General features: G+C 43.7%; 88 protein-coding genes, 13 tRNA genes, 3 pseudogenes and 1 riboswitch (1 of these 105 running past the window's edge). Of the genes and pseudogenes, 56 read left to right on the top strand and 48 right to left on the bottom strand.

Annotation, left to right across the window (positions count from 1 at the left end):
* From L5L91_RS03685 to L5L91_RS03660, 6 genes are all read left to right on the top strand, one after another.
* Nucleotides 1-973: the 3' portion of a chemotaxis response regulator protein-glutamate methylesterase gene (locus L5L91_RS03685; RefSeq protein ID WP_263162261.1), read on the top strand. The gene continues 155 nt to the left of window position 1, outside the view; 973 of the gene's 1,128 nt are visible here — the last part of the coding sequence; its start codon lies beyond the left edge, outside the window; it ends in the stop codon at nucleotides 971-973.
* Nucleotides 974-986: 13 nt separating this feature from the next.
* Nucleotides 987-1,508 carry a membrane anchored protein in chemotaxis locus gene (locus tag L5L91_RS03680; protein ID WP_105253086.1) on the top strand — a complete coding sequence of 174 codons (522 nt, stop codon included), beginning with the start codon at nucleotides 987-989 and terminating at the stop codon, nucleotides 1,506-1,508.
* A gap of 70 nt (nucleotides 1,509-1,578) precedes the next feature.
* Entirely contained in the window at nucleotides 1,579-2,370 is a 792-nt protein-coding gene (locus L5L91_RS03675) for a ParA family protein (RefSeq protein ID WP_028761170.1), read from the top strand.
* A complete protein-coding gene (locus L5L91_RS03670) occupies nucleotides 2,354-3,349 on the top strand; it encodes a chemotaxis protein CheW (protein ID WP_168824448.1) in 996 nt (331 codons plus the stop codon). Before L5L91_RS03675 ends, L5L91_RS03670 begins: the two co-directional genes overlap by 17 nt.
* Before the next feature lie 7 nt (nucleotides 3,350-3,356).
* Nucleotides 3,357-3,851, top strand: a complete 495-nt coding sequence (locus L5L91_RS03665) for a chemotaxis protein CheW (RefSeq protein WP_006082380.1) — start codon at nucleotides 3,357-3,359, stop codon at nucleotides 3,849-3,851.
* Between the two features lie 230 nt (nucleotides 3,852-4,081).
* Complete coding sequence (locus L5L91_RS03660; RefSeq protein WP_028761168.1) at nucleotides 4,082-4,480, top strand: DUF2802 domain-containing protein; 399 nt, start codon at nucleotides 4,082-4,084, stop codon at nucleotides 4,478-4,480.
* 52 nt (nucleotides 4,481-4,532) lie between these two features.
* Here L5L91_RS03660 and L5L91_RS03655 read toward each other — a convergent pair whose 3' ends face one another.
* Nucleotides 4,533-4,841 carry an EscU/YscU/HrcU family type III secretion system export apparatus switch protein gene (locus L5L91_RS03655; protein ID WP_028761167.1) on the bottom strand — a complete coding sequence of 103 codons (309 nt, stop codon included), beginning with the start codon at nucleotides 4,839-4,841 and terminating at the stop codon, nucleotides 4,533-4,535.
* Nucleotides 4,842-4,902: 61 nt separating this feature from the next.
* Nucleotides 4,903-6,810: a hypothetical protein gene (locus L5L91_RS03650; RefSeq protein ID WP_263162265.1), complete on the bottom strand. Its 1,908-nt coding sequence runs from the start codon at nucleotides 6,808-6,810 to the stop codon at nucleotides 4,903-4,905.
* A 219-nt stretch (nucleotides 6,811-7,029) separates the two neighbouring features.
* On the opposite strand from L5L91_RS03650, the gene L5L91_RS03645 reads away from it, so the two are divergent.
* Together L5L91_RS03645 and L5L91_RS03640 are read left to right on the top strand one after the other, a co-directional pair.
* On the top strand, nucleotides 7,030-7,812 hold the full coding sequence (locus tag L5L91_RS03645) for a VacJ family lipoprotein (RefSeq protein WP_263162267.1): 783 nt from the start codon (nucleotides 7,030-7,032) through the stop codon (nucleotides 7,810-7,812).
* 121 nt (nucleotides 7,813-7,933) lie between these two features.
* Nucleotides 7,934-9,037 carry a response regulator gene (locus tag L5L91_RS03640; RefSeq protein ID WP_263162270.1) on the top strand — a complete coding sequence of 368 codons (1,104 nt, stop codon included), beginning with the start codon at nucleotides 7,934-7,936 and terminating at the stop codon, nucleotides 9,035-9,037.
* A 104-nt stretch (nucleotides 9,038-9,141) separates the two neighbouring features.
* Here the strand turns inward: L5L91_RS03640 and L5L91_RS03635 are convergent, their stop codons facing one another.
* Nucleotides 9,142-10,647 carry a peptide MFS transporter gene (locus L5L91_RS03635; RefSeq protein ID WP_113939478.1) on the bottom strand — a complete coding sequence of 502 codons (1,506 nt, stop codon included), beginning with the start codon at nucleotides 10,645-10,647 and terminating at the stop codon, nucleotides 9,142-9,144.
* Between the two features lie 473 nt (nucleotides 10,648-11,120).
* On the opposite strand from L5L91_RS03635, the gene rfaH reads away from it, so the two are divergent.
* The 20 genes and pseudogenes from rfaH to rfbB (L5L91_RS03535) all read left to right on the top strand — a co-directional run bounded on the left by rfaH (nucleotide 11,121) and on the right by rfbB (L5L91_RS03535) (nucleotide 35,952).
* A complete protein-coding gene (gene rfaH / locus L5L91_RS03630) occupies nucleotides 11,121-11,627 on the top strand; it encodes a transcription/translation regulatory transformer protein RfaH (RefSeq protein WP_263162273.1) in 507 nt (168 codons plus the stop codon).
* A 924-nt stretch (nucleotides 11,628-12,551) separates the two neighbouring features.
* The gene (locus L5L91_RS03625; protein ID WP_263235700.1) at nucleotides 12,552-15,290 is read left to right on the top strand and encodes an SLBB domain-containing protein; all 2,739 of its coding nucleotides are present in this window, start codon (nucleotides 12,552-12,554) and stop codon (nucleotides 15,288-15,290) included.
* Nucleotides 15,291-15,450: 160 nt separating this feature from the next.
* Nucleotides 15,451-16,002: pseudogene (locus L5L91_RS03620) on the top strand (four helix bundle protein).
* 304 nt (nucleotides 16,003-16,306) lie between these two features.
* Nucleotides 16,307-17,272, top strand: coding sequence for a Wzz/FepE/Etk N-terminal domain-containing protein (locus tag L5L91_RS03615; RefSeq protein ID WP_263202391.1), 966 nt, complete (start codon nucleotides 16,307-16,309; stop codon nucleotides 17,270-17,272).
* A gap of 97 nt (nucleotides 17,273-17,369) precedes the next feature.
* Nucleotides 17,370-18,359, top strand: coding sequence for an exopolysaccharide biosynthesis polyprenyl glycosylphosphotransferase (locus L5L91_RS03610; protein WP_263202390.1), 990 nt, complete (start codon nucleotides 17,370-17,372; stop codon nucleotides 18,357-18,359).
* Nucleotides 18,360-18,391: 32 nt separating this feature from the next.
* Nucleotides 18,392-19,492 (top strand): dTDP-glucose 4,6-dehydratase, encoded by a 1,101-nt coding sequence (rfbB, locus tag L5L91_RS03605; protein ID WP_263235698.1) that lies wholly within the window; start codon nucleotides 18,392-18,394, stop codon nucleotides 19,490-19,492.
* A gap of 72 nt (nucleotides 19,493-19,564) precedes the next feature.
* Nucleotides 19,565-20,425: a glucose-1-phosphate thymidylyltransferase RfbA gene (rfbA, locus tag L5L91_RS03600; RefSeq protein ID WP_263202387.1), complete on the top strand. Its 861-nt coding sequence runs from the start codon at nucleotides 19,565-19,567 to the stop codon at nucleotides 20,423-20,425.
* A 15-nt stretch (nucleotides 20,426-20,440) separates the two neighbouring features.
* On the top strand, nucleotides 20,441-21,007 hold the full coding sequence (locus tag L5L91_RS03595; protein WP_263202385.1) for an acyltransferase: 567 nt from the start codon (nucleotides 20,441-20,443) through the stop codon (nucleotides 21,005-21,007).
* Nucleotides 20,991-22,121, top strand: coding sequence for a dTDP-4-amino-4,6-dideoxygalactose transaminase (gene rffA / locus L5L91_RS03590; protein ID WP_263202384.1), 1,131 nt, complete (start codon nucleotides 20,991-20,993; stop codon nucleotides 22,119-22,121). Before L5L91_RS03595 ends, rffA begins: the two co-directional genes overlap by 17 nt.
* A 46-nt stretch (nucleotides 22,122-22,167) precedes the next feature.
* Nucleotides 22,168-23,580 (top strand): lipopolysaccharide biosynthesis protein, encoded by a 1,413-nt coding sequence (locus L5L91_RS03585; RefSeq protein WP_263202383.1) that lies wholly within the window; start codon nucleotides 22,168-22,170, stop codon nucleotides 23,578-23,580.
* Between the two features lies 1 nt (nucleotide 23,581).
* Complete coding sequence (locus L5L91_RS03580; RefSeq protein WP_263202382.1) at nucleotides 23,582-24,853, top strand: glycosyltransferase; 1,272 nt, start codon at nucleotides 23,582-23,584, stop codon at nucleotides 24,851-24,853.
* A gap of 365 nt (nucleotides 24,854-25,218) precedes the next feature.
* Nucleotides 25,219-27,105 (top strand): asparagine synthase (glutamine-hydrolyzing), encoded by a 1,887-nt coding sequence (gene asnB / locus L5L91_RS03575; RefSeq protein ID WP_263202381.1) that lies wholly within the window; start codon nucleotides 25,219-25,221, stop codon nucleotides 27,103-27,105.
* The gene (locus tag L5L91_RS03570; RefSeq protein WP_263202380.1) at nucleotides 27,096-28,208 is read left to right on the top strand and encodes a glycosyltransferase; all 1,113 of its coding nucleotides are present in this window, start codon (nucleotides 27,096-27,098) and stop codon (nucleotides 28,206-28,208) included. The genes asnB and L5L91_RS03570 overlap by 10 nt, the downstream gene beginning before the upstream one ends.
* 328 nt (nucleotides 28,209-28,536) lie before the next feature.
* Complete coding sequence (locus tag L5L91_RS03565) at nucleotides 28,537-29,376, top strand: hypothetical protein (protein WP_263202379.1); 840 nt, start codon at nucleotides 28,537-28,539, stop codon at nucleotides 29,374-29,376.
* Nucleotides 29,339-30,466: a glycosyltransferase family 4 protein gene (locus tag L5L91_RS03560; RefSeq protein ID WP_263202378.1), complete on the top strand. Its 1,128-nt coding sequence runs from the start codon at nucleotides 29,339-29,341 to the stop codon at nucleotides 30,464-30,466. The genes L5L91_RS03565 and L5L91_RS03560 overlap by 38 nt, the downstream gene beginning before the upstream one ends.
* Nucleotides 30,463-31,602 carry a glycosyltransferase family 4 protein gene (locus L5L91_RS03555; RefSeq protein ID WP_263202377.1) on the top strand — a complete coding sequence of 380 codons (1,140 nt, stop codon included), beginning with the start codon at nucleotides 30,463-30,465 and terminating at the stop codon, nucleotides 31,600-31,602. The genes L5L91_RS03560 and L5L91_RS03555 overlap by 4 nt, the downstream gene beginning before the upstream one ends.
* 101 nt (nucleotides 31,603-31,703) lie before the next feature.
* A complete protein-coding gene (locus L5L91_RS03550) occupies nucleotides 31,704-32,708 on the top strand; it encodes an NAD-dependent epimerase (protein ID WP_263202376.1) in 1,005 nt (334 codons plus the stop codon).
* Nucleotides 32,709-32,969: 261 nt separating this feature from the next.
* Nucleotides 32,970-34,136: a nucleotide sugar dehydrogenase gene (locus L5L91_RS03545; protein ID WP_263202373.1), complete on the top strand. Its 1,167-nt coding sequence runs from the start codon at nucleotides 32,970-32,972 to the stop codon at nucleotides 34,134-34,136.
* A 159-nt stretch (nucleotides 34,137-34,295) separates the two neighbouring features.
* A pseudogene (gene glmM / locus L5L91_RS03540) lies at nucleotides 34,296-34,793 on the top strand (phosphoglucosamine mutase); the annotation flags it as partial.
* A gap of 130 nt (nucleotides 34,794-34,923) precedes the next feature.
* A complete protein-coding gene (rfbB, locus tag L5L91_RS03535) occupies nucleotides 34,924-35,952 on the top strand; it encodes a dTDP-glucose 4,6-dehydratase (protein ID WP_263235697.1) in 1,029 nt (342 codons plus the stop codon).
* A 30-nt stretch (nucleotides 35,953-35,982) separates the two neighbouring features.
* Here rfbB (L5L91_RS03535) and L5L91_RS03530 read toward each other — a convergent pair whose 3' ends face one another.
* A complete protein-coding gene (locus L5L91_RS03530; RefSeq protein WP_263235696.1) occupies nucleotides 35,983-36,690 on the bottom strand; it encodes a HutD family protein in 708 nt (235 codons plus the stop codon).
* Between the two features lie 197 nt (nucleotides 36,691-36,887).
* Nucleotides 36,888-37,340, bottom strand: coding sequence for a copper resistance protein NlpE (locus L5L91_RS03525; RefSeq protein ID WP_113940966.1), 453 nt, complete (start codon nucleotides 37,338-37,340; stop codon nucleotides 36,888-36,890).
* A gap of 259 nt (nucleotides 37,341-37,599) precedes the next feature.
* On the opposite strand from L5L91_RS03525, the gene L5L91_RS03520 reads away from it, so the two are divergent.
* From L5L91_RS03520 to rfbC, 4 genes and pseudogenes are all read left to right on the top strand, one after another.
* Complete coding sequence (locus tag L5L91_RS03520) at nucleotides 37,600-39,141, top strand: DUF3369 domain-containing protein (protein WP_263235695.1); 1,542 nt, start codon at nucleotides 37,600-37,602, stop codon at nucleotides 39,139-39,141.
* Nucleotides 39,138-40,508, top strand: a complete 1,371-nt coding sequence (locus L5L91_RS03515; protein WP_263139277.1) for a GAF domain-containing sensor histidine kinase — start codon at nucleotides 39,138-39,140, stop codon at nucleotides 40,506-40,508. The genes L5L91_RS03520 and L5L91_RS03515 overlap by 4 nt, the downstream gene beginning before the upstream one ends.
* Nucleotides 40,509-40,722: 214 nt before the next feature.
* A pseudogene (locus L5L91_RS03510) lies at nucleotides 40,723-40,890 on the top strand (sugar phosphate nucleotidyltransferase); the annotation flags it as partial.
* 44 nt (nucleotides 40,891-40,934) lie between these two features.
* On the top strand, nucleotides 40,935-41,474 hold the full coding sequence (gene rfbC, locus L5L91_RS03505; RefSeq protein WP_263163520.1) for a dTDP-4-dehydrorhamnose 3,5-epimerase: 540 nt from the start codon (nucleotides 40,935-40,937) through the stop codon (nucleotides 41,472-41,474).
* A gap of 147 nt (nucleotides 41,475-41,621) precedes the next feature.
* Here rfbC and L5L91_RS03500 read toward each other — a convergent pair whose 3' ends face one another.
* From L5L91_RS03500 to panB, 6 genes are all read right to left on the bottom strand, one after another.
* A complete protein-coding gene (locus tag L5L91_RS03500; RefSeq protein WP_263235693.1) occupies nucleotides 41,622-43,985 on the bottom strand; it encodes a YjbH domain-containing protein in 2,364 nt (787 codons plus the stop codon).
* Nucleotides 43,985-44,770 (bottom strand): capsule biosynthesis GfcC family protein, encoded by a 786-nt coding sequence (locus L5L91_RS03495; RefSeq protein ID WP_028761137.1) that lies wholly within the window; start codon nucleotides 44,768-44,770, stop codon nucleotides 43,985-43,987. The genes L5L91_RS03500 and L5L91_RS03495 overlap by 1 nt, the downstream gene beginning before the upstream one ends.
* 10 nt (nucleotides 44,771-44,780) lie before the next feature.
* Nucleotides 44,781-45,488 (bottom strand): YjbF family lipoprotein, encoded by a 708-nt coding sequence (locus tag L5L91_RS03490; RefSeq protein ID WP_028761136.1) that lies wholly within the window; start codon nucleotides 45,486-45,488, stop codon nucleotides 44,781-44,783.
* Nucleotides 45,489-45,631: 143 nt separating this feature from the next.
* Complete coding sequence (locus tag L5L91_RS03485; protein WP_028761135.1) at nucleotides 45,632-45,880, bottom strand: hypothetical protein; 249 nt, start codon at nucleotides 45,878-45,880, stop codon at nucleotides 45,632-45,634.
* A gap of 194 nt (nucleotides 45,881-46,074) precedes the next feature.
* Nucleotides 46,075-47,199: a patatin-like phospholipase family protein gene (locus L5L91_RS03480; protein ID WP_028761134.1), complete on the bottom strand. Its 1,125-nt coding sequence runs from the start codon at nucleotides 47,197-47,199 to the stop codon at nucleotides 46,075-46,077.
* Between the two features lie 136 nt (nucleotides 47,200-47,335).
* The gene (gene panB, locus L5L91_RS03475; RefSeq protein WP_263163514.1) at nucleotides 47,336-48,178 is read right to left on the bottom strand and encodes a 3-methyl-2-oxobutanoate hydroxymethyltransferase; all 843 of its coding nucleotides are present in this window, start codon (nucleotides 48,176-48,178) and stop codon (nucleotides 47,336-47,338) included.
* 186 nt (nucleotides 48,179-48,364) lie between these two features.
* On the opposite strand from panB, the gene L5L91_RS03470 reads away from it, so the two are divergent.
* The gene (locus L5L91_RS03470) at nucleotides 48,365-49,246 is read left to right on the top strand and encodes a helix-turn-helix transcriptional regulator (protein ID WP_317630164.1); all 882 of its coding nucleotides are present in this window, start codon (nucleotides 48,365-48,367) and stop codon (nucleotides 49,244-49,246) included.
* Between the two features lie 140 nt (nucleotides 49,247-49,386).
* Here the strand turns inward: L5L91_RS03470 and L5L91_RS03465 are convergent, their stop codons facing one another.
* The 7 genes from L5L91_RS03465 to L5L91_RS03435 form a co-directional block, all read right to left on the bottom strand.
* A complete protein-coding gene (locus tag L5L91_RS03465; protein ID WP_263235690.1) occupies nucleotides 49,387-51,102 on the bottom strand; it encodes a proline--tRNA ligase in 1,716 nt (571 codons plus the stop codon).
* A gap of 241 nt (nucleotides 51,103-51,343) precedes the next feature.
* Nucleotides 51,344-51,973: an acyltransferase gene (locus tag L5L91_RS03460; protein ID WP_263235688.1), complete on the bottom strand. Its 630-nt coding sequence runs from the start codon at nucleotides 51,971-51,973 to the stop codon at nucleotides 51,344-51,346.
* On the bottom strand, nucleotides 51,974-52,708 hold the full coding sequence (tsaA, locus tag L5L91_RS03455; protein WP_263235687.1) for a tRNA (N6-threonylcarbamoyladenosine(37)-N6)-methyltransferase TrmO: 735 nt from the start codon (nucleotides 52,706-52,708) through the stop codon (nucleotides 51,974-51,976).
* Nucleotides 52,709-52,901: 193 nt separating this feature from the next.
* Complete coding sequence (gene rcsF, locus L5L91_RS03450) at nucleotides 52,902-53,282, bottom strand: Rcs stress response system protein RcsF (RefSeq protein WP_263235685.1); 381 nt, start codon at nucleotides 53,280-53,282, stop codon at nucleotides 52,902-52,904.
* Between the two features lie 78 nt (nucleotides 53,283-53,360).
* Nucleotides 53,361-54,707, bottom strand: a complete 1,347-nt coding sequence (locus tag L5L91_RS03445; protein ID WP_263202366.1) for an amidohydrolase family protein — start codon at nucleotides 54,705-54,707, stop codon at nucleotides 53,361-53,363.
* Nucleotides 54,707-57,796: an amidohydrolase family protein gene (locus L5L91_RS03440; protein ID WP_263235684.1), complete on the bottom strand. Its 3,090-nt coding sequence runs from the start codon at nucleotides 57,794-57,796 to the stop codon at nucleotides 54,707-54,709. The genes L5L91_RS03445 and L5L91_RS03440 overlap by 1 nt, the downstream gene beginning before the upstream one ends.
* A 216-nt stretch (nucleotides 57,797-58,012) precedes the next feature.
* Nucleotides 58,013-58,405, bottom strand: a complete 393-nt coding sequence (locus tag L5L91_RS03435) for an H-NS family nucleoid-associated regulatory protein (protein ID WP_028761125.1) — start codon at nucleotides 58,403-58,405, stop codon at nucleotides 58,013-58,015.
* 310 nt (nucleotides 58,406-58,715) lie between these two features.
* Between L5L91_RS03435 and L5L91_RS03430 the strand changes: the two genes are divergently transcribed.
* The 3 genes from L5L91_RS03430 (at nucleotide 58,716) to L5L91_RS03420 (ending at nucleotide 62,332) form a co-directional block, all read left to right on the top strand.
* Nucleotides 58,716-59,465, top strand: coding sequence for an electron transfer flavoprotein subunit beta/FixA family protein (locus L5L91_RS03430; RefSeq protein WP_028761124.1), 750 nt, complete (start codon nucleotides 58,716-58,718; stop codon nucleotides 59,463-59,465).
* On the top strand, nucleotides 59,466-60,392 hold the full coding sequence (locus tag L5L91_RS03425; RefSeq protein WP_263163500.1) for an electron transfer flavoprotein subunit alpha/FixB family protein: 927 nt from the start codon (nucleotides 59,466-59,468) through the stop codon (nucleotides 60,390-60,392).
* 95 nt (nucleotides 60,393-60,487) lie between these two features.
* Nucleotides 60,488-60,684: riboswitch (Lysine riboswitch) on the top strand.
* Nucleotides 60,685-60,763: 79 nt separating this feature from the next.
* Entirely contained in the window at nucleotides 60,764-62,332 is a 1,569-nt protein-coding gene (locus L5L91_RS03420; RefSeq protein ID WP_263163498.1) for a Na+/H+ antiporter NhaC family protein, read from the top strand.
* 144 nt (nucleotides 62,333-62,476) lie between these two features.
* Here the strand turns inward: L5L91_RS03420 and L5L91_RS03415 are convergent, their stop codons facing one another.
* Both L5L91_RS03415 and L5L91_RS03410 read right to left on the bottom strand, forming a co-directional pair.
* Nucleotides 62,477-64,627 carry a M3 family metallopeptidase gene (locus L5L91_RS03415; RefSeq protein WP_263235683.1) on the bottom strand — a complete coding sequence of 717 codons (2,151 nt, stop codon included), beginning with the start codon at nucleotides 64,625-64,627 and terminating at the stop codon, nucleotides 62,477-62,479.
* A 203-nt stretch (nucleotides 64,628-64,830) separates the two neighbouring features.
* Complete coding sequence (locus tag L5L91_RS03410) at nucleotides 64,831-66,930, bottom strand: multiheme c-type cytochrome (RefSeq protein WP_105252040.1); 2,100 nt, start codon at nucleotides 66,928-66,930, stop codon at nucleotides 64,831-64,833.
* Nucleotides 66,931-67,471: 541 nt separating this feature from the next.
* On the opposite strand from L5L91_RS03410, the gene L5L91_RS03405 reads away from it, so the two are divergent.
* Nucleotides 67,472-68,068, top strand: coding sequence for a thymidine kinase (locus tag L5L91_RS03405; protein ID WP_263163494.1), 597 nt, complete (start codon nucleotides 67,472-67,474; stop codon nucleotides 68,066-68,068).
* A gap of 369 nt (nucleotides 68,069-68,437) precedes the next feature.
* Complete coding sequence (locus L5L91_RS03400; RefSeq protein WP_105252041.1) at nucleotides 68,438-71,515, top strand: transglycosylase domain-containing protein; 3,078 nt, start codon at nucleotides 68,438-68,440, stop codon at nucleotides 71,513-71,515.
* Nucleotides 71,516-71,669: 154 nt separating this feature from the next.
* On the opposite strand, the gene L5L91_RS03395 is transcribed toward L5L91_RS03400, so the two are convergent.
* From L5L91_RS03395 to L5L91_RS03335, 13 genes are all read right to left on the bottom strand, one after another.
* Complete coding sequence (locus L5L91_RS03395; protein ID WP_263190975.1) at nucleotides 71,670-72,881, bottom strand: PQQ-dependent sugar dehydrogenase; 1,212 nt, start codon at nucleotides 72,879-72,881, stop codon at nucleotides 71,670-71,672.
* Between the two features lie 170 nt (nucleotides 72,882-73,051).
* The gene (locus L5L91_RS03390) at nucleotides 73,052-73,810 is read right to left on the bottom strand and encodes a sulfite exporter TauE/SafE family protein (RefSeq protein WP_105252043.1); all 759 of its coding nucleotides are present in this window, start codon (nucleotides 73,808-73,810) and stop codon (nucleotides 73,052-73,054) included.
* Nucleotides 73,811-74,001: 191 nt separating this feature from the next.
* Nucleotides 74,002-74,319 (bottom strand): cytoplasmic protein, encoded by a 318-nt coding sequence (locus L5L91_RS03385; protein ID WP_263163490.1) that lies wholly within the window; start codon nucleotides 74,317-74,319, stop codon nucleotides 74,002-74,004.
* Between the two features lie 38 nt (nucleotides 74,320-74,357).
* A complete protein-coding gene (locus L5L91_RS03380; RefSeq protein WP_113940987.1) occupies nucleotides 74,358-74,960 on the bottom strand; it encodes a DJ-1/PfpI family protein in 603 nt (200 codons plus the stop codon).
* A gap of 136 nt (nucleotides 74,961-75,096) precedes the next feature.
* Nucleotides 75,097-76,119: a hypothetical protein gene (locus L5L91_RS03375; protein ID WP_263235682.1), complete on the bottom strand. Its 1,023-nt coding sequence runs from the start codon at nucleotides 76,117-76,119 to the stop codon at nucleotides 75,097-75,099.
* Nucleotides 76,120-76,691: 572 nt separating this feature from the next.
* Nucleotides 76,692-77,348: a 3-oxoacid CoA-transferase subunit B gene (locus L5L91_RS03370; protein WP_006082325.1), complete on the bottom strand. Its 657-nt coding sequence runs from the start codon at nucleotides 77,346-77,348 to the stop codon at nucleotides 76,692-76,694.
* A gap of 127 nt (nucleotides 77,349-77,475) precedes the next feature.
* Nucleotides 77,476-78,180 carry a CoA transferase subunit A gene (locus L5L91_RS03365; protein ID WP_263163487.1) on the bottom strand — a complete coding sequence of 235 codons (705 nt, stop codon included), beginning with the start codon at nucleotides 78,178-78,180 and terminating at the stop codon, nucleotides 77,476-77,478.
* A gap of 87 nt (nucleotides 78,181-78,267) precedes the next feature.
* Entirely contained in the window at nucleotides 78,268-79,191 is a 924-nt protein-coding gene (locus L5L91_RS03360; protein WP_263163485.1) for a hydroxymethylglutaryl-CoA lyase, read from the bottom strand.
* A 1-nt stretch (nucleotide 79,192) separates the two neighbouring features.
* Nucleotides 79,193-81,256 carry an acetyl/propionyl/methylcrotonyl-CoA carboxylase subunit alpha gene (locus L5L91_RS03355; RefSeq protein WP_263235681.1) on the bottom strand — a complete coding sequence of 688 codons (2,064 nt, stop codon included), beginning with the start codon at nucleotides 81,254-81,256 and terminating at the stop codon, nucleotides 79,193-79,195.
* The gene (locus L5L91_RS03350) at nucleotides 81,256-82,134 is read right to left on the bottom strand and encodes an enoyl-CoA hydratase-related protein (protein ID WP_263163481.1); all 879 of its coding nucleotides are present in this window, start codon (nucleotides 82,132-82,134) and stop codon (nucleotides 81,256-81,258) included. The genes L5L91_RS03355 and L5L91_RS03350 overlap by 1 nt, the downstream gene beginning before the upstream one ends.
* Nucleotides 82,135-82,183: 49 nt before the next feature.
* Entirely contained in the window at nucleotides 82,184-83,791 is a 1,608-nt protein-coding gene (locus L5L91_RS03345) for a carboxyl transferase domain-containing protein (RefSeq protein ID WP_263163479.1), read from the bottom strand.
* Nucleotides 83,792-83,907: 116 nt separating this feature from the next.
* Entirely contained in the window at nucleotides 83,908-85,077 is a 1,170-nt protein-coding gene (locus L5L91_RS03340; protein ID WP_263163478.1) for an isovaleryl-CoA dehydrogenase, read from the bottom strand.
* Nucleotides 85,078-85,217: 140 nt separating this feature from the next.
* Nucleotides 85,218-85,625, bottom strand: coding sequence for a MerR family transcriptional regulator (locus L5L91_RS03335; RefSeq protein ID WP_006082318.1), 408 nt, complete (start codon nucleotides 85,623-85,625; stop codon nucleotides 85,218-85,220).
* A gap of 291 nt (nucleotides 85,626-85,916) precedes the next feature.
* Between L5L91_RS03335 and L5L91_RS03330 the strand changes: the two genes are divergently transcribed.
* From L5L91_RS03330 to gndA, 3 genes are all read left to right on the top strand, one after another.
* On the top strand, nucleotides 85,917-87,875 hold the full coding sequence (locus tag L5L91_RS03330; protein ID WP_263163477.1) for a propionyl-CoA synthetase: 1,959 nt from the start codon (nucleotides 85,917-85,919) through the stop codon (nucleotides 87,873-87,875).
* A 294-nt stretch (nucleotides 87,876-88,169) separates the two neighbouring features.
* Entirely contained in the window at nucleotides 88,170-88,484 is a 315-nt protein-coding gene (gene sugE, locus L5L91_RS03325; RefSeq protein ID WP_011789592.1) for a quaternary ammonium compound efflux SMR transporter SugE, read from the top strand.
* A 426-nt stretch (nucleotides 88,485-88,910) separates the two neighbouring features.
* Nucleotides 88,911-90,437, top strand: a complete 1,527-nt coding sequence (gene gndA, locus L5L91_RS03320) for an NADP-dependent phosphogluconate dehydrogenase (RefSeq protein WP_263235678.1) — start codon at nucleotides 88,911-88,913, stop codon at nucleotides 90,435-90,437.
* Between the two features lie 151 nt (nucleotides 90,438-90,588).
* Here the strand turns inward: gndA and L5L91_RS03315 are convergent, their stop codons facing one another.
* Nucleotides 90,589-91,479, bottom strand: coding sequence for a LysR family transcriptional regulator (locus L5L91_RS03315; RefSeq protein ID WP_105252054.1), 891 nt, complete (start codon nucleotides 91,477-91,479; stop codon nucleotides 90,589-90,591).
* A gap of 163 nt (nucleotides 91,480-91,642) precedes the next feature.
* Here L5L91_RS03315 and L5L91_RS03310 point away from each other — a divergent pair, with 163 nt between their 5' ends.
* Both L5L91_RS03310 and L5L91_RS03305 read left to right on the top strand, forming a co-directional pair.
* Nucleotides 91,643-92,125 (top strand): DoxX family protein, encoded by a 483-nt coding sequence (locus tag L5L91_RS03310; protein ID WP_028761101.1) that lies wholly within the window; start codon nucleotides 91,643-91,645, stop codon nucleotides 92,123-92,125.
* Between the two features lie 97 nt (nucleotides 92,126-92,222).
* Nucleotides 92,223-93,038 (top strand): DODA-type extradiol aromatic ring-opening family dioxygenase, encoded by an 816-nt coding sequence (locus tag L5L91_RS03305; RefSeq protein ID WP_263235675.1) that lies wholly within the window; start codon nucleotides 92,223-92,225, stop codon nucleotides 93,036-93,038.
* Between the two features lie 144 nt (nucleotides 93,039-93,182).
* On the opposite strand, the gene L5L91_RS03300 is transcribed toward L5L91_RS03305, so the two are convergent.
* Nucleotides 93,183-94,058: a 1,4-dihydroxy-2-naphthoate polyprenyltransferase gene (locus tag L5L91_RS03300; protein ID WP_028761099.1), complete on the bottom strand. Its 876-nt coding sequence runs from the start codon at nucleotides 94,056-94,058 to the stop codon at nucleotides 93,183-93,185.
* A 341-nt stretch (nucleotides 94,059-94,399) separates the two neighbouring features.
* Here L5L91_RS03300 and L5L91_RS03295 point away from each other — a divergent pair, with 341 nt between their 5' ends.
* The 4 genes from L5L91_RS03295 (at nucleotide 94,400) to L5L91_RS03280 (ending at nucleotide 101,481) form a co-directional block, all read left to right on the top strand.
* Complete coding sequence (locus L5L91_RS03295) at nucleotides 94,400-95,338, top strand: SDR family NAD(P)-dependent oxidoreductase (RefSeq protein ID WP_173243966.1); 939 nt, start codon at nucleotides 94,400-94,402, stop codon at nucleotides 95,336-95,338.
* Nucleotides 95,339-95,575: 237 nt separating this feature from the next.
* The gene (gene tesB, locus L5L91_RS03290) at nucleotides 95,576-96,442 is read left to right on the top strand and encodes an acyl-CoA thioesterase II (protein ID WP_263235673.1); all 867 of its coding nucleotides are present in this window, start codon (nucleotides 95,576-95,578) and stop codon (nucleotides 96,440-96,442) included.
* A gap of 1 nt (nucleotide 96,443) precedes the next feature.
* Nucleotides 96,444-96,845, top strand: coding sequence for a YbaY family lipoprotein (locus L5L91_RS03285; protein ID WP_263235671.1), 402 nt, complete (start codon nucleotides 96,444-96,446; stop codon nucleotides 96,843-96,845).
* A gap of 739 nt (nucleotides 96,846-97,584) precedes the next feature.
* Nucleotides 97,585-101,481: a S8 family serine peptidase gene (locus L5L91_RS03280; protein ID WP_263235670.1), complete on the top strand. Its 3,897-nt coding sequence runs from the start codon at nucleotides 97,585-97,587 to the stop codon at nucleotides 101,479-101,481.
* A gap of 85 nt (nucleotides 101,482-101,566) precedes the next feature.
* On the opposite strand, the gene L5L91_RS03275 is transcribed toward L5L91_RS03280, so the two are convergent.
* Entirely contained in the window at nucleotides 101,567-102,448 is an 882-nt protein-coding gene (locus L5L91_RS03275; protein WP_028761094.1) for a LysR family transcriptional regulator, read from the bottom strand.
* 162 nt (nucleotides 102,449-102,610) lie between these two features.
* Between L5L91_RS03275 and L5L91_RS03270 the strand changes: the two genes are divergently transcribed.
* Nucleotides 102,611-103,858, top strand: a complete 1,248-nt coding sequence (locus L5L91_RS03270) for an MFS transporter (RefSeq protein ID WP_219234031.1) — start codon at nucleotides 102,611-102,613, stop codon at nucleotides 103,856-103,858.
* A 16-nt stretch (nucleotides 103,859-103,874) separates the two neighbouring features.
* Here the strand turns inward: L5L91_RS03270 and L5L91_RS03265 are convergent, their stop codons facing one another.
* The 12 genes from L5L91_RS03265 to L5L91_RS03210 form a co-directional block, all read right to left on the bottom strand.
* Nucleotides 103,875-105,254 carry a sigma-54-dependent transcriptional regulator gene (locus L5L91_RS03265; RefSeq protein ID WP_028761092.1) on the bottom strand — a complete coding sequence of 460 codons (1,380 nt, stop codon included), beginning with the start codon at nucleotides 105,252-105,254 and terminating at the stop codon, nucleotides 103,875-103,877.
* A 4-nt stretch (nucleotides 105,255-105,258) separates the two neighbouring features.
* Nucleotides 105,259-107,055 carry an ATP-binding protein gene (locus L5L91_RS03260; protein ID WP_028761091.1) on the bottom strand — a complete coding sequence of 599 codons (1,797 nt, stop codon included), beginning with the start codon at nucleotides 107,053-107,055 and terminating at the stop codon, nucleotides 105,259-105,261.
* Nucleotides 107,056-107,184: 129 nt separating this feature from the next.
* Nucleotides 107,185-108,582, bottom strand: a complete 1,398-nt coding sequence (locus tag L5L91_RS03255; RefSeq protein ID WP_028761090.1) for a TRAP transporter large permease — start codon at nucleotides 108,580-108,582, stop codon at nucleotides 107,185-107,187.
* Entirely contained in the window at nucleotides 108,582-109,238 is a 657-nt protein-coding gene (locus L5L91_RS03250; RefSeq protein WP_049821767.1) for a TRAP transporter small permease, read from the bottom strand. Before L5L91_RS03250 ends, L5L91_RS03255 begins: the two co-directional genes overlap by 1 nt.
* A gap of 59 nt (nucleotides 109,239-109,297) precedes the next feature.
* On the bottom strand, nucleotides 109,298-110,317 hold the full coding sequence (locus L5L91_RS03245; RefSeq protein WP_173497703.1) for a TRAP transporter substrate-binding protein: 1,020 nt from the start codon (nucleotides 110,315-110,317) through the stop codon (nucleotides 109,298-109,300).
* Nucleotides 110,318-110,790: 473 nt separating this feature from the next.
* Nucleotides 110,791-111,021 carry a hypothetical protein gene (locus L5L91_RS03240; RefSeq protein WP_105252063.1) on the bottom strand — a complete coding sequence of 77 codons (231 nt, stop codon included), beginning with the start codon at nucleotides 111,019-111,021 and terminating at the stop codon, nucleotides 110,791-110,793.
* Nucleotides 111,022-111,188: 167 nt separating this feature from the next.
* Nucleotides 111,189-111,264, bottom strand: a tRNA-Val gene (locus L5L91_RS03235).
* Between the two features lie 28 nt (nucleotides 111,265-111,292).
* Nucleotides 111,293-111,368 (bottom strand) — tRNA-Val (locus L5L91_RS03230).
* Between the two features lie 48 nt (nucleotides 111,369-111,416).
* Nucleotides 111,417-111,492, bottom strand: a tRNA-Val gene (locus L5L91_RS03225).
* A gap of 48 nt (nucleotides 111,493-111,540) precedes the next feature.
* A tRNA-Val gene (locus tag L5L91_RS03220) sits at nucleotides 111,541-111,616 on the bottom strand.
* A gap of 37 nt (nucleotides 111,617-111,653) precedes the next feature.
* Nucleotides 111,654-111,729, bottom strand: a tRNA-Val gene (locus tag L5L91_RS03215).
* Between the two features lie 44 nt (nucleotides 111,730-111,773).
* Nucleotides 111,774-111,849, bottom strand: a tRNA-Val gene (locus L5L91_RS03210).
* A 614-nt stretch (nucleotides 111,850-112,463) separates the two neighbouring features.
* On the opposite strand from L5L91_RS03210, the gene gltX reads away from it, so the two are divergent.
* The 8 genes from gltX (at nucleotide 112,464) to L5L91_RS03170 (ending at nucleotide 115,187) form a co-directional block, all read left to right on the top strand.
* Nucleotides 112,464-113,873, top strand: a complete 1,410-nt coding sequence (gltX, locus tag L5L91_RS03205) for a glutamate--tRNA ligase (RefSeq protein WP_168824307.1) — start codon at nucleotides 112,464-112,466, stop codon at nucleotides 113,871-113,873.
* A 105-nt stretch (nucleotides 113,874-113,978) separates the two neighbouring features.
* Nucleotides 113,979-114,054, top strand: a tRNA-Ala gene (locus L5L91_RS03200).
* A gap of 63 nt (nucleotides 114,055-114,117) precedes the next feature.
* Nucleotides 114,118-114,193: transfer RNA gene (locus tag L5L91_RS03195), tRNA-Glu, on the top strand.
* Between the two features lie 104 nt (nucleotides 114,194-114,297).
* A tRNA-Ala gene (locus tag L5L91_RS03190) sits at nucleotides 114,298-114,373 on the top strand.
* Nucleotides 114,374-114,503: 130 nt separating this feature from the next.
* Nucleotides 114,504-114,579: transfer RNA gene (locus L5L91_RS03185), tRNA-Glu, on the top strand.
* A gap of 131 nt (nucleotides 114,580-114,710) precedes the next feature.
* Nucleotides 114,711-114,786: transfer RNA gene (locus tag L5L91_RS03180), tRNA-Glu, on the top strand.
* Nucleotides 114,787-114,904: 118 nt separating this feature from the next.
* Nucleotides 114,905-114,980 (top strand) — tRNA-Glu (locus L5L91_RS03175).
* Between the two features lie 131 nt (nucleotides 114,981-115,111).
* A tRNA-Glu gene (locus L5L91_RS03170) sits at nucleotides 115,112-115,187 on the top strand.
* Nucleotides 115,188-115,343: the final 156 nt, after the last annotated feature.

The raw sequence follows: 115,343 nt of genomic DNA, 5'->3' as shown, positions 1-115,343 counted from the left end.
CACTATGGATATTGAGATGCCTGTCATGGATGGTATTACTGCTGTTCGTGAAATCATGGCTAAGTGTCCGACTCCGATCTTGATGTTTTCTTCTTTAACCCATGATGGCGCTAAAGCAACGTTAGACGCTTTAGATGCTGGTGCATTAGATTTTCTACCTAAACGTTTTGAAGATATTGCGACCAACAAAGATGATGCCATTTTATTGTTGCAACAAAGAGTTAAGGCATTGGGACGACGCAGAATGTTTCGTCCGATTGCACGTCCTGTGGTTGCGCCAACACCTAGTGTGCGTCCAACAGGTAGCGTTTTAGGTACAACGAGTATATCGGCTCATACGCCTGTCGCAGCTCCTGTTAGAACGTCAATGGCAACGACGATTCGTGCAAGTGGTAAGCAGTATAAATTATTGCTGATCGGTACATCTACTGGTGGTCCGGTTGCGCTGCAAAAAATACTCACGCAGTTTCCGGCAAACTATCCGCATCCCATTTTATTAATCCAGCATATGCCTGCTGCCTTTACCCCTGCATTTGCGAGTCGTTTAAATGGCTTATGTAAGATTGAAGTAAAAGAGGCCGCTAATGGCGATCTTCTTAAACCGGGTTGTGCATATTTAGCGCCGGGTGGTATGCAAATGATGGTTGAACGTACTGGAGCAAGTGGCCGATTAAAAGTTATCGCAGGCAGTGCTGATATGAATTATAAGCCCTGTGTGGATATCACCTTTGCTTCTGCTTCTAAAGCCTTTAGTGGTGATGTGCTTGCTGTTGTATTAACTGGCATGGGGGCGGATGGCAGAGAAGGCGCACGTATGTTGAAAGCTGTAGGCGCTACCATTTGGGCGCAAGATGAAGCCAGTTGTGTGGTTTATGGTATGCCACAAGCCGTTGCGAGTGCAGGGATTGCCACCCAGTCGATAGCCTTAGACAACATGGCCGAATGTATTTTAAAAGAGTCTGTTCGTGTCTAAAAATCAATATCCGATGAGCACAAATAGTGTGCTCATCATCTTGTTGATGGGCATAGCCATTTTGGTTCTTGGTGCCTTAAGCCTTGATTACAAGCGTAAGAATAGTTTACTGCAGGCGGATGTAAAACGTTTGGAATCGACTCAGGTGCTGTTAATGGTACCTGACGAACAGGCTGAGGCCATTGCAACTTGGTTAGCGTCTCATCCCGATCAGACTAAAGCAATGTTGCAATTAGCGGCTCCTGGTGAGCAGAAGGCTGTAGCGATTGGTCCTGAGCCGGTACAAAATAGCATTCCGCCTTTGCTGGGCAAACCAGATACTGAAATAGATACGGCGAAGGAAAAAACTAATCTGGAATCCTCTATTCCTAAACAGCTTCAAGCGCCAGAAAAAGAGGTTAAAGCTGTTTCTCAGACAATTGCCCCCCAAAATGCAGAGATGCTGCCAGTGGTGATATCTGAGAATGCCGATGGTGTCAAAGTGATTAGTTTGCCCAATGGCGGCATTCGAGTCACGACCAGAAAAGAGCAGTAATTTTAGAATTTGTGAACTCACAATTTTCTAGTTCATTAGCATATTAACCAGTATAGGTAGGGGTCACTTCTTGAAAGTCTGGACCATAGCGAATCAAAAAGGTGGCGTAGGTAAAACCACGACGGTAGCGAGTTTAGCGGGAACATTAGCTAAGCGTGGCAAGCGTGTTCTTATGATAGATACCGATCCACATGCTTCGTTAGGTTATTACTTAGGTATTGATTCTGAAGAGGTTCCAGGCTCGTTGTTTGATGTTTTTCTTGCCCATAAAAACCTTTCTAAGGAACTCGTTTTATCCCATGTAGTGCCAACCTTAGTCGATGGTTTGGATTTATTACCTGCAACTATGGCATTGGCTACCTTAGACAGAGCCTTAGGTCATCAAGAGGGAATGGGATTAGTACTACGTAATTTATTAGCACTGGTTGCTGATGATTATGATGTTGCTATCGTTGATTGCCCACCCGTACTCGGGGTATTAATGGTCAATGCGCTTGCGGCAAGTCAGCATATCATTATTCCTGTGCAGACGGAGTTTCTTGCCATTAAAGGGCTAGAGCGGATGATTAAAACAATGGAGTTAATGGGGCGATCTAAGAAGACGCGCTACAGTTACACTGTTGTGCCTACCATGTATGATAAACGCACCAAAGCATCACCTGCGGCTTTGCAAGTTCTTGGTGCCGAATACAGTGATACTTTGTGGAAAGACGTTATTCCAGTAGACACTAAGTTTAGAGATGCCAGTTTGGCACATTTACCAGCATCGCATTATGCGAGTGGTTGCCGCGGCGTTAAAGCCTATGAAAGATTATTAGATTTCTTATTAGTTGGGGAGTTTGGCCATGTCAAAATCGGTTGATGAAACTGTTTTTGATTTTTTCGCATTATTGCTGCAGGAAGACGACAGTCCAAACCAGATTGTTTCCCCTCAAAGCATTGTAAAAGCAGACTCAAATCAAAATGTTGCCGTTAATCAAACGGAGGCAGCATTGCTCGATGCGGCAATTTTGGCTGAAAATGGTCGCACTGCCGCACCGCAGAATGTAGAGAAGGCCATAACGCCTACTGCGCAGTTGCAGCCAAAAGCGGCGCCAAGACAACATGAGTTTGTTGCTCCGGTAAGCCAGGTTGTAGCTCAAGTGAATAAGCAAGCGTTAGAGAAATTACTAGCGCCAGTACTAAAGACTGCAAGGTTAGAACCGATACCACCTTCAGTAGAGATAGCGCCACCTATTGATGTTCAACCTGTTGTGGTAGAAGTACCACAAGCTCAGCCTGTTGTTAATGAAACCGTTGTTGATGAAATCGTTGAGCCAGTGGTTGTGCCAGAAACACAAGTTGGCATTACGCCTCCTAGTGTGACAAAAGATTTGCAAGAAGTGCTCGATGATGAGTTTCAGGTACTATTCTTTAAAGTAGCAGGGCTGACATTGGCTGTGCCTTTGGTGAGTTTAGGCGGAATAGTAAAAGTTGAGCGGATAAACCACATCTTTGGTCGACCCGCATGGTTTCTTGGTGTACAGACGCATAGGGAGGAGCAATTGAACATTGTTGATACTTGTGCGTGGGTTATGCCAGAAAAATACACAGATAAACTGGCGCAATCAGTAAATTATCAATATCTTGTATTATTAGAAGGCAGTAACTGGGGATTGACTTGTGAGTCCTTGGTCAATGCGGTAAAAATTAATAAATCGCAAGTCAACTGGCGTAGTCAAGCGGGTAAACGCCCTTGGTTAGCGGGTGTAGTGAAAGAACAGATGTGTGGCATTTTGCACGTACAAGCCTTAGTTGAAATGCTTAATGCGGGTTTAGGTTGTCAGGACTCAATTGGTTGAGGTAAACATGAAAGATACAAGAAATGTAGCAGCAGTCGCTGCAAGTAAAGATGATGCAGTATTACAATGGGTTACCTTTAAGTTGGACCATGAAACTTACGGTATCAACGTAATGCAAGTGCAGGAAGTGCTGCGTTATACTGAAATTGCCCCCGTACCTGGTGCCCCCTATTATGTTCTAGGCATCATTAACTTACGTGGTAATGTTGTCACTGTAATTGATACCCGCTCACGTTTTGGATTGCAGTCTGCTGAAGTTGATGATTCAACCCGAATCGTTATCATCGAAGCTGAAAAGCAGGTCATTGGTATCTTAGTTGATAGTGTTGCAGAAGTGGTTTATTTGCGCCGCTCTGAAATTGACAATGCGCCTAATGTTGGAACGGAAGAGAGTGCTAAGTTTATTCAAGGCGTGAGCAATCGCGACAATGAATTACTTATCTTAGTTGATCTCGACAAATTATTGTCCGATGAAGAATGGGCTGAGTTGACTCAGATCTAATCAATGAGTGTGATAAGGCTGAATGATTAGAATTCATTCAGCCATTTTGTTTATTTGCGAATAAATCGATGATGTTGAGTATTTACGATTTATGGATAGACGAAGTCTTTTTATTATAGCTTGAACAATGGCCAATTATATTGGTGACGTTAAGTGAGCACTTTGGAATAGATAACTCAATTGTAAGCCAGCTCCTAATCTATGGCTTTGAGTGAGTATAAGGATTTTTGATGGGCGATGAATTTTTGATCGCAGCGTTAGTCTATGTCATCGCATGCTTAGGGTTAGTACTCTTTTTACAAAAGCAATTGAGTAAATTAAGAAGCAAAGTTGAGGCATTGACTGTGTTAGTTAAAGAGGGCGATCGGCAGCGAGAGTCTTTTAAACGCGAATTGCAAGAATTACGCAGTGGCACAATCGGTGTAGGCCGTCGTGTTATTGAATTAGAGAAACGCATATTGCAACAGTCTGAACGAATTGAAGAGACGACTCAACAGGATCCACAGGCAAAACTTTATACTCGAGCCATGAAGATGGTCGCGCTTGGTGCTGGCGTCGACGAATTGATTAAGGAATGCGAATTACCTAAAGCTGAAGCCGAGCTGTTGATCCGTCTGCATCGTAAGTAATCGGTAGCCAATTGAACACTAAAAGCTAATTTTTCTGAATTAGCTTTTTATTTTATGCCTTCTCGACAATTTTTTTATGCATATTATTCCATTGCTCAGGAAATTTACCGTCGAGCATATACACAAATGCAATCAGTTCGGCGATAAGCAGGTAAAGCTCCTTGGGAATTTCCTCTCCTAACTCTAGCAATTGCAAAAAATGGCTCAGATGGGGATCTTGATGGATATAAACGCCGTTAGCCTTAGCTAAGGCAATAATTTCTTCTGCGATAAGCCCTTCACCAGTCGCGACTATTTTAGGAGCGTTACGGCCATCGTAGCTCAGTGCGACAGCTTGTTTAGGTTCACTCTCTTCGCTCATATCGTTATTTCCAATGTTTTGTATAATGAACTCAATATTAGTGTTGGAACATTGTCACTCATTAAGCTTTTGTCTTTACGAGGAAATGATCACCAGGTAATAAGGTTGCTGGTACTTGCGCTATTTGAGTTGATAGTTCACCAGGCGTAAAACCCAGTTGTGATAGTTTTTGGCTTAAGGGCGTTAAAAAGTTATTAACCTTATTAAGTAGTATCTGACTATTGCCTTTAAACTGGATATCTAAGTGTTGATTGTGGTTTTGGGCTGAAATCAGCAGAGGTCCTTGTGCTAGATTAAACTTCAGTTGTAAACGCCATCCCATTTTTTTATCTGGATCATCAGGATCGGCTTCTTGCTCAAATTTCCCTTCCAGTTGCTCCTGTCGTTGGTTAATGCTATAGGGAAGGGCGAAGAACCAGACCAAATTGCCAGCGCTCTCATTACTTGCCTGTTGGTATAAATGCAGGTTAGAGGCTAATAGTCCCATGCTATCAAGGCCTCCTGCTTTGCTCAGTTGCCCAAGAAGTTTAGTGGAGAAGCCCACTTTAGCTTGTAACTGTTCAAGGTAGTCGGCAAGCTTTTTGCTCATGGAATTCGAATTGTTATTGGCTTTAAAGCCAAGTAGCAGCTGAAAAAGTGAGGTAATTGCACTCCCATTCATGAGCATAGAGGCTTGATTTGATTGAGGCGTAGCAAGATTTAGACTCGCTAGACCGAGAATATTGGCTTTGAGCTCATCGATATCATTCAATTGGCTTAGTGGTGGTAGCCCTAAATGCGGTAGGTGTTTCAATAACTCAGATGCTAAATTCGAGCTGCTATTAGAACGAGATAACTCAATAGGAAGTGCCCCCGCTTTATTGAACGCTTTTTGTAAGATATCAGCCACTTTTACCGAAGTATCAGTCTTAGCATCATTGTCTTGTTGTTCACTCTTTTGGCTGCTGGATCCTAAAATATTATTAAGTTTGTTTATGTCTGTAGGACTCACACTTAGGATTTCTTGTGACGTTTTTGAGCCTTGAGATAATCCGTTTTTGCTATTTACGTTTTCACCCATTTGTGATGTTGGTGATTGACCCACAAGCCGATTTTCAAGGGCTGAGTTTTGGGTGCTGATCTGACCTAAGTCTTTAGTTGTTGACGTTATGACTTGCGCGTTAGAGATATTCTGTGAGCCAGTCGCAGTAGGCGCTGATGGAACATCTACTTTACTTTGAAGCTGCATTATATCGACTTTGGCCGTGACAATTTGTTTTGTGGATTCAGGTAAAAAGTTGATATTTTCGAGTTTTTTTAGAAAGGAGGCAATTATCTGGGCTGGTTCAATTTTCGCGATCACAAGATCAGAAGATGGTTTATTTGTGGGAACCTGAGTTTCATTTACTGGCGTCCCAATTATGATTTCGAGTTTGCTCTGTATTGGGGTGAGTAATAAAATAGGGCGCCCTTGTTGAAAGGCTATTTTCGCGATGAATTCACCTTGATTAAGCTGGGGTCCAGGATCTTGTGCTACAACGGTACCATTAGCAAATTGAAACTCCTTGTTAACTATAGTGACGTTGGGTAATGGATAGCCCTGTGTGCGAGCCGCGAGCGCTGAAAGCTGCGTCTGAGATATGCCATTTTGTTGTGCCAGATTGATCACTGCCTCAGGAATTTTCAGTACGAGAGGTGTAGCTAAGGCAAGCAGTTGGCTAGCGGAGTTTTGCACTATCGTAGTTGGAGTTGAGCTGTTCTGCGCATTGGGCGTGACTAAAAAGCTATTAGCAGTCAACAATATTTGCCGCTGTTGAGCATTAACTAGCTTTAAATTATATTCTGTACCGTTTAGAATAATACTATCTCCCTCAGGTGATGTTTGTACCTGAGCTGGAATGGGGCGTGGAGTAGCATTGAGGGCATCAGTGTGGGCCATCGCAGTGTGTAACTGCGAATTTTGACTGCTGACAAGTGGAATCGACTCCATTTAATGACCTTATATAGTTTATCCTGCGATACATTCGTTTAGTAAAATTAACAATTGACCAATTTTTTTTGCCAAGTATGCTTATGCGCCTTGTGACAAAGGAACTGTCATACTGGATAGTATGCCACTAAGACGAATTATCTTTATATCGTCATTTTTGTATTGTCACTTTAGCGAAAATTTGATGTCTAAACTGTACATTTATATTAAGAGAGCGATATGAAGTTAAAATGGATGGGATTATCTTTGGGGTTAATGCTGTTGCCTAAAGTGCAATCGGCTGAAGTATCCCTACCAGATACCATTCAGCAGGAAACACCTGCTAAGGTACAAATTACCTATGATGATCCCCGCGATCCGTTCGAAGGCTTTAACCGAGCTATGTGGGACTTCAACTATCTCTACCTAGATAGATATTTATATCGTCCTGTAGCCCATGGTTATAACGATTATATTCCTACGCCTGCTAAAACAGGTATCAATAACTTTGTGCAGAATTTAGAGGAACCTAGCAGCTTAGTAAACAATGTGCTGCAGGGTAAGTGGGGCTGGGCAGCTAATGCTGGTGGACGCTTTACAATCAATTCTACTGTCGGCTTATTAGGTGTCATTGATGTCGCTGACATGATGGGTATGAGCCGCAAGCAAGATGAGTTTAATGAAGTGCTGGGTTATTATGGGGTGCCTAATGGACCTTACTTCATGGCGCCATTTGCGGGGCCTTATGTTGTGCGAGAACTCGCGTCTGATTGGGTTGATGGTCTATACTTCCCATTGTCTGAGTTAACAATGTGGCAATCCATTGTTAAATGGGGACTTAAAAACCTTCATTCTAGAGCATCAGCAATCGATCAAGAGCGACTTGTTGATAATGCACTCGATCCTTATGCCTTTGTCAAAGATGCATATTTACAGCACATGGACTATAAAGTCTATGATGGTAATGTCCCTCAAAAGCAAGATGATGAGTTGCTCGATCAGTATATGCAGGAGCTTGAGTAACCCTATTGGCCGTACTTGACAGCATTTGTCTTTAGTCATCAAATGCTAGCCTTGTTAAATTTTGTTATTGGCATATTCACTTAAGTAATGGCTATGCGATGAACTTTATTCGGGAACCTTTATGGCGTTAAATGGTGTTGCGGTTCTTTTAGTTGAAGATGACCCCGTGTTTAGGCAGATTGTTGCAAGCTTTCTCGATAGCAGAGGCGCGCAAGTCACACAAGCCTGTGATGGTGAACAAGGATTGTCAGTTTTTAAATCGCAGCGCTTCGATATTGTTCTTGCAGACTTGAGTATGCCTAAGCTCGGTGGACTCGATATGCTTAAGGAAATGACAAGGTTAGCACCTTTAGTGCCTTCTATTGTGATCTCGGGTAATAATGTCATGGCTGACGTCGTAGAAGCCTTACGCATTGGCGCCAGTGATTATCTCGTTAAGCCAGTATCTGATTTATTTATTATTGAACAAGCCATTAAACAAAGCCTTCATAGTTCCTATATTGATGATACTCAAGCCGCAGATTTTGACGCGCTATCCCACCAAGAATTAAGTGATAATCTAGCATTGCTTGAGCAAAGTGTTGCTGCGGCAAAACAAGTTCAGCAACAACTCTTTCCCGCTTCAAATATTAGTTATCCGGTAGCCAAGGTTGACTATAGCCTTTATAAAAATAGCGATATAAGCAGTTATTTCATTGATTCAACTATGGTAGGTAGTGATTACCTGATTATGTACATGGCCCATTTGTACCCAGAGGATAATCGAGCTGCGTTTGCCTGCGTTCTGCTGAGAAGTTTTGTTAATCAAAAGCTTAAAGATTTTAGGAATGGTCAGAGTCAAAGCATTATTGAGCCTTTTAACATGATGAGCTATTTGAACGAGCGTTTAGTGAAATCCGGTCTCGATATCAAAGCCGATATGATTTATGTTGCCATTGAGCTAACTAAGTACCGTGCAGCTATTGCACAGGCGGGTAAGGGGCTGCGTTGTTATCTGCGTAATGACGAGGGATTAAGCCCGTTAGCACTGTCTGAGAGCCTGCAGCTTGGCGTGTTAGACTGGGGTAAACCGAGCATTCAGTTCCGAAGTATTTTACCGCAAGAACAGTTGTGTATTGCGACAAGTGAGCCTGAGCATAAACAAGCTTTACTTGATAACAAGTTTAAGGGCTTAGTCTATGATGCAACGCTACCTGCTGGTGGTTTTCTACAGTTAAGCCTTTAGTTTTTTTGACGCTTTGGCGAAATTGAGTATACCGAATAGCTGAGTTAACAAAAACGCCTTACTCTTGCGAGTAAGGCGTTTTGTTTTAACAGTTAAAAAGATAATTAACGTTTTATCGCTTCATGTTCAGCCGTCACTGCAATTTCGCTTTCTAAGGCTTCAGCTTCAGTATGATGCTTGGTTTCTGCGCCATGCATCCAATCGACTAATTTGTCAGCCATAAAATACAGGATCACGCCAGACAGAGCCGCTGTAATCGCAATACCAGAGAAGATCGCCATTGCATTAGCCAGTTGCTCTTCTTTCTCCCCACCATGGCCGATGAATGAACCTACCACACCGCCAATCTTGTTAGCTGCTGCAACGAATAGGAACCAAGCTCCCATCATCAAAGAGGCAATACGCAGTGGAGCTAGCTTAGTCACCATAGATAAGCCTATGGGCGATAAGCAGAGCTCACCCATAGTGTGGAAGAAATAAGCGCCCACTAACCACCACATGCTCGACTTAACAGATGCATCGCCACCCATTTGCATTACTGCACCTATCATAAATAGGAAGCCGATAGCGAGTAAGACCAAGCCAAGTGCAAATTTCACCGGAGAGTTAGGTTCATTCTTGCCTAAACGGATCCAGATAGAAGCAATTACAGGGGCAAATAATACAATGAAGATAGCGTTTAACGATTGGAACCAAGTGGTAGGTACTTCAAAGGTGCCAACCATACGATCGGTAAACTCGTTAGTGAACAAGTTCATTAAACCGCCCGCTTGTTCAAAGCCCGCCCAGAAAATAATCGTGAATAAACCCATTACCATGATGACCTTAATACGATCACGTTCGACTTTGGTCAGTGGTTCCTTACGCACTTCGCCTTTCTCTTCCGCTTTTTGTTTTTCAAGCTTAGCGGCTGGCACTCTTCCTATATCGCCTAAGTATTTCTGCGCGAATAAAAATTGGATGATTAAAGAGAAAATCATCCCCACACCCGCACAGAAGAAGCCCGCTTGCCAGTTGTTAACAAACACTTCTTTACCATCGATAATAGAAGCATGGCCGAAGTTAGTGTAGGCCCAAGCGACGATAAAACCTGATAATGCAGCACCTAAGTTGATGCCCATGTAGAAAATCGTAAACGCGCCATCACGACGGTGATCGCCTTCTTCGTAGAGATCGCCCACCATAGTGGAAATGTTTGGCTTGAACAAACCGTTACCCAGAATGAGGGTACCTAGACCAATATAAAATACAGTAGTTTCTAGACCAGGGATCCAGCTATGCGGCGCAGCAAGCAAGAATTGACCTGCGGCCATTAATGCCCCACCAAAATAAATGGCTTTGCGTTGACCCAGTATGTTATCGGCTAACCAACCACCAATAAGTGGTGTCAAGTAAACCAAACCTGTGAATGTGCCGTAAAGTGACAAAGCTTCAGCTTGAGTCCATCCTAAGCCATGTCCACCATCACTTTGCACTCTATCAACGAGATAAAGCACCAAAATGGCACGCATTGCATAATAACTAAATCGTTCCCAAAGTTCTGTTGTAAACAGCAAGAACAATCCCTTGGGATGCCCAAGCATCGTTCCTTGTGGTTTTGCTACGCTCATGAAGTCTTCCACCTTAAGCTCGTGATTGCCTGTGGGCCCCTGAAACAGGATGATGTCACCACAGAAAAATGGTTGTTGCTCGTCCCAATATCGCCTGCAGGTTTTTATCAACCATTAATTCGCGCTATAGCATTCATTAATTGTTGAATAACCGCTAGTTACGTATGGGTTATTGTTACGTTCTTATAATAAAAGTAATGTGTTTAGCAGTAAAATGAGTATTTTCGCTAAAATCCCACCTTATATACCCCTTAAAAGCAACCAAAGTCAATTTTGGTAAGCTAAGTGGTGACATTATCAGCAGTATAGTGTTGTGATTTTAATTATGAATTAGTTAATGTGAGCGTCATTGTATGCATACCGAGCGAGAGACTGGAATAGTCGAAAAATTACTTCCACCGACTTGAGCATCTTTGCTATGATTGCGACCCGTGAATGGACGTCACTTATTTATAGGGTAGTGAGATTAGCTTATGAAGGCATGGTACCTTTTGTATTGTAAACCTCGTAGTGAAGCGAGAGCACAACAGAACTTAACACTTCAAAATTTAGAGACGTATTTGCCTATGGTCTCTGAAGAGAAATCTCAGCGCGGGCGCAAACAAGTCTGTCGTGTACCACTCTTTCCTAATTACTTATTCATCAATTTTGACCCAAGTCAGACAAGTGTCAGGCAGGTCCATTCTACTCGTGGTGTGAATCGAATCGTTAATTGTCAAGAGAAAATGACGCCCATTGACGACAGAATTATCCATGCCATTCGCATGAAAGAACTAACGCCTTCCCAAACAGTATTAGCCGAAGAATTAGAGCTAAAAACGGGGGAGAAAATTCGTTTTACAGATGGTCCCTTTGTTGATCTCGAAGGCATTTTTCAAGAAAAATGCCCAAACAAACGTTGCCATGTTCTTTTTAACATTATGGGGCAGATAAAGACGGTTACTGTACCGCAGCAAAGTGTGGAACGAATTTGTGTTTAAGTGCACAAGTACAAACCTGTTTGTAGGAGTAATGCTGAGTATTCTGTAAGATATTAGCCATTCTTGAAGTTAATAAAATATCTACCAAAGTGACAAGGTGTTTAATATTTACTTAAAAATCAATTTGTTGATTTTGTTTAGGGTTTGTAGTTACATTTTTAAAATGCAACCTGTTAAGGTGTGATCTTAAAAATGGCCGTTTGAACATTAAATGTTCTATCGGTAGTGAATCTTTGAAGTAAGATTCTGTAATCATAAAGTTAGAATATAAGCTCTTATCTTAAGTGTTTACATCCTATGGTTAAGGTATTTTACTAGCGAAACTGAATGAGTGTGGAGCTTAACTATTTCTTGTAACACTGTTTTATGTTAATGAAAAATATGAATTTTCGCATCGCGAAGGGCAATTTAGAAGCCGCAATCTATGGGCGGTAGCGTGTCTGAAAGGTGAGAAACAGCAGGTTAAGCTCTCGAGCAAGAGGCATGGATGCCGAACTGGCATTTATAGAGGGATATGGTTGAAGAATAAATAGTTTCATTTGTTAAGTTAGCGCTGAAGGGCGTTAGGCCCGCAACGATGTGCGCACCAGTTGCATACCTCAACATTAAAAAATTATGTAGGTCGCTCGCAGGTTCATTGCTAGAAATTAGGGCGGCCTGTTGTGATGCAATAAAAACTGCTGCATCTCAGATTATAAAAGTTGTGTAATGGACGTTTTAACTGGGTGGCGTTCTGCTTTTTAGCTTTATCCTTAGCGTTAAGTGAGCTCGCGAACGTTCCGTTATCCGTAAATTCTTCAGTTCTTGCTTTGTCGGCTCTCGCTGCGAAGCGTTCTAGATCCTAGCAGCCATAGTATTATGGTGCCTTTAGAATCTAAAAGTCGCTCTGCGACACCCTGTTTTCAACCCAATCGGAGATATCTGGTGTTACAACAAATCAAAAAATTCATCATAGTAGGCCTTGGCGCCACAATATTGATGGGCGCTCAGGTTCATGCCGTTACGCCATCTCCACAAATGATTGAGCAGTTCAAGCAATTACCTAAATCTGAACAGGCAAGGCTTGCTAAGCAATACGGTATTGATCCTAATATGCTTTCAGGCTCTCAGGCCCAAACTCAGGTTACAAATCCTGAAGTCGTAGGGGAAAGAGACACCAATGCTCGTGTGTCTGATGCCGATAAAAAAGCTACTAAAGCTGAGTTAGATTTTTCTGAAGATCCCAGCAAAATAAAATTGCGTCGTTTCGGTTATGAGATGTTTGCTGGTGAACCTAGCACATTTGCACCTGTGTCAGACGTCCCTGTTCCAGGAGAGTACCTCGTTGGTCCAGGCGATAACATTAAAGTCCAGCTTTATGGTAAAGAAAATAAAGAGTATGACCTCGTCATTAACCGTGAGGGGGTTATTCAGTTCCCTGAACTGGGTCCAATACCTGTCATGGGGCTTAGTTTCTCTGAACTCCGAGACTCTTTATCCCAGCGTATTAGTGAGCAAATGATCGGTATTGAGTCCAACATCACTATGGGTGAGTTGCGCTCGATACGCATTTTTGTGGCCGGTGATGCCTATAAACCTGGTTCGTATACGGTTTCAAGTTTATCAACTATCACTCAGGCTCTGTTTGTCGCTGGTGGTGTTAACGAGATCGGTTCATTACGTAATGTACAGCTGAAACGTAATGGCAAACTAGTTGGTACTTTAGATCTTTATGACCTGTTAATGCGAGGTGATGCATCGGGGGATTTAAGACTCCATTCTGGTGATGTGGTGTTTATTCCTTCTATCGGTGGCCTTGTAAGCGTAACCGGCGAAGTAAGACGCCCTGCCATTTACGAGCTAAAACACAATGAGAGCATGGCTGACGTTATCGCAATGGCCGCTGGGTTAAATACAGGGGCATATCCTAAAAGCAGTTCAATAGAACGTTATAATAGTAAATCTCTGAAAACCATAGTGAATGTAGACTTGACCTCTGAGCAAGGTCGAAATACACCGGCCAAAGCAGGTGACATTGTTCGTGTAAAAAGTGCGTCGGAGCAATACGAGAGTGCCATCACAATAGCCGGGGCTGTTGTTCGTCCGGGTAAATATCAATGGTTTGTCGGTCAAAAAGTGAGTGACGTATTACCTTCTCTATGGGGAGATTTAGCGGCTTCTGCTGATCTCGATTACGCAATCGTGATCCGTGAAGTGAATCAGTACGGTGATATTGAAGTGCATCAATTCTCACCAGGGAAAGCAATTAGTGCTAAAGAAAGTGGCCAAGATCTTAGCTTAAATGCGCGTGATAAAATCATCCTGTTTAATTTTTCAGATGATATACAGAATCGCTATGAGTTAAATAAATTAGTAAAAGAGCGTGTTGAAAAAGTCACTTCTTTAAATACAAGTAATCTTTTAGGTTCAGATTTATTTAAAGCCGGTTTTGTTCAACTCGATAAAACTAAGTTATCGCAACGTACCGATCTTGCTGGTGTAGTACTAACAGATAAGAAAGAGTCTGAAGAGGCTGAGGTTGTTAAAGGTGTAGTCAATAAAATGTTGGCTAATTTATTTGACGATACAGAACTACTTAAACTCAGTAATCAGATGGGTCGTCAAGAGTTACTTTACCCAGTAATGGTTAAATTAAATAGCCAAGGGCGAGCAGGCTCGGGTATTAAAATAGTTGCTATTGATGGACAGGTAAGAGAGCCCGGAGTATATCCACTGACTGTGGGTGCTCGGGTGAATGATTTAGTGATCGCTGCAGGTGGTTTAAAAGAAGGTGCTTATACCGCTAGAGCTGAATTAACCACTACCTCAACCGATATCAATGGCTCGAGAATTAAGCATAATAATCTTGATTTAACACAAGCTTTGCAAGGAATCGAAAGTGCCAATATCCGTTTAACTGGACGTGACATGCTAACAGTGATGACGACTCCGGATTGGCAAGAATCTAAAGTTGTTGAAATCCGAGGCGAAGTAAAATTCCCAGGACGCTATAATATCCGCCGCGGTGAAACACTAAATGATTTAATCGCTCGTGTGGGTGGGTTTACTGAATATGCTTATTTGCCATCAGCCGTATTTGTGCGCGAATCTGTTCGTAAGCAAGAGCAAATAGAGATTAAAAAGTTAGCCGATCAATTGCGTCGAGATATAGCCACACGAGGTGTATCTCAGGATGGCACTATGGTCAATTATGCTGATGCGCAATTGATGTTGGCCGATTTAGAAAATATCAAAGCGGTAGGGCGCCTCGTTGTCGATTTACCTGCAATTTCATTAGGGATTGAACAAGCGAATATACAGCTTGAAGATGCCGATATCCTCTATGTTCCCTCGACCAAGCAAACCATTGCAGTGATGGGAGAGGTTCAGCACCCAGCAACTCACAGATTTAAAGATGGCTTAACTTTGGACCAATATTTAGCTATGTCTGGTGGTGCACGTAAACGCGCTGATGAAGACCGCACTTACGTTATCCAAGCAAATGGTTCAGTACTCATGCCTGGTCGTTCGAGTTGGTTTACTAGTGAAGACCAGTTACAACCGGGTGATACAATTATTGTGCCATTAGATACAGAATATAAAGATAACCTAAGTCTCTGGACACAGATCACGGGTATTATCTATAACACCGCTGTTGCTGTATCAGTTATCGCAGGGCTGTAGAACTAAGGAGCCAGGAACGCCGCTTTGCGGATACAGTATGTCACTACGTGACTTGCGGATAACCGAACGGGCTGAGCCCTTACGGAAAATGGCACGCCGCGTTGCGGCCACGGTAAACGAATCTTTTTTCTTTTACCGTTATCTGTAAGCGAACGACTGCATGGATGCAGGAGTTAGGATAACGCATGAGCTGTTATCGAGCGTTCCGTTATCCTTTAACCTTCTTAGCTTTCGTGTTCCGTCAATCGTCATTCCTTTCCAAGGAATGGATATGAAGTTTCAAAAGCTAGAAGTCTGGCAACTTAGTTACGAATTATCATCTTCTATTTATATAGCTACAAAAGACCTCCGAGATTGGGGCTTCAGAGACCAAATTACTCGGTCCGGCCTTTCTGTTCCGTCAAATATTGCAGACAAAAGTGCAGGAGCAACTTTTGAACGATGTGAATTTTTGCCTCGGCCTCGAAGAGGTGAGGTACATGGATGTACCGAATAAGGAATGGAACGTTATGGCGCTAAAGAGCAAATACAGTTTTTATATATTGCTAAAGCTTCGCTTGCGGAATTGATTACGCAAGCAATGATTGGTAAAGATATTGGTTATTTAGAACCAAATTATGTTGATGATTTACTAATGAAAACTGAAAGAATATCCGCCATGCTAGCTGGGTTAATCAAATCGATTAAAGGTCGAAATTCAGAAAATAAATAAGCGCACGCCGCTTTGCGGCTACAGAACGTCACTACGTGACTAACGGATGTTACTAGGATAACGGAACGTCAATACGTGACTCACGGATAACGGAACGGGCTTTGCCTTTACGGTAAGCGAACGACTGCATGGATGCAGGAGGTAGAATAACGCAGGAGCAGTTATCGAGCGTTCCGTGAGTGAGACTGCGAACGTTCCGTCAATCGTCAACCGTCAACGTTCTTAGCTTTGCTTTTACCGTTATCTGCGAGCGAAGCGTTCCGTCAACCGTCTACGAGAACTTACATAACGAGATAAGTTTTAAATGTCTAATGAAATAAACAAATATATACAAGATGCAAAGTTTCCGTCGGCTGTGCAAGATGACGAAATCGATCTTCGTGAGTTATTTGCCGTTATTTGGCAAGGCAAATGGTTAATCATTGCTATTACGGCAGTATTTGCTATTGGTGCGGTTATTTTTGCAATAAAACAACCCAATATCTATAAATCCGAAGCTTTATTAGCCCCAGCATCTGAAGAGCAAGGCGGTGGTTTAAGTGCATTAGCATCGCAGTTTGGCGGCTTAGCTAGCTTAGCTGGGGTAAATTTAGGTGCTAAGGGTGGTACGGATAAAACAGAGCTAGCCATTGAGGTATTAAAGTCACGACAGTTTACCAGTGATTTTATTCAAAGACACAATATCCTCGCCGATTTAATGGCAGTCGAAAAATGGGATAGGGATGCTGATAAATTAATTTATGATCCTAAGCTTTATAATGAGCAAACCAATACTTGGGTACGTGAAGCTAAAGCGCCATTTAAACCAGAACCATCAATGCAGGAGGCCTATAAAGTCTTTAGCAAAATGATTGCTGTTAATAAAGCGAAAGAAACTGGAATGGTCACTATTTCAGTTGAGTATTTATCACCTGCTGTTGCGCAGCAGTGGGTCGCTTGGTTAATCCAAGACATTAACAAAGTAATGAAAGACCGCGATGTAGCTGAGGCGAATCGTAGCAGTGAGTTTTTAAATAAACAAATTGCTTTAACTAATGTGGCAGATATTCGAACCATTTTGTATAAGTTAGTAGAAGAGCAAGCGAAAACTATCATGTTTGCTGAAGTGCGCGACGAATACGTTTTTAAAACTATTGACCCCGCATTAGTGCCTGAAGAAAAGGCAAAACCTAAACGCGCATTAATTTGCGTATTAGGCACTATGCTTGGCAGTATGTTAGGTGTAATGTTTGTTTTAATAAGGCACTTTGCTCGTAAACAGAGTGTATAGAATATCAACGTAGGGTTTCCGCATTTGATTTTAAAGTCATATAGCTGTGCTCTGCATGCCATAGGCCATCCTAATGGTTAACAAATTAGGTCTTTGTATGAATTTACGAGTAAATGAAATAGTAGATGCCGAAGAGTTTCAACCAATTAAAACAGTAATTAAACGTTTTAAGTCAAAACGACAGGTACTAACTCAGGAGGTTATTTATGTCTATTGCCCAAAAGATAGGGAGTTAGAGATAGGTGAGATTATTGATGATTACTCATTCGATATGGTAGTTAATGATTACAGCATTACTGATTTAAGTTGCAAAGTGATTTGCCATTTTGAAAGTGCGCGCTTAACCAAAGAGCAAAGGCAATTCTTGGTTAAGGCTACTGAATTAGGAGCTTGGGTTGAACCTTTGGTCAGTTATCTGGATGAGAGGCTGGGTTATACTGAAGTACGCTTACTCCACAGTGGTTATTTTTTGCACCAAAAAGCATTTTCCATTTTATCTACTAAACGCACCCAACTAGCTAAACGTATAATTGATTTGTTTGCAGCTCTTTTACTTTGTTCTATAGCTATACCTGTCGGGCTGATTACTGCACTAGCTATAAAATTAGAAAGTCCAGGGCCTGTATTTTATAAGCAACGGCGTACTGGGCAATATAATGATGAGTTTGAGGTGATAAAATTCCGCTCTATGCGCAGTGATGCTGAAAAAGCTGGAGCACAATGGGCAACGCAAAATGATATCCGAGTAACTAAAGTGGGTAATTTTATTCGCAAAACGCGTATCGATGAATTACCTCAGATAATCAATATTCTTAGGGGGGAAATGTCAATAGTAGGACCTAGACCCGAGCGCGAAGTGTTTATCGCCGAGTTAGAAAAAGAAATTCCTTATTATCGTTTTCGCCATGCGGTTAAGCCTGGAGTAACAGGGTTAGCCCAAGTCAGTTATCCTTATGGAGCATCAGTTGAGGATGCGGTTTGGAAACATAAATATGATATTTATTATATCAAGCACCATAGCTCATTGTTGGATATTAAAATTTTACTAAAAACGGTGAAAGTTGTGTTATTTGGCATGGGAAGATAGTTCTCCTTCGTTATTTTTTTAGGTCAGACGTAATGAAAATTCTAATAACTGGTGGTGCTGGCTTTATCGGGTCTGCAGTCGTTCGTCATATCATCAACAATACCCAAGATAGCGTAATTAACATCGATAAACTGACTTATGCAGGCAATCTTGAGTCACTTGTAAGCGTGGACAAAAATGAAAGATACGCATTCGAGCAAGTGGATATTTGTGACAGAGCAGAACTAGATAGAGTATTTGCACAGCATCAACCTGATGCAGTTATGCATTTAGCGGCAGAGTCTCATGTCGACCGTTCAATTACAGGTCCATCAGATTTCATTCAGACCAATATTGTTGGTACTTATACACTCCTAGAAGCTACACGTGCTTATTGGAATGTTTTATCTGCGGAAGCAAAGAAAGCCTTTCGTTTTCATCATATTTCTACTGATGAAGTGTATGGCGATTTACCTCACCCTGACGAAGTCATGGTGGGCGCTAATCACAATTCACCAATAACAAGTGACCAGCACTTGCTGCTGTTTACCGAAACAACACCTTATGCTCCTAGCAGTCCGTATTCAGCTTCTAAAGCATCAAGTGATCACTTAGTTCGTGCATGGTTACGTACCTATGGCTTACCTACCATAGTGACTAATTGCTCCAACAACTATGGTCCTTATCACTTCCCTGAAAAGCTGATCCCGCTAGTGATCCTTAATGCACTCGAAGGCAAGCCATTGCCTATTTACGGTAAAGGTGATCAGATCCGTGATTGGCTATATGTAGAAGACCATGCTCGTGCACTCTATAAAGTTGTTACAAGTGGCAAAGTCGGTGAAACTTACAATATTGGTGGCCATAACGAGAAACAGAATCTTGAAGTGGTACAAACTATTTGCAGTATTTTAGATACGTTAGTGCCTAAAGCCACGGCTTATGCAGATCAAATTACCTACGTTACTGATAGACCAGGTCATGATCGCCGCTATGCCATTGATGCATCTAAAATAAGCCGTGAGCTTAATTGGCAACCTCAAGAAACTTTTGAGACAGGCCTTCGTAAAACCGTCGAGTGGTATCTTACTAACCAAGAATGGTGCCAGCATGTTCAAGATGGCAGCTATCAACGTGAGCGCTTAGGCATTTAATCTCTTTTATTATGTTGTTTAAAGCTCAGATTTTTCTTTAAACCTAAGGCCGATTTAGGAACTAATTTTAATATGAAAGGAATTATCCTCGCAGGTGGTTCTGGCACTCGTTTGTACCCTATTACTAAGGGGGTATCAAAGCAGTTATTGCCTGTTTACGATAAACCAATGATTTACTATCCAATTTCTGTACTTATGCTTGCGGGAATTCGGGATATTTTAATTATTACCACGCCAGAGGACCAATCATCATTTCAACGCCTTCTTGGAAACGGTAGCGACTTTGGTATTAATCTGCAATATGCAGTTCAAGCAAGCCCGGATGGTTTAGCACAAGCGTTTATTATTGGTGAAGAGTTTATTGGTAACCATAGCGTGTGTTTAGCTCTTGGGGATAACATTTTTTGGGGACAAGGTTTTTCGCCAATTTTAAAGCGGGCAGCAGAGCGCCAAGTAGGTGCTACGGTTTTTGGTTACCAAGTCAAAGATCCTGAGCGTTTTGGTGTGGTGGAGTTCGATCGAAATCAGAAGGCCATTAGCATAGAAGAGAAACCTATTACCCCAAAATCTAATTTCGCGGTAACTGGGTTATATTTTTATGACAATCGAGTAATTGATATTGCTAAAAAAGTTAAACCCTCAGAACGTGGTGAATTAGAAATCACTAGTATTAATCAAGCCTTTCTTCAAATGGGTGAGTTGAATGTTGAGTTATTAGGTCGTGGTTTTGCTTGGCTCGATACTGGTACTTATGAAAGCCTACATGATGCAGCTTCTTTCGTAGAAACTATCGAAAAACGCCAAGGCTATAAAATTGCCTGTTTAGAGGAGATTGCCTGGCGTAATAAATGGCTAACTCATGAACAAGTAGAAAAAACTGCAAATCTAATGTTCAAGAATAGCTATGGACAATATTTGTTATCACTTTTGTAATAAAGGATTTTGCGAATGGCATTTTTAACAGAGGAACAAATCAATTCGATTGGTTTCAAATATATTGGTAATAATGTAAAAATTAGCGATAAGTGTGTTATTTACAACCCAGAGTTAATTGAAATTGGGAGTAACTCAAGAATCGATGATTTTTGTGTATTATCCGGTCGAATAGTTATCGGTAAAAATATACATATCACCGTCTACTGTAACATTGCTGGCGGTGTACCTGGTGTTTATATAGACGACTATTCAACTGTAGCCTATGGTTGCCATATTATGTCGCAAAGTGATGATTATACTGGGGAAACAATGACAAATTCAACTATCCCCAAAATGTATAAGTCTGAAATTTTTCAAGCTGTTTATATCGGTAAACATGTAATAATTGGGGCTGGTTCAATAATATTGCCAGGATGTGATATTAAAGAAGGTTGTTCAGTTGGTGCTATGAGTTTAGTGAATAAACCAACAGATCCTTGGGGAGTATATTTTGGTGTGCCCGCCAAAAGAGTAAAAAATAGAAGCAAGAATTTACTTATCCACTTTCAAGAGTATTTAAAAAATGATTCCGTTCAATAAACCATACCTGCATGGTAAAGAATTAGTTTACATTGCCCAAGCTGTTGCATCAGGAAAGATTTCAGGTGACGGTGTGTTTACCAAAAAATGTCATGATTTTTTTGAACAGCGTTATGGTTTTAAAAAAGTGTTGATGACCACTTCATGCACCGATGCCTTGGAAATGGCCGCGATCCTACTAGATATTCAGCCAGGCGATGAGGTGATTGCGCCTTCATATACTTTTGTTTCTACTGTAAACGCATTCGCTTTACGTGGCGCGAATATCATATTCGCCGATAGTTATCCTGACCATCCCAATATTGATCCTGTACAAATAGCTAAGTTAATCACACCGAAGACAAAAGCTATTGTAGTAGTTCATTATGCTGGTATTGCCTGTGATATGGATGCAATAATGGCGATTTCCAAACAACATAACATCCCTGTAGTAGAAGATGCAGCCCAAGCTATTGATAGCTATTACAAGGGTAAACCGCTTGGTAGTATCGGTACGTTTGGGACTTTCTCCTTTCATGAAACTAAAAATATTATTGCAGGTGAAGGTGGTTTACTAGTTATCAATGATGAGCAATATATTCATCGTGCTGAAATTATCCGTGAAAAGGGTACTAATCGATCTTCATTTTTTCGCGGTGAAGTGGCTAAATATGGCTGGGTAGATATTGGTTCATCTTTTTTACCGTCAGATATTATTGCTGCTTATCTTAATGCTCAGCTTGAGAGTATTGATGCCATTCAAGAGAAACGTAAAGCAATTTGGCAGCGATATTATGGCAGATTAAGCCAAGTGTTAACTGGTTCAGGTATTGAGTTACCGTCAGTTGCAGTTTATTCGACCAATAATGCACATATGTTTTATTTGGTGTGTGAAAGCCTTGAGCAGCGTAGCGCGTTAATTCAATTCTTGAAAGATAATGGCATACATGCTGTTTTTCACTATTTATCATTACATCAAAGTGAATATTATTTATCTAAATATAGAGGAAGTGATTTACCAAATTCTGACAGATTTACAGATACCCTAATTAGGCTACCGTTGTTTTATGAGTTGACTGATGAGCAGGTTGATTATGTTTGCAATATGATTTTTAACTTTGTTAAAACTCTTTAAATATTAGTAATTTCATTAATCAAAGTTATATAAAGAGTTTAATATTTTGAATGTTAAAAATATTGTACAGTTCTCGATAGGTCCAATCGGAGCTGCGGCATTAAGTTTAATCACGTTACCTTTTGTAGCGTGGTTTTTCAGTGTTGAAGATGTCGGCCGTTTAACCATGTTACAAGTAGCGCTAAGTTTAAGCGTGTCATTATTCAGCCTAGCCATGCATCAAGCCTATGTACGTGAATACAATGAAGAGAATGACAAAGCCGCATTGTTAAAGCATGCGGTGTTGCCTGGCCTTATTGTTTTAACAGCATTTTTAGCGTTGTTATTGTTTTCACCTTGGTCAATATCAAAACTATTGTTTAATATCGATTCAAGTTTACTTTCATGGTTCCTTGTTATTGGCATCTACTGCAGCTACTTGATTAATTTTTTTGCACATGTAGTACGTATGGAAGAGCGAGGCTTAGTTTTTTCAGCAACCCAAATTCTGCCTAAGCTATTTTTACTTATATTTATCGGTTTTATATTTTTACTCAATTTACGTGCTGAATTTCAAACACTGATGTTAATGAATGTACTTGCCGTTGCAAGCTCGGTTAGTATTTTTGCATGGTTAACAAGAACAACGTGGTTACCCGCTATAAAAAAACCGCTTAATCGTGAGTTAATGCATCGAATGCTAACCTTTAGTTTGCCACTTGTTGCTGGTGGTATTGCATACTGGGGTTTAACAACCATGGATCGATTTTTCCTTCGTAGTTACTCTGGGTTTGAAGAATTAGGTGTTTATGCCCTTGCGGTTGCACTTGCTGGGGTGGTATCAGTTTTATCGGTAATATTTTCAAACCTATGGCATCCTGTTTTTTACAAGTGGGTAAAGAATGGAATAGATAAATCTAAAGTATTAAATGTAATTGAGTGTATGTTACTTGCAGTATGTTTAATTTGGTCATTAGCAGGTGTATTTTCTTTTGTGTTGGTTTATTTTTTACCACCAGAATATTCTGCTATCGAATACTTAATTGTCGCCTGTATTGCTATGCCACTTTTTATAATGCTATCAGAAACAACAGGTGTTGGTATTGGTATAACCCGTCGTTCTTCGTTTTCTATGCTTGCCTCAATATGCGCATTTGTTGTCAATGCAATATTAAATTACATGTTAATACCTGATTTAGGTGCATCTGGTGCAGCCATAGCAACATTGTTAGCTTTTTTTACTTATTTTGTTGTTAGAACAGAAGCAACGGCAAAGCTTTGGTGGAGTTTTCCAAGAGTTAAAATTTATAGCGTAGTTATTTGCTATATAACGCTAACTGTATTAATGGTGCTTAGTGAATCTCGTTTCGATTATTTATTCATTGCTTGGTTTCTACTACTGTTATCAGTTTTAGTTGTTTATTTTAATAGGGTTAAAATGATCGTTTCTGAAATGAAAAATATTATTAAGGGCGCATGACATGCTATTCATTTACGGAGCATTACCAGTTGGTGGTATTGAAACTTTTTTTTTAAGAATGGCAAAAGAACGGTTTAACAAAAACTTATCAACCTCAATTTTATTACTCGCTAAACCTGAACAAAGTAATCAAGAATTACTTGGTGAGATGAAAAAATATGCAAATGTAATCTTTTCTAATGATATCTTTTATGGCCCTTCGTTATTTTGTGAGCGACTCCCACTTCTTATGCCTATAAAACAGAAAATATTCTTAGATAAGTTAAGAGAGATTGACCAGATTCACGTTTCTGATGGCATGCATGCATTGCTTGGGAGTCGACTAGCTCAACAATTAGAGAAAAACCTCCCAATTACAGTTGGTTTTTATCACTATATAAAATACTTGTGGGGTGGAAATAAAGTTGCTTGGCATGAGAAAGTAAATAGAAATTTTGTATTTAACTATCTTCCTGATGAATCATTACTTTTCTTCTCTGAAGGTAATCGCGACCTATATCTTAAGCATAAGCAACAAAAATTTGAAAAATCAAAAACATTTAGACTAGGTGTTATTGACAAAAAGAATGTAATACTTAAAAAGGATTTAGTAACGCCACTTAAAATTGCAGCTGTTGGGCGTTTGGTTGAATTTAAAACCTATAATTTTTATATGGTAGATGTTGTTAAAAAGCTAATAGATAAAGGAATTGATGTTAGATTTGCTATCTATGGCGACGGGCCATTAAAACAGCAAATACAAGAAAAGATAAATAAAGCCAACTTACAAGATAAAATTGTTTTAAAAGGCACTTTAGACTATTCAAAGTTTGATTTAACCGTGTCGAGCTATGATTTATTTATAGGTAGTGGCACGGCAATTATTCAAGCGTCATCATTAGGCGTTCCTTGTATTACTGGTATAGAGAATATGATAGAACCTAAAACATACGGTTACTTTTGCGATGTATGGCAATATGAGTATAACTTGAAAGGATTGGATCTGCCGCTTTTAAATGTTGAAGATATTATTTATGATTTTGTAAATGGATCGAAAATTTGTAGAAAGGAATTAAAAGAAAGGCATAATAACTGTGTTGATTCGTTTACTAATGAAAGCTGCCAAAACTCAATGGATATATTAAAAAACATTGAAATGCCAAAAGTTTTTTTTAATTTCAATCGCTGGATTTATGAGTTATCTCGTGTCGTTGATAGAATAAATATGAGATTTAATAGTAGTCATCCTATGAGAAATGAGTTTAAAGACTTTGGCAATATTAATGAAAAATAATTATTAATAGAATTGTATGCCTATTGATGATATAAATCAGCTAATTTAGCATTTCTAAGTTTTTTAATTCAATGTTCTATGAATTTTTGTTGAGAATTATATGCAAGTTTATAAGCGATGCGCAAGATTAATATGGGGCTGAGTGGGAGGCGACATATGCAATTGGCGAAATATAACTTGTTGTAAATATAAAAATATAAAGAAAGAAAAAAGCACAAAGCACAAAGTACTACTGATGTGAGTGCAAAATATTACAATATGGTAATGGCATGCAAAGTTTGAATTTCAATCGTGTTAATTCGCCCAAAATTGAAAGCCCTATAAATTTTGACTAGTAATAAATCGTCATTTAGAGAGAAAATTAGATGTGTGGAATAGCAGGCTTGCTTGATTCTAGAAGACAGTCAAGTATTGTTGATTTAAAAAAAATGACTGATATCCTATATCACCGTGGTCCAGATGATGGTGGTTATTTTTTTGAACAGGTAGATAGCACTCAGGTTGGTCTAGGGCATCGACGTCTGTCCATCTTAGATTTATCAAACCATGGCCATCAGCCTATGTCTTTTAATCATTTAGCTATGATTTATAATGGCGAGGTTTATAACTTTAAAGAAATCCGTGTAGAGCTAGAGAAGCATGGATATAGCTTTGAATCTCACTCTGATACTGAGGTGATTTTAAAGGCTTACCATAAATGGGGTATCGAAGCTGTACATCGTTTTAACGGTATGTTTGCGATAGCAATTTTTGATAGCCAGCAAGAAACTCTAACTTTGATTCGTGATCGTGCAGGCGTTAAACCGTTGTACTGGTATCATAAAGACGGATTGCTCATGTTCGCGAGCGAGCTAAAAAGTTTTCACGAGCATCCTGCCTTTGTAAAGGAACTTAACCACGATGGCCTTGCTTTGTTTTTGCAATATGGTTATATCCCGCAACCGCATACGATTTTTAATCACACCCACAAGCTGCAAGCAGGTCATGCACTTACATTCAACATCAAAAATTCAACATTAAGAATAGATAAGTATTGGGACGTTATAGACTGTTATAACCAACCCAAGCTTGATATCTCTGAACAAGAAGCCATGGATGAAACCGAGCGACTATTAAAATTTGCTTGTGAATACCGCATGGTTGCAGATGTTGCTGTGGGCATGTTTTTGAGCGGTGGATATGATTCTTCCGCAGTTACAGCATTATTACAGTCAGAGCGCACTGAAAAACTGAAAACATTCTCCATTGGTTTTCATGAGCCAAAATATAATGAAGCACATCATGCTAAAAAAGTAGCTGATCACTTAGGTACAGACCATACCGAATACTATTGTACGCAAAAAGACGCTTTAGCTATTTTACCTAAGTTGCCAGAAATATGGGATGAGCCTTTTGGTGATGCTTCTGCTATTCCTACTACCTTAGTTAGTCAGTTAGCTAGAAAGGATGTTACTGTTTCTCTTAGTGCAGACGGTGGTGATGAAATTTTTGCTGGTTATGACAAATACACTAGTATTGAAAATAAAAAAATAAAGTTTGCTCAAATCCCCTCAGTATTATATCCCCTTCTTAAAACTGGTTTAAATAGTGACGTTTTACACGCTACTGCTAAAAAGTTTGGTATGTATAATGCTGACGTTCGCTTAAAGCGATTTTCGCTAATGCTTGAACAAAATGAGAAAGGCCTTTTAAAAATAGGCTCACAAACTTTTACTGATATAGATTTAGATATCTTATTAGTTAATAAGTATAATAAAGTAAAAACAGAATTTGACGCGGAAATAAACCAAAATTGGTTAGATAATATACTTGCTATTGATTATAAAACTTACCAATTAGATGATATTTTAACTAAAGTAGATAGAGCTACAATGTCTGTGGGTTTAGAGGGTAGAGAACCATTATTAGATATTAATATTATTGATTTTGTTGCTAGGCTCGATCCTAGTATGAAAATTAAAAATGGATCAAAAAAACATTTACTTAAAGAAATCACACACAAGTACATACCTAAAGACATCATGGATAGACCTAAAATGGGTTTTGGTGTACCTATTTTTGATTGGTTTAAATCTGAATTGAAAGAATATATTCTATTTTATCTCAGTAATGATCGAATAGAGAGCGCCGGTATATTCAATACATTTTATGTTGCACACCTACGTGATAAATATCTCGCGGGTGCAGATGTCAATGTTAATCAGATTTGGTTTTTATTAATGTTCGAAATGTGGAGAGAGCGATGGATGTAGTAAGCAAAAAAATAACCCTACTCATCAGCTCTCTCGCCGGCGGTGGTGCTGAAGGTGTATGTGTCAGCGTTGCTAACGGCTTAGCGGATAATGGCTGGCAGGTTAATTTGGTGGTATTGCACACCAATAATGCGGCTTACCTAGAGCGTGTTAGCCCTAAAGTAAATTTAGTCGTGCTGGGGGTTAACCATGCCCGTAATGTGCCTTTACCTTTACTGCGCTATATCCGTAAGCACAAACCCGCAAAACTGTTGGTGTTTAATTACGAGCTAGCGGTAATTGCGGTCATGTTACGTAGTGTATTTCGTCTTAAAACCAAAATTATAGCTCGAAACATTAATACCTTTTCACAAAACACTGCGAAGCCACAAGGCAGCTGGCAGCGCTATATTGTTAAGCCGTTAATTAATCACTTTTATGGTAAAGCTGATCATATAATTAACCAGTGCCAAGCAATGCGTGACGACCTAGTTTCTGTATTTCCGCACTTGGCAGATAAAACCAGTGTGATTTATAACCCTGTCTCTAAGCATGTCGAAGACTACGCAAAAACTCATGATCTAACCCAAGTGGTAAAGCGAGATTACCTACTTTGTGTTGGCAGGTTAGAAAAGCAAAAAGCGTTTCATTACGCTATTGAAGGTTTTGCTGGTATTGCTAATGATTTTCCAAGCCTACGGCTAAAAATTGTTGGCCAAGGCAGTTTGGAGCAATCATTAAAGCAATGTGCTATAGATTTGGGTGTAGCCGATAGGGTTGATTTTGAGGGCTTTCAAGCGGATATGATTCCTTACTATTTACATGCCAAATTGACATTACTCACCTCGCTGTATGAAGGCTTTCCTAATGTATTGATAGAATCCATCACGTTAGGTACACCTGTGATCGCGTTTGATTGTCCGAGTGGCCCAAGAGAAATTATTCAAGAAGGGGTTAATGGGTATTTGGTTGATTATCAATCTGTAAGCGCGTTAGAGACAACATGTAGGACATTTTTGAACAAGCCTATAGATAGTAAATCAGTACAATTCTCAGCAAGTCGCTACTTAAGAAATAATGTTATTAAAATTTATTTATCACTATTAATTATACCACATGTTTAATATTATAAGCATAAGTGCTGAATATAGTAAGCTCTATTTAAATAGGTACGTTCTCTTATTTTTTTTAGTGTTTATTTCTTTTACAGATTTTTTTTCATTCATATCAAAGGTTTTTTATTTCCCTGTACTCTTAGTGTTTGTGATTTATATGTATTCACTTATCATTGATAAGAAGTTAAAACAGCATATAATATTTTATGGGTTATCATTGCTTTCTCTGGTATTAATGTTTTTTTTAAAGAGGGGTAATATAAACGGTTTGATTTTTATTCCGGTTTTTGTGTTCTTTACTTACGTTATAGTCTGCCGAAGTATAAAAAAAGAATGCATGAAAGTTATTTTTGATTGCTTCTTAAAGTTAATTGTTTTATTTCTCTTGGCTGTTTCTTTTTTTGAGATTTTGACAAAGTTAAATATGGTGTCATTTAGCTATTATTCTGACTTCATCAATAATTATGGTGATATGCGATTTGATGTCCTACGAACAAGGGTTTTATGGGGGTCAGCTTTAAGTTCCGCATCTGTTGGTATTTTCTTGATGTTTTATTTTTCTTTAGTCAGAAAAGATTTCACCTTTTTGTTTTTGACTTTTTTTTATATTATCTTGACAGGATCACGTACTGCTATTGTCCTTTTTATTTTAATGTTATTTGTGTCATTAATAAAGTCTTGCAGTTTTTGGAGTCTCAGATTATCAAGAAAAACATTTTTTTCCTTAATCTCTTTATTACCTTTTGTTATGCTTGCCTTTGTATGGCTGTTAGATTCAAGTGTTGGAAGAATCGTTAATCGAGCTTTTACTATAAAAGCAGATGCCTCATTTTCTGGAAGGGAGAATACTACAGGAGCTGTATTAGAAAAGCTTTTAGCATCGTTACCTGAAAGCTTATTTTGGGGTTTGACTAATACTAATTGGATTAGCGACTCCGCATTTACATCTATTGCAGCACAAAGTGGCATTTTACCTTTATGTTTATTTTTAGGGTATTTATGTTTTTTGTTGTTTAAAAGCTCTCTGGACTATATTACAAAAATAACGGTTTTCATTGTTTCTATTTTGGGTGGCTGGACTATTGGTGATTTCTTTATTCCAGCTGTAACATTTTTATATACTTTAACTTTTCTTATTTATGAAAAAAATACTACATATTATTACCGGTTTAAGTGATGGTGGCGCAGAAGCTGTGTTATATCGTCTGTGCGATTTCGATAGAGATAATGAACATGTTGTAATTTCTTTGATGGATAAAGGGAAATATGGTCCTTTACTGGAAGAGATTGGTGTTAAGGTTTATTGTTTGAATATGCCCGCAGGCAGTATACATTTGATGGCCTTAGTTAAATTGTATAAATTACTACGCCAACTTAAACCGAATGCAGTACAGACTTGGATGTACCATGCTGATTTAATCGGTGGGATAATCTCAAGGCTTGCTCGAGTGAAAAATGTTGTATGGGGAGTGCACCATACCACTTTGGTAAGAGGGGAATCAAAGTTATCCACGATGATAATCGCAAAACTAAATGCCTTAATTTCATCATTTATTCCTCGCCGTATTATTTATTGCGCAGAAAAATCTCGCCAAGTACAAGAGTCGATTGGGTTTGATTCTAAGATAGGGCATGTTGTACCAAATGGTTATAATATTGATCAATTCATGCCTAATTCATATTCAGGCTTGACTTTTCGGAAAGAAATTGCCATCGCGAATGAACAGTTTTTAATTGGACATGTTGGACGTTTTCATCCTTTTAAAGATTATTCTAACTTGATTCAATCGATCGGATTATTAAGTGACTTTAAAGATCGTGTAAAAGTCGCTCTGGTAGGTAATGATTTGACTGATGGCAATGACGTGTTAAAGCGATTAATAAACGAAAACACTTGCGGTGAATGTATTTTATTACTCGGTCGTAGACAGGATATTCCATCAGTCATGAATGGGTTTGACCTGTTTATTTTATCATCTTCGAGCGAGGCTTTTCCTAATGTATTAAATGAAGCCATGGCTTGTAGTACGCCTTGTGTTACCACGGATGTTGGTGATGCAGCGGTAATTGTGGGTGAAACTGGTTGGGTTGTGCCACCGAAAGATCCTCAAGCTTTAGCCAAAGCGATATTAGAGGCGATGGACGAAAAACAACACAATTCACAATTGTGGCAAGCAAGAAAAAAAGCTTGTCGTGAGCGGATTGTGGATAATTTTAGTATAGAGAAGATGGTCGCTGGCTATCATCAGGTTTGGTTTAATTCATGAATATTGCACTTGTTTCACAAAATGCTTCTCCTGGGCATTTGATTTTTCGTAAAGATTTAATAAAAAGTTTAGTTAATGATGGGCATACTGTTTATGCTTTTGCGGTTGACTATACTCAGGATACACGAACTGCGATTCAGGAATTAGGAGCTATCCCTATTGATTATGACCTTGAACGGGCTGGATTGAATCCAATAAAAGATTTGGCAACAATATATCAATTAAGAAAACTTTTTCGTCATTATCAAATAGACTCTGTTTTTAGTTTCTTTATCAAACCATCTATGTATGCGACGTTAGCGGCTAAGTTTGCTGGTTGTAAAAATAAAATTGCTATGATCGAAGGGTTAGGTTTTATTCATACTCCTTCTCAAACTGGGTTATCATTCAACCGTCAGCTCTTGCAGTATGTGCATGGCACGCTTGCCACCTTGTCTTATGCCTTTGCTGATAAAGTGCTGTTTTTAAATCCTGACGATCCTCAAGATTTAAATAAATTTGCATTTATCAATAAAAATAAAATCGAAGTTTTTGGTCCGATCGGTTTAGATTTAGCTTCTTATCCTTATCAGGTTCCTCAGTTAGATAAAGATAAAATTCGATTTGTATTTGTGGCACGGTTACTTAAAGAAAAAGGGATTTTCGAATACCTTGCTGCTGCAAAAAAAATAAAATCTGAATACCCTAATGCAGAATTTGTAGTGTTAGGTGGGTTAGATGAAGAAAACCCTGGCGGCATCAAGCTTCATCAATTAAAGGAATTTATTAATGACGGTACAATTATTTACCCTGGTTTTGTGAATGATGTGCACGAACGGATACGTTCTGCACATGTGTTTGTTTTACCATCATATCGAGAGGGCGTGCCGCGTTCAACACAAGAGGCTATGGCTATTGGTCGGGCGGTGATCACCACTGACGTTCCCGGTTGCCGGGAAACAGTACAAAATGGTTACAATGGTTTTCTTGTGCCGAAATGGAATGTTGAACCGTTGGTTAAAGCAATGAGAAGCTTTATTCTGCAGCCAGACCTTATTAAATCAATGGGTGATGCGAGCTATCAAATTGCGGTTGATAAATTTGACGAGAAGAAAATCACCCCGAAGTTGATTAAGCTGATTACCAAAGGTAAATAGCGGTATAACTAATGGCACATACTCTAACGAGAGACTGGGGTAAGGATGTGGCCACCGTTTAGTTATTAAACCAGATCAAAAAAATTTATCGGAGTATTAGTATGGTGTATTTAGTTACGGGTGCCGCAGGATTTATTGGTAGTTCAGTCTGTCAGCGTCTCTGTCTGCAAGGTCATGTTGTAATTGGTATTGATAATATTAACGACTATTACGACATCAATTTAAAGAAAGCTAGGTTAACTGGTATTGAAAATCCGTTGTTTCGCTTTATTCATTTAGACATTGCAGACCGCGCCGCCGTGGCGTCGATTTTTGAGAAAGAGAATTTTGACCGAGTGATTCATCTCGCCGCCCAAGCTGGCGTGCGTTATTCAATTGAAAACCCGCATGCCTATGCTGATTCAAATTTAGTGGGTCATTTGAATATTCTAGAAGGTTGCCGGCAAACAAAAGTGAAGCATCTAGTTTATGCTTCTTCCAGTTCTGTATATGGCTTAAACGCTAAAACTCCTTTTGCCACCTGTGACAGCGTTGATCACCCAGTATCCTTATATGCTGCCACCAAAAAGGCAAATGAGTTGATGGCGCATAGTTATTCTCATCTTTACGATATTCCGACCACGGGTTTACGTTTTTTCACCGTTTATGGTTCTTGGGGTCGCCCTGATATGGCGCCGTTTATTTTCACAAAGAAGATTTTAGAAGGTGAAACCATAGATATTAATAACAATGGGGATATGTGGCGCGATTTTACCCATGTAGACGATATTGTCGAAGGTGTGGTGCGTATCAGCGATGTGATTCCTAAACGCAATAATGACTGGACGGTTGAAACTGGTACTCCCGCTAGCAGCTCAGCGCCTTATGCGGTGTATAACATCGGTCACGGTTCGCCAATTAATTTAATGGACTTTGTTAAAGCCATTGAAGATGAATTAGGTATTGTAGCGAAAAAGAACTTCCGCGAGATGCAGCCTGGTGATGTTTATCAAACCTATGCGGATACCCAAGACTTATTTGCTGTTACAGGGTATCAACCTAAAGTTGGTGTAAAAGAAGGCGTGGCTGAGTTTGTGGCATGGTATCGCAGTTATTACCGGATTTAAGTTTGTTAAAAATGTCATTTTAATTATTTAAACCATTTAAATTGTAAGACGAAATTTATAACGCGCTTTGCGTACGTAGAATGCCTTGTTTTGTCGCCATTCTTGATGGTAGTAATTCGCCTGATGGTTTGTATTTTCTCTGCATGATTGTAACTCTTGGCTATTTGTAATGGATTTCAGCCTGCACAGGAATGACGACATATTGAGTGATATTTTTTGTGAGCAGATTAGACATTGCTTACACACATTAGGACATAAGTAATGAAAATCGCTATTGCTGGCACTGGCTATGTTGGTCTTTCTAATGCCATTTTATTAGCCCAGAACCACCAAGTTGTTGCTGTTGATGTGATTCCTGAAAAAGTTGAATTGATTAATAGTAAACAGTCGCCAATTCTGGATGCTGAAATTGAATATTTTTTAGCTCATCATAAACTCGATTTAATCGCTACCTTAGATAAAAAGTTAGCTTATCAAAACGCCGATTTTGTCATAATTGCAACTCCTACGGATTACGATCCTAAAACTAATTATTTTAATACTTCCTCTGTCGAATCGGTTATTCAAGATGTGTTAGCGGTTAATCCTAAAGCCGTGATGGTGATCAAATCTACTGTACCAGTGGGTTTTACTGCCAAGGTTAAGCAAAAATATAACTGTGATAATATCCTTTTTTCGCCAGAGTTTTTGCGTGAGGGAAGAGCGCTTTATGACAACTTACATCCTTCGCGCATTATTGTGGGTGAGCGCAGTGAACGTGCTAAGGTTTTTGCTGAGTTATTAGTGCAGGGCGCGATTAAAAAAGACATTCAAGTGTTATTTACTGACTCCACTGAAGCTGAAGCCGTTAAATTATTCTCCAATACTTATCTTGCCATGCGTGTCGCTTATTTTAATGAACTTGATACCTATGCTGAGACTCATGGGCTAGATTCACGGCAGATTATTGAGGGAGTCTGTTTAGACCCGCGTATAGGCGGCCATTACAATAACCCCTCTTTTGGTTATGGTGGTTATTGTTTACCTAAAGATACAAAACAATTACGGGCTAATTATGCCGATGTACCTAACAGCATTATTGGTGCGATTGTGGATTCTAATACGACGCGTAAAGACTTTATCGCTGAGTCCATTTTAAGTCGCGACCCTAAAGTAGTGGGTATTTATCGCCTTATCATGAAGTCGGGTTCTGATAATTTTAGGGCTTCTAGTATTCAAGGCATCATGAAGCGTATCAAGGCCAAGGGAGTTGAAGTTGTTATTTACGAACCTGTTTTAAAAGAGCCCGAGTTTTTCCACTCAAGAGTTATTACGGATCTTGCTGAATTTAAGGACCAAGCTGATGTGATTGTGTCTAATCGTATGGCCAAGGAACTGGCTGACGTCGCTGATAAAGTATATACCCGTGATATATTTGGTAGTGATTAAACCTTATTTAAGACTGATAATTAGATTTTAAAGCTGAATTTTATTCAGTTTTTTAAAAGAATTTTGTATTTCGGAAGCATTTTGGCTCCGATGGTGTGCGTGGCAAAGTAGGCACTTCCCTATTACTCCTGATTTTACCATGAAGTTAGGTTGGGCTGTGGCACCTTAATGTCAAATCTTGGCTTAGAGCTTGCGCTTAAGCAGATGGATATCCCTTTTGTTCGCGCGAAAGTGAGCGACCGCTATGTTGTTGAGCAACTTAAGCATACCGGTTGGCAACTTGGCGGTGAGGGTTCTGGACATATTTTGAGCTTGCAACATGCTTCAACAGGAGACGGCATTGTTGCATCCTTACAGGTGCTTAAAGCTATATTAGAGTCCCAGAAGAGTTTGTTTGAGATTAAAGCTGGCATGACTAAACTTCCTCAAGTGTTAATTAATGTGCGTTTGGTCACGGCTGATGCTGACAGCATTTTAGCGACAAGCAGCGTACAGCAAGCTGTGATTAAAGCCGAAGGGATCTTAGGTGACCAAGGGCGTGTATTGTTGCGCAAATCCGGTACAGAGCCGCTTATTCGCGTAATGGTCGAATCTACCGATAAGATTATGACGCATACTCAAGCAGAATATATCGCGGATGCGGTCCGAACAGCTTAGATCTGGAGTTTGTAAAGCCTAATGGCGCTAAGTGTCCATTCAGATCTTAATATGCTGAATTTTCAAGCCAGAAAGTTGTATACTTTCTGGCTTTTTGTTTTTCTAACCTTTTACTTTTTGGGTGAGTGATATGCGAATATTGATTACGGGTGGGGCTGGCTTTATCGGTTCTGCCTTGGTCCGTATGCTGATTGGGCAAACGACGTGTGTAGTGATCAATTTCGATAAGTTAACCTATGCCAGTCATTCTGATGCTTTGGCCGAAATTGCCAATAGTGAGCGCTATCATTTTATTCAGGCTGATATTTGCGATAGAGTGAAATTAGATGCCGTATTTCAGGATTATCGGCCAGATGTGGTGATGCATTTAGCGGCCGAAAGCCATGTTGATCGCTCAATTGATGGACCTGCTGAATTTATCCAAACCAATATAGTGGGTACTTATACATTGCTTGAGGCGTGCCGCTGCTATTTCCAAAGTTTGAATGCGGATAAGCAAAAAGTTTTTAGATTCCATCATATTTCCACCGACGAGGTTTACGGTTCATTAGGGGCTACAGGATTCTTTTCTGAGACTACAGCCTATGATCCTAGCTCTCCTTACTCAGCCAGCAAGGCATCGGCGGATCATCTTGTTCGAGCATGGCATCGCACCTACGGTTTACCGATAGTTATCACTAACTGCTCCAATAATTATGGGCCTTTTCAATACCCTGAAAAATTGATCCCTTTGATGGTCAATAATGCATTGGCCGGAAAACCGTTACCTGTCTATGGTAATGGTCAGCAAGTACGTGATTGGTTATATGTAGATGATCATGTGCGTGCCTTGTTTCTTGTTATAACACAGGGCAGAGTCGGGGAGACCTATAATATTGGAGGGGCTAATGAGCGTAGCAATCTAGCGGTTGTTTACCAAATTTGCGATTTACTCGAAGAGTTAGTACCCACTCATCCGCAAGCTTTTGTTATTAATGGTATTGGTTTTCGAGGTTTGATAGAACATGTTACAGACAGACCTGGGCATGATGTGCGTTATGCCATTGATGCGAGCAAGATCCAGAGAGAACTTGGTTGGCAACCATTAGAGTCCTTCGATTCTGGGCTCAGAAAAACTGTCGAGTGGATAGTGGCTCGGTATTTTAACGCGCCAAATTGAGTAATATTGGAGCTTAACCTGTAAATACTGTTATAGGGGACAGGCAGTAATAGACACTTTAAGTAGTCTACTTGGTCTTGTTGATTTTAACCTTATACCATCCCCTTGTTGGAAAACGAGAATATCATAGGGCATGATCTTGATAACCTGGCCATTGTGCTCCCATGTCACGGTATCTAAGCAGCAAAGTATTTGGATGATAGGGATGTAAGTTTCAGTTTTTTGCAGTTCATTTGGGGAGTTGTTTGAGGTTGCAATCTGTTCTTCGATAAATATGTCATCAAAGCTAAGCCTTTGCGTATGCGCTTTAAATACGCCGCGTTTGGTCATGACATTGAAATCAATAACATTACTGCCTAATAATTGACTTGTTATTGAGGTTTCACCAGCAAAGCAGAATGGGCTATCAGCGGGCGAGAGTCGCTTATATTCAGTTGTATCTGTATTTCCTGATATCTTTTCTCCAGCTCCAAGGCCATTTATCTGTTTTGTCCCTTCATGACTATTGATGCTGAGTTCGACACCATCACCTTCCAGAATGACCAGTTGCCTGTCTATGTCGATAAATGATGAAAAAGGTCCGTTGCTGCTAATACTTGCAATGCTGATCCGATAATCGAATTCAGTAAGTTCGGCATTGATGGGGGAAATGAATAGCTGTTTTGTGCTTCCACCACCATTTTTCCATGGCGTTGATGGGCAATCTTGATAGCGGATCAGTTGTATGCTGTTATTCAAAATAACCTCTTTATTGTTTAAGAAGGTTTGTTTCGCTTTTCTTCGCTTCACAACTTCTAAAGTATCGCTTTGCGATTGCAGAACATTTCAGCGTGACTTACGGATAACGGTACGGGTGCTTTGCTTTTACGGTAAGTGCAGCGTTCCGTTATCCATAATCTAATACCGCAGCTGAGTGCTAACTGCCAGCTCTGCTTTTATAGACCTTTCTTTTTCAACACATAATTTGCAGCAAGTTCGCCGGTGATCCGTTTGCCTTCAGTGTCTAACATGATCAACTGATTTTCACCGACCAAATATTGTGTACCATCTTCTAGGGTGATTTTCTGGCCCAGTTCGTCCCATGTCACTTTGCCCATCAGTTTTAAAATCTTTTCATCTTTACCTAAATAAACTGTTTCTTGGACAAAGCTATTATCAGCTTGCAAAGTGATTAGGGTTTGCATTCCTTCACAACTGGCGCAAGGCAATACGCCTTCATAACTACCTGCCCAATCGAGCGAGTTCTGGCTGGTATCACCTACTGGGACGGATTTTGCCGCTTCTGTTTGAGCTTGGGCTGTATTGACTGCCGTTTCTTCTTTTGGGGCTTCTGAGCAAGCCGTGGTGAATAAAGCCAGCAGTGCGATGTAACATAGTGATTTTTTCATAGTAGCTCCAATAGAAATTTTGGGAATTATGCATTAAGTGCACTCATCATACCCGCCAAGACTAGGTTAGGCTAACTTTTGCTATTTCTATTTTTATAACAATAACTTAAGTTGTTTTTGTGTGGATTTTAAGTGGCCAGTATGTTAGTTGTTAGTCCTAAGCGGTAATCAAAGGGATGATAATTTATCCTTTGAAACTAGTCACTTTCAAGATTGAATCTATACTAAAACGTAACTATTCATCGTAAACGGTGGTTTTGTGGCGTTATTTAAGAAAAGTGCTGATGTTATCGAAGATACATCCCATAAGCCTAAACAAGGCATTTGGAAGGTGGCCATTATTGATGATGAACCTGGGATCCATGATGTCACTCGATTTGCGTTAAAAAATCTGACCTTAGATAATCGAGTCTTGCAGTTCTACTCCTGTTACAGCGCTGCTGAAGGTTTAAGATTATTTCAAACTGAATCAGATATCGCCTTGGCCTTTATTGATGTCGTCATGGAAACGGATCATGCAGGTTTAGAGCTAGTACAAAAAATTCGCACTGAATTAAATAACCACAGTACCCGCATTATTTTGCGTACGGGTCAGCCGGGGCAAGCACCTGAAGAGCAAGTCATTCGGGATTTTGACATTAACGATTATAAAGCTAAAACAGAGCTCACCGCGGCTCGGCTTAAGTCTTGTGTGTACACCTCATTGCGCTCCTATCGCGATATAAAAATTATCGAGCAAAGTCAAAAGGGGATGGAAAAAGTGATTGCTGCTTCCACCTCTGTACTTAAGAGCCATACATTGCATAACTTTGGTAGTGCAGTGCTCGAACAGACCTTGCAGCTGCTCAATCTTGAAAGCTCGGCTCTTTATCTCACGAGTTATCATCAAGACCTTTACCTCGATACTCAAATGAATCTGCTGGCCGCCACGGGAGATATGATCAGTTACTTTGAAGGTGGAAGCGTTGAGACTCTGCCAGGGGATGTGCGGGAACATATTATTGAAGCGATAGCGCTAAAAACGTCGCTGATCCGTGAAAATATTTATGTTGGATTTTATGAGCTTAGTGGACATGTTACCAGTATTTTATATTTACAACACAACACTAAGTTAACGGATTTTCAAGTCAGCATTCTTGAGCTATTTGCGGCAAATGTGAGCTTAACCTTTGAGAACTTGTCGGGCCGTGAAAATGTGCAGCAGACACAAAGGGAGCTAATTTTAATCATTGGAGATGCTATTGAGCAGCGCAGTAAGGAGACAGGAGCCCATGTGCGCCGTGTAGCGCGCATGACAGAAATGCTCGCGATTGCCATTGGTATGAAGGCAGACTTTATCGAAACCATTCGTTATGCGGCGCCTCTTCATGATGTAGGAAAAATCGGTATCCCTGAGAGTATTTTGCATAAGCCCGGTAAACTCGATGCCGAGGAATGGGCGATTATGCAAACGCACGCAGAGAAGGGTTATAACCTGTTGGTTGGCTCAAATCGTATCATTGCCAAAATGGGCGCTAGAATTGCTTATACTCACCATGAACGTTGGGATGGGCAAGGTTATCCCCGTGGGCTATCGCAGGAAGACATTCCGATTGAAGGCCGCCTCATGGCGATTGTCGATGTGATTGATGCTTTGCTTTCCAAGCGAAGTTACAAAGAGGCTTGGTCAGTTGAGGCGGTGCGCGAGTACATCTTAGCGCAATCGGGTAAACAGTTTGATCCCGTCTTATGTGAAGCCAGCCTTGATTTGTTAGATGTGTTTGCCTCCCTACATATTCATATTCCGGACGAGCCGCTATGACCCGAATGCTTGATCGAATTTTATTTGATGTCAGTAAGTCTCAGGTTATTGATGAGGGTGATCTCATTCAAGCATCACAACTTATCGTGAGCTCAATTTGTAAGGGATTACAGATCTCTCGGGCGGGCATTTGGTTGTTGAGTCCAGATAATCAGAGCATCGCTTGTTATTATTCACTCGACAATCAGCAGCCACAAGAAGCGTTAGTGCTCACTCGCGCACAGTTTCCCCATTATTTTAGCCTGCTCGACAATGAGCGCACAATTGTCGCCAATAAGGCGCAAACGGATCCCGCCACTAAAGAATTTGTCGAAACCTATCTGAAACCGAATCAGATCAGCTCTTTGTTGGATAGTCCTATTCGTCACCACGGAAAAATGGTGGGGATTATTTGTTCTGAACATCAGGGCGAGGCGAGGGAATGGACTCGGGATGAGAAGGCTTTTGCCTCGGCACTCGCCGACCTTTTTGGTCGAGCCATGAGTGCTAAAGAGATCATTGAATATCAGCAACAGCTCAAGCTCATTAATACCGATCTTGAGCATAAAGTTGAGCTGCGTACCGCAGAGCTTGAAACGGCATTATCGACTTTAAAATCAACCCAAAAGCACTTAATTGAAAATGAAAAAATGGCGGCCTTAGGCAGCTTAGTTGCTGGTGTTGCCCATGAAGTGAACACCCCCCTTGGCATAGCTGTCACATCCGTGACCCATTGTTTGGATGAGTTATCACTATTGAAAGGACTCTTTGAGAAAAACGAGCTCGATGAGGATAAATTTGTCAGCTTTATCAATACAATGCAGGATGGTTTATGCTTAATTGAACGTAATCTTTCCCGCGCTGCAGAACTGGTGCATAACTTCAAGCGTACTGCTGCAGACCAATCGATACTGGAACGCGAGCGCTTTAATCTGAAGAATTATATTTTTCAGATATTTAGTTCATTAAAACCCTTGATGCGTAAGAAAAATATCACTTTAAAAGTCGAACTTGACGATAATATTTTTATTGATTCTTACCCCGGTGCGATCGCACAAATTTTCACTAACTTAGTCGCGAACAGTTTTCGTCATGCTTTTCCCGATGATTTTGTCGGTGATAAGCAAATTGTGATAGTGGTTGAAAAAATGGCTTCGCAGATCAAGATGATTTATGAAGATAATGGCGTAGGCATGTCCGATGAAGTGAAAGCCAAAGCATTCGAGCCTTTTTTCACCACCGCAAGGCAGAGTGGTGGAACAGGTTTGGGGATGTCGATTATTTATAATCTGATCACACAAAAGCTGAACGGTAATGTGTCACTCTTCTCAGCGCCTAATCAGGGGTTACGTATTGAGATGCTGATCCCTGAAAGTAGTAAGGGTTGAGATAGGTTAGCGTCTTCTTATATGTTTATTAAGTAACAGACGAATTGAAATCTTACTGGCCAAAATGGTATTGGCTTTTGCGGTTTAATATTCTGTTGCGTTGTTTTTCCTGCATTAACAGCCAGCAGCCCTGTTATCCGTTCTTCCTGCTCGCGACATTTTGTATGCTACAATCTTGGCACTTCAACATGGCTTATCAATCCTAAATATTTCAATGAGAAAAGGCATTTTACTGGCGGGCGGTACTGGCTCGCGTCTTTATCCTATGACGCAAGTTGTCTGTAAGCAATTACTGCCCATTTATGATAAACCAATGATTTATTACCCTTTGGCCACTCTGATGCAAGCTGAGATTCGGGATATATTGATCTTTTTTATACCCTACTATTTCGCTGTTTCGTGCATGACTTTATAAGCAGGTATTGGATGAAATATAGCGAAACAGAATTAGCCGAAGTATTGGTGTTTGAACCTCAAGTATTTGGTGATGAGCGTGGTTTTTTTAAGGAAACGTTCAGGCAATCCTATTTTGATGCTTGTTTTACTGCAAGAGGACTTGAGCCTCCCGTATTTGTGCAGGAAAACCAGAGTCGTTCGCAACACAATGTTCTGCGAGGCTTGCATTTTCAACGGCGAAAACCGCAGGGTAAATTGGTGCGGGTCTGTGCAGGGAGCATTTTTGATGTTGCCGTCGATATTCGGGCTGACTCGGCCACCTATGGAAAGTGGGTTGGGCGAGTGCTATCGGCAGAGAATCATCTGCAAATGTGGATCCCGCCGGGCTTTGCGCACGGTTTTTATGTCCTCAGTGATTATGCTGATGTTATTTATCAATGTACCCAATATTATGATCCTGAAGATGAAAGCGTTTTAGCTTGGAACAGTGCTGAGTTTGCCATTGATTGGCCATTAATTGCCGCACCGATTTTATCCACCAGAGATAGCATCGCCAGTGTACCCTCATAAGACCAATCACTGCTTGTATTAAAAGGAATGATTGAGTCGTGAGCTAATTTGGCAGTGCAGATTTTACTATTGTAAGTTAGTCCTAATGGCAGAAAACAAAACGGGCAAGAATTATCTTGCCCGTTTTGAGGTTTAGCTGCGTACTAACTATTTAATGGGGTCTACACTGGGTCTGGTATACCAAGGTGACCGCGCATCAGTCATATCAAATAAGTTGTATTTACGACCAAGCATTTGGCCACCGTCACGGGTCAACGGCATCCAAGAGAGGAAGCCACGGCTTTGAGTCGGTCTAATTGTCATTAAATCGAATGGAATTGAAATATAGAATCCCTTGGTAAAGCTACCTTCACCGTATTCTTCTGCTGACAAGTTAGTCTTAGTCGCAAATGCACCGACGATAACGCCACTATCAAACTGTTTTGAGAAATCGACAGTTATGCCTTTGTCCTCGGTAAGATATTGGCCTGCACTGATTTTTAACAAGGTATTCGGGAACCACTTAGGCTGGTAATAAGCTGTTGCATGTCCAGTCACTACACCGGTTTGTACGCGATATGGACCTGTAATAGGATCGTATTGATGCTCATCCTCGAAGAAACCAAACATGCTGTCAGGATCTCTTTGTTTCGCATAGTTAGCATCAAAACCGAATGCCCACTCACTGTTTAGCGGTCGATAAAGGAATTCTGTACCTACTCCACCATACATCATCTCTAAATAACCACCATAGGCTTGATAGGAGATGTTATCGCTCAGATTATCCATCCAAGTTAGCTGTAAGTTAGTCGCTCTGACCGTTGAGTCATGGACATATTGACGAATAAGCGTTCTTACGCGTTTTAAGTCGGTACCATCAGGTGGAACATCGTACAAAAATTTATCGTAGTTATCATAGAGATTCAAATAAAGTGATCCCGAAATTTCCAAGCGATCATTAAATCGATACGCTGCACTGCCAGTAACACCTATGTTGAACATATAGAAACCTTCTGAACCACCGAAGGATTGCACCATAGTGGGGGTAATATCAAAACTTAATTTATCCAACCAATCCTCATGGGATTGGGTTACTAATGTTCCTTGAGGCGACCTTGGTACACTGATTTCTGTGCTATCCGCCATATCTGCATTGATATAACCATAGGTAGCTACTTGAGCGAATTTATCAGCGTCGATACGTGTCTCTGTTATCGACTGCTTATAACGGGTTTCAATAAGACGATATTCAGTAATTATCTGCTTGTTAGTGTTATTTGCCAGTATAGTGGCGGCTCTATGGTGGGCTTCTTTACGGTCCATATACTTTACTTGATCTGCAACCACGGTCACACTGTGATTATCAAGATAGATTTTTGGATTGTCGTAACCAGCGATAGTACTAAGCTCAGTCGCTACTCTGTCCCAATCAGTTTGGCTGGGCATTTCAGCGTGGATAGTCGTGTTTGTAACCGGTTCTGACTTTGATGACTCAGTTGTTACTAATGGCTGAGTTGTTACCGTTGAAATAGCCGTATCGGTAGAGGATTGTGCTGTTTCTTCTGTACCGTCATGCGTTACTCTTTTACCCGACATAGGTACTGCTGCTATAGGTTTATATTTCTCTGCAGGAGTATCACGTTTAATTTGTCGTAAATCATTGAAGTTAGTCTGCAGGCTAACGCCTAACGTCCAAGTATTACCACGCTCATAGCTTAGGTGGAAATCACTCCAGCTCGTTGCTCGGTAGAGTAAGCCATAGTTAAATTTACTGTCTTGTGACATATCGACGCCACCACCAGTGACGGGGAAATCTGCTAGATAATCATTTCCATCATATTCTACTTTTACTCGTAAAGGTTCCCACGGCGTTTGATATTCAATACCGCCATATAATGCCGCACAGCCTTTAAACCAACGTTGGTAGTCGACAGTTCCACCTTTTCCTCCAAAAGATGTGTCTCGATCACAATTATCATTAAGATCTTTTTTATCCGAAGTCAGGTTACCGCTATTTCCTATATAGCCCCAGCCTATCCCTAAGGTAAAGTCGACTGGACCAACACGTTTAGTGGCCGCAATAAACTCGCCATCAAATAAGCCTGTACCGCCAAAATCTCTTATACCAATAGAAGTTTCTGGTAACCAGTAACTTTCTTCTACTAGACGGACTTTAAAGTCGATACCTTTATCAGTGTACTTGGTGTTACCGCTGAAACTCGGATCGTTACTGTAGAGTAGATCTTGTACTTGGGTATAACGAACCGTAGTTTCAAACCAAGGGAATAATTGCACTGAAGCTGAAAAATGCTGGTATTCAGAGTTATAAGTTGTTGCAAAATTAAACTCACCTTCAGGAGCCATACGTCCTGTAGGCATTTGCATTAATCCTACACCACCAAAGTCCGATTGTGAGGCTAAGAGTGGAGGATAGCTAAATTCATCGGCTTGGATATGGAATAAAGGGAAAAGAGCCAGAGCAATAGCTGAAAGTTTACTTAACGTAAGATTAGAATGGGTAGCGTTATTCATTACAGAGCCCGATTCCTTAGTAATTCAATAATATTGGCGTTCAATGTGCTGTAGTCTTCTACTAAGTCTGAAAATTCAACATAAAGCACAGCTCCTGGAGCAATATCTTGCGCTTGAGCATTCCAATAGGCTATTGGTTGTTTTAGTGCTTTACCATCTGGTTGAACTATCCATACGAAGCTATTATCAGCGTTTTCTAATGGAATCGCTTTCGCTAAATAGTCTTTACTATTCTTATTGACTTGCCATTCAAAACTTCCCGCTTTAGCTACCGCACCCATGACAAGTACTGTCGTAGGTCTCTGAGGTAAGATAAGTTCGAAACGGCCATCAATTAGAGGGTTGTATGAGTCATTTATCCTAATTAGATCAGGATGTAATGGCTGCATTACGCGCTGTCCGAGCTTGATTTGTCGTAAAAACTGCGCAAGTTTTGCAAGCTTTGCTGTATAGATACTGTCATCTGCAGCTTGACCCATTTGTGCTAGTTGGGACAGGGTTTCTTTGCGCTTAGCTTCTAAAGCGGCAGTGTTTTGGATATCGAGTAGTGCTGCACCCAACCAATAAATAGGGGTTATCTCTTTATGATTGTTTTTATTATGTATTTGAAGTTGTTGTAAGCCGTCCAGAACTACTTTATCAAGACGAATCGATGTTGGATAAAGTAATTCAACTTGTGCATCTTGGTTTGACGACGTTGTAACTAACAATTGGGTTTCAGCCTGAGCTACTGTCGCTAAAACAGAACTGACCAGTAGCGCTAAGGGCATTAAATAGGATCTCATTGGGACTCCACTAAGACGCAAATGGCTTGAGTAATGTAATTTCGATAAAAGGCTGATTAGGGGCAATTTTTTGACGACTCTTAATCACATGACCTGTTTCTGGTGTGAGCCAAAATTCATTTTGATACTGAATATTGAGATTATCTACCGAAACTGATTCAAGGTAATGTAGCGCTTGGGTTGGAGTATCGTTGATGAGAATGTTTTCTTTAGCAATAAAACTAAAATGTGAATTTACGCGGTAGCCAAAGTGATATCCGGGTTGCCAATCAATCGTTCGAGTCCATGTTTTGGGAGTGCTGTCTAAATGTAAGCCTAAGAGTATAGGATCTGGCTCATTGCTTTCTACTGCAATTAAATCACCTGTTAATAGGTTGCTCGTCCTAACCAATCGTCCATTTATTGTTACTAACATGGCTTTATCTGCAGAGAGCCATTTTAACTCTGTTATTGCAGGAGTCGGTGGCAGCGTTAAGGTGAACTTAGGCTCTGCAAGTGCAAGTACAATGAACGCTTGAGGTATACCATCGATTCGAGCATAGATACTGGCATAGGGGATATTATTAACTTGCTGTTCCGACAATTGAGTATCTTTGTCACCGATAAAGGCTAACTTCAAAGTATCGTTAAGTGCACTGATTCTTTGGCTACAAGCGGTTGTGTTTACTAACACAATCGAGATTGTCAGTAGTGACAGTAATTTTTTATGTATACGCATCCGAGTTGCTTATTCTCAATTAGGATTAAATAGCGAATTTAAAGAGGTATCAGACAGATTTCAAGTTATGAAATTAACTTTGTAAACACTCAAAAAAAACAACCGCCCATAGGGCGGCTGTTTAGAAGCATACTAACAATAGCTTAGTTACCAGTGCCTGTAGTTGTACCTGTGCCAGTACCTGTGTTGGTAATTGGGTTACCATCAGAACTGTTAGAGATAACAACTGCGCCAGCAATTGCAGCAGCAGCAGCTACGCTACCAGCAACGATAACACCAGTACTAGTGCTTGCAGCAGTACCAGTACCGGCAGCTTCGCCTTCAACTGCATTTGCAGCCATAGAGCTGAATGCTGTCATTGCAACGATAAGTGCTAGTGAAGTTTTTTTCATCGTGATTCCCTTTTTGAAAAAATGTGCATGATTTTTTGATAATCTAGTACAGCATATTAAGCGATGTAAACAAAATTATCAATGTTAAATCCATCTTCTTGCTCATGCGAAAGTTTGAATTTCGGCACTAATATTCAAGCTATATCTATCCATTTGGCATGATTTTTAGTGAAGAAACTGATTAAGTCGTTAGCTTATTTTAAACAAAAGAAATCTTTAAGTTCATCGATTTTTTCCATGGCATCTTTATAGCCTAAGTCGATTAAAGCGCTGGTATACGTTTTTTCGAAGAGTAGGTAGGACACAATACTTGAGTCTGACTGCCTGTCTATGCCGATGAAGCCGAGTAAGGTTTTAACGGCCCATGGCATGTCGTCATAGAAGCGGGCAGCAATTTTGCTGAGATCTTCGCTAGGTTTGATGACTAGGGCTTTAATCGGATGCAAGGCGAGTTTGTTACGGCTTGACTCAGGAATCAGGCTTAAAGTGTTATTGATCCTTTCTAGTCTCTCAAGGTCGCTATTTAAGGTATCTGAAAAGATGGTATCGAGCAGATGACCCGCTATGGTCGCTGTTTTTGGGTGATATTCCAGTTCCATTGGGAAATGCTTGTGTGGACTCTCTAAGTTAATGACTAATAGTTTTTCGGCGCCTAAATGGATAGGGCTTGAGAGCGGTGCTAGCTGATGGACTGAACCATCACCATAATAGGCTTGGTTGAGTTTAATGGATGGAAATACCATAGGGATTGCCGAACTGGCGAGTAGGTGCTCGGTATTGAGCATGATACGTTCGCCACTGCGACGGGCACGGGTCCAGTTTTCGATTTCTTTCGCGGCTTGGAAAAAGGTCACTGAGCGAGAGTTATTATAACAAGAGGCATCCACACTCAGTGCCGTCAGTGAGCCATTACGGATATTGCGGTCGATACGTTTAAAGTCGATGAGCTCATTGAGTAAGCCTCTTAGCGGATCATTATCGAGCAGACTGCCTGCATCGGTATTGACCTTATCATCTTGCATGCCTTTGAGGGCCATTTTAGTTAGATGGCTGAGAACACCGGTGATCGAAGCTCGGTAGACTTTTCGAGTTTCAAAGTGACGCCAAACCCATTCGAGTTTTCTGACACCAAGGTGAAAGCAAGAGGCATGGGTCGCGATAGCTGTGCCATTGATGGCACCCGCAGAGGTTCCGCAAATAATTTTAAAGGGAATACCATGATTGCGTGGATAAAGCTGGACCAGTGCTTTTAACACGCCGACTTGGTAGGCCGCCCTAGCGCCGCCACCGCCTAAGACTAATGCAGTTGATGTAGGCAATCTTCAGACTCAATTTATTGTTTTAATAGTTTTATTAAAGCAACGCCCCCCTATAAAAAGCAAGTCGGTAGACTCAATTAGTTGTAAATTTCGATTTATCGTTTATTCGATTGCTGGATCATTTAATTTTAGACAATTAATCCGCAGTAACCTTAGTCGTTTTGCTGAGGCCAAAGCAATGCTCCGATGTTGGAAACTCACCCGTTCTCACTTCTTGGGCATATTGGGCGCAGGCCTTAGTGATCAATGGTCCTAAGTCGATATAGCGTTTAGCAAATTTAGGCGTGTAGTCAGAAAATAAGCCTAAGATATCCTCAGTCACGAGCACTTGACCATCGCAGGCGGGTGAGGCGCCAATGCCTATGACTGGGATTGAGACTCCTGCCGTCACTGTGCGCGCCGCGAGCTCGGATGTGCCTTCAATCAGTATGCTAAAAGCGCCTGCTTGCTCAAAGTCTTTCGCTAAACTAACGAGGGCTTCGATGGCGGCAGCATCCCTTGCTTGGGTTTTAAATCCACCCAATTGATTCACGTGTTGCGGCATTAATCCTATGTGTGGCATCACAGGGATCCCTCGCTGGGTTAAAAAACGAGTGGTGTCGAGCATCTCTGCGCCACCCTCGAGTTTTACTGCTTGCGCGCCTGTGCGTATTAATACTTGGCTGGCATGTCTGAAGGCTTGCTGAGGCGATTCTTGATAACTCCCAAAGGGCATATCGATAATGACGCAGGCATGTGCTGCGCCGCGAGTGACAGCAAGACCATGATTAATCATCATTTCTAAGGTTACCCCGAGTGTAGAGTCTTGCCCATAAACCACCATGCCGACGGAGTCGCCGACGATAATCATATCCACATGGGGATCGATAATTTCTGCCATCGGCTTTTCATAGGCGGTGAGGGCAACTATGGGGGTTTTACCTTTCATTTTTTGTAAAGTAACGGGCGTTACGCGGTTTTTATCCATGTGGATACTCATGTCATCTCCAATTTATTTAGTCTGATATGACATGTTAGCGTTTGCTGCTTTGGCTTGAGCTCGATAGATTGACTTAATATCTAGATAAAAAGACACTTATTTACAAAAGGTGCTTCTAAACAAAGAGGCGCTTCTATACGGAAGAGGCTCGATAATATGAAAAGAAGCTTCGATATAAAAATCACTTTGGGCGATAACACCTTGAATCAAGTCACTGACACGTATTTATCCCAGCAGCATATTACTCAGCACACGCAGGTCGCACCTTCACGTTTAGCCGCCGCAGGGCTAAGTGCCTCCATCATGTTGCTTAAACGAACACTCAAGCCGTTTGAACATGTGCAGCGCCATAGTCATTCCTGGGGACAGGTCATTTATGCCAGTCAAGGTGTGTTGAGTGTGATCACGCCTGCTGGGCGTTACATTGTGCCGCCTGAGCAAGCGGTGTGGGTGCCTCCCTTTGTCGATCATGAGGTTATCGCGCTAGGTCAGGTGCAATTGAGTAGTCTGTATTTGGATGAAACCCGGATAGGCGGGTTTCCACCCGACTGTACTTGTTTGAGTGTGAAGCCTGTTTTGCAGTTATTACTGCAAGAGGCTAATGCCTTAGTGAAGAGTGAGGCTGGGCTAATTGATCCCGATTTTAAGGATCGCGTCATGCGGCTCTTGCTGGTGATCCGTGACTTTATGGTACTCGCCCCTAAGGTCGCCTTGGATTTACCTTATCCTAGGGATAAAAAATTACTGCGCATTACCGAGGCTTTGCTTGCCGATCCAAGTGAGCAACGTACTTTGGTGGATTGGCAGCTGGAGGTCGGTGCCTCGGCCCGCACGTTAGCGAGATTATTTAAACAGCAAACAGGGCTGAGTTATAGCCAATGGTTGCAAAGGCTTAGATTGCAGGTGGCGATTCAAATGCTCAGCCGAGGTGAATCTGTGCTCACTACAGCGTTATCCTTAGGTTATGCCTCGGGTTCAGCCTTTGGTTATATGTTTAGGCAGTTGATGGGCGTCGCTCCGAGTCAGTACTTGTTAGCGCAAAATACCTTGCCCAAAATACAGCGGTAAACAGCCGCATATAAAAAGTCATGTTGCGAGCCAATGTGAACGATGAAGGTCAATAAAAAGTCCAATAAAAAACGCACTTAAGCTGGGCTCAAGTGCGTTTCGTTTTTGATCTTCAGCTTGTCTACATTTCGCGTTAAGGCTTAGCCTTTAACTGCGTTTTTCAGGAAGTCGAGCAGTTGATCGAATGGAATATCTTGTTTTTCACCTGTGCGGCGGTTTTTGTATTCAAATACGCCAGCATCGATATTGCGATCGCCAATCACCACTGTATGTGGGATACCAATCAGTTCCATATCGGCGAACATCACGCCTGGACGCTCTTTACGATCATCCAATAACACTTCGATACCCGCTTCATTTAAGTCTTTGTATAACTGCTCGGCGATATCGGTTACGCGGTGCGACTTGTGCATGTTCATTGGCAGAATACCCACGCTAAATGGCGCAATCGCTTCTGGCCAAATGATGCCACGGTCATCGAAGTTTTGTTCGATGGCTGCTGCCACAATACGGCTCACGCCGACACCGTAACAACCCATCAGTAGCACCTGTGACTTGCCATTTTCGTCAAGTACAGTCGCGTTCATCGATTTAGAATAGTTAGTGCCCAGTTGGAAAATATGGCCCACTTCGATACCACGCGCCATAGCATAAGTGCCGGAACCATCAGGTGTTGGTTCGCCTTCGACTACGTTACGGATGTCGGCAACTTGCGCTGTCGGCAGATCGCGTTCCCAGTTGATACCAAAATAATGTTTATCATCAACGTTAGCACCGGCGGCAAAATCGCTCATGACGCTAACGCTGTGATCGATAACGATAGGGATTTTAAGACCGATAGGGCCAAGTGAGCCTGGACCTGCGCCAATGGCGTCACGGATCAGCGCTTCTGGCGCCATTTCCAATGGTGATGCGACTAAGTCTAACTTGTCGGCTTTGACTTCGTTGAGTTCATGGTCACCACGAACAATCAGTGCCACTAAAGGCGTCGCTTCTGTCGCACCCATTACGATCAAGGTTTTGACGGTTTTAGTTATATCCAAACCAAACTGCTCAACTAATTCCGCAATGGTCTTCGCATTTGGGGTATCGACTAAACGCAATGCTTCAGTGGCTGCGCCGCGGGGTTCAGTTGGCATAGGTGATTCAGCTTTCTCAATGTTAGCGGCATAATCGCTGCCCGTTGAGTAAGCAATTAAATCTTCACCGCTTTGTGCCAGAACATGGAACTCGTGTGACATGCTGCCACCGATTGAACCCGTATCAGCTAAAACTGGGCGGAAAGTTAAGCCCATGCGCGATAGAATGTTGCTATAGGCTGTGTACATAGCCTCATAGGTTTCATTCATGGTATCGACGTCAAGGTGGAAAGAGTAGGCGTCTTTCATCAAGAATTCGCGTGAGCGCATCATGCCAAAACGTGGACGAACTTCGTCACGGAATTTGGTTTGAATTTGGTAAAGGTTCAGCGGTAATTGCTTGTATGAGCTGACTTCTTTACGAATGAGATCTGTGATCACTTCTTCGTGGGTTGGCCCCAGTACGAAGTCGCGATTGTGACGATCTTTAAAGCGCAGCAGCTCGGGACCAAACTTTTCCCAACGACCCGTTTCTACCCACAAGTCTGCCGGTTGTACCATAGGCATTAGAATTTCAATTGCACCGGCTTTGTTCATTTCTTCACGAACAATGGCTTCGACTTTACGCAGTACACGTAAGCCCGTGGGGAGATAGCTATAAAGGCCCGACGCATTACGACGGATCATGCCCGCACGTAACATTAATTGATGACTAATGACTTCTGCGTTGGCAGGAGTTTCTTTCTGTGTTGATAGCAGGTACTTGCTGACGCGCATTACCGATGTCCAAATTTGAGTTGAATGGTCGCCATTTTATCACCTGCTTTGGTGATGTCACCTAGGGATTTAGGTTAAATTCAACTAGCTGGGAGATAAATAGCATTTTTTGATGCTGGATAACGGATAACGGATAACGGATAACGGATAACGGATAACGGATAACGGATAACGCAAGGAAGAGCGCTGCGCTGCTAGAGCATGACTTCGTCACTGCTAGTATCAAGATTATCCTTACTGTTTACTTATCCCGTCTATCACCAATCACTTTGGCGGGGTTGCCAGCCACTATCGCCCAGTCGGGTACATCTTTCGTCACTATGCTGCCCATGCCGACCACGGCGTGATCGCCAATGGTCACACCATCGACTATGCCTGCTTGAGCACCAATCCACACATCTTTGCCAATAACAATGCCTTTGGAGTTGGCAGCTTGTTGATATATGGGGGTATCTGGCGCCATGCCATGGTTAAAGGCGTAAAGGGTGACATTATTGGCGATGCGGGTTTGATTGCCTATCTGAATCCCGACCCTGCCGCCATCGAAGGAGCAACCATGATTAATCGCCACTTCGTCCCCTAGCGTGATAGGCCCATGCAAAAAACACTCGGCGGCGATCATGCAGCGATTACCCATGCGGATATCACGATTGGGTTCGGCGAATAACTGCGCTTCGGGGGCGATAAAGCATTGCTCGCCGATAGTTACCGTTTCGAGGGCACAAAGTTTTGCTTGGATCTCATCCTGCCAAGGTTTAGCCCAGATTAAATGTTTCTCTTTTAAAGAAAAATACAGCCACGGCATCCAAGAGAGCCGCTTTTTATGCTGGTTTTGATAATCAGGTTTTGATGTAGGCGTTGGCGCAGACATTTAGCCACATTTCCCCGGTTTGAGTTCTAGTACCAAGATGTATTCTTGGTCATTGTCATCGACTGCCATTTGCCAGAACACATCTAAATCATAGAGGGCGACTTGGTATAACTTAGGATCGTCCTTGGCTTTTTTGTAGGCGGGGCGAGGATCTTGCCCCAGCACACCGCGGATAAGCAGAGCTAAATCTGTGTAGGTTTCCTGCTCGGCGTAACGCTCAATCTGTGTCTTGGCATGGTCAGAATACACCACTGAAATCAGTTTAGGCGCGTCTTGGGCAATGCCGCCTACAGCATCGGTAATAGAATCTGAGAAAGGAATGTATGGCTTAATATCAATTATCGGTGTGCCATCGAGCAGATCCATACCGGAAATTTCGAGGCATACTTTGCCCTTGCGCTGCACTACGCCGTGCAATTTCACTACAGACTGACCTATACCATTGGGGCGAAAAGTGGAGCGAGTGGCGAACACGCCGAGTTTTTCATTGCCGCCTAAACGCGGCGGGCGCACTGTGGTTTTCCAACCTTGGGCAAGATTCTCATGGAAGCAAAACAGTAACCAGAGATGTGAATATTGCTCTATGCCACGCACCGCATCGATATGATTCACATGGGGCTCGAGCTCGACATAACCACGCGCTTCAACAAGTCCGGGTTGTCTTGGAATGCCAAATTTTTGTTTATAGGGCGTGCGGCATGTTGCCACTGCGATAATTTGGTTGGTAAATGTCATGCAAAAAATTACCTAAAAAGATAAATATAACAACCGCCTAAGCTCATCATTCTAAGCTAATCATTAAGGCCCATCTTTGTGCGCTAATAATGCAGCGTTGGTCACGAAGCGTTAGCCATTAAGCGGTTGATAGGGGCAATCTTAGAACACTATAGGATCACGCCGCGAGCAGTATGCTTAATATGCGTGAGGCTTACTCTGTTGTAGCCGTTTTTACTGCTTGACCAACGCATAATGCGCGGCTGATACAACCTTGGGCAGCTTCTTCAAATATGACACATTGCTTGATGATAATGCCGTTAGCCCATTTATCTGCGGCATTGCGACGGGCTTCGGTTCTGGCATCGGCAAGTGATGCGGGCGCACCGTTGGTATCGGCCTGACAGGACTCACCTTCGACCAATCCTTTTAATTCATAATGACCTTTCGGCAAGGTATCACCTTCATAAAGGATGACATCGGATGCCTTGAAATAGTCATTAATCGCCTCACTGTCCAAATTACTGTTAAAACTGTAGTCGCTTGCACAGGCACTGAGCAGGAGCACTAATGCACTTGAGAGGATAATTTTCATGGTTTGACCTGAGGTTGAGGAGAAAACTGCGCAGCCTTGGTAGGCTGCGCCGATGCGATATTATTATCTGAGTAAATTCTACCGCTTAAGGTACTTTTGATAAAGCTGCTGATGGCGATTATTCAGATCTATCTGCCGTCCTTCAATCCAGATTGCCTCAATTTTATTGGTCATAGGGTCGAGAATGTCCCCCTTTGACAGCACGACACTGCCTTGGTATCCCACCGCTATCGCACCTAAATCATCGACACCTAGCAACTTTGCGGCATCTAAGGTGATGGACTTAAGTGCTTGTTCAGGCGTTAAACCATAAGCGGCGCTGTAACCTGCGGCGTAGGGGAGGTTACGGCTATTCCAGTCCGATGAGAACCCAAGGGCGAAGGGAATGCCTGCATTGGCGAGTAAAGATGGGATCTTAAAGGGTAAATCGACTGGCTCATCTTTACGTTTAGGCAGACTCAAGGTATGAGGGTAAATGACTCCAGCCTTAACTTCCCTTAGGCTTGAGTCCAAACGCCATGCATCGTATCCGCCGACAATTACCAGTTTGAATTGGTATTTTTTCGTCAAGGCGATCACTTGCTCAATTTGGCCAACACTGTCGGCATGGGCAAACAGTGTCGCTTTGCCTTGGTATAGTGGCAACATGGCCTGCCAGCGCAGGTTGTTGGTCGCGGACTGCGGATCTTCATCCTGGTTTTTGTCTTTACCGTTGGCCTTATCACTTAAGAAATAGCGATAGCCATTTTCAAAGGCGATATTGAGCTTGTCGATCGCCAGCTGATTTTTCTCGATGGCCTTGGCTTTCTCTTTTTCATCTTCTGGCATGCGTTTGATTTGCGGCCAATAGACATGGAACTGTCCAGCACTTGGCGTCAGCGCATCTTCAATCGTCCATGCATCGAGATCCACCAGTACCGATTGTCCAGCTAACCCATCACCGCTTGGGACGATTTGCGCGTGGGTAATGCCGTTGTAACGTATGGTCGGGATGAGCTCCGAATCCGGATTGTAAGCTGTGGCCGTGCTGATCTGCGGATTGATATAACCTACCTCGGCGTTATCAACCGTTGGGCGGCTCATTTCAATTTCAACCAAACCTAAGCTGGTATCGAGGGCAATTAAGCCCGGATATAAGTGTTTACCGCTGGCATCGATGATTTGAGTGTCACTGGTTTCTGCGGTTGCATTGTTGATTTGGCTGGTCAGTTGAGGCCCAACGGCCGTGATCTTGCCATTTTCAATTAAGACGTCTGTGTTGCTGAGCACGCCTTGAGTGACTGTGTGCACAGTGGCGTTTTTAATCAGTACGCTGCGGCTTTGTTTAGGCGTAGGTACGATATCATTGGCCATAACTGGGGCCTGCGTGGTGCAAATTGCGCCGAGTAGCGCCACAAACAAAACGGTTTTAGATAAATGTTGCATTATTTGGCTCCCTCATGAGCGTGGCCCCATGCCTGATAGTGGGTGTCGCAGTGCCACTGTGGCTCGTTGAGTGGCGTAACTTTTTCACCCGCTTTAGTTTGGTCATCACTGCTGAGAATTTTTTGGATAAGTGCGGCGCGCTCGTTCACCACAGCTTGCTGGGCAATTTGGTCTTGGTCGCGGTCAAAATAGCGTTTTCCTTCAACCCATGCCTGCGTCACTTTGGCGTAAATAGACAGAGGCTCTGCGTTCCAGAGTACGATATCGGCCATTTTGCCTGGGGTGAGTGAACCCACAAACTCATCGACTCTTAATTGTTTGGCTGGATTGATAGTGACCATATTCCAAGCGTCTTCCTTCGACATATTACAATACATCATAGACTTAGCCGCTTCTTGGTTGAGTCTGCGCTGCATTTCATAATCGTCAGAGTTAATGCTGGTGGTCACACCTTTGTTTTGCATCAAACACGCATTTTGTGGAATCGCGTCGTACACCTCAAACTTATAGGCCCACCAATCGGCAAACGTCGAAGCGCCAGCGCCATGGGCGGCCAGTTCACTCGCCACTTTGTAACCTTCGAGCACATGGGTAAAGGTTTGCACTTTAAAGTGATAAGCCTCGGCTAAGCGGATAAACATCAGGATTTCTGACTGTACATAGGAATGAATATGTACGTCGCGTTGCTGGTTTAATACTTCGGCGACCGCCTGCAGACGATAACTTGGACGCGGGGCGACGGTTTTCTTTTTATCGCTGGAGCGCAGATTATCATAGGTTTTTAACGCCTTTTCATAGGCGATAGCAGCGTCGAAGGTTTCTTCAAATAACGCTTTTACTCCCATGCGAGTCTGGGGGAAGCGCTGAACAAATTTCTCACCCCAGTTACTCTGTTTGACGTTTTCACCTAAAGCAAATTTGATACTGGCGGGCGCGTTAGTAAATTTGAGTTGTTCGGCCGACTCGCCCCATTTCATTTTGATCAGTTGTGATTGGCCACCGATAGGGTTGGCGCTACCGTGGAGTAATTGCGCGCTGGTGACGCCGCCCGCTAAGGCGCGATAGATTGAAATATCGTCGGGATTAATAATATCGCCAATGCGTACTTCAGAGGTTACTGCGTCTGTTCCTTCGTTAGTACCGCCATTAATGGCGATATGCGAGTGTTCATCGACTATGCCGGCGGTGAGGTGTTTACCTGTTGCATCGAGGACTTGATAACCTGATGGTGTACTTAATTGCTGGCCTATTTTCTCGATGCGGCCATTGGCCATCAAGAGATCAGCATGTTCGAGAATGCCTTGCTTATCCGATGTCCACAGGGTGGCATTTTTGATGTGCAGCTTCTCCACCTTAGGTGCTTCGCTCAGTCCGTAAGCAACGTTAGGGAAGGTGAGGTGACTCACTAGGCTCGTGTTGGCTTCATTCTTGGGAGCATGATTGCTTGCTTGGTCTGCTTTTTTGAGCTTTGCAGTTTGAGTCATAGCGACACCGGCAACATTTGTAGTGCGACTTTTTGCATCGACCATGCGACCTTGAATGCCGTCATCGGCCATCCACAGCGTAAAGCGGCTAAGGCCGTTAATGCCTGCGGCGTTCAAATCGGCAGTAAAGCTCAATCTCCCGTTATCATCTAACTTAAGTTGAGTGAGTGAGATACTTTGTTCGCCACTGCTTAAATTGCCTTGGATGTTGGGTTTATCACTTTTACTTTCATCATGTAGCGATAAATCTAGCGTGAGGTTATTGAGGCTTAATTGGTAATCTCCCAGTAATCGTGCTTGGGGAAGTGAGCGCAGACTTTGCTCCTGACCTTGCAACCAAACACTGTAGATCTGGCCATCTTTAAAGATATTGCCTTTAGTGATAACAAAGTCAGCTATATAACCGGGCGCGAGTTTACCGGTAAAGTCGGCGGTGCCTGTCATCTCTGCGGCTTGGGTGGTGAGTGCCGCGAGAGCGTTTTCTTCACTTAAACCTTGGGCAATAGCCTGGCGTAGGCGTGGCCAAAAGGCATCTGTCTTAATCCCAAACTGCGTTAACGCAAAGGGGATACCCGCGTTAGCTACTGCTGCAGGGTTGGTTGGTGCACGTTCCCACTGTCTTAAATCCGCCAGTGATACTTCACGATCAGCGTCATCTGTGCCGACATCGGGTGCCTGCGGATAGTTTAAAGGCAAGATCAACGGATAGTTTAGCGCCTTTAACTCATTGATGCGTGAGTATTCTTGACCATTACCAAGTAGGTTGGCTGGCAGTTTATGTTCTTTAAGTAAATGGGCTGCACGTAATTGGTCGTTGAGATTTTTGGTTTCAAAGATAATTTGCTTATCGGCTAAATTATCTAAACGCTCAAAGGCGATATTAAATTCGACTTGATTGTTTATTGCGCCATTGGCAGGTTTGTTTTTATTTTGGTTATACCAATTTGCATCGGCAAAGGTTTGCCTAATAAGTGCAATGCTGCCCATTAATGATGAGGGATAATCTTGTTCAGACGAACCTTTATCGAATGCCATAAAAGGTTGACTGCGGGCGCGATAAATCACTTCATTAGCCGTTTTGTCTGCTAATGAAAGGCTGACACCCGTCCCACGGAAGATACCGTCGAGTTTGCTACTTTGCACACTGGTGAAACCATTATTAATCCACTCTTTTGCGCGTTCTTTATTGGGGTAAACGTAATTAAACCATTCTTTTTCAGAATGAATTGCACCATTTTCCGCATTACCACCTATACGCTTTATATCATAGACGGGGCGAGTGAGCTTAAGTTTGGGATATTCGAACTCAATCCCATAATCAGTAAAAGGATCGATAAATCCGGGATAAATTGTATAACCACTCAAATCGATTCTAAATGCGCCAGCGGGAATGTCGTTGTGCTCAATAATGGCTTTAATTCGATTATTTTCAATTAATAAAGTGGCATCGCTTAAACGTTTTCCCGGGGCAATAATTAATTCAGCATGGGTAAATGCAGTGAGTTTACTGGATGTTGTTCCAGTATTGAGCTGGGCAAATGTTGTTTGTGATACTAAGCTAGCGATTATGCTGCAGCTTATCATTATCTTATTGTTTATCTGCATTATTTTATTCAATCGAGTGAGGGTGAACAAAGAGTAACTGAAAGCAGATGTAAATACTAAGGCTGAATTGTAACGTAATTTGAGCGGGAGTGAGGTGCGGAATTAACGGCTGTCGTTTAAGTTTGAAACGATTGATGGATATAAAAAAGCTCGCAATTAATGCGAGCTTTTATGCAAACTTGTGTTGGCAAATTAGCGCCATCACACTTGGTTGGATTAGATTAAGAAATCTTCCATAGAACGACCTTTGTTGATCTCGTTCTTAAATACGGTAGGCATACGGCCTTGGCCAGTCCATTGAACCATTTCACCGTCAACTTCAATTTGGTATTTGGCTGGACGAGGAGCGCGTTTCTTCGCAGCAGCTTTAACAGCTACGCCACCTAAGTCATCAATTGATAAACCAACGGCTTCCATTTGTTGACGGATTTCTTCAATCTTAGCATTACGAGCTGCCATGGCTTGTTCTTCTTCCTCAGCCATAGACTCGCGTTCTACTAAAATTTTATCTAATTTGTCGGCTAAATCACGTAACTCTTCAACGCTAAGTTCTTTTACTGCAGCTTTAAAACGACGGCCGTGAGTTAATATCTCTAAAAATTCGCTCATATCTATTTTCGTCCCACTCTATTTTTAATACAGGATAATGGTGAACAACACCTAAATGATAGAAACTAATATAGCTCGAATCAAATAAAATTATGCGTTTTAAGGAAATTAAATATTATTTATTTTTTGAACTTTTCTTATTCCCTCAAATAAGTGTCCAAAAAAGTGGCCGTTGCAGCGGATTAAAAAATACAAACAGGCGTTTGACTTTGGTTGACGTTAACGTTAACAGGACGTAAAGTTGCTCTATCCTGCATTGGTATTAACCAATGTTTTGTCCATGTACATGAAAGTGTAGGAAGGAAACCCTATGAAAGTATTGGTGCCCGTTAAGCGCGTTGTTGATGCCAATGTGAAGGTCAGGGTCAAAGCTGACAATACAAGTGTTGACACTGCAAACCTAAAAATGGCGTTGAACCCTTTTTGTGAAATCGCAGTAGAAGAAGCGGTTCGTTTAAAAGAAGCGGGTAGCGCTACTGAAGTGGTTGTTGTCAGTATTGGTAATAAAGCCGTGCAAGAACAACTGCGTACCGCGCTTGCATTAGGCGCAGATCGTGCAATTCATATCGATACTGAAGAAGAGCTCGTGCCAGTGTCTATCGCCAAATTGCTCAAAGCGGTACAAGACAAAGAACAAGCAGAGCTGGTGATTTTTGGTAAGCAATCCATCGATGGTGATAATAACCAAACTGGCCAAATGTTTGCCGCGTTAATGGATATGCCACAGGCGACCTTTGCTTCAGAAATCAAATTAGAAGCGAATACATTACAAGTCACCCGTGAAATTGACGGCGGCATGCAAACTCTTAAACTGCCTTTACCTGCTGTTGTGACCGCCGATTTACGTTTGAACGAACCCCGTTACGCTTCATTGCCTAACATAATGAAAGCTAAGCGTAAGCCATTAGAAGTATTTACTGTGGCAGACTTAGGCGTGACGTTAAAGAGTCACCAAACGATTGTGAAGGTCACTCCGCCAGCTGAACGTAAAGCGGGCATTATGGTAGCGTCGGTAGCTGAGCTAGTTGAAAAGTTAAAAAATGAAGCGAAGGTGATCTAAATGGCCATTTTAGTATTAGCTGAACATGATAATGCTGCACTGAAACTCGATACGGCAAAAATTGTTACCGCCGCCCGTGCCATAGGCGATGAAGTACATGTCTTAGTTGCGGGTCATCAATGTGGCGCGGTTGTCCAAGCCGCACAGGCACTACAAGGCGTTAGCCAAGTACTCGTTGCCGATGCCAGCGTGTATGAAGCGCATTTAGCGGAAAATTTTGCCAAATTGCTGGTGGACTTAGCGTCAAACTATGGTCACATTCTGGCCTCGGCTTCAAGTTTAGGTAAGGACACGCTTCCGCGCGTTGCAGCATTATTAGATGTCGCGCAAATCTCAGAAGTTATTACCGTCGTCAATGCCGATACCTTTGTGCGCCCTGTGTATGCGGGTAACGCCTTAGCGACAGTGCAAAGCCATGATGCCATTAAAGTGATAACAGTGCGCGCCAGTGCGTTTGACGCTGCGCCAGAAGGTAACAGTGCGGCTGTGACGACACTTGATAAAGTGTTTGAAGCGAGAACTCAGTTTGTTTCTCAATCGCTGACAGTTTCTGCCCGTCCAGAGTTAGGCAATGCTGGCATTATCGTATCTGGCGGCCGAGGCATGGGCAGTGGTGAAAACTTCGGCATGTTGGAGCAACTTGCTGATAAGCTCGGCGCAGCAGTTGGCGCATCACGCGCTGCAGTTGACGCAGGTTTTGTGCCTAACGATTTACAAGTGGGTCAAACCGGTAAAATCGTTGCGCCAAACTTGTATATTGCCGTCGGTATTTCTGGCGCGATTCAACATTTAGCCGGCATGAAAGACGCTAAAGTCATCGTTGCAATCAACAAAGATCCTGAAGCGCCGATTTTTCAAGTTGCCGATTATGGACTCGTTGCTGATCTGTTTGAGGCGGTTCCTGAGTTGATTACAAGTCTCAGTTGATTTTATCTGTGATCTAGGTCACATTAAGTGGCTTTGCGGTAGCATCTGCTAAGCCGCTTATGTTTTTATGTGCCTCACGCCCGTGCAAGGGCGTTCTTAGAAGTAGAGGCGCGCCAAATATTAGTAGTGATCAGTAGGGTGATTCCGTTGATCGATTGCGAAAGGATTTGGTGCCGAAGTGGTTCGATTTATCACGATCAACTGCTGGGGTTGTACCTAATAGGTGCAGCACTGCCATAGTATTTTCCGATATGGATATTGGGAATAGTTACTATGGAGCGCTACTGATAGGACAGGTGACCTTGGGTATCTATTGCCTTTTCCCACCAGTTCAGTCGCCCTCCATTCGTATTTAACGAAGATAATAATCAATGACTGTTATGAATTATGCCGATTCGGCACTTTCCTTGTTGCCGCCTGCGGTGGCTATCGTGTTGGCGATCTTGACTCGCCGTGTACTGCTTTCTTTGGGGTTAGGTATTTTAATTGGTGCTTTATTGCTCAATCAATTTTCACCTTTAGCAACGGGTGAGTTTGTATTTAATGGCGTTAAAGGGCTTTTTTGGACTGATAAAGGTCTAAATTCGTGGAACTTATATATTCTCGGTTTCTTAATTGTACTGGGAATGATCACAGCGTTAATTACCGTAAGTGGCAGCGCGCGGGCTTTTGCCGATTGGGCTCGTTTACATATACGTAATAAACGTGATGCTAAACTATTGACCATGTTTTTAGGTTGCGTAGTTTTTATTGATGATTATTTCAATAGTTTAGTTGTTGGTTCGGTCGCTCGACCTGTTACCGATCGTTATTATGTTTCCCGCGCTAAGTTAGCTTATTTATTAGATTCTACTGCGGCGCCTGTGTGCGTTATTTCTCCAGTTTCGAGCTGGGGTGCTTATATTATCGCACTCATTGGCGGGATATTAACTGCCCATGGTTTTGCTGATACGGGTCATTTGAGTATTTTTATTCAAATGATCCCGATGAACTTTTACGCAATCTTCTCCTTGTTATTATTACTTTTTGTTGTCTTTATGGGATTAGATGTTGGGCCAATGCGTGAGCATGAGCTCAATGCCCAACGTGGTAATTTATACGATGAGTCTAAAGGATTACCGCCTGGGGCGAACGCGGATTTACCTGAAGCCGAAACCGGTAAGATTTTAGGTCTATTTCTGCCGATTACCGTGTTGGTATTTGCAACCCTCTATTTTATGATTAACAGTGGCGCTCAAGTACTCGCGGCGGAAGGGATTGAATTTAATATTATTTCTGCTTTTGAGAAAACCGATGTCAGTTCATCACTTTTCTTTGGTGCATTAATTGGTCTAGCGGTTTCGCTGATATTGAATTTAGTGCAAGGCGTTGAGAAATTGATGATAGTCAAAGGTATAGTGCAGGGCGCTCGCTCTATGCTGCCGGCGATTTACATCCTGTTATTTGCTTGGACAATCGCAGGTGTGATTGGTCAACTCGAAACCGGTAAGTTTATGGCTAGTTTAGCAACAGGAAATATTCCGTTCGCATTTTTACCCGCCTTAATGTTTGTGCTAGCAGGTATTACCGCGTTCTCAACTGGTACTAGCTGGGGTACGTTCGGGATCATGTTGCCGATTGCTGCTGATATGGCGATGGGAAGTCACACTGGCATGATGCTACCTATGCTTGCCTCTGTGCTGGCGGGGGCTGTATTTGGCGATCACTGTTCACCAATTTCCGACACGACTATCTTGTCGTCTACGGGCGCCAGTTGCCACCACATCGACCATGTGGTGACTCAGCTACCTTATGCACTCATTGCGGCGTTTATTAGCTTAGTGGGTTATGTGGCACTTGGATTTACCGAGTCTGTTGTCGCGGGTTTAGTGGCTTGTAGTGTGGCATTTGTAATTAGTATTATCGTACTTAAAATCAAATCTAAAGGCACAATTAGCTAGACGTTAATTGAAACCTTTCACTGCAAACGTTCACGACAAATAAGTCAAAATAAATCAGCCAGCATTATGCTGGCTGATTTTTTTGGTTAAGGCTGAGTTTGTTTTTATCTCTAGCTTATCGCATTAAGGCTATCAACTCTTAGCTTAGCGTGCTTGATCTAGACCGCGGCGTTTAAGTAAGCCTTCTGTGGTTGGCTCTTGTCCGCGGAAGTTTTTGTAGGCGTCCATTGGCGCTATGCTATTACCCACTTCACGGATCGTTTTGCGGTACTTCATGCCGATTTCACGATTGAGCCCGCCTTGGGTTTGTACATAGGCAAACGCATCCGCCGCTAAAATCTCACTCCACATATAAGCGTAATAACTTGCCGAGTAACCGCCGGGGAAGGCGTGGGCAAAATAGGTCGACTTATAACGCGGAGGTACGGCACTGATGTTTAAGCCGTGCTTTTTCAAAGCATTGGCTTCAAATGTTGGTACATCTTGCAGCGGGGTATCTGGGCTTAATGAATGCCATTCCATGTCTACTAATGCAGCGGCCATGTATTCCAGAGTGTCAAAGCCTTGGTTGAAGCTGCCAGATTTCAGCAGTTTTTGCAGCAGTTCATCGGGAATGGGTTTGCCTGTTTCATAGTGTTTCGCGTAGTTCGCTAACACTTTTGGATGGGCGGCCCAATCTTCTTCAAACGTCGATGGAAATTCGACAAAGTCGCGTGAAACCGAGGTGCCCGCCAGACTTGGATAAGTCACTTTAGAGAACATGCCGTGGGTGCCGTGACCCATTTCATGGAACATAGTAGTGACTTCGTTATAGCTGACGAAGGTGGGTTGACCTTCGGGCGCTTTCTTTATGTTCATCACGTTGACGACCACAGGTTTAGTGCCTTCGAGGAAGGATTGACCGACGAACGAACTCATCCAAGCGCCACCACGTTTACCTTCACGGGCAAAATAGTCGGCGTAGAAAATGGCCATGCTTGAGCCATCGGCATCAAACATTTCGTAGGCTTTCACATCGGGATGGTAAACCGGTAAATCTGGGCGTGGTTTTAAGGTGACGCCATAGAGTTCTTTGAGTGTGTAGAATACGCCGTCTTCGAGCACACGATTAAACTCGAAGTATGGGCGAATGCTATTGGCATCGAGGGCGTATTTTTCTTGGCGAACTTTTTCTGCGTAAAACTCCCAGTCCCACGGTGCCAGTTCAAATTTCCCACCGGTTTTAGTGATCATCGCTTGAATGTCGGCCGCTTCTTTCTCTGTGTTAGCAACTACCGCAGGCACCATTGAGCCAAACATGCTGTAAACCGCTTCGGGTGTTTTGGCCATTTGCGGTGCTAATCGATAACTTGCCCAGTTTTCATAGCCTAATAGTGTTGCGCGCTCGGCTCTGAGTTTCGCTAAACGAGATACGAGTGACGCAGTTTCGTTTTCACCAGTTAAGCCACGGTTCGCTGAGGCTTCCCAAATACGCTGGCGTAGCTCACGGTTTTCCAGTGATGCCAACACAGGTTGGCGAGTGGTGTTGGTGATGTTAATCAGATACTTGCCATCGTGACCGGCCGCTTTGGCATCGTTCGCGGCTGAAGTGATTTCACCGTCGGTTAACCCAGCAAGTTCACTTTTTGAATCCACCACAACGGCGATTTCTTTGGTTAAGCGTAATAAACGCTGAGAGAACTCATTCGTTAGTGTTGATTGTTCTTCATTTAACGCGCGGATTTTAACTTTTTGTTCATCGGTAAGTTTAGCCCCAGCCATGATAAAGCGTTGGTGATATACCTCAACCAAACGTACTGCTTCTGGGGTTAATCCTAAGTTGGTGCGGTCGTTATAGATGGCTTCGATACGGGAAAATAGCGCTGGGTTTAAGTTGATATTATCTGAGTGGGCCGCCATTTTTGGCGCCATTTCCCCTTGGATTTTACGCAGTTCTGGATTGCTATTCGACCCTGCTAAATTATAAAACACGCTTGATGCACGGTTGAGTAGGGCGCCGCTTTTCTCCATAGCCACAATCGTATTATCGAAGGTTGCTGCTGCCGGATTATTGGCTATTGCGAGAATTTCTTGATACTGCTCTGCCATGCCTTGCTCTAGGGCTGGCGAGAAGTGCTCATTCTTTATGAGGCTAAAATCGGGTGCTTGATATTGCAGGTTACTGGCTTGGAACAGCGGGTTTTGGGTTGGTACCGAGATAACGTTAGGTGCTTTAGTTTCTGTGCTGCTGCAACCTGCCATGAATCCGGCGGTGAGAGTGGCGCCGATGGCGATGGCAATAAAACTTTTACGCATAATTGAGTGACTTCCTTTGAATTGTTGTTTTTTTAGGACTGTAACGTTAGTAACTTAAATAGGACTGAAAATGGCTTGTTATCGGGAATGTCTAAGTAAAAAAGGAGCCTCGCATTAGCGAGACTCCTTTGGCTATTTCCTTGCAGGGAAAATAGGTACCGCTTTTTACTTACTTCTTAATCACGCGATGATGAGATGATTAATTAGCGAGTAAACTTGTGGTATTTATCAATACCAGAACTTCTACCTGTGTCATGACATACTGCACAGGATTCAGAGGTCGGTTGTTTAAACCAGTCAGCAACCTTTGGTATGCTGATTTCACCACCGTTGCTTGCCATATGCGCCTTAGCTGAATCGCTAGTGTGGCAGGCATAACAGTTAGCGGTGACTGGACTTGTCATTTTGCTACCTGGTTCAGCGATGTATTGATTTGGCACTTTGCTTAAATCAATCGCTTTTTCATGACAGGCAACGCAGCTAGTAGAGGCTTCAATCGCGCCTGCACCGTTAGCGGTTTGCGCTTGAGTTCCATCAGCTTTAACTTCACCGACTTTAGCGCCATTACCCCAGTGCCAGCTGTGCACCATAGGACCAAAACCTGCGCCTAAGGCTGCTGAAGTACGTTCCATGCCGTTGTCATGGCAGGCGATACAAGCTTTACCACCTTCATCGAAGGCACCATTTTTGTGGAACGCAGTGGCATCGTTGTGACAAGTAGTACAGCTGTTAGTACTCGCTATCTCACGACGTTCGAAGCCAGAGACCTTTTGAGTGGTGACAGGGTTAACGACATCTGAGTAAGCCGTAAAGGATATGCCCATAGAACCATCATAACCTGTCGCTCTTAGGTTGCCATTACTTTGGTAGCGTTGCTTACCATCATATTCCATCCAACCAGCGGTACTGAATGTCACGCGGGCAGAATAAACATAGTTAGCATTCACTGCGCTGATATCCGTCAGTAAATGACAGATATTTTTAGTGCCGTCAGTGTTGTAACCATAGTAGTAGTTAGTACGGTTACCTGGGCGACCCACTAAGCTGCCATTTTCATAGGAATGTAAATAAGCGCCCGCATAAACTACGGGTTTCTTAGCGTCATATACTAGCGGGCTAGAATAGTTAAAGTTGTCTTTAATGCTAAAGACGTTACCATCGGTGTCTTTCACTGTCAGCGTTGTACACCAGCCTGGGGCGGTTACTGCAGCCGCAGCACCTGTCGGCGCATAGTGGTCTGTCTTGGTAGAAATATCATCTACTTTAACAGGTGTTGATAGACTCAATTTATACTTAGCGCGAATCGCTTGGCGTTCGGTTATACCCGCTTTGCTTTCGTGCATAATGCGCAGATCCGCACCATTACTTGGGATAATAGCCCCTGGTACGCCACCACTGTCATGGCAATCAATACAACCTGGTCCAGCTACGTTGATGTTTTTAGGTGCTTCAACGTGACAAGATGTACAGTTTTGTACTGAAAAGTCTTTAGTAAAATCTTGGTGATTGATATGACCAATTTTAGATAGGGTGTTTGTCGCATAGCCACCCGTAGAGAAACCTTCAGCATTGACAACTGCGCGGCTAACTGAACCGTGACACACTAAACAGCCTTCCACGAAGGTGACTTCACTGTCCATGCCAGTAGCGACATAGCTTGCATGACGACGAGGGCTTGTTGAATAGTCGATATGGCAAGAGTAACAACTATCAGTTGTGGTTGAATGGGTGCCTTCAGGTTTGTTAACGACCAGAGGTTTAGAGGTCGCAATACCATTATTACCACCGACACGTAACCAAACGATACCTTCAGTGCTTGGATTAACCCCTTTCATTGGTACTTTAAATTGGTAATGACCATCAGCTAAAGCGGTCAATTCAGCGCCGACGGTTGCTTGAGTTGCTTCACCGCCAATATGGACGTTATCTGCAACACCATTTTTATCAGCTTCGGTGCGGTTAGTGATGAAGCCTTTATCTGTTAGTGCCGCCACTTTGGCTTGAGCATTTAACAGTCCGTTGATTAGGTTATTGTTTTCATCTGTAATTTCAAATTCGTAAGTGATACTGCCTTCGCCAAAGCTATAGTTGATCACTTTGACGTTAGTCATAGTAGAACTGGTGACAGGGGGCGGTGTTCCAGGCTCACCGGGTGTTCCAGGTTCACCAGGTGTTCCAGGGATACCGGGCGTTCCTGGTGCTCCATCTACACCATCTTTACCATCATCGCCGCAGCCAACAAGGGCGCCAGTTAGTGCTAAGGCAACTAAATATGCCAGTTTTCTAGAGGTGAAAATTCTCATCATAATCTCCATTTGATCCAATATGCGAATAAAGGACGGAGTGGAGCACTAAAGTTTGCAGGGTAGATTAGTGCTTTGACCGTTGGTCTCAATTTGCAAGCTATCGAATACTTTTCTTTTTTTAATTGAGCACGTTTTGTCTCGAATGAAATATTACTGTTAACGCTATGTTTATTTTTTGAGCGCAAGCCCATTTATACCTATTACTTTGGAGGTAGATCGCACTTTTTAAATTTAACTTTTACTAATTTTTCCTTATGAAACAACATTTAAGTTTCAGTTAAGCTTTCATTAACAATTGAACGGCATTGGGGCGTTTTTTATGTTTTTTGCAGGGAAGAGTATTAAATGAAGTGGACTCGAAATATTTCAGGAGGCGATTGGGGATTAAAATGATTGATAAGTTGGTGTCATTGCAGAATTTCATGATAAAAGCTTAGCGGCTGCTAGTGTTCTGATGTGAAGCGCAATGTTAGACTAGCGCTCAATTTGGCTCTGGTAGCAGACGCGTAAGCGCTAACGTTTTTAAAGGGTATAAGTCTTGGCTCAATTGTATTTTTATTATTCGTCTATGAACGCGGGTAAATCCACTTCCCTATTACAGTCATCCTATAACTACCGTGAACGCGGTATGAATACTTTGGTCATGACAGCTTCCATAGATGACAGGTATGGCAAAGGTAAAGTGGCCTCGCGTATTGGCATTGAAACCGAAGCACAGGTATTTAGTAGCCAAGATGATTTAACTCAAATGATTAGCGATGTGCATCAAGCTACGCCATTAAGTTGTGTGCTGGTGGATGAGTGTCAGTTTTTGAGTAAAGAACAGGTTAAGCAACTGACGCATGTGGTCGATAATATTGATATTCCTGTACTCTGTTATGGCCTAAGAACGGACTTTCAAGGCGAACTTTTTAGCGGCAGTCATTATTTATTAGCTTGGGCCGATAAATTAGTTGAGTTGAAGACTATTTGTCATTGTGGCCGTAAGGCTAACATGGTGGTGCGTCTTGATGGTGAAGGCAAGGTGATGCGCGAGGGTGAGCAAGTGGCGATTGGCGGTAATGAAAGTTACGAGTCTGTCTGTCGCAAGCATTTTCGTGAATTTATCTGGGATGCGCATGAATATGTGGGATGAGGCTTCGTTAATCACGTGTGATTATTGAGCGACTCATTCTTTTTATGCGACTTAAATTAGCTCGTTTTGTTTTTAAGTCATACTGTCTGTTGCCTTAATCGCTGAAAATACCTTGATATCAACAAATTAATATTTGGCAAAATGTACTATCAGCTTAACATTAGTATTGATTAGTGGCGGTTGTGGGTCACAGGCACCCTTCTTTACAGTGAAGTTAGGTTTGATAAAGTGTGGAACATAATGGGTACTAAGACTAATTAATAGAGCCGGATAATGGCTAGATGAGTTTGATATCTTGCTTTACTGAGTGGCAACGGATTTGCTGAGTTGCATGAAAGATGAATATTTTAGTGTTTTTTTGGAGCTGTTTTGCCTAATTCCACATCAGAGATGAAGTTCGAAAATTATCGTCCTCGTCCACCACAACCTGAGCCTAAAGCTAAGGTTAAGCCGCCGCGTAAAGCCAGATCAAAGGGCAGGGTCTGGTTCTTATTTTTCATTCTGATTTGCTGCGCTGCATTGCTGATTGGACTTGAGGTTAAAACTTCGTTTTACCAAGCAAAATTCATCAATCAATATGCTAAGACGCTCACCTATGAATTAGAAAGCTCACCGAGCCAAGCGGTTATTTATCCTAGTTATGGTCCTTTTGATGAGCGCCATGGCTACAGTAAGTTACCTCAATATATTGATAGGTTATTGCAACGGAATTTTCAGGTTACTCAACAAGTGGCGTTTTCGCCAGCGTTGCAGGAATACGCTCAACTTGGATTTTTTCCGCCTTACCATGAAAAGGCTCAATCTGGGTTGACGCTGCTCGATTGCCGCAATACTGATTTATACGAATTTGCCTATCCTAAACGGGTTTATCAGGACGACGATAAGATCCCCAATGAAATCGTTAATACTTTACTGTTTATTGAAAACCGCGAGTTATGGACGACGGAAGAGAAACTCAATCCTGTGATCGACTGGCCACGTTTTGTGGTGGCAGGTATGAGTCAAATTGCTGAAATGGTTGGTATGAATGTCTCTACCGCGGGTGGCAGTACACTCGCGACTCAGATTGAGAAATTCCGCCATTCTTCCCAAGGTTTAACCTTGAGCATTAAGGATAAGTTACTGCAAATTGGCTCGGCCAGTGTGCGCGTGTACCAACAAGGTGAAAACACTGAACCTGCTCGTAAGCGCATCGTTCAAGATTATCTGAATACCGTGCCATTATCTTCGGCGCCAAATCATGGTGAAGTTCATGGTATTGGTGATGGATTGTGGGCGTGGTTTGGTACCGATTTCGATACTGCAAATAAGCTGTTAGCATCGCCGCAGATCAAAGGTAATGCCACCAAGCGCGGACAAGTATTCCGGCAAGTAGTTGCCTTGATGATCGCCCAACGTCGTCCGTCCTACTATCTATTACAAGGTCATGAAGATCTTGAAAACTTAGTCGATAGCCATATCCGTTTACTCGGCCAGTATTATTTGATTGATCGTGGTCTACGTGATGCTGCACTCGCGCAGAAATTGCAGTTTAAGGTCGCCAAGCCGCAGCGTAATACCCAATCTGGCGCAGATAAGGGCGTGAACACAGTTCGCATTCGCACCGCAGGCATGTTAAATGTGGGGCTGTATGATTTAGACAGGCTCGATTTGACGGTCAATAGTAGCTTACACAGTGACTTACAGCAGAAAGTCAGTCACTACTTACGCAGTCTGGCGCAAGTGCCTACCGCGGAGAAAGTGGGTCTGCTTGGCGAACGGTTACTCGACCCAAGTCAACTGCAAAACGTACTGTATAGCTTTACGCTTTATGAGCGCACTGAGACCGCCAACCGAGTTAGAGTGCAGACGGATAGCACCGATCAGCCTTTTGATATTAACGAGGGCAGTAAGTTGGAATTGGGCTCAACCGCTAAATTGCGGGTGATGGCGACCTACTTAGAAATCATTGCCGAGATCCACGACAAGTATTCCAAGAAACATGGAATTGAATTGGAATCCATCATTATCGAACCTAGGGATCATTTAACCCGTTGGGCGATTGATTACTTGATTTTGAATCCCGACAGACGTTTAGACCGCATGTTAGATGCGGCGTTACAGCGAGAATATTCGGCCTCAACCAGTGAACAATTTTTTACCGGTGGTGGGTTGCATGTGTTTAATAACTTTAAAAAAACAGAAGATTTAAAAACGCCAACACTTTACCAAGCCCTGCAGGATTCGGTTAACTTGCCGTTTGTGCGCCTTATGCGCGATATTGTGAATTACAGCAGTAGTATGCAAAACGAGGGCAATATGGCCCAGTTGCTGCGTAATGATAAAGATCCGCGCCGTGACGAATATCTGCGGGTATTTGCTGATAGAGAAGGTAATACCTTCGTTACGAAGTTTTATCGTAAGTACAAAAAAGTGGCTGCGAATGAGCGTTTCGACATGTTTTTTGACGGTTTGTCCCAGTCGGAGCAGCAGTTGACGGCGGCGTATCGCTATTTACTGCCCGATGAACCTATGGCGGCATTTAAGGCTTTCTTGAAGCAAAGATTGCCACAGGTAAGCTATACCGATGGTCGTATTAAGAGCTTATACAACAAGTACGGTCCGGATAAATATAATTTGCCAGATCAAGGCTATATCGCACGGGTGCATCCCTTGGAATTGTGGGTGCTGGATTATCTTAATCATAATCCTGATGCCAACTTGAACGATGTTAAGCAGGCGAGTGAAGCACAACGTCAAGAGGTTTACCGTTGGTTGTTTAGGACGCGGCATAAAAACGCCCGTGACGTACGAGTGCAAGTGATGCTTGAAGTTGAAGCCTTCCTTGACATACATCAACGTTGGGCGCGTTTAGGTTATCCCTTTGATTCTATGGTGCCATCCTTAGGCTCAGCACTGGGTAGCTCGGGTGACCGACCCGCAGCCTTAGCCGAGCTGATGGGCATTATTCAAAACGACGGCTATCGTTTGCCCACAGTGCGTATCAATCAGCTGCATTTCGCCGCAGATACGCCCTATGAAGTGAGATTGCAGAATCAGAACACCCAAGGTGAGCGGGTAATGCGCCATGAAGTAGCACAAGCCTTAAAAGCAGCGCTGGCGAACGTAGTGCAAAACGGCACCGCACGTCGTTTAAAGGGCATTTTTACCGATGAAAAAGGTGGCATGTTAGCCATAGGCGGGAAAACCGGCACCGGTGATAACCGTATTGTGACTCAGATGCAGCAAGGTAAAAAAGTGGCGACTACGGCGATGAACCGCACTGCGACCTTCGTGTTTTATCTAGGTGACAAATACTTCGGTACTTTGACCGCCTTCGTGCCAGGCAGTAAATCCGATGATTTTAGTTTTACTTCGGCGCTGCCATTGCAGGTGATGAAGGGCATGATGCCTATTTTAGCTCCCTATGTACAAACCGAGCAGGGCATGTGTGTGGTGAACGAATAAAGGCATGAATTAATAAGTGCCACGCCAACGACAAAGAGTGTTCCAGATGAACACTCTTTGTCGTTTTAAGGCTTAAATTCTCTATCGATTGAGTTTATTGCTGTGGTTAACATGGTTTAGTTAAAGCACTGTGATAAAAGTGCAGCGATTAAGATTACTGCGGCGATAACTGGTAAATTTTTGATTTAGCTTCATCGGTTACGAGATAAATCAGTCCATCTGGCCCTTGCACGACTGAGCGCAATCTTTGCCCTAATTCAGTTTTCAGTAGCCGCTCTTCTTTAATAATCTTGTCGCCATCAAGTACTAAACGCACCAGTGTTTTTCCCTTTAGGCTGGCGAGTAACAGATTATTTCGCCACTGTGGAAATTTATCACCTGTGTAAAACATAAAGCCCGCCGTGGCAATCGAGGGAACCCATTTGTAGACGGGTTGCTCCATTCCCACCTTATGGGTGCCTTCGCCGATGTTGCCGCCACCATAATTCTCACCATAGGTAATCACTGGCCAGCCATAGTTTTTAGCCGCTTGGTCGATATTGAGTTCATCGCCGCCTTGGGGCCCATGTTCGCCCGTCCACAATACTTTGCTGATGGGATTGATCGCCGCGCCCTGCATATTGCGGTGACCAATAGACCAGATCTCGGGTAAGGCGCCAGCCGTATTGACGAAGGGGTTATCCTTAGGCACTGAGCCATCGGCATGAATACGCACCACTTTGCCTAAATGATTGTCCAATGTTTGTGCGCTATCTTTTTCACTATAGCGATCGCCGAGTGTGATAAACAGTGTGCCGTCAGGCGCCCACACTAAACGAGATCCAAAATGGTGACCGCTGTTGATTTTGGGGTGCTGACTAAAAACGCGGGTGAGATTTTCAAGCTTGTTACCATTGAGAGTGGCAAAACTGACCGCTGTGCTATTGAGCTCGCTTGCATCACCTTCAGCGGGTTCTGAATAACTGAAATAGATTTTTTTGCTGCTAGCAAAATCTGGCGCAAGCACGACATCAAGTAAACCACCTTGACCTTTGGCATACATAGGCGGTAAACCCGTTAAGGGTTCACCCACTTTGCCTGCGGTGCTGACAATGCGCATTCTGCCAGCGCGTTCAGTCACGAGCATGCTGCCGTCGGGTAAAAATGCCATGCCCCAGACATTTTCTAACCCTTGGGCTATGGTTTTTACCTGAATATTACCCGTTTCCGTTTTGACGCTAATGGTCGCTGCGCTAGCGGTTTCGGTGTAAATAGCCGGTGAGCATGCAATAAGACACAGGGCAAGATTTAAGGTGCTGAGCTTCAAGGTCTTTGGCATTAATTTACTCAGTCTCAAGGTACTCAGCTTCAAGGTCATCAGTTTCATCGCTATCCTTAATCACACTGTTCTCCTATAGGATGGATCAGAGTAACAAGTCAGTCACATAAGGGCAATTTATCGGTGAGACCTTGTATCGAAAACTCGCCTGTCCAGCTGTTATGAGCTTAAGCTTCACAAATCAAAAGTCTAACGTATGAAAACTAACGCATGAAAAACTAGCGCATGAAAAAGCCTAAGGCCATCGCTAAACCGACGATCACAATAAAGCCGCGTAGCAAGGGCTGTGAAATACGGTAGGCCAGCGCCGCCCCCACATAACCACCGACAATCGCCATAACGGCAAGCAGCAACAGATATTGCCCATCGATCACATTGCCCGCGGCATAAACCACAACGGCGATGGCGGTGAGCAGGGCTGAAATCAGATTTTTAAGTCCGTTCATCCCATGTAGATTGGTTTGCCCCATCAGGCCAAAACTTGCGAGTAGTATGATGCCTAAGCCACCATTAAAATAACCGCCATAGATACACACAGCCGACAGCATTATCAGTGCCGTTATCGGACTTAACATTGGCGTAGAGGTGTTTTCGCCTTGCTCAGCGATTCTTCGTTTGAGCAACCAAGGGCCAACAATAAAGGCCGCGGTGGCCAGTAGAATCAGCCAAGGGATCAGCTTTGCGAAGACTTGCTCGCTGGTGGTCAGCAAAATACCCGCGCCAATACTGCCGCCAATTAAAGCAATTAAGATCAGATTCTTAAGGCTAAGACTCGCCGGATATTCGATATCCTTTCTAAAACGCCATGCGCTGGCGATATAACCGGGCAGCAGCGCGGCTGTCCCCGTGGCATTCGCCGCAATCGGTGGAACCCCGACAAACACTAACGCTAAAAGGGTAATAAAACTGCCACCACCGGCAACTGCATTGAGCATGCCGCCTAAAAAGCCTGCGAGTGCAATAATAAGCCAGTCCATAGATACCGCTCCTTTGGACAATGAGAGAGATAAACAGAGCGCTAAAAATGTGTCTGTTATTATGAGTCAATCTAAGCACTCACCCTAACAGGATGATTTCGATATTGAAAGTCGCGTAATGATTCGTTACATATCGCCATTCGTGAAGGTGAAGATATAGGATGAGTGAGCAGGCTTTTACTTGCTTAGTGCTAGGGGACTTGATCCCAAATACCAGACATAAAAATAACCGCTGCTATGGCTTCACTTTGCTCGGTAAAAACATCTTCTCCCCAACAGTTTTGTCCACGTTCTTGGTAATAAACATGAAAGGTACTGAGCATAGGTGTTCGAATGCAATACCAACCATCGAAGGTATTCTTAGCAAAATGCACCCAATGCTGCGCATCAGCAGTTTGGATTTGCTGAATGAGTAATTCATTTTGCGATAGCAAAGCCACAAGCTCATTCGGGGTGGTTATTTGATGCTCGGCTTTTATAGCCTCGAGAAGATTTTTAAGTTTTATCATGGGATCCTTTTCATTCATCGAGAGTATCTACATCACTTTTAACGAATGGCCGCGGAGATGGAGGATTGGATTAATGCTTCAAAAATATCTGTTTGCCCGGCAGGAATAAGCTGCCTGTGAATTTCGCGGCGTTTCGCACTGTCGAATAAACGCTCCGCAACCCAACCGGTTAAATAGAGTGAGGAAAGGCAGCCACCCGCAGTGGCAATATTGCCATTAATCACGAGGGCGCAGTCTTCTACATCGACGCCCATGGCAACTAGGGCAGGTTTTGCATCGGGGTGAGTCGTTGCTGAAAGATTGTCGAGTAGCCCTAATTTGGCAAAGAAGAATGACCCAGCGCAGATACTGCCAAGCAATTGTCGTGTGGGATCTAATTTAAGGGCGGACATAAACTCAGTATCAGCAAGTGCCGCAGGTACGCCTTTGTAACCACTGCTGAATAATACCACGTCGGCATCAGCGACTTCGGCCACATGACCATCGGTTGCAACCGTCATCCCCAAGCTTGATATGTGGCTAGGTTTGGTCCCGAGTACTTTTACTGTCCAATCGGTTTTTGTACGGCCGAGAATATCGCGCATTAAGAAGAAATCGATATCGGTAAATTCATCAAATATCACAATCGCAATCTGGTACATAAGCTTTCCTCTGGCTTGTATTGTGGATGACTTAAGGCTTGAATACGCTCAACCTTAAGCCTTGGGTCCTCAATATTAATAGAATCATAATTTTATTGGTTATCCATTTTTTATGAAAATTTGGTTAATCAAAATCTTAACCAGCACTAAACGATGGCAGTCGCTTGGCGAAAATAGCATGGGCATCAAAATCTTGGCTTTGCATTCTGGTTAATGTGTTGGTTAACACCTCATCAGCAGCATCTTCAATCCGCTGTATCCCTAACGTTGCAACATAATCACTAAATGATGTGGATACTTGTTCAAACAAAGCTGTGATCTCGCCAAAGGCTGGATGACTGAATTGTGGGTTAGGCAAACCCCTAAGGGATCGCAGTTTCAGCAGCATTAACGCTGTCAATGGTAAATATGTGTGCGGTCCACCATTGAACTCAAAAAAGCACTTTTTATCCCCAATAACTGCTTGTTCTACCTGATGATCACACAGGGTTTGCAGCATAGTGCTGATGAATTCGATATCCTGTGTGTCCCAGTTATCTAAAAATGGCGCATAGGGGAAAGGAGCCGTTTTTCGCAGTGTCACTTGCACTTCCGTGGCAAAAGGCGGCTCAATAACGCCCAAATAGCGCCCATACAGCAGCACCAAAAAATCGCCTATAAAACTGTGGGAGCGAATTATCCAGCCTGAGCGCCAAGCCATTGCGTTGGCATAATACAGCTCGTCGGCCTCAGTCTTAAGCCCTGAAAAAAGCATCAGCACCAGCCTGAATACATGGGTTGTATCCCAACTAGCATTAGTAAAACCACCGGTGTTTTCAACCGCAGTGCAGTATTTGTAATAGTCTATGGCGGTATCAAAATAGCCGTAAGCGAGCGAATGCAGCAGCGGTGCCGCCTCGAGCTTGCCTGATTCAATATACGTAAGTTGTGCCGCAAGATTCCAATGGCATTCAGGTACTGCGAACTCAGATCCAAATAACTCCCACTGGCGAAAATCATCAGGGTAATCAATATATGCTTTTAATCTCTCGAATTTTTCCGCTATCCCAGTATCAATATAACCAGTCAACAAATACTGGTTGTATTCAAACACGTTTTTTGGATAATCGCGCATCAGCTTGCTGCTTCGGCTGCGTTTATTGAGAAACTTATCTAACATTCTGTGTATCCTTTTTACTTAGCTGGCGTCAAGTTTACCGTAACGGCGCTAAATATGACTATCTGTAGCATTTTTGAAGCAAGCATTAAGCGACTCCGTTGTAGCGATGGTGAACACACATTCGCCAGCAAAGAACCTTACTAACATATGGTGTTATCAGTTTAATGCGCGACATTGTTCATTATTGAATATGCTGGGATGGGGAGTAAACCGCACTCTTGCGTTGGCGACCATCGGAAAAAGGGACTTTTTCGTTGAGCCCCCAAGGATGGGTTTACGGCGTGTCGCCAGAGCATTAGTGCTGTTTATGGCGATAAGCTCTCAAAAAGTACCTAGACTGCAAAAGCTCACAAAAAACAAGGTTTGTAGTGAACAAGCTGGTGGTGAATTTTACTCATGGTTCCCCGTTTTCGCGGGGATGACAAAAGCAACAAGGCCCAGAATCATTTTCTGGGCCTTGTTGGTATCGTAAAACGTCGGTTAACGCTCAAAACTCTTTAGGCTAAAGCTTTCAAACTAACTTGAGTTTCAACCTTAGCCGCTATACGTTACTTGCGCATTTTAGAGAACGCTTAAAACACCATTTCTGGTACATGCTCTGGCACGATTAATTTGCCGGCGGTTTTGCTGACGATTTCTTCGACGCTGACGCCTGGCGCGCGCTCTAACAAATGAAATGCGCCATCTTTGATTTCGATAAAGGCTAAATCTGTGACGACGCGTTTAATGCAGCCGTAACCGGTTAGTGGCAATTCGCACACGGGTAGCAGCTTAGAATTGCCGTATTTATCGGCGTGCATCATAGTCACGATAATGTTTTCGGCGCCCGCGACTAAATCCATCGCGCCGCCCATGCCTTTGATGAGTTTGCCGGGGATCATCCATGAGGCGATAGAGCCATTCACATCGACTTCAAAGGCGCCGAGTACGGTTAAATCCACATGGCCGCCACGGATCATGGCAAAGCTTTCCGCCGATGAAAAAAATGAAGCACCTTTCACTGCGGTAACGGTTTGTTTACCCGCGTTGATTAAATCGGGATCTATGGTGTCTTCGGTAGGGAATTCGCCCATGCCAAGTAGACCATTTTCCGATTGCAGCATGACTTCCATGCCGCTCGGAATATAGTTAGCGACCAGTGTGGGAATGCCGATGCCAAGGTTGACGTAGTAGCCGTCTTTTAATTCTTTGGCGACGCGCTGAGCCAGTTGTTCTCTTGATAATGCCATGATATCTATCCTTTCTATTTGGCTTTGACGCTTTGGTCTTTACTCTTAGGTTTTTACCCTTAGTTTTTACTTTAGGGAGCTAAGTGCCAATTGCGTTAACTGTGTTTCAAGGTTTTGCCAGCGCCTTTTATTTCGCGGCTTTTACCGTGCGCTGCTCGATACGTTTCTCGAACGTGCCTTGAATAACGCGGTCAACATAGATGCCCGGCGTGTGGATATGATCTGGGTCTAGCTCGCCCGGCTCAACAATAAACTCGGCTTCAACCACAGTGATTTTGCCCGCGGCCGCCATCATAGGGTTAAAGTTGGCTGCGGTTTTACGGAACACCAAATTACCCATGGTATCGGCTTTCCATGCGCGCACTAAGGCAAAATCTGCGGTCAGCGATTCTTCTAACACGTAATGGCGACCTTTGATTTCGCGGGTTTCTTTGCCATCAGCGACTGGCGTGCCGAAGCCTGTAGCGGTGAAAAATGCCGGAATACCTGCGCCGCCTGCGCGGATCTTTTCCGCCAGCGTGCCTTGGGGCGTTAAAATCACGTTCAGTTCGCCAGAGAGCATTTGCTGTTCAAAGGTGGCATTTTCACCCACGTAAGAGGCGATCATAGTGGCGATTTGGCGATGTTTTAACAGTAAGCCAAGGCCGAAATCGTCAACGCCAGCGTTATTTGATATCGCCGTTAAGCCGTTAACGCCCATCTTAACCATTTGATTGATTAAGCCTTCTGGAATGCCGCATAGGCCAAAGCCGCCGACCATAATGGTCATGTCGTCCGATAAGCCTGCTAACGCTTCTTCATAGCTGCTGACGACTTTATTGAGTCCTGCCATTGTGATGTCCTTTTATGCTTTAGAAAACGCGCGGGAAATAACGCGCGTTTTTAATAACGGTTGTTGGTGTCGTTAATGGTTTTTGTTTTATTTTGCTAACAGGGCAGTGGCCACTTTCGAACCGTTGTTGCGATTCAACTGTGTGCTGATCGCTTGCCCAGCTAACGCGAGTTTTTGTAAATCGATACCCGTTTCGAATCCCATGCCGTGCAGCATATACACTAAGTCTTCGGTGGCAAGATTGCCCGATGCGCCTTTGGCATAGGGGCAACCACCAAGACCCGCAACCGAGGAGTCAAACACCCGCACACCTAAGTCTAAGCAGGCTAAAATGTTGGCTAATGCTTGGCCATAGGTGTCGTGAAAGTGTAGCGCCAGTTTTTCGACTGGGACGCGCTCAGCCACAGTTTGCAGCATTCTACGGGCTTTTTGCGGCGTGCCTACACCTATGGTGTCGCCAAGCGATATTTCGTAACAGCCCATTTTGTAAAGGATTTCAGACACACGGGCCACTTCACTGACCGCTATCTCACCTTCATAGGGGCAGCCGAGCACACAGGACACATAGCCACGCACTGGGATATTGTGTTTTTTTGCTAATTTCATCAAAGGGATAAAGCGTTCAATCGACTCTTCTATCGAGCAGTTGATATTGCGCTGACTAAAGCTTTGTGAGGCGGCGCCAAATATTGCCACCTCACTCGCTTTTGCATCCAGTGCCAGTTCAAAGCCTTTAACGTTGGGTGTGAGAGCGCTATACACCACGCCGCTTTGACGCTGTATTTGCTTGAGCACATCGGCAGAATCGGCCATTTGTGGCACCCATTTAGGTGACACAAAGCTGCCGGCTTCGATACGCTTAAGCCCCGCACCTGCCAGCGATTCAATCAAGGCGATTTTTGCTGCCGTCGGCACGGCGACTTCGTTTTGCAGGCCGTCGCGTGCGCCCATCTCGAAAATGCTGACCGTGTCTTTGGCGTGTAGACTTTGGCTCATATTGACGAAAGACATCTTAGGCTTCCTTGGTCGCAGTGGGCTCAGCCTCAATCCCATTTAATGGCGCTAGGTTTAACGGCTCTACGTTAAGCAAGGTTGCGCCATCGGTTACTAGCTCGCCCGCCTTAAAGTAGAACTCAGTGACTATGCCGTCAAAGGGGGCTTCGATTGTGTATTCCATCTTCATGGCTTCCATCACCAGCAAACCTTGGCCCGCTTTAACTTGTGTGCCGATATCGACTAAATGGGTCACTACCGTGCCGTTCATGGGCGCTTTTAACTTGTCAGCATTGCTGGCTTGTTCTTCGACCACGAGTGTTTGCACTGCTTTAAAGTGGTAACTGCCAGAGGATAAAAACAGCGTAAAGTCATCACCTTGGGCACTAACGGGCACTTTACTCTTATGGCCGTTGATTTCTGCGAGCAGTAAATCTTGTTTCAGCTCGCCATTTAGCAACCAATCTTGTCCGTGCAGCGGTAGCTGATACATGCCACCTAAATCGAGCATCACTAACTGCTGCAATTCATGGGCATCATCGAGTAGGGCAATATTGTGCTGACTGCAACTGTTGAGTCTAAAGCCGCTCACTTGACCCCAAGGCGAGTAAGGATCGGCGCTGTTGACAGCTTGCGCTTTGGCGGCTTCTTTACGGGCAAGCACTTGATACAGCGCGGCAAAGGCAAGCGCAGTATCGGCTTCGCTTGAAGCTGTGCCAATCAGGGTATCGCCATAACGGCCAATAAAGTCAGTGCTAAAGTCGGCATTGGCAAACGCTGGGTGTTCGGCAATGTTGGCCAAAAACTCAATGTTGTGCTTAAGACCGCTGATTTGATACGACTCTAAGGCATGCACTAAACGTTGCAGCGCGCGCGGGCGCGATTCATCCCAGACGATAAGCTTGGCAATCATAGGATCGTAGAAGTTGCTGATCACATCATTTTCGCGAATGCCCGAATCGATACGCACGTATTTGCTTTGCTCGGGTTCACGTAAAAAGTTGAGCTTACCGCTGGCGGGTAAAAACTCATTTTGTGGATCTTCGGCATAAATTCGCACTTCAAAGGAATGGCCGTGAATACGCACTTCATCTTGCTTAAGGGGTAGTGGCTGACCACTGGCGACCATTAACTGCCATTTCACTAAATCTTGTCCTGTGACCATCTCAGTCACTGGATGCTCAACCTGCAGACGGGTGTTCATTTCCATGAAATAGAAGCTATTGTCTGTGTCGAGCAGAAACTCCACCGTCCCCGCGCCAACATAATCGATGGCTTTGGCTGCCGCGACGGCCGCTTCACCCATTTGGGCACGCAGTGTATCGCTTAAGCCGGGCGCAGGCGCTTCTTCGACCACTTTTTGGTGGCGGCGTTGAATCGAACAATCGCGATCCGATAAGTAAATCGCGTTGCCAAAGGTGTCGGCAAACACTTGCACTTCGACGTGGCGTGGCTGGCGTAAATAACGCTCCATCAATAACTTATCATTACCAAAAGAAGAGGCCGCTTCACGGCGCGCCGAGTTTACGGCTTCCATGATTTCGCCTTCGTTCTCGACGATCCGCATGCCTTTACCGCCGCCGCCATAAGCCGCTTTAATCAGCATAGGGAAGCCGATTTTCAGCGCCTCCGCTTTTAAGGTCGCATCGGTTTGGTCATCGCCGTGATAACCCGGCACTAAGGGCACGTTTGCTGCAGTCATAATAGATTTAGCGGCGCTTTTGCTGCCCATGGCATCGATAGCATCACTGCCTGGGCCAACAAAGGTGATGCCAGCGGCTTCACATTTACGGGCAAAGTCGGCATTTTCAGACAAGAAACCATAACCTGGGTGAATCGCTTGTGCGCCCGCTTTTTTGGCGATGTCGATAATCAAATCGCCCTTTAAATAGGAGTCTGCCGGTGCGCTGCCGCCTAAATAGAAGGATTCGTCGGCCATGGCGACATGGCGCGCTTCTTTATCGGCATCGGAATATAGGGCAACGGTGCGAACGCCCATGGCATGGGCCGTTTTGATGATGCGACAGGCGATTTCACCGCGGTTAGCAATCAATAGTTTGGTAAACATGTGCTTGGTCAACATCAAAGGGCTCCTTGGGTATCACTTGGCTTTTGCATGGGCTTGGAGGGCATTGAGTGCGCTTGTTGCCAATTAGGCTGACGTTTCTCAAAAAAGGCGTTTAAGCCCTCTTGGCCCTCGGTCGATACCCGAATGCGGGCGATACGCTCGCTAGTATAATCAATGGTGTTTTGGTCTATCACGCCATCTTCAAGATGCGACAGCAGTGTTTTGACCCACGCCATGCCTTGCGGACTATTGGCAAGTAGTGCCTCAATCATAGGCTTTGCGGCGGCGTCTAAGTCATCGCTGATCTCATGAATGACGTTAAGTTTTAATGCGGTTTCTGCACTAAAACGCTCGGCGGTCAGCATGTAGCGGCGCGATGCACGATTACCCATAGCGCGGGCAACGTAAGGGCTAATTACTGCTGGAATTAATCCGAGTTTCACTTCGCTCAAGCAAAAGCTGGCGCGCGTCGTGGCGATAGCGATATCGCAGGCGCAAATCAGCCCCAGTGCGCCGCCAAAGGCTGCACCTTGCACTAGTGCAATGGTGGGCTTAGGAAAGGTATCTAAATCCTGCATCAGTTTTGCTAAGGCTTTGGCATCATTTAGATTTTGCTCAAAGTCCATTTTGGCTTGCTTGCGCATCCAATTGAGATCGGCGCCGGCGCTGAAGTTTTTGCCGTTCGCTTTGAGTACCAGCACTTGGCATTGCTTGTGCTCAGCAAAATAGCTAAGGACGCTAATCATCTCGCTAATCATCACTTCATCGAAGGCGTTGTGCACATCGCTGCGATCTAAAATAAGCTCGGCAACGCCGTGAGTGAGCGCATGGCTCACGTGCTGTAAGTTGCTTAAATCCTTTGTGCCGCTAGCGCTGTTTAATGTGTCTGTCATTATTCTTTTCCTATCTTCTTGTGTGACATATGTTTTTCACATGTGCCTTTTACATACGGAACACACCAAAGCGGGTGTCTTCGATAGGAGCATTTAATGCCGCCGATAGGGCAAGGCCGACCACATCGCGGGTTTGCGCTGGGTCGATAATGCCGTCATCCCATAAACGGGCGCTGGCATGATACGGATGACCTTCTTTATCGTACTGGGCGACAATTGGCGCTTTAAAGGATTTTTCATCCTCAAGCGACCATTCTTCACCTTTACGGGCTAAACCGTCGCGACGCACTGTGGCGAGAACGCCTGCGGCTTGCTCTCCGCCCATCACAGAAATACGGGCGTTAGGCCACATCCACATCATGGTCGGTTCGAACGCACGGCCACACATGCCGTAGTTACCCGCGCCGTAGCTGCCGCCAATAATCACAGTGAATTTAGGTACATTGGCGCAAGAAACCGCGGTCACCATTTTAGCGCCGTGTTTGGCTATGCCTTCGTGTTCGTACTTTTTACCCACCATAAAGCCGGTGATATTTTGTAGGAACAGCAGCGGAATTTTGCGCTGGCAGCACAGTTCAATAAAGTGCGCGCCTTTTTGCGCAGACTCAGAGAACAGAATGCCGTTGTTAGCGACAATGCCGACTGGGTAGCCGTGAATGCGGGCAAAACCGCACACTAAGGTCGCGCCATAGTTGGCTTTAAACTCATCAAAATCAGAATCATCGACGATACGGGCGATCACTTCCTTGACATCAAAGGGCTTTTTCAAGTCGGTGCCGACAATGCCATACAGTTCGCTGATATCGAATTTTGGTGGCTTGACTGGGCTCAGCAGTGATTTGATTTCTTTTTGATGATTCAGGCGTGATACCGCGCGGCGGGCAAGCTCTAACGCGTGCTCATCGTTTTGGGCTAAATGATCCGCTACGCCGGAAATTTTAGTGTGCACTTCGGCGCCGCCGAGTTCTTCGGCGCTAACTTCTTCGCCAGTGGCCGCTTTGACTAATGGCGGGCCGGCTAAGAAGATAGTGCCTTGATCTTTTACGATAATCGATTCATCCGCCATGGCCGGCACATAGGCGCCGCCTGCGGTACATAAGCCCATCACCACTGCAATTTGGGGAATGCCCTTAGCGGACATTTGCGCTTGATTGTAAAAGATGCGGCCGAAATGGTCGCGGTCGGGGAAGACTTCATCTTGGCGGGGCAGGTTAGCGCCGCCAGAGTCGACTAAATAGATACAAGGCAAGTGACAACGGCTGGCAATATCTTGGGCGCGTAGATGTTTTTTAACGGTAATCGGGTAGTAAGTGCCACCTTTAACTGTAGCGTCGTTGGCGATGATCATGCACTCAACACCGCTCACACGGCCGATACCAGCGATAATGCCCGCTGCGGGCACTTCTTCGTCATAGACTTCAAACGCCGCAAATTGCGATAGCTCTAAAAAGGGCGAACCTGCATCGAGCAGCTTTTCAACCCGTTGACGTGGCAGTAATTTACCGCGGGATAAATGACGCTCTAGCGCCACAGGGCCGCCGCCGAGTTCGATTTTATTGAGTTTAGTTTTGAGATCGGCCACTAGGGCGGCCATATCGTCTGATTTTGCTTTAAATTCATCGCTACGGGCGTTGATACGACTGCTTATTTGCGTCACTTTGATTGTCCTTATAAAGCGGAAACTCGGTATCACCTTGCTCGAATGGTGGGCGCAAACTGTAAGTTACAGTGAGGTGCTACCCATTCACTTGTGAGAGATTATTTGAACTCGCGTTATTTCGACTCATTGAACAGTTCGCGGCCAATCAGCATGCGGCGAATTTCTGAGGTGCCAGCGCCGATTTCATACAGCTTTGCATCACGCAGTAAGCGGCCTGTGGCGTATTCGTTGACATAGCCATTGCCGCCTAGCAGTTGAATTGCATCCAGTGCCATTTTGGTGGCAAGTTCTGCGCTATAAAGAATGGCGCCTGCGGCATCTTTACGGGTGGTTTCACCGCGATCGCAGGATTTTGCGACGTTATAGACATAGGATTTGGCGGCATTCATGCCTGTGTACATGTCGGCTAACTTGCCTTGCACTAGTTGGAATTCACCGATGGATTTGCCAAATTGCTCACGCTCGTGGATGTAAGGCACAACGATATCCATGCAGGCATTCATGATCCCCAGCGGACCGCCAGACAGTACGACGCGCTCGTAATCTAGGCCGCTCATCAGCACTTTTACGCCGTTATTGAGTCCGCCTAAAATGTTTTCTTCTGGTACTTCTACATCTTCAAACACCAGTTCGCAGGTGTTAGAGCCGCGCATGCCGAGTTTGTCGAGCTTTTGCGCTTGGCTAAAACCTTTCGAATCACGTTCAACGATAAAGGCGGTAATACCGTGTGCGCCTTTGGTTAAGTCGGTTTTCGCGTAAATGACATAGGTGTGTGCATCTGGACCGTTAGTGATCCACATTTTGTTGCCGTTTAAGATGAATCGGTCGCCTTCTTTACGGGCATGTAGCTTCATCGAAACCACGTCAGAACCTGCGTTTGGCTCACTCATGGCCAGCGCGCCAATATGCTCACCGCTCACCAGTTTTGGCAGGTACTTGGCTTTTTGCGCTGCATTACCGTTACGGTTGATTTGATTGACACACAGGTTTGAGTGGGCACCGTAACTTAGGCCGATAGAAGCGGATGCGCGGGAGATTTCTTCCATTGCGACGACGTGGGCTAGGTAGCCCATGTTTGCGCCGCCGAACTCTTCGGGTACCGTTACTCCGAGCAGTCCCATTCCTCCAAGCACAGGCCAAAGTTCATTGGGAAAGGCATTGTCGTGATCCACTTTCGCGGCAATTGGGGCGATTTCATTCGCGGCAAAATCCTGCACTGCATCGCGCAGCATATCGACGTCTTCGCCTAGGCTAAAATTCAGACTTGTGTAGAGAGAGTTCATTGCTTGTGTCCTTTCAGATGTTCTAATTTCAGATTGTTATAGTTTTTATGATTTTTAGGTGCTTGAGTCTTTTAAATCTTGTACTTAAATCCGTAGTCGTTATCGCTATCAAATTGATTTGATTTTGTGTCAACGGGGATTTAGGCTTTTGCCGTTTTGTTATCTTCTAAGGCTAAACGGCACTGCTGCTCGGCGGAATTGAGTTCCATCAATACGACTTTGATGTCGTCCATTTGCTGTTGTAGTGCGGACTTTTTTTCTTCCACTAGCGCCAGCATGGTATTGAGCTGTGAGGTGCTGCTCTTGTCGGCATCGTATAATTCGAACAAGCGACGGGTTTCTGCCAAAGAAAAGCCCAAGCGTTTGCCGCGAAGAATTAGCTTGAGACGCACCCTGTCTTTGAGGCTATAAATACGGGTTTGGCCGCGGCGTTTAGGTTTAAGCAAACCTTGGTCTTCGTAAAAACGAATACTACGAGTAGTGATATCAAACTCTTTTGAGAGATCACTGATCGAGTAAGTCGTTTGTGGTGTGTTCGTTGCGCTCATTCATGCACCCTAAATAATCAGTTTTAAGCAAGATATATGAAGTTTACGTAAAGGTAAAGATTTTGGCTTTTATTCTGTTGCCATAAAAGTGTCAATCCCAATTGCCATAAGCCTGTGCAGCGAGATTAAAACGTGTGCTTTAAATTAGTGTTCTCACATAAAACCACAAATATCTTCTGGTTATAGGCTAACGTCTAATAGTGGGCTTTAGACCTCCTTGCTAATAATAGAAGCAGGAAGGGGTAGTTATTGCGGCTGACGATGTGAGTCGCAGTCCTGATTGGAGGACATATGTTGACCGAACAGCAAAATGCATCTGTAGCGCAAGCCACAAATCAAAAACAGAACCAACAAAAACATCAAGCGTTGCACCAAGCATCCTTGCTTAATAAAGCCGAATTCTGGGGAGAAGCGGCGAAGACGCTCGATTGGATTAAGCCAGCGCAAACTGTGCTCGATGAATCACAGGCGCCGTTTTATCATTGGTTCGCCGATGGTGAGATGAACACTTGTTATAACGCCGTTGACCGCCATGTGTTGGCTGGACGCGGTGACCAAGTGGCTATCCAGTATGTGAGTCCTGTTACGGATACTGAATACGGCATTAGCTACGGGGAGTTACAGGCTCAAGTGAGCCGACTCGCGGGCTTTATGCAATCTATTGGTATAGTGAAGGGCGACCGTGTGGTGATTTATATGCCTATGGTGCCGGAAACTGCCTTCGCTATGCTGGCCTGTGCCCGCATCGGTGCGATTCATTCTGTGGTTTTTGGTGGCTTTGCCGCCAATGAACTCGCGACTCGGATTAACGATGCCAAGCCTAAATTGGTCTTGTCGGCATCTTGCGGCATTGAGCCTTCGGGCGTGATCCCTTACAAGCCTCTGTTAGATAAAGCATTAGCGCAGTCAGTGCATCAGGTTAATCACTGCCTAATTTTGAATCGTAGCCAGTATCAGGCCGATTTACTTGAGGGTCGTGACTTAGATTGGCAAGCCGCATTAGCAACTGCACCTAAGGCCGATTGTGTCGTCCTCAAGGCTACCGATCCCTTGTATGTGCTTTATACCTCAGGCACCACGGGTCAGCCTAAAGGTGTGGTACGCGATAATGGTGGCCATGCCGTGGCTCTGGCTTGGTCGATGCAGCATATTTACGATATTCAAGCGGGTGATGTGTTTTGGGCTGCGTCCGATGTGGGCTGGGTTGTGGGTCACTCTTACATTGTGTACGGGCCGCTGCTGGTGGGCGCAACCACGTTAATGTATGAGGGCAAACCTGTCGGGACGCCAGATCCTGGCGCATTTTGGCGCACGATTGCCAAATATAAGGTTAAAAGCTTCTTCACCGCGCCGACGGCTATTCGCGCAATCAAGCGTGAAGATCCTGACGGTGAATATCTACAAGGTGTTGATTTAGCTTGTCTTAAAAATGTGTTTTTGGCGGGGGAGCGTTGCGATCCCGATACCTTAGTTTGGGCACACACTAAGCTCGCTAAACCTGTTATTGATCACTGGTGGCAAACCGAAACGGGCTGGCCTGTCGCAGCAAATTTGATGGGCACAGCGCCGGTTACCATTAAACCAGGTTCGCCAGCTTTACCTGTGCCGGGTTATGCGGTTGAAGTGCTAGACGAATTAGGTGAGCAAGTTGCGGCCAATACTTCGGGTAATGTGGTGATTAAATTGCCTCTACCGCCGGGAACCTTAACGACACTGTGGCAAAATGATCAACGCTATCAAGATAGTTACTTGTCTATGTATCCGGGTTACTACTTAACTGGCGATGCGGGTTATACCGATGAAGACGGCTATCTCTACATTATGAGTCGTATCGATGACATCATAAATGTAGCGGGGCACAGGTTATCGACGGGACGCTTCGAAGAAGTGTTATGTCAACACCCTGATGTGGCCGAAGCCGCGGTAATTGGGGTAGATGATGCGCTTAAGGGCCAAGTTCCCCTCGGATTAGTGGTACTCAAGAAAGGCGTGACGATCAGTGATGAAGAGCTGCATAAACAGTTAATAACCCTGGTACGCCAAGAAATTGGTCCCGTCGCTTCCTTTAGGTTAGTGAGTGCGATTCAAAAATTACCTAAAACGCGCTCGGGTAAAATTTTACGCGGTACTATGCGAAAAATTGCCGATAATCAGCAATATACTGCGCCAGCGACCATAGAAGATCCACAGACCTTAGAGTTAGTGCGTACCGCGCTCACTCGCATGGGTTATGCCGATGCCTTAGTGTAAGAAATAGATCGTAAAGGCTTTTATAGAAAGAGTGTAAAGGTCTTATAGAGAGTTGAAATATCAAGGCGATAGTAAACTGACCAAGCTTACTATCGCTTTTTGCGCATGGCATTTCTTATTTCGGCAAAATCAAAGATTGAAATTTTCACCTCAAATTTGCTAGTCTTGCAGGCTCATCACGTACAGCTATCACGCACAATCATCACCTACAGTTTTACTGTAATCAAATGGCTTAGGGACGACCCTAAATACGCCTAATCTAACATGGGGACGACCCCTTTATGGGAGTTCACTATGAGTTGGTTCTTATTAGTTCTTGCGGGTTTATTTGAAATTGGTTGGGCTATCGGGCTTAAATATACCGACGGTTTTACGCGTTTGTGGCCAAGTATCTTTACAGTAGCGTCGATGGCAGTGAGTGTGTTGCTACTAGGACTCGCGGTTAAGCATTTGCCTATTGGTACGGCTTACGGCGTGTGGGTCGGCATTGGTGCTATGGGTACGGCGATTGCGGGAATTATCCTCTTAGGAGAAGGCGTTAGCTTACTTAAAATCGCCAGTTTGATATTGATATTACTGGGTGTTTTAGGGCTTAAACTTGCCCATTAATTGACGGTTCTACTAGGGCGTGTTGACGTTTCGAGATTAAATTTTGTTCGCTCTGGCAAGCTCGTGATCACGAAACGAGGAGTGACGTGTAGTTATTCTACTCAAATGACGAGTGACAAAGAGCAAGAGCTTGCCAGACGAACCCTTCGGGCAGCGTTTGGCTAGCGTTTCTGCTGCGTTATCGCCCGTTTATGTAGAATAACTACACTGCACGGGCTTTGCCTTGCATAAAAGCCTGCCAACTCGCTGCAAAAATAACCCTGAAACGTCAACACGCCCTAGATAAAATGAGACCTAAACGATTGGTACTTTCGGCACAATCGAAATTGCCAATCGTATGTCTCTGGTAATTAAGTTACAAAGATCGGTATAATTACCCCTCAAAATTGGTTAGCTCTAACCTCTGTGACCCGTGGGAATAATATAATGCAAAACCACAGCAATCTTAATGATATCGGCGTAATTGGCCTTGGTGTTATGGGTAAAAACCTCTCGCTAAACATCGCAGATAACCAATATCACGTCAGCGCGTTTGACCTCGATCCTGTTAAAGTTAATGGTGTTATACAGCAAGAAAAACAGGAACGTGCTGGACTCGAATCTCGCATTCTTGGCTGTGCTAATCTTACCGAAATGTTAGCCAGTCTCACAAAACCCCGTATTCTTGTGCTTTCTGTTCCTGCTGGTGCTCCCGTTGATGGTGTCTGTAGTGCCTTGATTTCTGCAGGAATTGAGTCCGACGATATTGTTATCGACACAGGTAACAGTTTATGGACTGACACTGTTGAGCGTGAAGCGCGCTACAAAGGGCAGTTTGTATTTTTCAGCTCTGCAGTTTCGGGCGGCGAAGTCGGTGCGCGTTTTGGACCCTCACTTATGCCTAGCGGTGATATCGATGCATGGCACCATGTTGCGCCGATTTGGAAAGCGATTGCCGCTAAGGTTGATACCAAAACTGGGCTACCTATCGAACGCTTTGAGCCGGGTAATCCCGTGACAGAAGGCGAGCCATGCACGACTTATATTGGTCCTGCGGGTTCTGGCCATTATGTGAAGATGGTGCATAACGGTATTGAATACGCTGACATGCAGTTGATTTGCGAAGCCTATCAAATGCTGCATGACGGTTTAGGCATGAGCGCTGCAGAAGTGGGCGATGTGTTTGAACGCTGGAACAAAGGTAGTTTAAACAGCTATTTGATGGGGATCAGTGCCGAAGTCTTAAAACAAGCCGATCCATTAACGGGTAAACCGCTGGTGGAAATGATCTTAGATAAAGCGGGCCAAAAAGGCACGGGTTTGTGGACGGCCGTGAGCAGTTTACAAATTGGCTGTCCGGCGCCGACGATTGCTGAGGCTGTGTATGCTCGCGCCGTGAGTACCCAAAAATCCTTACGCTTGCAACTTAGCCAGAAATTAGCGGGGCCAAATCCAACAATTATTGATAATGCGCAAAAAACGCAATTGATTGAAGCCCTTGAAAGCGCGTTATATTGTGCAAAAGTCTGTTGTTACGCCCAAGGCTTCCAGTTAATGGCGATGACGGCCTATGAGCAAAAATGGCAGTTAGACTTTGCTGAAATTGCAAAAATTTGGCGTGCGGGTTGTATTATTCGCGCGACTTTCTTGCAATCAATCACTCAAGCATATGAAGACAATGCCGATCTTAGCAATCTGTTGATGGCGGACAGTTTTGCGTCTGCCTTGTCTGAAAAGCAAGGCCTATGGCGCACTGCGGTAGCGACTGCGGTAATGCAAGGTATTCCAGCGCCGTGTATTAGCTCAGCACTGGCATATTACGACAGTTACCGCTGCGAAACATTACCAGCGAACTTGCTCCAAGGTCAGCGTGATTTTTTCGGTTCCCATACATTTGAGCGTATCGATACGCCTGCTGGCGAGAAATACCACTTAGATTGGAGCGCCAAAGAGCGCACCTTAGCTAAGGTTTAGTCTAAGGTTCTGCCCGCTAACAAAATGAAAAACGCCCTTATCAAGGGGTGTTTTTGTTTATGGCCGATGACTTTATAAGGGCATATAACTTAGTTACTTCACCTTATTTAAAGCCACTAAAACCAAACCTGAAGCTTGAAGTCTTAAGCATTCAGCTCAATGAAAAGGCGATCAGCTTTTGCCAGAGTGCTTGGGCGACGGGGCCTAAAGGTGAGTGGGGTTTTCGCATCACATAGTAATCGAGTTGAATGTTGTTTTGCCTTTCACGCAGATCCAGTGCAATCAATGCGCCCTGTTTGAGTGAATCTTCAATCATATAGTGCGGCAGTTTGCCCCAGCCCATACCACTTTGAATAAGCATTTTTTTGGTGTAAAAATCATTAACATACCAACGTCGTTGCCCCGCCTGTACCCCAAACTCAATATTCGCAGTGCCTGAGCCCGTATCTTGGATCACGATTTGGTATTCATTAACGAGCTCTCGTGCGTAGGTCAGTGTCGGATGACGTTCAAGCATGCGCGGTGCGGCAACATCGAGAAGGCTACCGGAAAAAAGATAGGCTAATTCTAAATGGCTCGAACGTATGGGTTCAATTCCGCCCGCAGAGATGATGATTTCGGCTTTATCTTGATTCAGCGCTTCGAGTGCACCAGTTAAAAACTCTTGTTTGAGAATAATTTGGGTATAGGGAAACTCATTTTGAGTCAGCTCTAAAATCGGCAAAATTCGAGCGAGATTAAAGGAGGCTTCAAAAGCTAAGGTGATGCTCGCTTCATTGCCTTTGGCTAAATGCTTCGCTACTTGCTTCATTTCCTGCGCTTCATTCAGTACCCGCAGGGTATGTTGTAGCAGTTTTCGACCTTGCTCAGTGATGGCGAGTCGATAACCTTCGCGATTAAACAGGATAAGATCGAGTTGGGATTCTAACTGTTTGATGCTTTGACTAATGGCAGGTTGGGTTTTGTGCAGTTTGTCACTGGCGGCTTTGAGTGAGCCCGCCTCAGCTACGGTTTTAAACATCAGCAGTTGGTCTAAGGTCACAAGGATTGCTCGCAAGTTATAAATTATTAGTTTATGAGATATTAGATTTTATTCCATATTTATTTATCTTTTATCGGCTCATAATCGATTCCATTCTCACTCGTCGTCTGCGAATTTATGCCCAAGACTGACGGCAAATATCACGTTTAATGGGGTGTGTGCGATGCGATTTTCAAACTTATGTGATACTAAGGGTTCAAGTATCAATGGCTTAGTTGCAGAGGTTGATACACAGAAGTTATTCCTTTGTGCCAATACACTCAATCGCGCCGCTGTAACCGTCACATTGGCGATGAGCATAGTGTTTTTCATCTCGGGATTTGCCAAGTTATTTGGCGTGTCTATGTTCCATGTTCCGTTCACATTAATGAATCTTCCCACTGGTTTTGGTTATTTTATTGGTTTGATGGAAGTGATTGGCGCCCTTGGGTTGTGTCTACGTGACTACCGAGTGCTATCGGCGAGCGGTTTACTGGCGATTATGTTGGGGGCGATTTATTTCCACTTTAACTATGAAGCGCCGATTAATGCACTGCCGGCATTGAGTTTATCGGCTGGCCTCTTTCTGGTTATCAAACTGGATGAAATTATTGAGCGTTTAGTGCAATTTCAGCGGCAGTTGGTGCTGAATCGCTCCGCATTTTAAGCGTGCATTGAAGTGTTATGTAGAACAGTGAGTTAAGTGAGAAATACTGAGTTTAAAGCCAGTAGTACAGATATAAGTTAATCAACACGAGAGGATTATGATGCAAGTTAACGCGAGTCGTATGCCTGTGCTATTTGTGCCCCACGGTGGTGGCCCAATGCCTTTGCTCAATGATGTTAATCATAGGGAATTGCGTGCATTTTTAACTTCAGTAACAGTGCCAATACCAGCTCCGAAGGCGATTGTGTTGATCACTGCCCATTGGGAAGAATCTGTGGTGACTTTGTCGAGTAGCCCAAAGCCAAGTATTTTGTATGATTACTATGGATTTCCACCTGAGGCTTATCAGTTGACATATCCTGCACCCGGTGAGCCAGAATTAGCCGCACAGATTGCGAATATGCTAGCGGATAAGGGCATCGCCGCCCGCTTAGATAGCGAACGCGCATTTGATCACGGTACCTTTGTACCACTTAAGTTGATGTATCCTGAGGCGAATATTCCCGTGGTGCAGATGTCGTTAGTCCACAGCCTCGATCCTAAAACCCATATAGCGATTGGGGAGGCTTTAGCGCCGCTGCGGGACCAAGGGGTGTTGATCGTGGGGTCTGGCATGTCGTTTCACAATATGCGGGCATTTTTCTCAAGCGATCTCACAGTGCAAAGCCGCAGTGCAGAATTTGATCATTGGTTGACGCAAACTTTAACTGCAAGTGATAGTGCTGCCGAGGTAAAAACAGCGTTAACTCATTGGCAATCTGCCCCTGAAGCGCGTTTTAGTCATCCGCGGGAAGAACATTTATTACCGCTACATGTGTGTTTTGGTGCAGGCCATAATAGTTCATCCCATGCCGAACGCAACTTTAATGGTATTTTGTTAAACACGCTGATCTCTGGTTATATCTGGCAATAAATGGGGGGAGGATTTCCCTCGTCGATAATAAGCCAAATTGAAGTTGTGCTGCGGCCAATAAAAAGGTTCGTATCTATCGAAGATATGAACCTTTTTATATTCAGCATTGAGCTGTGGTGTAGCATTAGCTTAGCGGATTTACTCTCATGCGGTAAAAACTAAACCCACGCTAAACAAGGTACTGAAAATCATGGTTAACTTAGCTGTACGGCCGAGTAACGGATTTAAGGCTTCACCAGAAACGGCATAAAAATCGCTACTGAGTTTGCGGGCAATAAGCAGAGATAATCCCGCAAGTAGTACTGGTAAACCGGGTAGAATACCGAATAAAAAGCCAGCGATGACTAGACCAAAGGGCAAATAGATTAAGGCTTGATAAAGCACTTTTGCCTGAGCTTCGCCGATACGTACTGCTAGAGTATGCTTGCCAGCTTGGGTGTCGGTACGGATGTCGCGAGTGTTATTCACCAACATAATCGCAGCGTTAAATAAGCCAATCGCACAGCCTAATAACCAAGCATTAATAGTCGTATCGCCCGCCTGCAAATAATAACTGCCCACCACTGCAACTAAGCCAAAAAAGACAAATGCCGCTACTTCACCGAGCCCATGGGAGGCGAGGGGATAGGGGCCACCACTGTAGCCAAGAGCACCTAAAATAGCGGCTGCGGCGAGAATGGCGATGGGCCAGCCTCCGTGCCAAATCAGATATGATCCCACGGCAAGCGCCATTAAGAGACAAAATATCATGGCATTGCGAACGCTTGTTGGTGAAATTAAACCACTTTGAGTCACGCGAACGGGCCCTAAGCGCTCGTCTGTATCTATGCCGTTTTTAAAATCAAAATAGTCGTTAGCGAGGTTGACGGCGATTTGTAATAAGACAGCACACAACATTGAAGTGGCAGCGATTAACCAGCTGTAACTCTCAAGATGTAGGGCGAGAATGTTGCCTATCAGTAGGGGACCTATGGCCGCGGGTAGCGTACGGGGTCTTATTGCTAAAATCCAAGGATTCATGGCGTCCAGTCATTATTGGTAAATGGGAATGGTACCGAGCAAGGGCTCAATTAGCGCATAGCATAACAAGATTTAACACGAAAGTGAGCACTATCTAATAAACGCATTTAACAGAGTTTGAATTGGCGCACATATGTTCACTGATGCAGGATGAGATTTGTCGTTAAGTTCAAAGAAAATCAAAAAAGTCTGTGTTTCCATAGTTAATGTTGATGGAGGCTTTGTGCTGTCCATGACATAGGCGTAACGCTAAATACTCTGTTTAGTAGGTAGCATAGGCGGTTGTTACCCTATGCTCGTTATTTTTGCCGCTACAACAATGCCGATAAGGACATATTTGGATGCGTTTTGACAATAAGGTGGCATTAGTCACTGGGGCTGCGGCTGGGTTAGGTCGAGCGTATGCCATCATGTTGGCTGAACGGGGGGCAAAAGTGATACTCGTCGACCAGCCGTTATCGTCCTATGAGTCAATTTCCACCGACGGCGCTCAGACGAGCCAAGCCAACTTAGAATTAATGCAGACCTATTGCAGCATTATTAAACTTGGTGGAGATTGCATTTATTTTGTGCTTGATGTGAGTCAGCGAAATGAAGTGAATAGCATGATTGAAGAGGTGATCCTACGCTGGCATCGCATTGATATCTTGATTAATAACGCGGGCGTTTATGGTGCTTGTCCCTTTGAGCACATTAAACTTGAGCAGTGGCAACGGCAATTGGATGTCGATCTCAATGGCAGCTTTTATCTCACTCAAGCTGTTTGGCCTTATATGCAACAACAGCATTTTGGCAGGATAATGATGACAACGGGAGCTTCGGCCTTGTTCGGTGACTTGCATCAAGTTGGTTTTAGTGCGAGTAAGATGGCGCTGGTCGGCATGGTGAATAGCTTATCATTAGAAGGTGAAATTCATAATATTCGAGTCAATAGTTTATGCCCTCAGGCCGTAACCGCGATGACGGCCAAACATTTAGCGAGTGCGATTCAGCCGCTATTTTCCTTTGAATCATTAACGGCTACTACGGCTTTCTTGGTGAGTGAACAGGCGCCAAATGGTCAACATCTACTCGCCGGAGCGGGCAGTGTTAGCCACGGCATGTTTGTCGAGTTTCAGCCTATGTATTTTAATGAAGGTCTTTTTACGCCAGATAACCTCGCGCAGCAGTGGCCACAGTTACACCAATCCTTCCCCGTGACTTTGCACTCCTGTGGAGAGGATAAAGTATTGTCTTGGTCTAAGTTAAGTGCACTAGAACATCACATTAAAATCGATTGATTCATCATGCTTGTATTTGAGCTAAGCCTGCATCTATAGCGATTTAAATGCAGTAAGTGGCTCAATAAATCCGTAAATGCTAACCACAATAAATAACATAGACACTCCAGCGTGCCTCGTTTAATTCCTCACCGTTGGAGTGATGATTTGATTGTGAATAATCGATAGAAGACTGGTCAGCTTAAGGCTAACTGAGTTACCCTTTAAGATTAATTGCTAATTACGCAGTAGGATCCCATGAGTCAGGTATTAGACGATCTTTTATCATTACTTTCCCTTGAGCAAATTGAAATTGGCCTCTTTCGTGGTCAAAGCCAAGATCTGGGTTTTGGGCATGTGTTTGGTGGTCAAGTGATGGGCCAAGCACTGAGCGCCGCAAAACAGACAGTAGCTGCTGAGCGTAAGATCCATTCATTACACTCCTACTTTTTACGTGCAGGTGACGAGAAGTTGCCGATTGTTTACGAAGTAGAAAATATGCGTGATGGCGGTAGTTTTAGCGCTCGTCGGGTTAGTGCAATTCAAAAAGGTCGCCCCATTTTTCATATGACCTGCTCCTTCCAAGAACCTGAGGAAGGCTTTAGTCATCAAGCCGCTATGCCGCAAGTGCCCGGACCTGAAGGTTTGTTGAATCAGCAGGAATTGGCGCTGACGATGCGGGATAAAGTACCGCCGAGCATACTTGAAAAGTTTATGGCCGATGCGCCAATTGAGATGCGATTGGTCAATCCACTGCACCCTTTTGCGCCTAAAGAAACCGAGCCGTACCGTTATGTTTGGATGAGGGCTAATGGTCCTATGCCAAATGATACCCATATCCATGAATATTTACTCGCCTATGCCTCAGACTTTAACTTTTTAGTCACGGCAGCTCAGCCCCACGGTGTATCCTTCTTAAGTCCTGGGGTACGAATGGCGACGATCGACCATGCGATGTGGTTCCACCGTCCGATTAATATGGGAGAGTGGTTGCTTTACAGTATCGATAGCCCTAATGCTAGCGGTGGCAGAGGTTACGTCAGAGGGCAGTTTTTCAATCAACAAGGCGAGTTAGTGGCTTCTTCTACCCAAGAAGGCCTGATACGCATGGTAAAAGGACGTTAGTATGTATCTGAAAATAAAATCGTTTATATTGTTCTCTTTCATGGCTGTCTTGCTCAATGGCTGCGTGACTGTAACACCTGATCAACCGATTATCATCAATGGCGCAGCTGGCTATCTAGAGAAGATCCCATTACCTCAAGGCTGCCAAATCATTATTGCCATTATTGATTTGAATACTCCAGGTGTCATCGTCGCACAAAAAACCTTCAATATCGCCAGAGCACCTGTGCCATTTAAATTTACATTGCCCGCTAAATCGATCGATAAAAGTATCCAATATGGCGTAGTGGCGATGATTAAGTTTCAAGACCAAGTGATCTTCCAAACCTATGACAGGTTCCCAGTTATCAATAATGATAAGTTCACGACAGAAGTGTTAATGAAAGCGGTTATGGCGAATTAACCACTGGCCATAACTGCAATAATATTGTTTTTATATTGATGAAGATTTAGCCCTTTCAATTCTATATAGAAAGGGCTTTTTTGTGATCATTAATCCGCTTGCTATGCTGTAAATGTGAGATTAAGTATTAATTTTCTCTATAGAGGATTAAGAATATTAATGCATAAGTTAGTTGATTTTTATAAGGGATATCATTTTGTAAAATATTATGCAAAAACGAAATGTATATATTTTGTTAGTTAAAAGTTGTTGCCTTTTTTCTTTATTGTTTCGTAAAAGGTATTTTGCGTTTATTTTGTAACTAATGATATTTATAAAAGAGAGTATTTATTTACGGGGATTTATTCTGTTTAACCTAATGCTATTTTTGAGCCGACACTTAAAGGTTAATTTTAACGCTATGATGTAATGTTTATTATTTGTTTTTATCGACTTTATACTACGACTTATCGTTGGGACATAAAACAGTCTGATAAAGGTTCTATGGATTTATTTTAACAAGGTATGAGGTTGTTCATCATTTACTGAATTGCGTTCTGTTAATTTGCTGTTTTAATTTGTATCATCGCGTGTTACAAATTGTCGCGATAAAACTCAGTGATCATCATCACAGTAAATTGAATGGTTATTCATAAAAAATGTCAGTTACGGGTGATGTTTTTGGTTGTCGCAGCGTTTTCATGCCACCCAAACCTGAGTTTTATAAATCATACAACTTATAAGAATTAGGGAAGTCACAATGAAAACTAAAATAGCATTAGCAGTGTCTATGGCACTGTTATCGTCGGCGGCAAATGCACAAACCGTATTATCACCTACGGGTGAAACCCTGCAGTTAGATATTCCAAGTGAATTACAAGTCACTTCATTACGCGGTAACGCTGCCGGAGCGGAGGTTAAGTTTGTACCAGAAGCAGATTTAGGTGAGGGTGAATATACTTATATCGTCCGTTTACGCGATAGTTCGGTTGCTAATTACCAAGGAACTATTCCAGGATTGAAAGCGACTAGTTCACAAAGAGTGCAGGTAAACGGTACTTCAAAAGTTGCTGTGAACGGTAAACTTGATGCTTCTAAAGCTGAAGTCAAAAGTTATGTTAGTTATTTGAAAGTAAAACAGAACCGATTTTTAGCTAACGCGAGTGCGGCTATTGGCACTAATCTGCAACCATTAACGACATATCAGTATGCGTTAAATGGTATGGCGGTTCGCATGACTCAAGCTCAAGCGAAGAAAATGGCTGAGTTACCTGAGGTTGCGTTTGTTGAGCGCGAGCGCATGGAGCAAATGGAAACCGACGTCAGTCAAGCGCTTATCGGTTCTCCTAATGTATGGGATGGCAGCGCGACGGGCACGAAAGCCATGGGGGAAGGCGTGATCGTCGGTATTATCGACTCAGGTATTAACTCAGATCATGCTTCATTCGCTGATGTTGGCCAAGATGGCTACGACCACACAAACCCATTAGGTCAAGGCATCTATATTGGTGATTGTAAAACTGATTTCGCGAGCATGTGTAATGACAAGTTGATTGGAGTTCGCAGTTACTCTGAGATAACAAATAACTACGATGATGCAAAAGTGTTTGGTGACACCCCTCCAGCTAAAAATGGTGAGGATTACGGTGGGCATGGTACTCACGTTGCGAGTACCGCAGCAGGTAACATCCTAGTGAATGTGCCTTATGTGCAAGGTGAAACAGGTAAGTTAGAAAGCGATGGCATTGCGACAGGCCTTGAATTTAAACAAATCTCAGGTGTTGCACCACATGCAAACATTATAGCTTATCAAATTTGTAATCCGGGTAATGCGGGCGACACTTATTCTGGCTGCCCGACCGCACCGATTTTAAAAGCCTTAGATGATGCGATTAAAGATGGCGTCGATGTGCTTAACTTTTCTATCAGTGGTGGTGGAAACCCGTGGAATAGTGCGACGGAACAAGGCTTTTTAGCCGCGCGTAATGCGGGGATTTTTGCTGCAGTGGCTGCGGGTAACACACGTGCCGCGACAAACACGAGCCCTGCGATTAATCAAACACCTTACTCTACGCCTAAAAATGCACCTTGGTATACTTCGGTAGCTAACTCGACTCATAACCGTGACATAGTACGCGCCGTGGAATTTAATGGTAAAAACTATCATTACACTGCTGGTTCTGGTCCGGTTCAAACTGAAGTGCTCAAAGGTGTTCCCCTTTATGCTGGCGCAATTGATGCGACCAATTTTGAAGCCTGTAAACCGTTCCCAGCAGATGCCTTTAAAGACAAGATCGCCGTTTTAAGACGCGGTGTTTGCTCATTCGATATCAAAGTGGCCGCAGCAATGGAAGCTGGCGCTAAGGGTGTGATTGTTTTCAATAGAGATGGTGAAAATAATGCGCGTCTGACTATGTCGGGGCTGGATAAATTGAATATTCCAGCGGTATTTATTGGTGATATTGATGGCTTAGAATTGATTGCTGCTATGGCGGCAAATCCTGCTCTTGAAATCACGCTGTCTCCAACCCCTAAAGTTGCCAGTAAAGAAGCGGATGTTTTATCTGCCAGTTCATTGATTGGACCTAATCTGACTAACGATGTACTCGTACCCTATGTCGCTGCACCGGGCAGTGACATCTACGCTGCTTATTCCGACCAACAGTTTGGCCATGATGAAACAGGTACAGATCCTGCTGATTTCACTTTGATGTCAGGTACTTCAATGGCGAGTCCTCACGTTGCCGGTGCTGGTGCGTTACTTAAATCGCTGCATAAGGATTGGACGCCAGACAACATTCGTTCTGCGCTAATGATGACGGCAACGACAGCCCAAGCCATGAAAAAAGCCGATGGTAAAACCGTTGCTGATCCGTTTGACGTAGGAGCCGGTCGTATTCGTGTGGATTTAGCGGCAAAAACGGGCTTAGTGATGGATGAAAGTGCCTTAAACTACGAGATTGCTAACCCTACAACAGGTGGCGATCCACGTAAGCTAAACATTCCAAGCATGGCTGATTCACGTTGTATCGATACTTGTACTTGGACACGTACTGTCACTGCAACGGCTGATGGTAGCTGGATTGCAAAAGGCGTTTCCGCAACGGATAAATTCGCGTTAACTGTGACGCCAGAAAGCTTTAATCTCAAAAAAGGTGAAAGCCAAACGATTACAGTGACTGCGGATGTGACTGACGTCGGTGCAAGTTGGGGCTTTGGTAACTTAGTATTAACGTCCGATACTTTCCCAACGGCTAATATGCCGATCGTAGCTAAGATAGCTAAACGCGATTTACCTGCTTTGGTTAATGTTTCAGCCTCACGTGATGCAGATGAACGTAATTTGGCGCACTTGAAAGCGATTGATCTACCGGGTGTTGCGGCGACAGTGACTGCACTTAAATTAAGCGCTACTTATGAATCAAGTGTGAAACAGGATTCAAATACTGGTAGTGCATTTGATGATTTGGCCGATGGCGTAAAAGTATTTAGCTTTAACGTTGAAGACAAAGCTTTATATTTCAATGCATCAATCGGTAATACAACCTCTCCTGACTTAGACATGTTTGTGATACTCGATAAGAAAGATGGTAGCAAGCTTTCAATTGCTGCATCTTCTGCTTTCGAGGGTTCAAAGGAAAGTGTGTCTATTAAGGACCCAGTGAAAGGCGAGTATATTGTCGTTGTACAAAACTATCAGGCATCTGCAGCCGATGCGGATGATGCCTTTAGTTTGAAACAAGTGACGTTATACGATGAAGCGGGTGATAACTTAACAGCAAATCTTACGGGTGATCATAAAGATTTCAATGTCAACTTAGCATGGAAACAAGCGATGCTAGTGGGAGATGCTGGCATAGCTATGCTGACGCTGACCACCACTGATGACAAAGTCGCACCTGTTAAAATTCCGGTCGTATTTGAGCGCGTTAGTGATGACGTATTACCTCCTCTAGGCAGTACTGTTTCTGGTGAATTAACACCTGGCACCGCTAAAGTGATGAAGACACGTATTGAAGCGAACAAAACGCAAGAAACCCGTGTTTACACCCTAGAGGCGTTATTACCAGAAGGTCACGAAGTGGCTAATATTAGCCATCAAGGCGCACAAGTGGGCAATAAGATCACTTGGACTATCGAAATGGCCTCTGCTGCTGCGGCATTAGATGTCACCTTTGACTTAGTGCCACGTAAGGCGAGTCAAGGCAACATAGTGGCATTGACCAACAAAGTGAATAACGACTCGGCTGAAATCTTGAAGCAGGAGTATCAATTTGATGTTCCAGAAGTGGCGCCAGTGGCTGTGATTGAAGCTCCTGCCACTGTCCAAGAAGGTAAACCTTTGTTCATCGATGCGAGCAAGTCGTCGGATGCCAACAATGATCCTTTGACCTACAAATGGACTCAGTTAGGGGGCGCCAGCTTTAACTTTGACGCTAATGCGGCCAAGCTTAATCTCGTTGCACCAAACGTCAGTGGCTCTGCTCAGACGGTTTCATTCCAACTGACAGTGTCTGATAACCACGGCAATAAAGATTCAAGTGTTGTGTCTGTATCTGTGACTGAAACACCAGCCAAGAAAGATGATGGTGGTGCCTTAGGTTGGTTAAGCTTGTTGTTGCTACCTTTTGCTTTTGGTCGTCGTAAACAAGGCTAAACCCTCAGAGTAAAATCGGAAGGTTTAATGGTAAGAGAGAAGGGCTGATATTGATATCAGCCCTTTTTGTATTTGCTGGTTTGTGTTAGCGATTTGACATTAAAAAATCGACAAATGCGCGGTCTGCTTGGCTGACGGGGCGCTGCTTTTTCCATGCAATATGGAGGTTTAAAAATACCGGTGGATCGAAGGGTTTGGCTAAAATGTCATCTTTTGAGCTTATCGCCATCTCAAGTACACTGGTGATCCCAAATCCTTGGGAAACAATCTGTTTAATCAGATTAATCAAATTGGTCTCGAAGGCAATATTGGGCTTTTTGCCTAATTCTTTGGCTTGAGAGAGTATCCACTCTCGGTGGAAATAACCTGTTTTGAACATCACTAATTCATGGTCGAAAAAGTCATGTAGACTCACAGCGCTATGTTCCGCTAAAGGGTGTTCGGCACCCATAGCGATGACCATTTGCTCACGGATCAACAGCTGACTATCAAATTCGGGCTGTAGGTCTTGGGCGGTAATGATCGCAATATCCACTTCTTCCTGTTGCAACATGCGCAGTGCATCCCGTGTCCCGCCTTCAAACAGTGATAGTTTCAATTCGGGGTATTTATGCCGAAAAGCCATTAAGCGCGAGGGGAGATAGAAAGAACCCAGCATGCCCGGCACGGCAATGCGGACCTCTCCCGAGGTGAGATTGGCCATGGCGCGGATTTGCGCTTCGGCCTGCTTAACTTGTTTTAGGATCAAAGTGGCGTGTTGATGCAGGACTATACCTTCGGCCGTGAGTGTGAGCAGTTTATCATTCTTGTTGCTCGTACGATTGACTAAGGTGACGCCGAGTGCGACCTCTAAGCGCTTGATACTTTGACTTAACGCGGGCTGAGCCATATTCAGTTTCTTGGCTGCGGCGGTAAAGCTGCCGGTATTGGCAAGGGCATCTAAATGTTTGAGTTGGCGAATATCCATTAATCGGGCTCGTACTATTTTATCAGTGGCAAGAAGTGTACTTTTGGCGCGCTATTTCTATAACAAAAATCAATGATTACGATAGATATTATCTATTATTGTTATGTTATGCCCAGTGATAATCTTTGTCTATCCTATGAGTGATACTTGGTTGAGGCTCCCGTGCAAGCAGTATTAGATACTATGATTGACAATAAACAGCGTGACACCCGATTGATGTGGGCGCTCTGCGTCGCTTCAGTGGTGGTCTATATCAACTTGTATTTAATGCAAGGCATGTTGCCGCTGATTGCGGAACATTTTGCGGTATCAGGCTCTAAAGCAACCTTGATCCTGTCGGTGACCAGTTTTTCCTTAGCCTTTTCATTGCTCTTGTATGCGGTACTGTCAGATCGTATCGGTCGACACACTCCAATCATTGTCAGCTTGTGGTTATTGGCATTGTCTAACTTACTATTAATCTGGGCGCCGGATTTTAATGGGTTAGTGCTAGTGCGATTGCTACAAGGTGCATTACTCGCTGCCGTACCTGCGATTGCCATGGCGTACTTTAAGGAGCAATTATCACCAAGCACTATGCTGAAAGCCGCAGGCATTTATATTATGGCGAACAGTATTGGCGGGATTGTTGGACGTCTGCTAGGTGGTTTAATGTCGCAGTTTTTATCTTGGCAAGAATCTATGTGGTTGTTGTTTCTAGTGACGTTAGCGGGGGTGGCTTTAGTGAACTATTTGCTGCCTTCACTTGCCGATGCGCAGTCGATGTCACCCAGTAACACTGAGCCTTCCTTATCAAAACGCGCCCGTTTAGCGCAAGATCTTCATGGCTTTAGTCATCATCTCACCGATGCGCAAATGCGTTTGGTCTACGCGATTGGTGGCTTGACCTTTATGATGATGGTGAATCAATTTAGCTTTATTCAACTGCATTTGATGGCTCCACCCTATGAATGGAGTCGTTTCCAAGCCACCTTGATTTTTCTGTGTTATTCCAGCGGGACTATTGCGTCGTATTTCACTGCGAAATGGCTCGCCAAATTTGGTCAACATAAATTATATCAATGGTCTTGGTGCGTGATGTTGCTCGGCAGTTTACTGACCCTGTTTGATACGACCTTAACCATTAGCTTAGGTTTTTTAATGACCGCCTGTGGGTTCTTCCTTACCCACAGTTGCTGTAATTCCTTTGTTGCAATGCGGGCCAGTCGTGATCGAGCTAAGGCGACGTCACTCTATTTATGTTGTTATTACTTAGGTGCTGCGATTGGCGGCCCTTATTTGATGATGTTTTGGCATGAGGCGCAGTGGCGAGGTGTGGTGATGGGCTCGTTAACCTTATTAGCCTTGATCGCCTTAGCTATCACCCGTTTGCATTACCATCAAACTCATGTCAAACGGGCGTTGGTCTAAAGCTTAAATATGCCTTTTAGTCATCGGAATTAATGTACTGTTTGCGGTCTAAATCGTATTTACGCATTTTGTCGTAGAGGGTTTTTCGGGGCAGTTCTAGCTGCTCCATGGTCTGCTTAATACTGCCCTTGTTGTGGCTAAGTGCTTCTTCAATCAGTACCCGTTCAAAAAACTCTACCCTTTGTAGCAGGGACATACTCGAGTGCAGGCTTGGAGTATTGCCTAATGTGCCAGCAAAGGCGGCTTCTCCGCCCAGCAGCACAAAGCGTTCGGCGAGATTACGTAACTCACGCACATTGCCTGGCCAGTCGTGGGAAGTAAGTATCGCGTTTTGCTCCGCATTTAAGGCGATAAGCGCTTTGTGATAGCGTGCCGATGCGACGCGGGCAAAGTGTAAAAAGAGTAACGGAATATCTTCACGGCGATCTCTCAGGGGAGGGATGGGCACAGTCACCAGATTTAAGCGATACAACAAGTCTTGGCGAAATTCCCCGGTGTCACACAGACCTTTTAAATCGACTTTTGTAGCCGCAATCACGCGAATATCTAAGTTGATGCTCTTGTTAGAGCCTAAACGTTCAACCTTACGATCTTCAAGCACTCGCAGCAGTTTTACTTGCAGAGACAGTGGCGTACTCTCAATTTCATCTAAAAATAACGTGCCACCATTGGCATATTCAAATTTACCAATGCGCATCTTATCGACGCCAGTAAAGGCCCCCGCTTCGGCGCCAAAGAGTTCACTTTCAATCAGGTTTTCGGGGATTGCACCACAGTTGATGGCGACAAAGTTGGCTTGGCTGCGGCTGCTGTGGTCGTGTAAATAGCGGGCAACAAGTTCTTTACCTGTACCTGTTTCGCCTTCAATTAACACATCCGCAGGCGTATCTATCACTTGCGTTATGATGTGGCGCATACGGTTGATGCCGACACTGTTGCCCAAAATACGAGGGCCCGGTACGCTTTGGCTTTCGAGATCCTTTTTAAGCTTGCGGTTCTCTAAGGTCAGACTGCGTTTTTCTAAGGCGCGTTTAACCACATCGAGTATGTGTTCGTTATTAAAGGGTTTTTCGAGAAAGTCGTAGGCGCCTTGTTTTAACGCATTGACTGCCATGGCAATATCACCAAAACCAGTGAGTAGGACAACGGGGAGATCGGGATCTTGCAGACGGATTTGTTGCATTAAGCTGATGCCGTCTAATTGTGGCATGTTGACATCCGATATCACCATTCCCGCCCAATCTTTATGCAGCAACTTAGCGATACCTTTGGGTTCTGTGGTGGCGAGCGCCTTAATGCCCTCCAGTTCAAATAGTTGAACGAGAACTGTGCCTATGTGCGGCTCATCGTCGATGATGAGAACAGAATAATCTTGAATTGAATTGGGCACACTCATAAAACTAACGTTCCTCGAGCAAGTAAATAGGTAAAATAATCTGGAAAATAGCGCCACCCTCTTCGGCATTGGCAACGTTAATTTGGCCTTGCATGGATTCGATAATACGTTGTGAAATTGATAAGCCTAGCCCCAATCCGTGCCGTTCGTTGGTGGTAAAGTAGGGTTCGAAGATTTTCTCCATTTGGCTTTCACGTACACCAGGGCCTGAATCTTGGATGCTGATGCAAAACTTATCTTCACTGGTCACGCGGATAACCAATTGGCGTTTAACCGATTGTTGCATAGCGACAATGGCGTTGCTCATAATGTTGACAAACACTTGTTGTAATCTAACCTTATCGCCCCAAACCTGATAGTTGCCGTTGGGTAATTGCACATCGAGTTCAACACCCTGTTTATCAATTGCAGGTTGAACTATGGTCAGGGCTTGCTTGATACAGCGGCCAATATCGGTTGCGCTATCAGCGCCTTGGCTCTTGCGGGTAAAGCTTTTAAATTGCCCAACAATATCGGCTAATCTATCGGTAAGTTCAATAATAATCTTGATATTATCCAGTGCCTTATCTTGCATATCACGGGCGAGAAAAGTTTGGGTATTTTGGGCATAGCTGCGAAGTGCCGCGAGTGGTTGATTGAGTTCATGGTTAATACTGGCGGATAAACTGCCTATCACTGTCAGTTTTGCCGCTTGGATCAGCTCATCTTGAGTATCTTTGAGTTGATTGTTGGCCTGCTGTAAGTCCTGAGTGCGTTCTTCAACTCGCTGTTCTAATAGGCTTTGCGCTAGTTGCATTCGGTGTAGATTGCGACGGCGCTCGGCGTTAAATAGGATGCTGAGTGCCAGCAAAAGATAAATACTGGCTGACAGTAACATCAGTGCGGGCAAAGAGGTCAGTAAAGGTTTGATTGGCGCTAAGATGTGTACTCGCCAGCCTGCTTTAGCCATTGATTGGTGGATGTCCATGTATTGTTCATGGTCTGTACCCGTTTGCAGTTGGTAAAGCATAGCTTGACTACCACTTTCATAGGGCGGCTTCATCAACAACTCTCCTATGGGACGTTCTGCATAGCGTTTTGAGGCATTAAGGGCATATTGCTTGGCTTGGGTAAGCGGGGTTAGTGACTTTAACCGCCATTCATCGATACTGGAAATAAAGACGATATCCTCAGGATCACTGATAAGGAACTGATACTGACCCGCAATCGCGATACTGGTACTTTGTTGCTCTATGTCGGCAATATTAACTTTGACTATGATGGCCCCAAGTATGCCTTTACCACCTTGTTGATAAATAGGGTAAGAGAAATAAAATCCGCGCTTATCTGAGCTGGTACCCACTGCGTAATAACGGCCTAGATTGCCCGAGATAGCATCTGTGTAATAGGGTCTAAAGGAGTAGTCCTTGCCAATAAAGGAAAAACTTTGTTGCCAGTTACTGGCGGCAATGGCGATACCTAAGGCATCGATCAGATAGATATCGGATGCTTCGGTGACATGCTGAATTTCTTCGAGATATAAATTAAGCTCTTGGACTTTGTCAGGATTCTGCTGGTCGTTCAGGACATTGGCGAGCATTGGGTTAGTCGAGAGCACGTGGGGAATACTTTCGTAGCGCGATAGTGCACCATCGAGAAAACTGACTAATTCCTTTAGTTGTTTCTCCGATTGCTTTTGGATCTCGATTTTACCTTGATGCAAATGCACCCAGTAGGTCAGTTTGAGGGTTGCAAATAGGCCTGCAAGTAACACAACGGTCAGAAAGAGGCGTTTCTTGGCCTTAGGCGTCATGGGCAACATGGTGGTTATCCTGATAAAGCAACGGGATCAATAACTGATACTGCGCATAATAAAACAAAGCGAGCCTGACTAGGCTCGCTTAAAATCTATCTGTAATCAAGGGGTAATCTCACAACCTTGAATTGCAGACTAATATCCACGCATCGAATCCAACCATTCAGGTAAGAAGAGTGAAATCTGTGGTACGTAAGTAATCAGGGCTAAGAAGGCTAGCATCACGAGTAACCAAGGCAGAACCGACTGAATCACCCAACCAATACTGCGCCCCGTGATCCCCGCGGTGACAAAGAGATTGAGTCCCACCGGCGGCGTTAGCATACCGATCTCCATGTTTACGACCATTATGATACCTAAGTGGATAGGATCTATGCCTAATTGCGTTGCAATAGGGAACAGAATTGGCGCCATAATGAGTACAATCGCCGATGGCTCCATAAAGTTACCGGCAGCAAGCAACAGTAAGTTAACGATGATCAGGAATCCCCAGGCGGGTAAACCCATGCTAACAATATACTCAGCAATAATGTGAGGGATACGTTCTGTGGTTAATACATGCGCAAATAGCATAGCGTTAGCTATGATAAACAGCAGCATGATACTGACCTTAGCACCATCGCGCACAACATGACGTATGTCTTTGTCGATAGGCGTTTTAATCAGTCCTAAGAACATATGACCTAAGTTACGCGCAGTTGCTTTGGCTAAGTTTTCACCTTGATTACGCCATGCCACGTCTTTTAATGGCCCGATATCACGGTAGCCAAATACCGCAATAAGGTAAGCATATACACAAGCCACAGCTGATGCTTCGGTTGGGCTAGCGACGCCACCATAGATAGAGCCTAATACGATAAAGATGAGTGCTAATCCACCCATTGCCTTGGCACTTGAAATCCCCAGTTGTTTAACGCCAGGAAAAGGACGTGAGGGCAAGTTTTTAAAGCGGGCAACGATATAAATGACGATCATCAATATAAATCCCATCATTAAACCTGGGATTAAGCCTGCCATAAACATTTTTGCAGCCGACACTTCAGTTGCTGCGGCATACACTAACATGACGATTGAAGGTGGGATCAAAATCCCGAGAGTGCCAGAGGTCGTGATCACGCCTGCAGCAAATTTTTCGGGATAACCTGCTTTTACCATGCCGACTATGACGATAGAACCAATTGCCGCAACAGTCGCAGGAGAAGATCCAGAAACCGCAGCAAACAGCATACACGCCATAACGGATGCCATCGCTAATCCACCACGGACATGTCCAATACTGTCCATGGCAAAATCGATAATCCGTCTAGCGACACCACCCGTTGATAGGAAGGCGGATGACAGAATAAAGAAGGGGATTGCGAGTAAAGTGTAATGCTCAGATGAAGACTCATACAGCTTGAGTGCAACTGAAGCTAAGGAGTCATTCGAGAACAATAAAATCGTCAGCATGCTGGAAAAACCTAATGCGATAGCGATAGGCATACCGAGAAACATACATACGAATAGGGCAGTAAATAGGGTTGCAATAGCCATTATTTAGCCTCCTTTTGGTCAGAGACTGGATCTACTTTAGCGTTTTTAGCGTTCTCATCGATTAAATGCATACTTTCTTTCGCTTCATCGGCAAATTGGAAGCCTGAGACTTGGTCACGCAGAATGGCGATAAAGAGTTCGACAAAACGCCAAGTCAACATAAAAAAGCCAATGATTAAAATACTTTGAGATAACCAAATCGGTATTGCGCCATCTTCAATATCGATTTTTAAAGTGTTCCAAGCAAAATCTGGATCAAGGCTTTTTAATATAAATTGTGGGAAATGTATGTCTTCCATAGGCAAACCGATTTGATACATCTGGCTTAAGTAATCCCAACTGCCTTTTAAAAAGAGTCCGCAGTAGACGATACAAACAAAGGCAGTAATAAGAGATACTATCTTTTTAGCCTTTGGCGCTAAATTTTTAACAAACGCATCGACACCAATATGGGCACCGACTTTAACCCCATAGGACATACCAAATAACACAAACCAACCGCAAAAGGTTAATGTAAGTTCTTGGATCCAAAGAAAACCCGTGTTGAAGAAGAAGCGGGCGACGACTTCTGAAAACACTAACAGCGTCATCAGAGTGATCAATAAATTGAGCACACCTTCTTCAATATAACCAAATATTCGCGATATCACAGCCATAATCCCCTCGCTGAAATGGCCGCCTAAGCTCGGTTGAGCTTAAGCGGCTATCATCATTATTATTTATTTGCAGCAACAGCAGCATCAATCACATCTTTACCGATTTGATCTTCAAACTTAGCCCAAACAGGTTTCATTACCTCAACCCATTTTTGACGTTCAGCAGGAGACAGGGTCACTAACTGTGAACGTTTAGAATCAAGGATTAACTTTTTGTCTTCATTGTCTTTTTCAGCAGCAATCTTGTTACCTAATGCGATAGATTCGTCTAAAGCTTCTTTGATGATCTTACGTTTGTCAGCTGGTAGACCTTTCCAGAAAGTGTCAGAGGTCACGACCATATAGTCGAGAACACCGTGATTACTTTCAGTGATTTGGCTTTGCACTTCATAGAACTTTTGTGAATAAGTATTTGACCAAGTGTTTTCTTGACCATCGATAGCGCGGGTTTGCAGCAGGGTAAAGACTTCAGAGAAAGGTTTTTTCACAGGGATTGCACCAACAGCATCAAACTGGGCCGCTAGAACATCAGATGCCATAACGCGGAATTTCAAGCCTTTTGCATCAGCAGGATTTTTAAGTGGTGTGTTAGATGAGAACTGTTTCATACCATTGTGTAAATAACCCAGACCGACAATTCCTTTACGGCTCATGGAGTTCAGTAATGTTTGACCAGCTTCACCTTGTTGGAAACGGTTCACGGCATCCATATCATTGAATAGGAAAGGTAAATCGAATATTTGTAGGCGTTTAGTGTAACGCTCAAACTTTGAGAGTGAAGGCGCGACAAATTGTACGTCGTTTAACAGCAGTGCCGCTAGTTCGTTGTTATCCCCAAATAACTGTGAGCTAGGAAATACACTGACTTTGTATTCACCTGGTAAACGTTGTTCAACGAGTTCTTTAAATTTAAGTGCCATTTGGCCTTTAGGTGTGTTTTCTGCCACTACGTGTGAAAACTTAATTTCAATCGGTTCTGCAAATACGTTAAAACTGGTCGCAAATACGGAGGCAACAGCGAGCATTTTGACTAAGGTTTTGAGTGGACGGGTCAATCCAGTTTGTTGATTCAATATCATCTTGAGTTCCTTTTTCTGTTGTTAGGATTTGTCCTCAGTCTTGGTTAGTTTGTTACCAAGTTTGAGTAGGAATACAGCCTTGATTTCCCTGAGGTCTGTCTTACTAAAGGCAAATACCACGCCAACTTACACTGGCTTCTGTAAGTGTTTGGTTACTAAAGTGTAGTTCATTTGATGTTTGTCACACTTTTAGTTTGGTGGGTGAGATCTCGCTCACAGTGATTTTGTGTTTGGGTGGAAACCCACCCATAGTGAAGATCGGCCCCAAATTGACGGCTCTTGTCGTTGCAGATAAATTAAACAAACTTAGTTATTTTGAGATCAAAAAAAGCCGTAAAAGTATGCGATATAACGACAAATACAAATATTGTGGTGAGCTGCTTTAGGAGAAGAAGTGTAGGTGAGATGTGAAGTCTAGGGAGGTTAAGTCGATAGCTATCGTAGTCAATTAAGACACAATTCATTTGATGCTGTTAGTCATCCTCTAAAAGAATACGTTTAAGGATAGCATCGCTAGGTAACAAGGCTAAATGGCCTTGTTCATCAAAGTACCAACCGGTAATAAAGCCTTTTTGGCGCATGCTGACGAGATTATGCATGACTTCCCGCGCTTCTTTTAGAGCCGTTTGCTCATCGCAGGCGTGGGTATGCTTTAAATAAGTGGCGATATTGGCAAGAGAAGCGGATTGACTGACGCTGGCCATAATGTTGATCTCCAAAAATGCTAAAGCAGAATGAAATCAGGCTGAGTGTCGATAGTGCTTAGTATTTAACGAAATATAAAATGCCGAATAGCATAACTTATCACTCGCTGATTGAGATCAAGCATAGTTGAGTAAGCGCGTGGGTAAAGTTTATTGGGGGAGATATATGGTGGTCGCTACTGGGCTCGAACCAGTGACCCCCTCCTTGTAAGGGAGGTGCTCTCCCAGCTGAGCTAAGCGACCTGGGATATAACGTGTGTATTGCAGAATATGGTGGTCGCTACTGGGCTCGAACCAGTGACCCCCTCCTTGTAAGGGAGGTGCTCTCCCAGCTGAGCTAAGCGACCTGGGAATTCTTAAACTACACAATTTTTAAGTCATTCTTCACTAAAGAATGGTGGTCGCTACTGGGCTCGAACCAGTGACCCCCTCCTTGTAAGGGAGGTGCTCTCCCAGCTGAGCTAAGCGACCTGGGAATTCTTAAACTACACAATTTTTAAGTCATTCTTCACTAAAGAATGGTGGTCGCTACTGGGCTCGAACCAGTGACCCCCTCCTTGTAAGGGAGGTGCTCTCCCAGCTGAGCTAAGCGACCTGGGAATGACTTTTACAAACTAATACAATAAGTTATATGGTGGTCGCTACTGGGCTCGAACCAGTGACCCCCTCCTTGTAAGGGAGGTGCTCTCCCAGCTGAGCTAAGCGACCTGGGATATAACATTTTGTATGCCATAATTTCTTTGTAGAAAATATGGTGGTCGATACTGGGCTCGAACCAGTGACCCCCTCCTTGTAAGGGAGGTGCTCTCCCAGCTGAGCTAATCGACCTCGCTGTGTGGAGCCGTATTATAGGGAGGTACGATCTAGTGTCAACGCTTTTTAGTGAAAAAAGAATTGGTCGCGCTATTTTTGTCCACATTGGCTTAATGCTAATCACGCCGCCGATCAAAGTGTTATTTAATTCGCCAGTCAATGGTACGTAATTCGGACGCTCGCGATTAAATATGGGTTGAACTCATCCTATTCACCGGACTTTTTTGTGGTAAAAGTGCTGAGGAAGTGAGTGATTTATAAAAATTAGCGCACTACGCACTAATAGTATGAGTGCATTGATAGTGTATAGATGCACGTGTTCGATGGCGCAGATATTTATAGTCGAAGGAATATAGGTGTAGAGATTTAGGGGTTGGAATATAAAGCCTGAAAAATCATCTCAAGTGTTAGCATTAATCAATGGTGGTGATAGCAATAGTGCCACCTTTATATATCGCTTTATATTGGCTTCCCTATAAAAGGGAGGGATTCGCGACACGATTTAACCAGATAAGTGATACTGTGAAGCTTGTCCCATTTGCAGCGCCTGCTTTGACTGTTAGAATAAGCCCACTTTTTTATCGTGATTGTCTTTATCTAGACGACTTTATATAGGTTAGTGTCCCATTATGACAACTAAGACGCGTTTTGCCCCTAGTCCTACCGGTTTCTTGCATGTTGGTGGTGCCCGTACGGCACTTTATTCTTGGTTACAAGCCCGTGCCAATAACGGTGAGTTTGTATTACGTATTGAAGACACTGATATTGAGCGTTCGACTCAAGCCGCTTGCGATGCGATTTTAGAAGGCATGAACTGGCTAGGTTTGACATGGGACGAGGGCCCATATTACCAAACTAAGCGTTTTGACCGTTATAACGAAATCATTGCTCAAATGTTAGAAAAGGGCACAGCGTATAAATGTTACTGTTCACGTGAGCGAATCGATGCCTTAAGAGAATCACAGGCCGCTAACGGTGAAGCACAAAAGTATGATGGTTGCTGTCGCGACTTACCTGCTCGCGAGACTGATGAACCATTTGTGGTGCGTTTTAAAAATCCAATCGGTGGTTCAGTGGTATTTGATGACCATGTTCGTGGTCGGATTGAATTTTCTAACGAGGCATTAGATGACTTGATCATCGCCCGTACCGACGGCGTGCCAACCTATAACTTCTGTGTGGTGGTTGACGATTGGGATATGGGGATCACTTGTGTGGTGCGTGGTGAAGATCATATCAACAATACCCCGCGTCAAATCAACATTCTTAAAGCATTAGGGGCGCCGATCCCAGAATATGCACACGTATCTATGATTCTAGGTGATGACGGCGCTAAGTTGTCTAAGCGCCATGGCGCTGTTAGCGTAATGCAGTACCGTGATGATGGCTATTTACCAGAAGCACTGCTGAACTATTTAGTACGTTTAGGTTGGTCACATGGCGATCAAGAGATTTTCTCATTAGAAGAAATGAAGCAATTCTTTAAGTTGAGTGACATCAACAAAGCCGCTTCTGCTTTTAATACCGATAAACTGGTGTGGTTGAACCAACACTATATAAAGAGCCTAGATCCAGAATATGTGGCAACGCACTTACAATGGCACATGGACGATCAAAAAATTGATCTGTCAAATGGCCCAGCATTAGCTGAAGTGGTCACTGCATTAGCTGAGCGCGCTAAGACTCTAAAAGAGTTAGCTGCATCTAGCCGCTATTTCTATGAAGATTTTGCTGAGTTTGATGAAGCACAGGCGAAAAAGCATTTACGCGGTGTTGCGTTAGAGCCATTGCAACTGGTGCAACAGAAATTATCAGCATTAACTGAGTGGACAGCTGAAGCTATTCATCAGGCAATTGAAGATACTGCTACTGAATTAGATGTGGGTATGGGTAAGGTCGGTATGCCTTTACGTGTTGCAGTAACAGGGGCAGGGCAGTCTCCAGGCTTAGATATCACACTATTTTTAATTGGAAGAAGCCGTTCTGAGCAAAGAATATCCAAAGCGATTGAATTTGTAGCAGATAGAATAAATTCCTAAAAAAACGAGTTGACACTTTTAGGTGCGCTGCATAGAATGCGCCACGCAGTTGAGACACAGTCGAGCAAATGCTTGCAGTGCACTTAAATGTAGTTCGATAGGTTTGGGGTTATAGCTCAGCTGGGAGAGCGCTTGCATGGCATGCAAGAGGTCCACGGTTCGATCCCGTGTAGCTCCACCAAACTTACCGTAGATGTTAAACGGGAACCTTTTCTAGCGAAAAGTTCAAATTAATATGTCCGGGGTCCCCTTCGTCTAGAGGCCTAGGACACCGCCCTTTCACGGCGGTAACAGGGGTTCGAATCCCCTAGGGGATACCAAATATTGGTTCCTAGCAAATAACTAACGTGTTGTTTGGTAAGAACAAAATCTAAATTTCTGCTGATACATATACTGCTAAAGTTAGCTGTGTTGACAAAAATTTGGGGCTATAGCTCAGCTGGGAGAGCGCTTGCATGGCATGCAAGAGGTCCACGGTTCGATCCCGTGTAGCTCCACCAATTTACTGCCTTATTAAGCAGAAACGAAAGTTTAAATTAATACACCCAAGGCACAATTCGTTATTTAGAAGAGTGCATATAAGGCCGTAGATGTTAAACGGGAACCTTAGGTTCAAATTAATATGTCCGGGTCCCCTTCGTCTAGAGGCCTAGGACACCGCCCTTTCACGGCGGTAACAGGGGTTCGAATCCCCTAGGGGATACCATCTATATTTTATAGAGAGTGGTTCCTAGCAAATAACTAACGAGTTGTTTGGTAAGAACAAAGCATTTACTTCCTAGCCTACTGAAGTGAATGTGTTACAAAACTCGGTTACGAGTTAAATCATAAGTCCGGGTCCCCTTCGTCTAGAGGCCTAGGACACCGCCCTTTCACGGCGGTAACAGGGGTTCGAATCCCCTAGGGGATACCACATTTTGGTTCCTAGCAAATAACTAACGTGTTGTTTGGTAAGAACAAGGCATTTGCTTCCTAGCCTACTGAAGTGAATGTGTTACAAAACTCGGTTACGAGTTAAAACATAAGTCCGGGTCCCCTTCGTCTAGAGGCCTAGGACACCGCCCTTTCACGGCGGTAACAGGGGTTCGAATCCCCTAGGGGATACCATCTATATTTTATAGAGAGTGGTTCCTAGCAAATAACTAACGAGTTGTTTGGTAAGAACGAGACATTTGCTTCCTAGCCTACTGAAGTGAATGTGTTACAAAGCTCGGTTACGAGTTAAAACATAAGTCCGGGTCCCCTTCGTCTAGAGGCCTAGGACACCGCCCTTTCACGGCGGTAACAGGGGTTCGAATCCCCTAGGGGATACCACATTTTGGTTCCTAGCAAATAACTAACGTGTTGTTTGGTAAGAACAAGGCATTTGCTTCCTAGCCTACTGAAGTGAATGTGTTACAAAACTCGGTTACGAGTTAAAACATAAGTCCGGGTCCCCTTCGTCTAGAGGCCTAGGACACCGCCCCGCCC

It is taken from the genome of Shewanella sp. SM55 (assembly GCF_025654025.1).
GTDB classification, from domain to species: domain Bacteria; phylum Pseudomonadota; class Gammaproteobacteria; order Enterobacterales; family Shewanellaceae; genus Shewanella; species Shewanella oncorhynchi.
The sequence above is the reverse complement of the archived record's forward strand: the minus strand, read 5'-3'. Positions and strand labels throughout refer to the sequence as shown.

What these genes read in the sequence shown, in the direction of transcription:
- L5L91_RS03680 (WP_105253086.1), top strand. Translation starts at nt 987, where the DNA reads ATGAGCACAAATAGTGTGCTCATCATCTTGTTGATGGGCATAGCCATT.
- L5L91_RS03670 (WP_168824448.1), top strand. Translation starts at nt 2,354, where the DNA reads ATGTCAAAATCGGTTGATGAAACTGTTTTTGATTTTTTCGCATTATTG.
- L5L91_RS03665 (WP_006082380.1), top strand. Translation starts at nt 3,357, where the DNA reads ATGAAAGATACAAGAAATGTAGCAGCAGTCGCTGCAAGTAAAGATGAT.
- L5L91_RS03660 (WP_028761168.1), top strand. Translation starts at nt 4,082, where the DNA reads ATGGGCGATGAATTTTTGATCGCAGCGTTAGTCTATGTCATCGCATGC.
- L5L91_RS03655 (WP_028761167.1), bottom strand. Translation starts at nt 4,841, where the DNA reads ATGAGCGAAGAGAGTGAACCTAAACAAGCTGTCGCACTGAGCTACGAT.
- L5L91_RS03650 (WP_263162265.1), bottom strand. Translation starts at nt 6,810, where the DNA reads ATGGAGTCGATTCCACTTGTCAGCAGTCAAAATTCGCAGTTACACACT.
- L5L91_RS03645 (WP_263162267.1), top strand. Translation starts at nt 7,030, where the DNA reads ATGAAGTTAAAATGGATGGGATTATCTTTGGGGTTAATGCTGTTGCCT.
- L5L91_RS03640 (WP_263162270.1), top strand. Translation starts at nt 7,934, where the DNA reads ATGGCGTTAAATGGTGTTGCGGTTCTTTTAGTTGAAGATGACCCCGTG.
- L5L91_RS03635 (WP_113939478.1), bottom strand. Translation starts at nt 10,647, where the DNA reads ATGAGCGTAGCAAAACCACAAGGAACGATGCTTGGGCATCCCAAGGGA.
- rfaH (WP_263162273.1), top strand. Translation starts at nt 11,121, where the DNA reads ATGAAGGCATGGTACCTTTTGTATTGTAAACCTCGTAGTGAAGCGAGA.
- L5L91_RS03615 (WP_263202391.1), top strand. Translation starts at nt 16,307, where the DNA reads ATGTCTAATGAAATAAACAAATATATACAAGATGCAAAGTTTCCGTCG.
- L5L91_RS03610 (WP_263202390.1), top strand. Translation starts at nt 17,370, where the DNA reads ATGAATTTACGAGTAAATGAAATAGTAGATGCCGAAGAGTTTCAACCA.
- rfbB (WP_263235698.1), top strand. Translation starts at nt 18,392, where the DNA reads ATGAAAATTCTAATAACTGGTGGTGCTGGCTTTATCGGGTCTGCAGTC.
- rfbA (WP_263202387.1), top strand. Translation starts at nt 19,565, where the DNA reads ATGAAAGGAATTATCCTCGCAGGTGGTTCTGGCACTCGTTTGTACCCT.
- L5L91_RS03595 (WP_263202385.1), top strand. Translation starts at nt 20,441, where the DNA reads ATGGCATTTTTAACAGAGGAACAAATCAATTCGATTGGTTTCAAATAT.
- rffA (WP_263202384.1), top strand. Translation starts at nt 20,991, where the DNA reads ATGATTCCGTTCAATAAACCATACCTGCATGGTAAAGAATTAGTTTAC.
- L5L91_RS03580 (WP_263202382.1), top strand. Translation starts at nt 23,582, where the DNA reads ATGCTATTCATTTACGGAGCATTACCAGTTGGTGGTATTGAAACTTTT.
- asnB (WP_263202381.1), top strand. Translation starts at nt 25,219, where the DNA reads ATGTGTGGAATAGCAGGCTTGCTTGATTCTAGAAGACAGTCAAGTATT.
- L5L91_RS03570 (WP_263202380.1), top strand. Translation starts at nt 27,096, where the DNA reads ATGGATGTAGTAAGCAAAAAAATAACCCTACTCATCAGCTCTCTCGCC.
- L5L91_RS03565 (WP_263202379.1), top strand. Translation starts at nt 28,537, where the DNA reads ATGAAAGTTATTTTTGATTGCTTCTTAAAGTTAATTGTTTTATTTCTC.
- L5L91_RS03560 (WP_263202378.1), top strand. Translation starts at nt 29,339, where the DNA reads ATGAAAAAAATACTACATATTATTACCGGTTTAAGTGATGGTGGCGCA.
- L5L91_RS03555 (WP_263202377.1), top strand. Translation starts at nt 30,463, where the DNA reads ATGAATATTGCACTTGTTTCACAAAATGCTTCTCCTGGGCATTTGATT.
- L5L91_RS03550 (WP_263202376.1), top strand. Translation starts at nt 31,704, where the DNA reads ATGGTGTATTTAGTTACGGGTGCCGCAGGATTTATTGGTAGTTCAGTC.
- L5L91_RS03545 (WP_263202373.1), top strand. Translation starts at nt 32,970, where the DNA reads ATGAAAATCGCTATTGCTGGCACTGGCTATGTTGGTCTTTCTAATGCC.
- rfbB (WP_263235697.1), top strand. Translation starts at nt 34,924, where the DNA reads ATGCGAATATTGATTACGGGTGGGGCTGGCTTTATCGGTTCTGCCTTG.
- L5L91_RS03525 (WP_113940966.1), bottom strand. Translation starts at nt 37,340, where the DNA reads ATGAAAAAATCACTATGTTACATCGCACTGCTGGCTTTATTCACCACG.
- L5L91_RS03515 (WP_263139277.1), top strand. Translation starts at nt 39,138, where the DNA reads ATGACCCGAATGCTTGATCGAATTTTATTTGATGTCAGTAAGTCTCAG.
- rfbC (WP_263163520.1), top strand. Translation starts at nt 40,935, where the DNA reads ATGAAATATAGCGAAACAGAATTAGCCGAAGTATTGGTGTTTGAACCT.
- L5L91_RS03500 (WP_263235693.1), bottom strand. Translation starts at nt 43,985, where the DNA reads ATGAATAACGCTACCCATTCTAATCTTACGTTAAGTAAACTTTCAGCT.
- L5L91_RS03495 (WP_028761137.1), bottom strand. Translation starts at nt 44,770, where the DNA reads ATGAGATCCTATTTAATGCCCTTAGCGCTACTGGTCAGTTCTGTTTTA.
- L5L91_RS03490 (WP_028761136.1), bottom strand. Translation starts at nt 45,488, where the DNA reads ATGCGTATACATAAAAAATTACTGTCACTACTGACAATCTCGATTGTG.
- L5L91_RS03485 (WP_028761135.1), bottom strand. Translation starts at nt 45,880, where the DNA reads ATGAAAAAAACTTCACTAGCACTTATCGTTGCAATGACAGCATTCAGC.
- panB (WP_263163514.1), bottom strand. Translation starts at nt 48,178, where the DNA reads ATGAGTATCCACATGGATAAAAACCGCGTAACGCCCGTTACTTTACAA.
- L5L91_RS03465 (WP_263235690.1), bottom strand. Translation starts at nt 51,102, where the DNA reads ATGCGCGTCAGCAAGTACCTGCTATCAACACAGAAAGAAACTCCTGCC.
- L5L91_RS03460 (WP_263235688.1), bottom strand. Translation starts at nt 51,973, where the DNA reads ATGTCTGCGCCAACGCCTACATCAAAACCTGATTATCAAAACCAGCAT.
- tsaA (WP_263235687.1), bottom strand. Translation starts at nt 52,708, where the DNA reads ATGACATTTACCAACCAAATTATCGCAGTGGCAACATGCCGCACGCCC.
- rcsF (WP_263235685.1), bottom strand. Translation starts at nt 53,282, where the DNA reads ATGAAAATTATCCTCTCAAGTGCATTAGTGCTCCTGCTCAGTGCCTGT.
- L5L91_RS03445 (WP_263202366.1), bottom strand. Translation starts at nt 54,707, where the DNA reads ATGCAACATTTATCTAAAACCGTTTTGTTTGTGGCGCTACTCGGCGCA.
- L5L91_RS03440 (WP_263235684.1), bottom strand. Translation starts at nt 57,796, where the DNA reads ATGCAGATAAACAATAAGATAATGATAAGCTGCAGCATAATCGCTAGC.
- L5L91_RS03435 (WP_028761125.1), bottom strand. Translation starts at nt 58,405, where the DNA reads ATGAGCGAATTTTTAGAGATATTAACTCACGGCCGTCGTTTTAAAGCT.
- L5L91_RS03430 (WP_028761124.1), top strand. Translation starts at nt 58,716, where the DNA reads ATGAAAGTATTGGTGCCCGTTAAGCGCGTTGTTGATGCCAATGTGAAG.
- L5L91_RS03425 (WP_263163500.1), top strand. Translation starts at nt 59,466, where the DNA reads ATGGCCATTTTAGTATTAGCTGAACATGATAATGCTGCACTGAAACTC.
- L5L91_RS03420 (WP_263163498.1), top strand. Translation starts at nt 60,764, where the DNA reads ATGACTGTTATGAATTATGCCGATTCGGCACTTTCCTTGTTGCCGCCT.
- L5L91_RS03415 (WP_263235683.1), bottom strand. Translation starts at nt 64,627, where the DNA reads ATGCGTAAAAGTTTTATTGCCATCGCCATCGGCGCCACTCTCACCGCC.
- L5L91_RS03410 (WP_105252040.1), bottom strand. Translation starts at nt 66,930, where the DNA reads ATGAGAATTTTCACCTCTAGAAAACTGGCATATTTAGTTGCCTTAGCA.
- L5L91_RS03395 (WP_263190975.1), bottom strand. Translation starts at nt 72,881, where the DNA reads ATGAAACTGATGACCTTGAAGCTGAGTACCTTGAGACTGAGTAAATTA.
- L5L91_RS03390 (WP_105252043.1), bottom strand. Translation starts at nt 73,810, where the DNA reads ATGGACTGGCTTATTATTGCACTCGCAGGCTTTTTAGGCGGCATGCTC.
- L5L91_RS03385 (WP_263163490.1), bottom strand. Translation starts at nt 74,319, where the DNA reads ATGATAAAACTTAAAAATCTTCTCGAGGCTATAAAAGCCGAGCATCAA.
- L5L91_RS03380 (WP_113940987.1), bottom strand. Translation starts at nt 74,960, where the DNA reads ATGTACCAGATTGCGATTGTGATATTTGATGAATTTACCGATATCGAT.
- L5L91_RS03375 (WP_263235682.1), bottom strand. Translation starts at nt 76,119, where the DNA reads ATGTTAGATAAGTTTCTCAATAAACGCAGCCGAAGCAGCAAGCTGATG.
- L5L91_RS03370 (WP_006082325.1), bottom strand. Translation starts at nt 77,348, where the DNA reads ATGGCATTATCAAGAGAACAACTGGCTCAGCGCGTCGCCAAAGAATTA.
- L5L91_RS03365 (WP_263163487.1), bottom strand. Translation starts at nt 78,180, where the DNA reads ATGGCAGGACTCAATAAAGTCGTCAGCAGCTATGAAGAAGCGTTAGCA.
- L5L91_RS03360 (WP_263163485.1), bottom strand. Translation starts at nt 79,191, where the DNA reads ATGTCTTTCGTCAATATGAGCCAAAGTCTACACGCCAAAGACACGGTC.
- L5L91_RS03355 (WP_263235681.1), bottom strand. Translation starts at nt 81,256, where the DNA reads ATGTTGACCAAGCACATGTTTACCAAACTATTGATTGCTAACCGCGGT.
- L5L91_RS03350 (WP_263163481.1), bottom strand. Translation starts at nt 82,134, where the DNA reads ATGACAGACACATTAAACAGCGCTAGCGGCACAAAGGATTTAAGCAAC.
- L5L91_RS03340 (WP_263163478.1), bottom strand. Translation starts at nt 85,077, where the DNA reads ATGAACTCTCTCTACACAAGTCTGAATTTTAGCCTAGGCGAAGACGTC.
- L5L91_RS03335 (WP_006082318.1), bottom strand. Translation starts at nt 85,625, where the DNA reads ATGAGCGCAACGAACACACCACAAACGACTTACTCGATCAGTGATCTC.
- L5L91_RS03330 (WP_263163477.1), top strand. Translation starts at nt 85,917, where the DNA reads ATGTTGACCGAACAGCAAAATGCATCTGTAGCGCAAGCCACAAATCAA.
- sugE (WP_011789592.1), top strand. Translation starts at nt 88,170, where the DNA reads ATGAGTTGGTTCTTATTAGTTCTTGCGGGTTTATTTGAAATTGGTTGG.
- gndA (WP_263235678.1), top strand. Translation starts at nt 88,911, where the DNA reads ATGCAAAACCACAGCAATCTTAATGATATCGGCGTAATTGGCCTTGGT.
- L5L91_RS03310 (WP_028761101.1), top strand. Translation starts at nt 91,643, where the DNA reads ATGCGATTTTCAAACTTATGTGATACTAAGGGTTCAAGTATCAATGGC.
- L5L91_RS03305 (WP_263235675.1), top strand. Translation starts at nt 92,223, where the DNA reads ATGATGCAAGTTAACGCGAGTCGTATGCCTGTGCTATTTGTGCCCCAC.
- L5L91_RS03300 (WP_028761099.1), bottom strand. Translation starts at nt 94,058, where the DNA reads ATGAATCCTTGGATTTTAGCAATAAGACCCCGTACGCTACCCGCGGCC.
- L5L91_RS03295 (WP_173243966.1), top strand. Translation starts at nt 94,400, where the DNA reads ATGCGTTTTGACAATAAGGTGGCATTAGTCACTGGGGCTGCGGCTGGG.
- tesB (WP_263235673.1), top strand. Translation starts at nt 95,576, where the DNA reads ATGAGTCAGGTATTAGACGATCTTTTATCATTACTTTCCCTTGAGCAA.
- L5L91_RS03285 (WP_263235671.1), top strand. Translation starts at nt 96,444, where the DNA reads ATGTATCTGAAAATAAAATCGTTTATATTGTTCTCTTTCATGGCTGTC.
- L5L91_RS03280 (WP_263235670.1), top strand. Translation starts at nt 97,585, where the DNA reads ATGAAAACTAAAATAGCATTAGCAGTGTCTATGGCACTGTTATCGTCG.
- L5L91_RS03275 (WP_028761094.1), bottom strand. Translation starts at nt 102,448, where the DNA reads ATGGATATTCGCCAACTCAAACATTTAGATGCCCTTGCCAATACCGGC.
- L5L91_RS03265 (WP_028761092.1), bottom strand. Translation starts at nt 105,254, where the DNA reads ATGAGTGTGCCCAATTCAATTCAAGATTATTCTGTTCTCATCATCGAC.
- L5L91_RS03260 (WP_028761091.1), bottom strand. Translation starts at nt 107,055, where the DNA reads ATGTTGCCCATGACGCCTAAGGCCAAGAAACGCCTCTTTCTGACCGTT.
- L5L91_RS03255 (WP_028761090.1), bottom strand. Translation starts at nt 108,582, where the DNA reads ATGGCTATTGCAACCCTATTTACTGCCCTATTCGTATGTATGTTTCTC.
- L5L91_RS03250 (WP_049821767.1), bottom strand. Translation starts at nt 109,238, where the DNA reads ATGGCTGTGATATCGCGAATATTTGGTTATATTGAAGAAGGTGTGCTC.
- L5L91_RS03245 (WP_173497703.1), bottom strand. Translation starts at nt 110,317, where the DNA reads ATGATATTGAATCAACAAACTGGATTGACCCGTCCACTCAAAACCTTA.
- L5L91_RS03240 (WP_105252063.1), bottom strand. Translation starts at nt 111,021, where the DNA reads ATGGCCAGCGTCAGTCAATCCGCTTCTCTTGCCAATATCGCCACTTAT.
- gltX (WP_168824307.1), top strand. Translation starts at nt 112,464, where the DNA reads ATGACAACTAAGACGCGTTTTGCCCCTAGTCCTACCGGTTTCTTGCAT.